This is a genomic window from Paenibacillus lutimineralis, assembly GCF_003991425.1.
In the GTDB taxonomy this organism is placed as follows: domain Bacteria; phylum Bacillota; class Bacilli; order Paenibacillales; family Paenibacillaceae; genus Fontibacillus; species Fontibacillus lutimineralis.
On record NZ_CP034346.1, the window covers coordinates 1,443,260 to 1,558,602 of the forward strand.

Sequence of the window (115,343 nt, forward strand, 5' to 3'; positions counted from 1 at the left end):
CTTTCAACGATGAAGGTCAGTTGATCCAGCCAATCGCTGATTTTGAGATTGTTTTCGGCGATAATACATCCCTCGGATATCCCGACCGCTTCGCTGACCATTCGGTTGCGGATCTCAAGCGGGAGACCCAGTACTGTACGAATAAAGTACCATGTGGCTTCAGCGGAACGGAAGTGTCGCTGCAACCTGGGCAGAGTACAGTCATTTATAGCTTAATCGGAAATATTGACAGTCTGGAGCGATTAAATCAGAAGGTGTCCTCGATCGCTTCCCCAGCTTATGTGGAATTAAAATATGCGGAAGCGAGCAGGCTGACCGAGGAGTTAACCGAGGATATTGCTACAAAAACGGCGGAGCCCCTGTTCGACGCCTATAGCAGGCAGAGCTATCTTGATAATTTTCTGCGCGGAGGGTATCCATTTATTTTCGACAACGGAAAAGATGGCTACGTCACTCATTTATATTCTCGCAAACATGGGGATCTTGAGCGGGACTACAACTTCTTCTCGATTGCACCGGAATTCTATTCCCAAGGCAACGGGAACTTCCGGGATGCGAATCAGAACCGGCGTAGTGATGTCTACTTCAATCCACAGGTTGGCACGTTCAATATCAGAACCTTCTTCAGTCTGATTCAGGCTGATGGCTACAATCCATTGAGCGTGGAGGGCACAAGCTTCCAGGTGCCTTTGGACAAGGCAGCGCAGTTACAGGAATGGCTGGAGAATGCGCTTCATTCACATCGACAGGAGCTGGAGAAAATCTGCCTCGGCAAGTTCACTCCCGGCCAGATTATCACCTATATCACCAGCCGTGGTGTGAAGCTGAAGATCAGTGAGCAAGAACTGCTTAGCGGAATTTTGAAGCTAGCTGTTCAGAATATAGAGGCATCCTTCGGCGAAGGCTATTGGTCGGATCACTGGACTTATAATATGGACCTGATCGACAGTTATCTGGATATTTTCCCGGATCACAAAGCGGAGATGCTGTTCGAGGAGAAGGCATACACCTACTTCGACAGCCCGGTTCGCGTTCTGCCGCGTAGTGAGAAGTACGTGCTGAATGGTGATCAAGTTCGCCAGTACGGAGCAACGGTCCATGACGATGAGAAAATGCAGAAGCTCGGGGTTTCGTTGAAGCATACCAACTGGCTGAGAACCGGATACGGCAGCGGAGAGGTATATCGTACAAATCTGTTCGTTAAGCTGTTGTCACTCTCCCTGGTGAAGTTCGCCACGCTGGATCCTTATGGAATGGGGATCGAGATGGAAGGCAATAAGCCAGGCTGGAACGATGCGATGAATGGCTTGCCAGGTTTGTTTGGCTCAGGTATGGGCGAGACCTTCGAATTAACCCGAATTGTGAAATTTGTATTGGAGTCGGCAGCGGAATTGCCTGACCAAATGGTTGCAGTGCCTAAGGAAATGTCCTCCCTTCTCCAGAAGGTAGCCGGATATTTAACTCAGAATTTGTCGGGTGAGTTGACAGAATTCGATTATTGGGATCAAGTGGCCTCAGCCCGTGAGCATTACCGTGACAAGATCCGATTCGGCATCAGCGGAGAGGAGGTCATGCTGAAGGCAGGGGAATTGCTGCCGACCTACCGCCAGATGGAACAGAAGCTTGATCAAGGCATTAAGCTGGCAATCCAGTTCGGGAATGGATTAACGCCAACCTATTTTGTATACGAGGCGGTAGAATTTGAAGCTGTCGTTGATGAGCTGGGTCAGCCTGTCATTAGCGGCTACGGCTTGCCGAAAGCCCGGGTTAAGCGGCTTGATCCAAGGCCGCTACCGCATTTCCTCGAGGGCCCGGCGCGCTGGATGAAGACCCTGAATGACCCGGAAGAAGCGAGAAGGGCTTATGAGCAAATCCGCCGCAGCGATCTGTTCGACGACAAGATCCAAATGTATAAGACCTCGGTGAGTCTTGACGGGGAGACCCATGAGATCGGACGAATCCGTGCTTTCACCGCAGGATGGCTGGAGCGGGAATCCGTCTTTCTTCATATGAGCTATAAATATCTGCTTGCACTATTAAAGAGCGGGCTGCAGGAGCAGTTCTTCCATGAGATGAGAACCTCATTGATTCCGTTCCTTGATCCGGCGGTATATGGCCGCAGTACGCTGGAGAACTCGTCCTTCATCGCGACTAGTGTCAATCCGGACCCTAAGGTTCATGGCCGGGGATTTGTGGCCAGACTTAGTGGCTCTACGGCTGAATTTATCAGTATATGGATGATGATGATGGCGGGTCCACATGTGTTCCGAATGCAAGGAGAAGAGTTGCAACTCGCCTTCGCACCATCGTTACCAGGCTGGCTGTTCGATGAACATGGGGAAGTTGCGTTCAAATTCCTGGGAACGACGGAAGTAACTTATCATAATCCAGGCAGAGGTAATACGTATGGCCCGGGCGGGGTCACAATTCAATCTATCGTTTTACAGCATCGGAATGGCGATACTGTTCAAGTAGACGGTCCTGTAATCAGCGGCGGGATGGCGGAGCAAGTCCGGGCCGGCCAATTCGCAGCGATTCGTATTGAACTTGGCTAGCGGAATTTTACTGATTATTTAGCAATTGATCGTATCTGATAGCTTCTGGCAGCGTCTGACGTTGTCAGGGGCTATCTTTTTTAGACACCAAGATCAGAACATGGAAAATATCGGGGCCAAAATTAAACTGTTGTTGCCGTCTCACAGTGAAAGGGATAAGATGGGGGGGCCTGGGTAGGAATTCCCGATTTCCAACATATGGAGGACGTGATGTGCATAATGCCTAAAAGTATTCATGGATTAAATGCATTAATCACGTTAAAATAGTTTTGTTTGTTACATATTGGATACTGACTGATCTTATTATGAAATTTTTCCATTTTATTGAAGGTTTAGCGCGGAAAGTATCGAATTATATATTGTAACTTCTTAGCTTGTGAATTTAAGGTTAGAGGTGCTGAGATGAAAGGTCTGGTAAAAGTATTAGCTACTGTATTTGTTGTGGTAGTAGCGGTTTTCAGTGTCTTCTTCATAGAAAGCACAAATAATAAAAAGAGTGCGGAGCAGACGATTGATGAGTGGCAGATTTTATGGATGGATCATTTTGACCCGGACATGACTGTAGGGCAGCTGGAGAAGGAGAAGGGCTGGATCAATGTAAGGGCAGATGATAAGGCTATGGCTAGACCCGAAGGCGCGGCTTCGCAGTGGGTCAGGATTAAGGCACCTGTTAATTCAGAGGGAAAAGCAATCCTGTTCAAGAAAATTTATGGATACGATATTATTGCGAAACAAGGAGATCACAAAATTTATGAATCCCATAGAGAATACAAGTATGGGGTTAATGTTGTCCTATTGCCATCTGATAGTATTAATAAGGAAGATCCGATATATCTTGGCATTAGGTCGCCGGTTAGAATTGGTATTCAGAGTGAGGTATATGTCGGTGATTTTTATAATTTACATAATATGTATGTCAAAAGTAGCTTAAGTGATTTTATTATCGGCAGTAGCCTAATGTTTATTGCATTTACTATGCTGATTTGCGCTATCTTTTTGAATTCAGAATATGCTGCAACTTGGGTTTCTCTTTGTTTAATCATCTTATCGTGTGGATTCATTATGATTACATATTCATCATTCTTGTATTCTACATATGGCGAGTACGGAAGTATATATGTGATTTTGTTTGATTTATCCTTGTTTATATTGTTACCTTCCTTTTCTTTCTTCTTCGAAAAAGTGATAGGCAGTGGTTATCGCTCATTAATTCGTAAATTTCGAACCTTCCAAATTGGTTATTCATTATTATGTACTGCTCTAATGTTGATTAATATATTCACTCATAATCATATTTACGATCTGTATAGAATCGCCTCAGCAACGTTGCTTGGTCTTATAATGATGGTACAATTTATCATTCTGATCACTACTGCCATCTTTTACGCGAAGAGGGGCAGCAAAGAAGCGCTTATATTCTCAGTAGGGTTTGCAATTTTCTCTGTTTTGGGTCTTGGTGAGTTGTTCTGGTTCTACTTAAAGGCGGAATATTATGATTTGTTCTTATGGAAATGGGGAGTGGTTAGCTTCCTCATATCGCTGATTGTTATTATGGGCAAGCGCTTTGCTCGTAACCATGAACAGATCGTAGAATATTCGAGACAACTGGAAATGTTCAATAATGAGCTTCAACGTTCAGAGAAGATGGAAATCATAAGTGAACTAGCAGCTTCTGTGGCGCATGAGGTTCGTAACCCGCTTCAGGTGACGCGAGGATTTCTGCAACTCTTATCTGAGAAGAATTCGTCGTCAAATCAGTTATATTTGAATATGGCCCTTGATGAATTGGATCGGGCAGCTTTGATTATTACTGATTTTCTTACCTTCGCTAAGCCAGAAGCCGGGAAGGTCACGACACTTAATGTATTGGAGGAGTTCATTCATATTGAAGGAATTCTCATGCCGCTGGTGAATCTGCAGGGCGGGAAGATAACGGTGCATATTCCAAGTGATTTGCATATAAGGGGAAGTTCCTCAAAATTCAAGCAGGCTTTCATTAATATTATCAAGAACAGCATCGAGGCGCTCGATGGCGAAGGAGAAATCGACATTTGGGCTCATGGAGATGATGGAAAGGTATGCATTTATATTAAGGACAACGGCGAGGGGATGGAACCTGAGGTGCTTGCCCGCTTGGGCGAGCCATATTTCTCGAATAAGACGAAGGGAACGGGATTAGGATTGATGGTCACCTTCAGAATTATCGAGGTTATGCAAGGGAATATTTCCTTTACAAGTACAAAAGGAGTTGGAACCGAGGTGTGTGTCAGCTTTCCTTCAGTGATAATCTAAAGGATGCCATTTACACTCTCGGGGTCCAACCCCTTTTTTAATAATTTTTTACGAGCCCCAAATCGCATTAGGTTTGATTTCATCTGATCTCATGACATCCGATGGCTTAGGCGGCAGAACTAGAAAAAGCTCATTTGAATTTTCTTCAACAGTGGTCACCTTGATATGATCCGGGAGAATCACACCAAGCACTTCTTGAATAGCTGCTTTAGGATTTTTGAGAAGCTGTGCCTTGAAGTCGGGATCTTGCCACGCTCTTTGGATAATTTGACTTTGAAGAACGGACTCTGATGTCATAGATATCACCCTTTCAAAGATAGTTAAATTTTCCTATTCAGTATATCATGGAATATCCGACAAATCTATTAACTAGCGTTATTACTTGCTTTTAGTCAATTGCTGAGAGAGTAAGTACTCCAGACCGCCACGCTGTAATAAGCTCCGATCCCTCTCAATTTGCTGTGCAATCTCTTCCAATTGATCACAGAGGTAAGCGTGAAATTCATAGAGTAGTGGGAAGCTGGTACTAGTGTAAGATAGGGTGCGATGATGTACATCGGCCCTTTCAGAATAGCGAATTAGACATCCCTCCACATATACCGCCTGTTTAATCTCCTCAACGGTAGGTCTCCGATCCGACAAATGTAGATCTGCTTGAACCATGGACAGCAGACAATTATAGCTACCCTCGATCAGGTCCTTCTCCCAATCCTGCCAATCATCGATCATTTGCAATGTAATTAGCACGAGATCGACAGCCTCCTCCAACTGGGGGATCCGCGTTTCCTGCCCCGACAGAAGCATCATCGCCGCGACGGATAATTTTACGGGTGCCGCTCTATGAGCAATGCGAGCCGGATTCACCTGAAAAAAATCCTGCTCATTCTCATAAGTTACCGCGACGGCCCATTCTCCTATGTACTTATCATAATATGTCCAGAATGGCGAGGAACTGGGGAAGAGTGCGCTGTAAATTTTAATGAATTCCGAATGAATTAACTGCGCTAGAGGGAGCTGCGATCGCGATATCAGAGAAGGGTTGTCCATCGTCTCATCGATCAGATGATAGTACAGCATTCCCATAATGTTAGCCGTAGAAATCTGGTGCACATGGTCTGGGTCGATAGGTACTTCCTCATTGAGCCAGTAGGGAAGGAGATAGCAAATATAGTTCTTGGAACGGTGTTCCTTTAGTGGATGGAACTTGTCCAGATAACTAAGGGTAGGGTTTCTGAACTCCTCAGGGATAGTGGCAAGAATCGACTCCGCCCGCGAGAAAATGAGGCCCAAATCTCCTTCAAAACGAGTTAGCCACATCAAAATATCAACGCTCCTTTATATGAACTTTGTATCACGACCATTTTACTAAATCATTGTAACTTAAACAGCCAGGTTCCGCGAGGAACTAATGCTGCTGCGCCCATTTTTGCAATTGCCTGGAGAATGTAAAGGGGCAGCAGCAGACATAGTGTATATAGCTTGTTCATGTATATTTAGAAAAGTTGGTGAAGGCCAATGAGGATCAGCAATACTCCTGAGATTACGGTAGCGCGGTTGCCGAATTTCTCAGCTGCGAATTTCTGGCCGAAGCCTGCACAGAGCGCCAACAAGATGAAGCTGAATATGCCTACGGATAGAGAGGTTCCCCATATGCTGAGGCGGGTAATCCCGGCATTGAATCCCCCGGCTAGTGCATTCATCGCTAGAGCAATCCCAAGCAGTATCGATTCGCCTAGACTGATTGACTGGGAGCTATCCTTATCGGCTTCCTCCGGGTTGCGCAGTAGCCGGGTTAGTGCATTGGCATCATCATCTTGCTGCGCCGGCTTCTTCTCCAGATAAGGCTGCAGCAGCACCCAGATGCCTACCCCAACGATCACGACTGTTCCGATCATCTGCCCAATCCAAGGTTGAACCCACACCGACAGCCAGCTTCCGAACAGACCTGATAGCAAGGTAGCCAGGAATGAGATGAAGGCAATCGTCAGATTGGAGTACCAAGGGATGCGGATCTTCCTGACACCGTAGGCTATCCCCACACCGGCATTATCCAGGTTGGAGGCCAGACCGATGATCACGATAGCAGCCAGACTGTATGAATCCATGATATTCGCTCCTTTACATTTGCTTGATGCCACAGCATATGCCCAGGAGTCCATATTGGTTTCTTGTACCCCTATAAGAAGGGGAGTGAGAATAAATCTTTGCATTTTTTGCAATATTAGTTCCCATTTAGGAGAATATAGTAGTATAATCTTCAATAAGATATACCGGAGGAGTGATAAATGTGATAGAGAATTTATTGCGTCCGTCTCATCTGCTCTTGTTGGTCATTGCTGCATTGCTGCTGTTTGGTCCGAGCAAGCTTCCGGAACTTGGGCGCAGCTTCGGTACAATGCTGAAGGAGTTCAGAAAAGGGGCACGTGGTGATTTTATAGAGGAGACCCCGCAGGAAGTCAAGCCTGTCCAAGAATCGAATAAATCTTAGATTTCACAAGGGCACCTGCATGAAGGTGTTCTTTTTTTTGAAGAAAATAGTTGCAAATGAATACATCTTCGAAGTCCTGAATACTCATTAATAATTCTGGGTCTGAGCGCAGTATAAGGAGAGATGAGTGGAGAAGTCGATAAATGATCGTAATTATGTTATCTTAAGAGAATAAATTGTCAGCTATAAGCAAGCCTTTGGCATGGAGGGATACTGATGCAGGATGATTACGCGCGCAAGCTGGACGATCAGAAGAGTCTGTTCAAGCAGCTTGGCATCAAATTGGATGCGCTAACCATTCATGAGAAAGATTTTGATGTAAAAATGAGGGGTTATGAGAAAGAAGAGGTAGACCGGTTTCTAGATGATATCATCATTGATTACGAACGATTCTACGATATTATTACGGATCTGCTGGACAAATACAAAGAGATTCAGCGCAGACAGGCTTATTGGGAAGAAGAGAAGAAGATGATGTCATCTATGGCCGCCCGTAAGCCGCAAGTAGATACGGAGAATGCAGTTGACCGCCGTCTTGTAGATGACGGAATCCGTCAATTGGAACGTAGCCTCGAGCATTTTAAGCAGTTTATTAATGGTGGATTGAAGTGAGACGAAGGAGCTGGCAGTAAAGATGCCGGCTTCTTTTTTTGTGAATAAGAGCAGCCATTCCAACGCAAACTTGAACTAGGTTGATTGTTGTTAAAATCGGGTGTTTATTGCAGTTTTCTGCAAATTCATTTGATATTCATCTTTTAATCATTGCATCTGTGTGAAGGAAGTGGTAATATATAAACAAGATTTAGATTTAGTCTAAATTTAAAGAAATGTTTCACAACACGAACATTTCGCCGTTTATCTAAACCGTTAAAATTATGAATGGAGGAACGAGAAATGGCAAATCAAGCATTGGAAAAACAAATGAATCTCCTGATTGCAAACTGGACAACCATGTACACGAAGTTGCATAACTTCCACTGGTATGTTAAAGGACATAACTTCTTCACCTTGCATGTAAAATTTGAAGAATTGTACGATGAAGCTGCTGGATATATTGATGATATTGCAGAACGTCTGCTTTCTATTGGCGGCAAACCGGTCGCAACACTACGTGAATCCTTGGAGCTGGCAACGATTAAGGAAGCTACAGGTAATGAGACTCCTGACCAAATGGTAGCTGCTATCGTTGCTGACTTTGAAGTACTGGATAAGGAACTGCGTGAGGGTATGTCCATCGCTGAGGAAGCAGGAGATGAAGCAACAAGTGACTTGCTGTTAGGTGTTGTTTCTACTCTTGAGAAGCATCGTTGGATGCTTAATGCATTTTTGAACAACTAATCACCGTATCACTGATGAATGATTAATGAGGGACCTGCCGCGTACAGCCTGAAGGCTGAGCGGCAGGTCCCTTTTTTCTTACACTTTGAACTTCTCGATTAATGTGTGCAGCTTATCCGATAAATTGGCCAGGAAGTTAGCCGAGGCATCTACTTCCTCCATCGTCGCAAGCTGTTCCTGAGATGCAGCAGACATGGACTGGGCGCCATCGACGTTGTTGTTGGCGATTTCCACGATGTTCTCGAGCGATTTTACCAATAGCTCGGTCTGGCCCGAGAGCTCTTGAACAGCGCCGCTGATGTTGCTTATTGCCCCAGCAGTTGCTGTGGACTGGTTCTCGATCTCATCGAAGGATTCGCCGGCACTATACACTAGAGAAGTACTTAGCTCAACCTCTCGGGCGGTCTCGATCATCGTTGTACCAGTCGCTTCCATTTGTGTAACGATATAGCCTACGAGGGTGGCTATCTGCTTCACTGATTCAGCTGAACGTTCGGCCAGTTTGCCGACGGATGAAGCGACCACGGCGAAGCCGCTGCCATATTCACCAGCCCGGGCTGCTTCGATCGAAGCATTGATCGCCAGCAGATTAGTCTCGTCAGCAATTGCAGTAATAATCTCCAGAATGCTCTGAATTTCTTTGGAATGACCAGAAAGCTCAGTGATATTAGCAGACAATTCGTTGATTTTGCCCTGCATTCTGTTCATTTGCTGTATGCTCTGCTGAATGGACGCTACGCCCTGTCCTGCAGCAACTGAGGAACTCTGGGCTGCGTCGGACACATCGCTCATAGTATGGACAATTTGCTTCGTGGAGGTCGACATGCTGCGCAGAGTATTCGAGCTCTGCTCCAGATCATGCAGTTGCGTCTCTGCTCCTTCCGCCAGTTCCTGTGTGATGTAGACGGTCTGCTCACAGGCTGTCCCCGTTTGCTCCGCGCTTGCAGACAACTGTTGGGAAGATGAAGCTACTTGGATGGAAGTCGAGCTCACCTCGGTGATCAGGCTCCGCAGATTGATGATCATATTGCTGAAGTCCCGTGACAGCTTGCCAACTTCATCATTACTCTTCAGCACCATAGGCGTAATCGTAAGATCACCTTGTGCAATTTGGTTCACCTGGTTGGATAAATGTTCAAGCGGGCGAATCATACGATGAATGATGAAATAGACAACCAGAGCGGCAAGCAGGAAGACCACAGCGCCAATGATAAAGGGTAAGGTGATGATCTCCCATGTTCTGTCATGAATAATGGATGCATCGAAATTGATGGCCATTAATCCGACGATGGACTTGTTCGGATCATTGTCCTGGAAGATAGGACCATATCCTGTCAATAGCTCCGTGTCATCATATGTATAGACCTTCGTGTATACGGAATGCTTCATGTCCATGATCATATCCCGATCGGCTGGATCGAAATAGAAAGCATCGCCGGCGTTATAGCCGCGCTCCTTAAGGTGTTGGTCGGCAGCAAGAATGGAGCCATCGAGCGAGAGAATGAAAGCTTCCTTGAACAATGGTTTATGGTCTACCGTCCAGTTCAGTTGCTGCTCCACTTCAGCCAATTTGGACTTGTCTCCATTTGCGAGCAGTTCGATGACGGCAGGATTGATCAAGCCGGTCGTAATATTAGCGCAACCTACGGTTTCGACACCGACGGATTTCTCTACCTGACGGTAGGTTGTCTGATAGCCGAATACACCGATAATGGCGCCGATAAGCCCAAGAAGGGTAACAATGGCTATAGTTATTTTTTTTGCAAATCCCATATAAATCTCCTATCTATTGTAAAATGATGTTGGAACTTTGGGGCACATCTATTCAACATTATAATGAGGAATTGTTTGCGGAATAATAAGGAATATCGTCGCTTTGTGTCGGAAAAGCGAACTTTGAGCAAAAAATCACAAGGAGTGAGACTTCATGTCTAATAATTCAGAAGTTTGGCGTCTATTTATCGCGATTCCGATCCCGTCCCCTGTTAAACAGGCGATTGCTGACTGGTGTAAGGAGCAGAGGGACAAGTTAGCTTTTCAAAAATGGGTGCATCAGGAGGATTATCATATAACGGTGCAGTTTCTGGGCGATACATCCCCGGAGAGGTTGGATGATCTTCAATTAGCCGCTACGAGGGCTGTCTCCAATATTCGGCCTACACATATGGAAGCCCATGGATGCGGTACATTCGGACGTGCAGATCAGCCAAGGGTACTCTGGGCAGGATTAAGTGGGGATATGGAGCTATTGAACAAGCTGCAGAATAACGTCATTGAGGAGAACGGGAAGCTGGGGTATATTCCGGAGGACCGTCCTTACCGGCCGCATATTACGATGGCTCGCAAGTACCGTGCAGGATACAAGCTGGAAACGGATATTAAGATGACCAATCCTCAGTTTGGTTCATGGACTGCAGATGCATTGGTGATCTATCGAACGAATATGCATCATCAGCCGATGTATGAGAAGGTTGCCGAGATTCCCTTCGCCAAATAACTTTATTTTTATACAGATTATGTGATATTTCATACAGACTAAGAAAAATGGCCATGAAAAATGGTGAAAATAATTGAAAAAAAATAACTTGCAATGCATTTCAGAACGTGCTAAAGTGTTAATTGACCAAATGACCAAAACGGACTTTTAGTCATTTTCGAGGAAAAAGTAAGTCTAAAGATAAGGAGGTGCTTTATTTGGCTGTAGTGGATCGCAGAAGACAAATCGTTGAAGCGGCAGAAAAATCATTTGCATTGTTTGGTTACAAAGCTACAACGATGGATCATGTAGCTAAAATTGCAAATGTCGCCAAGGGCACGATTTACACGTTTTTTGCGAATAAGGAGGAACTGTTTGATGAAATTCTTCGTTCCGTCATTATAGAGATGAAGAAAATTACGGAACAAGAGGTTCAGGATGACAGACCTTTCTTCGAGAATCTGTACCAGAGCATGGATAAACTTCTGGAATTCAGGAGAGAACATGAGCTGCTTGTGAAGCTGTTCCAGGAGGTAAGAGATTTTGGAACGCCGCAAGCGCGTGAGGGCCTGGAGAAGATCGAGTTGGCCATCCTTGATTACTTGGAGCGTCAAATCGATCGTGCGGCCAAACATGGGGAAATTCGCGAGTTTGATCCTAAAGTAATTGCATTTGTGCTTGTGAAGCTGTACATTGCGCTAACTTCGGATTGGAACAAAATTCACGAGCCACTAAGCAAAGAGCAGATCAGAGAATTTTCTCAAATATTTTTATCAGGCGGGTTATCCAAGACATAGTTAGAGATAGGAAAGGACCCGTACGGTAATGAGAGAAAGAGATAAGAGATAAGATTCAGGGATATAAGGAGAGAAATTATTATGAAATCAATGTCGGTATTTTTTAAGGATCTTGCATCTTCCTTTAAAAAGCCTAAAGTGATTATCCCAATTCTTGTCGTCATGTTCATTCCCGTATTATACAGCGGAATGTTTCTGAAGGCATTTTGGGACCCGTACGGGAAAATGGATGAGATTCCTGTCGCGGTTGTCAATGAGGATCGCGGTGCTGAATACGAAGGAACAGAGCTACAAGCAGGTAATGATTTGGTCGAAGAGCTGAAGAAGAACGCGGCCTTTGGTTGGGAGTTCGTCACCCGCGAGCAAGCGAATGAAGGAATGAAGAACAACGATTATTATATGACGCTTGTAATTCCAAGCAACTTCTCGGAACAGGCTACAACTTTGATGGATGATCAACCGAAACCTGCTGAGATTATCTATGAACCGAACGAAGCTTACAACTTCCTGGCCGCGCAAATTGGCGGAACAGCAGTGAAGGAAATCAAGAGCAAAGTATCCGCGAAAGTAACGGAAGCTTATACAGATGTTCTGTTTGATCAAGTTGAGAAAATTTCTAGTGGTCTTGGCGATGCGGGCGAAGGCGCAACTGAGATCAATGACGGAGCCGTTAAGCTGGATGAAGGCGCTCAGAAGCTGAAAGAGAACCTGGCCAAAATGGTAGACGGTTCAGTGAAGCTGCAAGATGGCATCTCCCCATTGACGGAAGGTGTGGGTTCCCTGAATAAAGGGGCCGGCGATTTGAAGACAGGTGCCACCTCTCTTGCTTCTGGTTTGAATCAGTTAGCAGATGCCAATAAGCAGTTGCAGAACGGGGCTGCAGCCGCAAATGAAGGCGGCAATCAATTGAAGACAGGACTTGGCGCTTCGCTGAATGGAGCTAACGCTCTGGCTCAAGGCTTGAAGCAGTCCGAACAAGGCAGCGCATCGCTGGTAACCGGACTGGAATCTTCAGCACAAGGCAGCACAAAGGTTGCAGAGGGTGCGAAGGCAGTTGCCCAAGGTATTGAACAATTAACACAAGCTAGCCCAGAGCTGGCAGCGAATCCTGCAGTGAAGCAGCTTCTGGCAGCCAGCCAAGCAGTTGCTACCGGCAGTGAGCAAGTAGCGCAAGGTCAACAGCAATTGTTGAAAGGCAGCAAGGATTTACACGGTGCACAACAACAGCTTGTACAAGGCAGTGAACAGCTTGTTCAAGGTCAAGAGCAATTGGCCCAAGGGGCCGCGAAGTTGACTGAAGGTCAAGGTCAACTTGTAGGCGGACTGAAGCAGTTCGGCGTGAAGCTGAATGAAGCAGCAGCCGGCGGCAGCCAGCTTGCGACAGGGGCTGGCGCACTTAGCGAAGGAGCTAAGAAAATTGAAGGCGGTATGGGTCAATTGTCTAGCGGTGTCGCTACACTCGCTGATGGCTCGAAGCAATTGGATGAAGGTGCCGGTGAACTTAAGGACGGCACAAGCAAGCTGAGCGAAGGCTCGGGAGAATTGGCTAGCAAGCTGAACGAGGCAGCGGATGAAACTTCTTCTGTGAAGAAGACAGATGCCCTAGTTGATATGTTCGCTCAGCCAGTAGATGTGGATGAGCAGAAGATGAATGAAGTACCGAACTATGGTACAGGATTCTCACCATACTTCCTGTCCCTCGGTCTGTTCGTCGGCGCTCTGATCTCGACGCTGGTCGTTCCACTCCGCAGCTCTTCCGTATCGGAAGCAAGCGGATGGAATCGCTTCGTAAGCCGTTCGCTCTCCTTCACAGGAATGAGCCTTTTCCAATCACTATTCGCAGTAGTATTGGTACTCTATGGCTTGAAGCTTGAGGTACAGAATGTACCGATGTTCTACCTGTTCACATTTGTTACCAGCCTGTGCTTCATGTTCATCATTCAGGCCCTTGTCACTTGGCTCGACAATCCAGGCCGCTTCCTGGCGATCCTGCTCTTGATCTTCCAATTGACAACATCTGCAGGAACATTCCCAGTAGAATTGCTTCCTTCCTGGATGAAGGCATTCAATCCGTTCATGCCAATGACATTTAGCGTCAAAGGCTATAAAGCGGTAATCTCTTCGGGAGAAATGAGTGTCGCTTGGGGTCAAATGGGTATTCTGATTGGCGTTGCTGTTGTATTCTTGGCACTCACGCTTGTATACTTCCTGGCACATAATAATAGTGTAGCTGAAGAAGTAAGCGCAGAAGCTAGTCTGCAAGCCTAAGATCGTCTACAGAATGCATCAAGAAGCTCGTCCTCCGGTATTTGCGCCGGGAGCGAGCTTCTTTTTTTATATACATAATGCAAGCCAAGTTTGGTAAGTTTCACAGGTTCATCTCATTTGTGCGCAGCTTTTATGACCGCTATGCATAAGGGGAGTGTCTGGTATAGCTTCGTTTACAATATTTTTCAAATTTATAAGTGATAGTACAAAAGAAAGAGAAGATAGTGCAAAAACAGTGGAGCCGATTTCCGTTAGAATAAACCTACGGAGAAGATATAGAAAGGTTGCGCTGATGATGACAAATAGACATACTGTTGCACCACCTCGGCAGGGACTTTATGATCCCGTATTTGAAAAAGATGCCTGCGGCATGGGCTTTGTCGCACATATCAAGGGAAAAGCGTCGCATTCGATCGTTGTCCAGGCGCTCACCATGCTGACGAATATGGAGCATCGCGGCGGACAGGGCAGCGAGCCGAATTCGGGAGACGGCGCTGGTATATTAGTGCAAATCCCACACCGATTCCTGGCGCGGGAGGCCTTGAAGCTGGGATTCGAGCTTCCGGTGTCTGGGGAATATGGGGTTGGGATGCTGTTCCTATCACAGATTGCTGAAGAGCGAGCTTCCCAGGAGGCTGCAATTACTCGTATCGCCGAAGAGGAAGGCCAAGGAGTTCTAGGTTTTCGCGATGTGCCGACGAATGATGAAATGCTGGGGGAATCGGCTAAGGAAGCCAAGCCTTATGTACGACAAGTGTTTATCAGCCGCAGCGCAGATCTGGAGGATGAACTGGCTTTTGAACGGAAATTGTATGTCATCCGTCGCCGAGCTGAGTTATCGATTCGTTATGCGGATGATACGGAGGAGAATTCATTCTATGTATCCAGCTTGTCATGCAGCAAACTTGTCTATAAAGGGATGCTGACAACGGAGCAGGTGGGACAATTCTATCTTGACCTGCAGGATGAAGCAGTAGAATCAGCGATCGCATTGGTGCATTCCCGTTTCAGCACCAATACGTTCCCAAGCTGGGAACGGGCGCATCCGTATCGCTTTATGATTCACAACGGTGAGATTAATACACTGCCGGGAAATGTGAACTGGATGCATGCGCGTCAGTCGCTGTTCGTGAGCGATGTGTTCGGCAGCGATCTGGAGAAGATCAAACCGGTCATTAATCCGGATGGGTCGGATACAGCGATGTTTGACAACACCTTTGAGTTCCTCTACTTGAGCGGGCGTTCTTTACCGCATGTGGCCATGATGATGGTTCCCGAACCCTGGAATAATCATGCGGAGATGGAGCCGACACGCCGGGCTTTCTATGATTATCATAGCTCCTTGATGGAGCCTTGGGATGGGCCTGCAGCTATGGGCTTCACAGACGGAATCCAGATCGGGGCGATTCTAGATCGCAATGGACTGAGACCTTCCCGCTATTATGTAACAAAGGATGACTTGATCATATTGTCTTCCGAGGTGGGGGTACTCGATATTCCGGCGGAAGACGTCCTCTATAAAGATCGCCTGCGTCCGGGACGGATGCTGCTTGTAGATACAAAGGAAGGAAGAATTATAGCGGACGAGGAAGTGAAGGCACGAGTCGCCCAGGAGCTGCCTTATGATAGGTGGCTTGCTGAGCATCGGATCACCCTTCAAGAGCTGCCTGAGGCTTCTATGAAGTTGGAGCTGTCTCATGAAGAGATTACGAATAAACAGATGGCATTTGGGTATTCCTACGAGGACCTGCATAAAGTACTGGAGCCTATGGCGCTGACAGGGAGCGAAGGCTTGGTGTCTATGGGCTATGATGCGCCGCTTGCTGTGCTGTCGGAGCGTCCGCAGCGCTTGTACAATTACTTTAAGCAAATGTTCGCACAGGTGACGAATCCACCGATGGATGCAATCCGCGAGGAGCTCGTTACCTCGGCTATGACACTGATCGGGCCAGAGCAGGATTTGCTTCACCCCGCGCCAGAGAGCTGCCGGCAGATTGTTCTTTCATCGCCATTCCTGTCCGACGAAGACCTAGCCAAGTTACGCCATGTGAAGCGGGAGGGGTTAAAGCCAGCTGTGCTGCCGATCTTATTCGCCACGACCAAGGGGGCTGCTGGAATAGCGCAAGCGCTGGACGATCTCTGTGCAGCGGCTGATCAAGCGATTGCTCAAGGCAAGTCGATACTGATCTTGTCGGATCGTACGGTGGACGCTGAATATGCAGCAATCCCGGCCTTGCTTGCCGTATCCTGCCTGCATCATCATCTTATCTCGCAAGGAACGCGTACACAGGTCAGCATTGTGCTGGAGTCCGGTGAGCCTAGAGAGGTGCATCATTTCGCGTTATTGATAGGCTATGGCGCTAATGCCGTTAATCCGTATCTCGCGTTGGCTAGCTTGAGGGATATGATCAACGGGGGCATGCTACGCGGCGTATCTATTAGTCGGGCTGAAGTGAACTATATCAAAGCCGTGAATAAAGGCGTCATTAAAATATTGTCCAAAATGGGTATCTCTACGATTCAGTCCTATCGAGGAGCGCAAATCTTCGAGGCAGTAGGATTGAATCAACAATTCGTCGATCGTTATTTCACCCGGACGCCAACGCGGATTGAGGGGATTGGTCTAAAGGAGGTTGCTATTGAGACATTGGCTTCACATCAACAAGCCTTCTCTGTAGCGCAAGGTGGCCAGGAGAAAATCCTGGATTCGGGTGGGCAATATCAATGGCGCAACGAGGGAGAAGAGCATCTGTTCAATCCACAGACCATTCATCTGCTGCAGCAGGCTGTGCGCAGCGGGGATTATAGTCTGTATAAGAAATTTGCTGGACTCGTGCAAGGAGAGAACGAGCAGCGCTATACGCTGCGTTCCTTGCTCCACTTGTTGCCAGCCGGACCGAGGGTGCCGCTGGAGGAAGTTGAGTCCGCTGCATCGATTATGCGCAGGTTCAAGACTGGAGCGATGTCATTCGGCTCGATCAGCAAGGAGGCGCATGAGACGATCGCTATCGCGATGAATCGGATCGGAGGCAAGAGTAATTCTGGCGAAGGCGGAGAGGACCCAGCTCGCTATGTGAAGGATGCGAACGGGGACTCACGCCGCAGCGCGATTAAGCAGGTGGCTTCAGGCCGCTTCGGCGTTACTTCGCAATATCTGGTCAATGCGGATGAGATCCAGATCAAGATGGCTCAGGGAGCCAAGCCGGGGGAAGGTGGCCAACTGCCAGGCAACAAGGTCTATCCGTGGGTAGCCGAGGTTCGCGGCTCAACGCCAGGCGTTGGTCTCATCTCGCCGCCACCGCATCATGATATTTACTCAATCGAAGATCTGGCTGAACTGATCTATGATCTGAAGAATGCGAACCCGCGCGCTCGCATTAATGTCAAGCTTGTCTCTGAGGTCGGCGTAGGCACGATCGCTGCTGGGGTCGCCAAGGGCCGCGCCGATGTTATTCTAGTCAGTGGTTATGACGGGGGAACTGGCGCATCACCGCAGAGCTCGATCCGTCATGCAGGCTTGCCATGGGAGCTTGGTCTGGCCGAGACGCATCAGACACTGATGCTGAATCACTTGCGCGATCGGGTCGTGCTCGAGACGGACGGTAAAATGCTGACCGGCCGTGATTTGGCCGTCGCTGCGCTGCTTGGTGCGGAGGAGTATGGCTTCTCCACAGCTCCGCTCGTCTCCGTCGGTTGTATCATGATGCGGGTCTGCCAGCTCGATACATGTCCGGTTGGGGTCGCTACGCAGAATCCGGAGCTGCGCAAGAATTTCACCGGCGATCCGCAGCATGTCGTAAACTTCATGACCTTCATCGCCGAGGATCTGCGCGAGTGGATGGCCGAGCTGGGCTTCCACAGTCTGGATGAGATGATCGGCCGTACGGACTGTCTGGATGCGGGAAGGGTAGATCAGCATTGGAAGAGGAGCGGGCTTGATTTAAGTGCACTGCTGCACACGCCTGTGATGGAGGAGGAAGAGAGCAGACGTCGCCATTCGCGTGAGCAGAATCACGGCTTGGAAGAGACGCTGGATGCCGTTGAGCTGCTGAAGCAAGCTGCGCCGGCGCTAGATCGCGGCGAGGCTGTAAGCATCTCACTACCGATCTGCAATGTGAATCGGGCGACCGGCACGTTATTGGGTAGTGAGGTAACGCGTCGTTATGGCGCGGACGGCTTGCCGGACGATACGATTCTACTGAACTTCGAAGGCTCGGCCGGACAGAGTCTAGGGGCATTTGTGCCGCGTGGTATTACGATTACGGTCGAAGGCGATGCGAATGATTACGTTGGGAAGGGACTCTCGGGCGGAAAGATTATCGTCAGACCATCCCGATTCGCGACCTTTGCCGCAGAAGAGAATGTCATTATCGGCAACACCTCCTTCTATGGTGCAACGAGCGGAGAAGCGTATATCCGTGGTATCGCTGGAGAACGGTTTGCAGTACGTAATTCCGGTGCGAATGTTGTTGTTGAAGGTGTCGGCGATCATGGCTGTGAATATATGACAGGAGGCCGAGTCGTTGTTCTTGGCGATACAGGTCGTAACTTTGCAGCCGGCATGTCTGGAGGCATCGCTTATGTGCTAGATTTACATGGCAAGTTCAAGAAGCGGTGCAACCAAGAGATGGTGCTGCTGGAACAGGTAGAGTCCGAGGTAGAAGCCGAGCATCTGCGAACCTGGATCCGTCGTCATGTGCTATACACGGATAGCACTGTAGGACGGCGCATACTGGATTGCTGGCACGAGATGCTTCCAAGATTCGTCCGTGTCATTCCACAGGATTATAAACGGATGCTGGAACAGATCCGCAAGGTCGAGGAGAAGGGCTTGCAGGGCGAAGCAGCACGGTTAGCTGCTTTCGAAGCGAATTCGCGGGAATTAGACCAGACTGGTATTAGAGCTGCTAGCGGGCTGCCAAATCCTAGGTAAGGCTAGGTAAAGCTAGGTAAAGCCAGGTAAAGCCAGGTAAAGCCAGGTAAGGTGTAAATAACTATGGCATTCGTACAGGTTCATGTATGCTAAAGCAATTCGGTGATCACGCAAGCCCCCCATTCTAGTCCAAAGCTAAAATACCTGCAGAAATGCAGTTTTTTAACAGGTTTAACAAGCTTGGAATGGGAATACCTGCAAAAATGCAGTTTTTTATTAAGTATTGACCAGATTCCCACAATGAAGAGTGAGAATTCCTGCATATTTGCAGGAATTCCTCAAAAATAGCTGATTTTAGGTTTAAAACCTGCACTTTTGCATTTTTTATTCCGAGGCTGTCCATGCCAAGAACCGTATCCAGTTAGCAGACAACTAGAGCAGAAGTTCTTGATATCTATGGAGTATCCTAGCCAAAAACTGCATCCAGTTAGCAGACAACCCAGACAACCTGAGCACCAAAATTGAATAAGCCGGGGAAGCAACAAGAGCAAAAGAACCTGAATGGTGTAACAAGTTCAGGTCTTTTGCCGTTTATTTTAATGAAAATGGCATTCTGTGGTAAAATGAGGGAAATCTTTAACTTCGCTAAGGTGGATATTGCTCAGTGGAGTGTTGGGAGGTTAGAGCTTTGTTGGATTTAGAGCCTGTTGTTCGGCTGAAGCAAGTCAGCAAAAGAATTGGTGGTAAGACGATTATCGATAAATTAACACTTGATATTCCTCCGGGCCAGGTGTACGGATTTCTCGGACCGAACGGCGCGGGCAAGACGACGACAATTCGGATGATGGTTGGATTGATGTCAATCTCTGAAGGAGATATTGAAATCCAGGGCGCCAGTGTATCAGAACAATTCGAGCTAGCGATCTCTCATGTGGGAGCCATTGTAGAGAATCCGGAAATGTATAAGTTTCTGAGCGGTTATCACAACCTGCTGCATTATGCGCGGATGTCACCTGGTGTGACGAAACAGCGAATTGCTGAGGTTGTTGAGCTGGTGGGATTGGAGCAGCGGATTCATGACAAGGTGAAGACCTATTCGCTCGGGATGCGCCAGCGTCTCGGTGTTGCTCAGGCGATATTACACCGGCCCAGGCTGCTTGTCCTGGACGAGCCAACGAACGGGCTTGATCCGCAAGGAATTCGCGAACTGCGTAGTTATTTGCGCCAGTTGGCCGAGAAGGAAGGGACGACCGTATTCGTCTCAAGTCACTTGCTATCCGAGATGGAGCTGATGTGTGATACCGTTGCTGTTATTCAGCAGGGGCGGTTGATCGATGTGAGGCAGCTGCATGATCAGGACAAGCTGGAGAATGAACGGAAGCAGACGGTGTTCGAGGTTAGCGATCCGCAGCGGGCCTGGGAATTGATCGGCCAGGGCCAGGTCGTGGATGGTGGTCTGCTGCTTGAGTTGGACCGGAATGCGGCGGCTGTCATTAATGAGCAATTAGTACGTGGGGGAATCTCGGTATACCGAATCCGCGTCGTGACGAGAACGCTGGAAGACCAATTTATCGAGCTGACAGGGGGTGTGGGCATTGAATAATTTCATAAACTTGGTTCAGAATGAGAATATGAAAATATATCGGCGCATCCGTACCTGGATTATGTTCGGGATTATTGTGCTAATGGTGCTGTTCTTTGCGATTCTGTTCCGTCTGGGCGGAGGCGGTTCAACGATAAGCGCTTGGGATGCAACGGGCCAACTTTCTTTTCTATATTATCTAGTAACGATCTTCGCCTCTGTCGTTGCAGCTGATATTGTAGCTGGAGAATTTACCTGGGGAACGATCAAGCTTCTATTAATTCGTCCATGGACCCGAACTAAGGTCCTCGCTTCGAAGCTGTTGGCATTGATCTTGTTCACCCTGCTCATTACAGTTCTGTTCTTCTTGAGTTCGATGCTGATCTCTTATGCGATGTATCCGGTTAAGACATCGATGATGTTCTCGGATAACGCCAGTCCGTTCGCGTACTTACTTGAGGATATGCTGTATAGATATATAGATCTACTGGTTATTACCTTATTCTCGTTCATGATATCTACGGTATTTCGCTCCAGCGGAATCGCCATTGGCTTGTCTATGTTCATTCTGTTCACCGGAGGCATCTTCACGATGCTCTTCAATCCCGTCCGCTATCCATGGGCAAAATATACACTGTTCGTTAACATGGATCTAAGCCAGTATCGAGGTGGACAAGAAGGGGTAGCCGGAATGACGCTTGGTTTCTCGATTACCGTGCTGATCTGCTACGTCCTGTTATTTCTGATGATATCCTGGTTGGTGTTCAACAAGCGGGATGTAGCCGCCTAAGCAAAAACAAGTTCCCGTTTGCTATGCAGACGGGAACTATTTTTGATTCTTCACTATGAATTACCCCGCTTCGGGCTGTGGGGTTTTTTTGCGCCTTTTCCTTGATCGGGGCCACAGCTTTGATTTTCTCCATCGTGCTAACGCCATTAAGCAGGCCGCCTTCGAGAATAATCAGCATAGAGACGCTGACATTTCCATCCACTTGCCCGCTGCTCGTAATCGTCAATTTGCCCTTGGTAGATATATCACCGACGACGTGTCCGGCTACGATGATGTTCGCCCCTATGATACTTGATCTGGCTTCGCCCGATTCTCCGACGATGACCTGACCTTTACAATCGATCTCACCGTGAAAGGCACCATCGATACGAACATTAGATTCGCACTGTATCTTCCCCTCGACAATGCTGCCTTGGCCAATCAGTGTGTCGGTCAAGCCGTGTGCCCGTGCATTTTTCCTCCGCATAGTTATTCCTCCGTTTACTATTGTGAGTGTTCAAAAAGGCTGGTTGGACGATTTGAAAAACCTCTTAAAAATGAATTATTGCAGATAAGGCAATGGATCGATCGTCTTCCCATTCTTAACAATCTCGAAATGCAAATGAGGTCCGGTGCTGCGTCCGGTATTGCCGACTTGACCAATCGTCTGCCCCTTCTTGATGAAGTCCCCCTCGGAGACGCTGATCTTGCTCAGATGAAGGTACCAGCTCTGCAGTCCTCCAGGATGCTGGATAATGATGTATTTTCCGTGCGAATTGTCCTGCGCCGTGGTAATGACTTCGCCTGCCGCTGCAGCATATACCGGATCACCTTGCTTGGCGCCGATATCAATGCCGGCATGGAAGGAGGCGCGGCCTGTGAACGGATCGGTACGGTAGCCAAAATTAGAGGTAAGCCGTTTCGATAAAGTCGGCCATTCTGATGGAGTCCCTGATAGGGAGTACTGGGTTTGCTTCGCTCTTTTCAGAGTCAGGGGCACATTCTTCTCCATCTCGTCCAACATGGCATTCATTTCAAGAAATTGATCCTTCGTATGCTCAGCCAATTGTTCAATCTCATTCTCATGGACAGCGATAAATTCTCCCCCCACACCCAGCTGCTCATTGGGGTCGTCAACATCAAGACCTTTCAGCGATAGGGCGGATAGATTGCTCAGTGCACTTGAGTCCGATTCTCCATACTTCTCAATAAATTTCTGCAGTTGATCCTCCAGCTCAGCTACTCGCTCCATCCGATTCATCATGTCCTGTGATTGGCTAGAGAGCGAGATTACTTCATTCTGAAGTCTCTCGATGGCCGCATTTTTGTCAGAGACAACGGCCTCGAACTTGAGGTTCTGAGACTGCAATTGACCTTCAAGCCTCGCGATCGTCTGGTTGGATTGTAGTTGCAGGCTTATAATCAGGCCCGATATCGATAGAATGGCGACCAGCGGGACGGCAATGATGAGCGGCTTTGACATGTGCATTTGCTTGGCGGGCTGTCCTGCTTCTCGCAGAACGAGCAATGTCATCCGATTTGGATTCGGTAAGGTGGCACTTCTCATGGCAACTCCTTTCCTCTCGCACTAGAAGTAGTACTTCGTACTTCTGTTCCGATCACGGTTAATAGAGCTCATATGGAAAAAACGCGCTTATATATTTTATCTATTCCTTTATCTCTTAAATCATGTCAAAAAACTGCCTTGTCTGATATATCGCAAAGCTTAAATTTGCTGAATTAGACTTGATTAAATAGATCTAGACTCCGTTAGTTTAGATGAATTTTGAAGGCGTATTAGACTAGTAATTTCTGCAGAAACGCAGTTTTGATGTAGTTATTTACCTCTCGCTCTCTCTTCCTCAATGTCTCGTGTTACGAATAAACGTTGTACAAAGTGGAAAAGGCTGAGTGGAAGATAGCCATCATTATGTAAAGGTGTGGTTAGAGCCGTATTCCGTAGTATTTCTAAGCCTTGGATTGTAAATGTCGTAAGATCAGCTCTAGCGATTGCGGCTTCACCTCTTGCAACAAATCTCCTCTTTGCTGCAGTCTTTCACCGATGTTCAGCAGATTGAATTCAGATGGATGGGGGTTCTTGCGTACCTCATCCCAGGTTAATGGCGTTGATACGCTGGCAGCTTGCCGTGCGCGTGGGGTGTAGGGAGCTGCCAAGGTTTTTCCGCTGTAATGCTGGAGATAATCAAAATAAATTTTGCCCTCGCGATCCTTCTTCAGACGTTCGATGGTGAAGAAAGAAGGATACTTCTCCGTAGCGTAGCGGGCTACGAATTGGCCGATAGAGCGTAGTTGATCAAACGTAACGCCGTATTCAATTGGAATAATAATCTGAACGCCAGTAGCACCCGACGTCTTGGGAACGGAAGAGATGCCAAGAGAGGCAAGAATGTCGCCAACGTAAGCGGCAGCCTCCATAATCCGCGGCTCATCATCCTGACTTGGATCGAGATCGATCATCCATTCGCAAGGCAGGATGTCCCCGACATAATGCAATGAAGGATGGAATTCGATCGCTGCCAAATTGCCGAGCCAGAGTAGAGTTGGCAGATTGTCGAGCACAATATAGTTGATATCCTCATGCTGAGCGGTTTTGACGAAATCCGGCAGTGGCTCGGGAGCATTTTTCTGATAGAAAAATTTGCTATGGATGCCGCCTGGATATCTGATTGTAGTTAAGAACCGATTGCGGCAATAGCGGAGCAAATAAGGGGACAACTCGGCCAGCCGCTGTAAATATTGCTGCTTGGTAATGCCGGCTTCCGGCCAGAGCAGCTTGTCTGGATTCGTAATGGTCACTTCCTCGCCTTCAATCCGGATCGTGCCTTTGATCGATCTTGCCATCGGAATCCTCCTTTCAAGGATTGAGAATAGAGAAGAGCTGATTACAGATTAGGCTAACCTTGTTATGCGAAAACTATAAGAGGGTGAATACGTAATTTAAGTCTTGCCAGAGCTTCGCCTGTGGCAGGCTGTGAATAGGAGAATGATGGATGATGGAATTTACGCCAGTCGTACCGTTTGAACCGATCCGCGTCTTTGAATTTCCACAAGGGAAGCAATGGATTGCCCAGGTCAAATGGGATGGAGTGCGGATGCTGGCCTATATCGATAAAGGTCGAGTGCGCCTCATTAATCGCCGCGGGAATGAACGTTCTCTGCAATATCCGGAGTTCATGAATCCGTCGGAATATTGCCGAGCAGAATCCGCCATTTTGGATGGAGAGATGATCGCAATTGCTGATGGTAAACCTTCTTTTCATGAAATTATGAAGCGGGATAGCCTTCGTCGGCAGCAGGAAATTGCTTTTGCAGTACCGAGGATTTCCGTCGTCTATATGATATTTGATATTCTGTATTGCAACGGCAGTTGGGTTACAGACCAGCCGCTTGTGCAGCGTCAGCATTTGCTACAGGAATATATACTTCCAAGTACGCGCGTACAACTTGTCCCGAATGTTGATCATGCCGAAGGCCTCTATACCGTAATGAAAGAGCGTCAATGGGAAGGTATCGTCTGTAAGCAGCTCGACAGCAGTTATGCGATTGGCGGTAAGGATGACCGTTGGCGCAAGATGAAGCTGACCTATGACTTATACGCAGTGATTGGCGGGGTAACATATCGTGACGGGATCGTCAATTCTATACTGCTTGGTCTATATAACGAGCAAGGAAATCTTATCTATATCGGAAATGCCGGCCCCGGAAAATGGAAGGGAAATGATCTCTCCCGCATTACAGAGGACTCGCGCAGATTGGCGATAGCGAATCGTCCATTTGCAGCACCCTTTGCCGCACCTCCGGGGAGGGTAAAGGGAGTCGTATGGATGCAACCGGAGTTGACGGTCAAGGTGCAATTCGCTGAGTGGACCCCCGGTGGAACGCTGCGTCATCCTGTTCTTCAAGGCTGGGCTGACGTTCCGCCGGAGACATGTGTTTTCACTCAGCAGGTATGACAAGTACAGGTAAATTGCTTCATGAAATCGTCTTTTTTGCTGTTTTGCTGGAAGGCTTACGCTTCGGCTTGGTTACTGCAGCAGGCGTGGCCTCGTTCGTCTCTGCTTGTGTTTCTGACTCCGCCACGGCCTCCTTCTTCTTTCTGGTCGTGGTCCGCTTCGGCTTGGTCTCGCCAGGATCAGTGACGATCGGACCCTTAACTGCTTCGATACTTGCTTGAAGAGCGGCCATCAGATCGATTACATTAGTCTCCGGCTTAGCTGGAGCAAGACTAATCTCTTCCCCGGCAATTTTCTGCTGAATCAGCGTTAAGAGATTCTCTCTGTAATCATCGGTATACTTCTCCGGCTCGAATGGGGTGGACAACTGCTCGATCAACAGCTTGGCCATGGTTAGCTCCTTGTCGTTCACATTGGCGCCCTGCGGTAGATTCGGAACTTGAGATACAGGACGGATTTCATCTGGATAGAAAATCGTCTCGATAACAAGGCAATCCTCCATCACCCGGATAGCAGCCAGGCTTCCCTTGGAGCGAATGGCGATCTTGGCGATCCCGATCTTGCCGGAATCCCGCATTGCTTCGAGCAGTAGCCGATAGGCGTTGCCTCCTGCTTGGTCGGGCGATAAATAATAGGTCTTCTGAAAATAGATCGGATCGATCTCTGTTAAATCAACGAAGTCGAGAATGGTGATCGTCTTCTCCGTCTGTGCGGACAATTGGTCGAGCTCTTCCTTAGAGAATAGCACGTACTTACCTTTCTCGTATTCATAGCCTCTGGAAATATCATCCCAAGTCACATCTACATCACAGGCAGGACAACGGCGCACATAGGAAATCGGGCTGCCGCACACTTTATGGATGTATTTCATGGATATATCCTTGTCTTCTGTAGCCGAGAACATCTTTACCGGTACATGGACCAGACCGAAGCTTATGGCACCTTTCCAAACGGTATGCATGATGCACACTCCCTTTCTTTTTAGAGGACGTTCAAAAATGAAGCTTTCTACGTTTATGCGACTTGGACAATTATGCTACCCCCATCGCTTCCGTGTTGCGGCTCTCTTGACAGACCTATATAATGATTTAGAACGCAATTTATATGACAGGAACTGACGGTTTTCTTTTAGGATGGCCAAGAAAGTCCAATTATATAGTTTTATGTAGATTTTTGATTTGAAGAATCTTGCTGGCGAATGCTGTAGATGAGGGTGGTCAAAATATGGAATTCGATAAATTGTCGGCAAAGCTCGTATTTGAGATAAAAGACCTTGCCGGTACAGAGAAGCTGGCTGCTTTTCTGGCGGGACAAGCCTTGGCGGGAACGGTTATCGCCCTCGACGGGGATCTTGGAGCCGGGAAGACGGCTTTTTCGCAATTGTTCGCGAAGCATCTAGGTGTCAAGGGAACGGTGAACAGTCCGACCTTCACCTTGATCAAGGAATATAAGGGGCGACTGCCTTTTTATCATATGGACGTATATCGGTTGTCGCTGGACGAAGCTGAGGAGCTTGGCCTGGACGAATATTTCTATGGGCAGGGCGTCACATTGGTGGAATGGGCCAGTCTCATTACGGATATTTTGCCGCAAAATCTGCTGCACATTTATCTGGAGACCCTATCTGTGACAGAGCGGAGAATATATCTGAAGGCCCAGGGTCAGCCCTATGACGATTGGATTTACACTTTGACAGAGAATGGAGTCCTTGAACAATGAATATAGACGGTAATCGGCCGCAGCAGCGGCTATTGGCGTTTGACACTTCCACTTCTTCGCTGGCTGTAGCGGTCATGGAGAATGGCACGCTGCTGGCGGAGCAAAATATACATGCGGAACGTAATCATTCGGCTTATTTGGTCACTGCAATTGAAAAAGCCCTTGAAGCGGCAGGCATAACCAAGCAGGAGCTTGACGGCATTGCCGTTGGCGTGGGTCCTGGCTCTTATACAGGAATTCGGATTGCGGTGACGACAGCAAAGACGCTGGCTTGGGCCTTGAAGATCCCGGTGTTCGGCATTTCCAGTCTGGAGGCGACGGCGCTAGGAGCTTGGGCCAAAGAGACGGGCCAAGATACAGCGGCGTTAGGAGCGTACGCGCTGGGGGATCGATCTAGGGTGGCGGACGCTACTGCGGAATCGAGTGCAGCTGCAGGAACAACTGCCAGTGCGAGAGAGCATTGGATTATTCCGCTCGTAGATGCGCGGCGTGGACAAGTCTATACAGCGTTATTCTCAGCTCAAGATAACACACTGACTCACCGACTAGAGCAGGATGGCATCCGGCTTATGGACCGTTGGATAGAACAACTTGCCGAACTGCTGCAAACCTACGCCCCGGAGGACAGACCAGAAGGGATCTGGATTGTTGGCGATGTTGCTCTGCATGAAGCGGCCGCCGAAGCTTTACGCCCTCTGATGGGGGATCGTCTTCATATTGTTTCCTATGAGTTGGAAGGGATCTGGATGGGAATCGCCGGAACGGCTAGGAGCCGGAGTGGCGCAGGTGATGATGTACACGCAATTGAACCGAACTATACCCAGCTTGCAGAAGCGGAAGCGAAGCGGCTTCGTAATGCATAGAGGAGGAGACCATTCATGCGGTCTATAAAGGACGCCGAACTTGGCAATATCGTATTTCGCCCTATGACATTGGATGATATACCGGACATTATGGTCATTGAACATGAGTCCTTTTCTCTGCCTTGGAGCGAGGGAGCATTCCGCAATGAGATGACGATGAATCATTTTGCTAAGTATCTCGTGATGGAGGTTGAAGGCAAGACGGTTGGATATTGCGGCATGTGGACGATCGTAGATGAAGCACATATTACCAATATAGCTGTAAGAACGGCTCTGCGCGGCCATCATCTCGGTGAACGTCTGCTGCGAGAGGTGATGGATTGGGCTGTCGAACTGGGGATGGTTCGCATGACACTGGAAGTCAGAGTCTCGAATTATGTGGCACAGTCGCTCTACAGTAAAATGGGATTTGTCCCTACGGGGAAGCGTAAGGATTATTACTCGGACAACCATGAGGACGCGCTGATTATGTGGTGTGACTTACCGGTACGGGTACAGCAGGGCTGAACCGAGGAACAGAGAGGAAGAGAGGAACTTTGGTAAATCAAGATTGCTATATATTAGCGGTAGAGACGAGCTGTGATGAGACTTCTGCCGCGGTTGTCAAGAATGGTACAGAGGTACTGTCAAATCTGATCGCCAGCCAGATTGAGACGCATAAGGCGTTCGGAGGGGTCGTACCTGAGGTTGCCTCACGCAAGCATGTGGAGAATATTACTCTAATGCTGGAAGAGGCGATTCGCCAGGCCAATATCGAGCCGGAGGAACTGAGTGCAATTGCGGTGACAGAAGGACCTGGGTTAGTTGGTGCTCTGCTCGTAGGGATCATGGCTGCGAAAAGCCTGGCCTTCGCTCTCGACAAACCGTTGATCGGCACGCATCATATTGCCGGGCATATTTATGCCAACCGGTTGGTCCAACCGATTGAATATCCTTGTGTCGCACTCGTCGTGTCGGGCGGTCATACGGAGCTGGTGCTGATGGAGCAAGAGGGCAGCTTCAAGCTGATTGGCCAGACTCGAGACGATGCCGTTGGCGAAGCATATGACAAGGTAGCACGGGCACTAGGCTTCCCTTATCCAGGCGGCCCGCATGTTGATAAGCTGGCACTCGAGGCTGAGCAGAGCGAGGAGCTGCCTAGAGCCTGGCTGGAACCAGATTCCTATGATTTCAGCTTCAGTGGGCTGAAGTCTGCCGTACTAAATGCGGTGAATCAACATAAGATGCGGGGCGAAGAGGGCTATCAGCCAGCGATTGCCCGCGGTTTTCAGGAGTCGGTCATTGAGGTGCTGGTGGAAAAAGCGATCCGCGCGATTCGTTCTACGGGCGCGAAGCAGCTTCTGCTCTGCGGTGGGGTTGCAGCTAACCGTGGTCTACGGGCAAGCCTCTCTGAGCGTTGTAAGAGTGAGCAGATTTCACTAATCATTCCGCCGTTCAAGTATTGTACGGATAATGCGGCTATGATTGGTGCCGCAGCTTATCTGAAGTGGAAGGAGAGCAAGTTCTCCGATCTTGAATTAAAAGCCGACCCATCCTTGTCTTTAGAGGAATGGCTGCTAGAAGTGTAATAGATAAAGGCTGCATGCCCGGTGTAACTGGGCTGCAGCCTTTTTTTTGCAATTAGAGGTTGTTCAAAAAGCCCACTTTTGATAAGAAAACCAATCGAAGATAATCCAAGGATGAGCGACCGCGATTCATCGGTAGGCTTTCTTGCGATATAGAATTTCATCAGCTATGCTGATAACTTATAAATTCTCTATCTAACACGAAGTAATCTTGAAGCTATTCGACATCGAATCTTGAATTCAGCCGGGCCTAAGCAGATGCTTACGAAGTCATGTTTCCTACGGAAACATCTTAGGTGCTCACGTACAAACTACGTACGCTGCGCTCCTCACGCCCTAGCTTCATCCAACCTTCTCGGTGCTGAAAACCGGCCTTTTTGAACACGAACAATCACATTAAGTTCAAGCTCTATTCGGAAGAAGCTGCCGCTTCATTCATGGCCAATGCGATATCCGACGAGTTCCCCATCCGGCTGGTACCCTCGAATATGCTTCCTTCTTCGATGGCTAGTGAAGCCGCGGCTATGTTACCGTACAGCTTGCCCTTGGACGTGATTGTTAACTTGTTGCTAGCCTGGACGTTGCCGTTGACCTGGCCGGCGATCGTCACATTCCTGGCGCTGATCAGGCTGGACTCGACCACGCCCTTCTCTCCGATGGTGACATCCCCGTCGCATTTTACATCACCGATCATCTGTCCTTCAATGCGCACGCTAGCACTGGATTTGAGCTTTCCTTCAAATACACTGCCTTCCCCGATTAGTGTATCCGTTGAGTTAAGGTCAATTTTTGTGGCTTTATTACGCAGCATTAATTTCTATCATCCTCTCCAGGGATTTTTAAGTAGAGCAATGGGTCGACAGCAGTTCCATTCTTCATGACTTGAAAATGAAGATGTGGTCCGGTGCTTCGGCCTGTGTTGCCTAGTTCTCCAATCAGATCGCCTTGCTTCACAGCGTCTCCCTTGTTGGCTAGTGATCTCTTCAGATGCATATAGATAGATTCCGTGCCTGACGGATGCGATAGGGTTACATAATTTCCACGTGCCGGGCTGTAACCGGTATCAGTCACTTTTCCGTCCGCAGCCGCGTAAATCGGATCTCCTACATCTCCTCCGATATCCAGTCCGTTATGTAAAGTCATTTTGCCGTTAAAGGGGTCTATTCTCTTGCCAAAATCTGAGGTGGTTCGCACAGATGTCGTTGGCCAATAGGTCGGTAAAATCTTCAGCCATTGTTTGTACTTCTGCAGGTTGACCTTGGTCTGATCAAGCTTGGCTTGCAGATTAGGCATTTTATCTAGGGTAGCTGACAGGTTATCCTTCGCTTCTGCGGCTAAAGACACGATCTCATCCTCGGTCAGTGGAATGTCTTCACCACCAATACCTCCATCGGAGAGCGGCAGCAATGCTGTCAAATCGGAAGATAGTCCAGACATCCCGCCCAAAGATTTCAACTCGGATTCTATCTTCTCCAGCTCGTTGATCTTATTCTCGATATCTTTGGATTTCTCCGATAATTCAAGCAATTCCGATAGCAGCTTATCGACATTCTGTTCTTTATTATCTATCGTGCTTTGAAGCTGATCGTTGGATAGGGAGAGCTCTGCTTGCAGAGAGGCGATCCGATCGGAGTGATTGCGGTTCACTATGAACAGAACGAGGAGCAGTACAACCATGGTTCCAACTGCTACGGCTGAGGTCAGCAGAAGAGATAATTTTAATTTGAAGCGGAATACTGGACGGGTGCCTTCCGGCACGATCAGAATGGTAAACCGCTTGTTGGTCGGTTTGAATCTGAATTTCATGAAATCCTCCTGAACGAATAGATGATCATTCTATGGGACCTAAATTTCTTAACGGCAAGCTAATAGAGGTATTCAAAAAGCCGTCCCTTGCTTCAATCCAACTGAAGCAGTTTGAAAGAACGCACATCGAAACCATAAGCTTCGGTGCTGAAAATCGACCTTTTTGAACACGAACTATTAGTTATCATTCGTCAAAACTTTCCAAATCCCTGCTCTGTGCGAAAATTGTCAGATGTTTGCCTTTATCATTTGTTGGTGTTCGCCATATTATTCATCTTGATGAATAAGGTGGGGTTTATTTTGTCGGTTGTTTTGTGTTGTAATATTGGAGTAGAGTACAGCTATATAAGTTGAATTAATGATTGTACGGATGAAGGCAGCCGGGTGAAATGTTCTTCCGATCGCTGTTGCTCACAGATTTCTTGATTTATTAGAATCCAACAAGGTAGAAATCTGTTCACAAAGGCGAGCGCAGCATATGCTTCCGAAGCAGCTTTCTTACAGAAAGCTTTCAGCTTCTCCAGAATCATTTCACCTAGGGACGATATTCAAAATGTTTTACTTCTTTTGAATATCGTACCCTTTTGCCTTATTCCTTGTTTTTTTGGTGTTATTCAACTTATATAGTTATAGAAAAGAGGTTGGAAGGTATGGAAGAAGTGAAGGGGAGCTTAATTACGGTTGAGACGCTGAAATCGGATTTTATCCGTCTGGGAGTATGTCCGGGAATGACGGTTATTATGCATTCTTCTTTTAAAGCAATAGGTTCCTTTGTAGTCGGAGGACCGCCAGCGGTTATTCTGGCCTTGGAAGCGGCGGTTGGCGGGAAAGGAAACGTGGTCATGCCAACTCATTCCGGGGATCTGAGCGATCCTGCCGGATGGGAGAATCCACCGGTTCCGAAGGAATGGTGGGAGACCATCCGTGAGCAGATGCCGGCCTATGATGCGAATCTAACACCGTTATGGGGAATGGGGGTTATACCCGAGATGTTCCGCAAGCAGGATTCTGTTATCCGCAGCAGCCACCCACTGCTATCCTTTGCTGCATGGGGGGAAAGGGCCGAGTATATTGCTGGGAACCATTCTTTGGAATACAGCCTGGGAGAACCATCTCCTCTGGCACGGATTTACGAGCTGGAAGGGTACGTTCTGTTGCTTGGTGTAGGGAATGACAGCAATACTTCGCTACATTTATCGGAGATCCGGGCAGATTATGAGACCAAACGGGAGATCATAAATCAGGCACCGATCAAGACGGATGGGACCAGACACTGGGCACAGTTTAAGGACATTGAATATGATTCATCTGATTTTGCAGCTATTGGCGACGATTTTGAACGGGAGACCGGCTTGGTCAAACGTGGCAAGATCGGTGGTGCAGAGGCGATGCTGATTCCACAGAAGCAGCTAGTTGATTATGGGACGGCGTGGCTGCCGGTACATCGCAAGAAGTTATGATGCTAATATGTTCAAGACCTCGCATTTGGGCGAGGTCTTGAGAGGGTAGGATTCATGCTGGGGTTTATTTCCGCTCAAGTCGAGCCGGATCGAATTCCTGAATAATGTTCTCTGGACCTTCCGCAATATCATAGCACCATTCCAGCATTCCGCCGCTATAGTTATGGACTTTGTCAAATCCGTTATGTTTGAAGTATCTGGCGACTTGATAGCTTCTTCCTCCGCTCCGGCATACGAATACATATTCTCGTTCCATATCGAAATCTCCGATATAATAAGGTATATCATTCATCGGAATCAGTGGGATGCCCGGAATATGCCCGGCGATGTACTCCTCCGGCTCACGAACATCAATAACTAAAGTTTTATTATTTGAACTTTGAAGTATATGCTGCAATTCATCGCAATCGATATGCGAAACACCGCCGATGATTTCACTCACTCGATTTTCCTCATTTCTTATTCATTTTTTTGCGATCTCATTATTTCGTTAGTACTGCATTCAATTTTCTATCATATCCATATACTGCTTTGATTTCAATTCCCACGATCTCTAACATATGATAAATTGAAATAAACATCATCGTGATCATGTTACGACATACCGCATGCTTCTTACAGAATAGCTTTATAAGTGAAAAGTATCACAGATTCATTTAAAGTTGAAAAGTTCACAACTAAAATTGTGTGTCTAAAAAATTATACGAAGGGATGATGGATGTGAAGGCTACCCAAGGCTTTCTTTTTCAGTCTGGCTATTGATTGGGCTCATTTATTTTTGGGGATAGGCGCAGTGTTTGGCGGCGCGGTATTGGTGATCGAACCGAGCGGAAGTTTACTGGGAATGCCTACCGATATCATGGAAATTGAGCTATTTCCCAACTATCTTATTCCTGGGATCATTCTCTTGGTGTTCATGGGGATCTTTCCGTTAATCGTCGCCTGGGGATTAATTACGAGGCGGGAATGTAAATGGGCAGAACGCTTAGATGTATTCAAGAAATCGCATTGGTCCTGGGCTTACTCTTTGTATATTTCCATTATCCTAATTATTTGGATCTCGGTGGAGACATATATCTTGAATGCAGTTGCTCTTGTCCATCTTTTCTATATCGCGCTTGGATTGGCAATTCAGATTGTGACGGTGTTGCCACAAGTCAATGAATCGTATCTGAAGGAGCGGGTAGAGAATGAAATCGAGATCGAGAAAGATTCTGTTCAAGGATAGTATGTGAGCAATAGAGAGGGGAAGCGAAGCCCACGTCCTTTGGCAGGTACCGCCGATTCAAGAGAAAGCATGTTTTCGGGGTTGCTGTCAAGATGTGGACAAGGAAAGGGCTAAATGGAGCATTTTTGTAATGAAAATCAAAAAAAGTCTTATGCACCAACGGATTAGATTTAATAAATGGAAGTCGGATAATTTTTTCAGAAAAACTGTGGATAATGTGCATAACTTAGTGGATAATTTGGGGAATTCCATGAAAAGCCTATTTTAAAGCGTAAAAAAACGACCTGATCGGTCGTTTTTTTACATTTATTATCAATTGATATGTGGATAAGGCTGTGATCAAGGATTTTTTTACGATTTTATGAAAATCTTAAAGCTCGTGTCCAAAAAGGCCAATTTTCAGTCCGAAGCTTTGAATTCGACATTCCCCTTAATTCTCCATCAGTTGCTCCCATTCCTCATAGCAAGCCGACAATTGCTCCTTATGTTCATCGATTGCTGTTTGTCGCTCCTGGACAGCCGTATAATCCTGATATATTTCCGGAAGGGTAAGCTCGTGCTCAAGTGAGGCGATGTCCCCCTCCAACTTGGAAATGAGCTCCTCCAACTGTTCAAGTCGGCGCTGACGGTTGCGTTCTTCACGCTTCGCTTGTTTGTCTGCTTCATAAGATGCAGCCCCTGATTTCCCTTTAGCGGCGTTGTCATCTTCCTGTAAGCTCGCACGCTCCGGCTTTTGCTTAGCGGCCTCTTGAGCGGCCTTCTCTGCGGCCATTTCCTCCAGCTCCAGCTTCTTCTCTAGATAGTCATCGTAATTACCCAGGAAATGTTGCGCTCCATTAGGGTGGAGTTCGACGATTCGCTCAGCCATCTTATTTAAGAAGTAACGGTCATGGGAAATGAACAGCAGTGTACCGTCATAATCGAGCAGGGCGGATTCCAGCACCTCTTTGCTAAATAGGTCCAGGTGGTTCGTTGGTTCGTCAAGAATTAGCACATTGGCTTTCTCCAGCATTAATTTGGCCAGAGCAACGCGGGCTTTCTCTCCGCCGCTCAAAGCGGCGATCTTCTTCAGAACGTCCTCTCCGCTGAACAGGAAGTTCCCAAGTACACTACGGATACGAGCTTCCTCAATATGAGGAAATGCGCTCCAAACCTCTTCCAACACGGTATTCTCGCGATTAAGATGCGTTTGTTCCTGATCGTAGTAGCCGATTTTTACTTTGGAGCCCCAGGTTAGCGAGCCTGAATGAGGCCGTAGATCGCCGGTTAGTATTTTCAACAAGGTGGATTTGCCGATCCCATTCGGTCCGATTAGAGCTACTGTCTCACCGCGATTCAGATAGAAGGATACATTTTGGAATAACGGAGTTTTGGAGTCATCATAGCCATAGGACAGTTGATCCACATACAGGACATCCTTGCCTGTCTGAATCTCCGCCTCGAAGGAGAAGCTGGCCCGCTTCAAATCGCCGAGTGGGCGCTCAATTCGATCCATCTTCTCCAGCGCCTTGCGCCGACTCTGTGCCCGCTTGGTCGTTGAGGCGCGGACGAGATTTTTCTGGATGAAGTCTTCCATCCGGGCTATTTCGTCCTGCTGCTTCTCATACTGCTTCATGCGACTCTCATATTCAGCGGCCTTAAGCTCAATATAACGGCTGTAGTTGCCCGTATACCGGGTTGATTGATGCCGTTCGATCTCGACGATGGTTGTAACTAGACGGTCCAGGAAATAACGGTCATGAGAGACAACCAGCAATGCCCCTGAATAATTACGGAGGTAATCCTCCAGCCAGGTCAAGGTCTGAATATCCAAATGGTTCGTGGGTTCGTCCAGCATTAGCAGGTCCGGAGCCTGAAGCAGAATCCGTGCCAACGCAAGCCGGGTCTTCTGTCCACCACTCAAGGTAGAGATAACCGTATCGGACGAGAAATTACCGAAGCCCATTCCATATAGCACACTGCGGATCCGTGTCTCGATCTCATAGCCGCCGTTATCCTTGAACCAGTCCGATTTGAGCGCATAGCGGTTAAGCAGTTCCTGATAAGCCTTCTCATCAGCCGCCACCGCCGGATCGGCAATCTGCGCCTCCATTCCTCTTAGCTCGCGCTCAGTCTCTAATAGAGGGGCGAATACGTTCAGCATTTCTTCCCAGATCGTTCGGTCGGACTGTAGTCCGCTGTTCTGAGCTAGATAGCCGATCCGAGTCTCTTTGGCTTTGAAGATTTGCCCACCATCATAAGATATTTCCTCTGCAAGGATTTGCAGCAATGTAGATTTTCCTGCGCCATTAACACCGACCAGCCCGATCCGTTCTCTTTCCAGAATCTGCAGGTTAATGCCCTCCAATACCGGAGTGACGCCAAATAATTTCGTAATATTTGCAGCTTGAAGCAACATAATGAATTTGATCCTCCAACGAATTTACTAAGTATGTTCTCAAATTACTGAATTAGGTTTTGTGTGATTAAGCTAATAAGCCTACTACTATATATTGTAGTGTACATGAAAAACCCTGCAAATGCACCGCACTTTAATGATCGCTGTCATGCGATTTGCGAAAAGAAGCTTGGTTTTCATTTTACGCCAACAATGATACACTAGAGGGAAGAATATATACTTTTGACAAAACACAAAATATATCCTTCTTGACGAGAAAGGGGAAGAGGCGTCGTGAGGGATACTTCAGCTCAAAATATATCCGCACAAAAGAAAGAGCTGCGTCACAGAATGACTGTGATTCGCTCAAATGTCTCTGCAGCTTCCCGCAGAGAACAGTCGATTGCTGCCAGTTTGCTGGCAGAGAACGAGGTGCTATCCCCCCTAAGAAAAAGCCGCGGTGGAAGACTGAATGTATTCTGCTACGTATCATTTCGAGACGAGCCTGAGACGCTGCATTTGATTCAAACTTCCCTTGAGCGGGGTGACCGGGTACTGGTCCCCAAAGTGATTAGCGAAGAACGGAAGCTGACGCTTCATGAAATGAATGATGTAAATGATCTGATCCCGGGAGTGTGGGGCATCCCAGAGCCGGGAGATCATATGCCGCAGTGGCCGACTGCGCGTTATGCAGAGATTGACATCATTATCGTTCCGGGTCTTGCCTATGACCGCTATGGCGGCAGAATTGGCTTCGGGGGCGGGTATTATGATCGCTTCATGGAACAAATATCATCGGTCAAGAGCACTGGCTTGGTCCCAATTAAGGCCTCACTGACACTTGAGGAGCAGATCATCCCGGGGCGAATTCCGATGGAAGAGCATGATTTTAGACTGGATATGCTGTTTACAGCATCAGGTATGATATATATATGAAAGAGAGTAGTGAGCGCATTTATGGAAACGGAATCAGGACAAGCTCTGACGCACTTCAATGAACAGGGCCGGGCGCGGATGGTCGATATTTCGGCAAAGGAATCCACAGTCCGGGTGGCCGTTGCACAGACGACGGTGCATATGCAACCTACGACGCTAGCTGCAATCAAGGAAGGCAAGATCAGCAAGGGAGATGTGCTTGCCGTTGCTCAGGTGGCCGGTATTCAAGGGGCTAAGCGCACGTCTGATTGGATCCCGATGTGTCACCCGTTGATGCTTACTGGAGTGAATATCGTCTTTACGGATAACAACCATGATGAGTTATATATAGAAGCTACAGTTAGAACGGAAGGAAGAACAGGGGTGGAAATGGAAGCACTTACGGCCGTATCAGCGGCAGCGCTAACGGTGTACGATATGTGCAAAGCATTACAGAAGGATATCGTTATCGGTCCTACGATGCTGCAGGCCAAGAGCGGTGGTGTCCACGGAGATTATTCGCGGATTTGATCGGATCTGATGAACAATTGCGTACAGTAGTGCGCAGAATAAAATGATGAATACAACTTAAATAGAAGTTCCATAAGGGTGAGGAGGATGGCTTCATGGTTTGGAAAACAGCGATTCTTACGGCAAGCGACAAAGGAGCCAGGGGCGAACGTGAAGATACGAGCGCACAGGTGATTAGGGAACTGGTCGAGGAAGAATTGGGAGGGGAAATCATCGAATATCGCATCGTACCTGATGAACCTGATGAGATTATCGCTGCACTGATTGAAATGACCGATTATTTTCAAGCCGATCTTGTCTTGACTACTGGCGGTACAGAGCTCGCCATTCGGGATGTGACTCCCGAGGCGACTAGGCGTGTCATTGAACGTGAGGTGCCAGGAATGGCCGAAGCGATGCGCTCCAGGGTGATGCAGAAAAATCCGGCCAGCATGCTGTTCCGTGGCATTGTCGGAATCCGCGGACGGACTTTGATCGTCAATTTGCCGGGAACTCCAAAAGGGGTGCACGAGAACCTGGCAGCGATCATGGATCAGCTTCCGGAAGCGCTGCTTATGGTTACGGGTCAATTCCGACTTTAATTTTCCTGTAGCGAGTTGGTTAAATCCGCCTAGAGATGTTGGCATAATTTCATGTTTCTGCAAATAAATTTGCTGAACGGGCTGTAACTGTGATCTTTGTTATGGTATGATGTGGGCGTATCATGATGGCGCCCCATCATGAGTCTATTAATTTATGCTAACGGGGGAGAATGAGCATGAGTGCAGGTGCTTTTCTGTTAATCGTTATAGCGGCTCTCGTGTTGTTTGGTCCGAAGAAGCTGCCGGAGCTCGGCCGCGCCGTCGGGCGCACCATTAATGAGTTCAAGAATGCCACTCGCGATATTGTAGAGGATCGTCCCGAAGCTCAGAAAGCGGAAGCGGCTCCTGTAAATGAAGCTCCAAAGCAGGAGGATCGGCGTCTGCCAGAATAGAAGATACATATTGAATCCCTTCCTTGTTGTTATTAGGGAGGGATTTTGTTTGAATTTTGCCGCCCTATTGGTGCGTTAAGCCGGACAAATCGGCCTAAGGAGGACAAGTATGGCTGATGAACTGAAGTCAGAGACGATTGTGGAGCATTTATCGGAATTAAGACGGAGATTAATTTACGTGGCTCTCGTGTTCACGTTTGTTCTCGTCGCTGCTTTTTTTGTCGTTCATCCGATCTATCAATATTTGACGATTAATTCGATAACAGGCGTGGAGATCAAGCTGAATGCTTTCTCCTTCTGGGATGGCGTCGGCGTATATATGAAAATAGCGATGGTCGTTGCTTTAGGCATTACCCTGCCTTTTACGCTCTATCAAATATGGGCATTCGTTAGTCCCGGGCTGAGACCCAGAGAGCGAAAGGCGACGCTAAGGTATATTCCCTATGTATTTCTCTGCTTTTTAATCGGAATTGCGTTCGGTTATTTCGTGGTATTCCCGCTAGCGATGAAGTTTACCGCCGGGCTGAACAAGGAGCTTGGTTTGATCGAGACCTATGGAATGGCCGACTATTTCAAGTTTTTGATGAATATCGTGTTTCCAATCTCGCTGTTATTTGAGCTGCCAATCGTGATCTTGTTCCTGACGCAGCTACGGCTCCTGACCCCGACCTTACTGCGTAAAATGCGCCGTGTAGCTTATTTTATACTGGTTGTAATCTCAGTGATGATCACCCCTGCGGACCTGTTCTCGGCCTTCTTGGTGCTGATCCCGCTTATTATCCTGTATGAGATTAGCGTGCTGCTGTCCAGCCGGGTACACAAGAAGCAGTTGGCTGCAGACGCCAAGCGTGCGGAAGAGTATAGCTAAGGAGTGTGACGTGTGGATTTGGAAGATGAACGTGGTGTAGCGTCAGGAACTATCGCATTGCACATAGCGGATGAACGGTGTGGCCCGGGAACTAATGCATTGTGTATAGTTGGTGCACGGCGAGACGCCGGGAGGTAATGCATCATGCACAGCTGGTGTAAGTTGAGGTGTCGCATGATGCTCATATTTGCGAAGTACCGACGTTGATTGGCCGCATCGCATACGATTCCCTGCAAAAATGCATCTTTTTGCGGGGAATGTAAGCTAAGAGAAGAGAATTGCTGCAGAAATGCAGTTTTTTTCTTGAAATTGGCTTATTTCTAAAGGATTTTGATGAAAAGCCTGCATTTTTGCAGGCTTTTATAGAAAAGCCCGGTTAAATTGTTGAAAAGCTGCACTTTTGCAGTTTTTTAGGTTTTTCATATCCCTATTGGTAGGATGCATATGGATAAGGGACAAGAAGAGGGGCTGCCTGACGGCGGCTTCTTTCTTTTTATCACTCCACCCATAAGCGCTATGCGGGTTCCTACCTCAATTCTAAGTTTTGCGCAAAAAAGATAATGGGAAAACTTGAAATTTACTTGCGATTTTATTATCATTATAGATGTTGTTAGCACTGTGATGGATCGAGTGCTAATTATTGAAGCGGAAGCTTACCATTGAACCAATATTACTAAAGGAGGCTCTTTTTCATGATCAAACCATTAGGTGAACGCGTACTGGTAGAACCAATCAAACAAGAGGAGACTACAGCATTAGGCATTGTACTTCCAGATGCGTCCAAGGAGAAGCCACAGGAAGGCAAAATCATTGCAGTTGGAAGCGGTGTATTAAATGATGGTGTTCGTGTTCCTTTGGAAGTGAAGGAAGGCGATCGTGTATTGTTCTCTAAATATGCTGGTACTGAAGTGAAGTATGATGGCAAGGAATACTTGATTATGAAGGAAAGCGACATCCACGCGATTATTGAATAATACGCAACTTGGCTTGAATATAACGACTGAACAGCAGGATTCAAAATATAGGGAGGTAATTATTCATGGCAAAAGTAATTAAATTTAGTGAAGAAGCACGTCGCGCAATGCTTCGTGGTGTAGATACTTTGGCTGATGCAGTAAAAGTAACACTTGGACCAAAGGGCCGCAACGTTGTATTGGAGAAGAAATTCGGCAGCCCGTTGATCACCAATGACGGTGTAACAATCGCGAAGGAGATCGAACTGGAAGATGCTTTTGAGAACATGGGTGCTCAGCTCGTAAAAGAAGTAGCGACGAAGACAAATGATGTCGCTGGTGACGGTACGACAACAGCAACTGTACTTGCTCAAGCGCTGATTCGTGAAGGCTTGAAGAACGTAACTGCAGGCGCAAGCCCAATCGGTCTTCGCAAAGGGATCGACAAAGCCGTGAAAGTAGCGGTTGAAGAGCTGCAAAAGATCTCCAAGTCGATCGAAGGCAAGCAATCGATCGCTCAAGTAGCTGCGATCTCTGCGGCTGATGAAGAAATCGGCGAACAAATCGCCGAAGCCATGGAAAAAGTGGGCAAAGACGGTGTGATCACGGTTGAAGAATCCCGCGGCTTCTTTACGGAGCTTGAAGTGGTAGAAGGTATGCAATTCGACCGTGGCTATGTATCTCCTTACATGATCACAGATACTGATAAGATGGAAGCTGTCCTCGACAATCCATACATCTTGATCACCGACAAGAAGATTAGCAGCACGCAAGAAATCTTGCCGTTGCTTGAGAAGATCGTTCAACAATCGAGACCACTGCTTGTGATCGCCGAAGACCTCGAAGGTGAGGCACAAACGGTGCTGATCTTGAACAAACTGCGTGGAACGTTCAACGCGGTAGCTGTTAAGGCGCCTGGCTTCGGCGACCGCCGCGAAGCAATGTTACAGGATATCGCAGCCTTGACTGGCGGCCAAGTGATCACCGAGAAACTTGGTTTGGATCTGAAGAGCACAACAATCGAGCAACTGGGTAATGCACGCCAAGTTATCGTAACTAAAGAAAACACGACAATCGTTGACGGAAACGGCGACAAAGCCGATATCGATGCTCGAGTGAACCAAATCCGTGCGCAGCTGGAAGAGACGACTTCCGAGTTCGACAAGGAGAAACTGCAAGAGCGTCTGGCTAAGCTGGCTGGCGGCGTAGCGGTGATCAAAGTTGGCGCAGCTACAGAAACCGAATTGAAAGAACGCAAGCTTCGCATCGAAGATGCCCTTAACGCAACTCGCGCAGCGGTTGAAGAAGGGATCGTATCGGGCGGTGGCGTAGCGCTCGTGAACGTATATAACGCAGTCGCAGCACTTGACCTGAGCGGCGACGAGAAGACAGGCGCAAGCATCGTTCTTCGCGCTTTGGAAGAGCCAGTTCGCACGATCGCAGCAAATGCAGGTGAAGAGGGCTCCGTTATCGTAGAACGCCTGAAGAAGGAAGAAGTAGGCGTAGGTTACAACGCAGCTACTGGCGAATGGGTGAACATGTTCGATGCAGGTATCGTAGACCCTGCTAAGGTAACACGTTCCGCTCTACAATATGCAGCATCCGTAGCAGGTCTGTTCCTGACTACTGAAGCGGTAGTCGCTGATAAGCCAGAACCAGAAAAGCCAGCTATGCCTGACATGGGCGGCATGGGTGGAATGGGCGGCATGATGTAATAAGGGGATAGCCCCCTTATACAAACAAGCGTTTCCGAGTAAGAAACGCTTTATGTTATTGATAAAAGAGGCCTTCGCAAGTTAATCAACTTGAGGAGGCTTCTTTTGTCTATGTGTGGTTACAAATATCAAACTGACGGAGATAACAATACATAAAAGCAATGAAAATACGATTTATAGTTTTTGAAGTTGTAAACTTTAGGGGATAGTGTGTTATACGTATATATAGGTGGTAAATGGAGAGGAGGCGTTATTATCGAAAAGTTAGGTTTTTTATTATTAAGTATAGTTTTAGGAGGGATAAGTGGTTTCTTTGGGTTCATATTAGTATTGTCAACAGGAGGGGGGCTTATTGCTTCGTTGAATAGTACGCCCTCAATAATTTCTCTTCTATTATTTTTAATAATGATAGGGGGATATCTGTCTATTTTTATTTTGTTGAGAAAAAGATATAGCGATATGTTTAGTGTCATTAATATTATTGTCTTCCTAATTTTTTTGCTTTCTGCACCAGCTATACAGATTATACAGGCAAAAATGGAACATAATCTAGCTATTCCTTCTCAAGAATCGCAGAAGCGTGTATTTAGTGAAGTTAATCAAATAATAGAAGAGAATGACATTCCGTATAAGATTGATATTAATACTAGTGAGAATGATACGAAAGAGTATGGCCAAAGAGTATATGTTGTCTTAGTAAGGAAAGATAACGGTGATATTCGGAAGGAGGAAATTATTAAATTTTTGGGCAAATCACCTGATATTGGTGCATTAAGTTCATCCTTTTATAATAGTAATAATGACTATGTTATTGGTTTGAATTTGGATAAAGACAATAAGATTACCCAGTGTACTCCATTTGATATTTGTAAAGAATTTGACTTTTAAATAATGCGAGGTGGAATAAAATAGATAAAAAAGATTAAGTTAATATTGCTTTGCCTTATAATTATGTGTTGTAGCACATAGTATGAGGGGACTAGTAGCGACTAAATACATAAATCAAGGTTTGGAAAAACATAGATAAATTGATAACATTAGGGCTCCATATTTAGGCGCCCCAAAAGCACAATGCAATATGCTCGCTATAAAAAGAAGCCTCTCACCAGTTCATCAGGACTGATGAGGGGCTTCTTTGTTATCTACATACCTTTACAAGTTTGATCTTTTCCTGACAATATGCTGATATTCCTAGTCCACATTCATAACACGGTATATTTGATGGAAATCATGTAAAATCTATGGTTATCGGAGCTAATTGAAATGATGATAGGAGGATACTCCATGACTGATGAGAATGTTGTGAAGTCGCTGAATACTTTTCTAAAAGGGCGGTACATGGGAATCCATGCGTATGAGCATTTTATCGAGAAATTGCAGGAGCCTGATATAAAGACACAGTTCCAGCAAATTCAACAGGATCACAAACGGCATGCGATGAGGGTGGCAGAAAGAATCCAGAATCTTGGTGAGGTTCCAGCCGACGATGAAGGGTTTGTCGGTTCTGTACAAGGGTTTATGAGCAAGCTGAAAATGCCCGAGGATACGAAAAGTATTCTACAAAGTGCTTTAAAAGGCGAAGAACACTACGCTGTTGAAATGTCTGAGGAGATCGTCAGAGGTCACCTCGATTCAGAAAGCTACGAGCTGATCCATGCTATTTTGGAGCAGGACCGAAAGCATGTTGAGCTGTTGAAGGGTTTAATCGATTAGTTGAAGCTAGGGAACAAGATATGACTTAAAAATAAATAAGCTATCACATGAATAGATTTTCTAATCATGCGATAGCTTTTGTTTTTTTAATCAGTAACTATTTGGACCTCAGCATCAGTCTGCTCCCACTGCTCCTTCAGGCGCTACTTCAGGGGCGGCTCCCTCAGGAGCCGGATTTAGCTCTATGTGGCGACCGTCAATCCACCAGTTGCCATTGTTAGTATTGATAAGGAGCCAGTCAGACCAACGCCCAATTACCTGAACGGTTTGTGGACTCAGAGTGGATACCTTAGGGGAAAAAGCATCCGGATATTTATAGGTATAAGCGTTATCCTTAAGATCGGCGGTGGCATTCATATCCTCAACAACGGCTAGCTTACCTGGTGACGGTTGAACCCAACCAGTCCCCTGGTTGCTAACCACCTGATACCAGTCGCCCTTTTGAGCTGTCACTTCAACCTGTTGTGGCTTCAGATTGGATATGCTGTCTGCAGCTCCAATCTTGCTATACAATTTGGTTTCTGCCAATAGACTCATAGATTGCTGGAGATACTGAACCTTTTGTTTCTCCAGCCAAAGAGTATAAGATTTTTGCGCTGTAAATAACGGAACCTCTTTATTTTCGGACCAGATTCCATTAAAAGCACTTAATGGCACGCTTCGTTCTCCGGCGTATTCTGCCACCTCGATGGTAAAGCCAGGGCGGCCAAATTCTTGGATGAACCAGTCTTTATAGCCTCCACCAGAAGGATTTTTCTCAGGCTGAACAAGAGAATATCCTGTAAGCTTGCTTAGCTCCGTAGCTATAGCTTTATCTCTAGATAGATTTTTACTAAGCGTGTTAAAGTGCCAGAATAGGATCTGTCCCGAACTATGATAAGAAATCGTAAGTTCAGGGTCGATCTTGTATGTAAAGTCCATCATACTTTGTACTTCTAGAGCTTGCGCTGCCTGAGTACCTTTATAATTTTGATGCCAAGGATACGCTTTAGTATTTTTAATATTGTTCCATTGGGCTGGGTATTGGCGATTCAGATCGATTCCCTGCATATTGGCTTTCCAGCGATTAAAGTTCGTGCTATTACCATTGTATTGTTTTAAGGTTTTCGCTAGATTTGCTGGTAGACCTGTAGTTCCTTGCTGTGATAGGGTTACACCATCCGGATTAACCATAGGAACAAACCAAATGCTTACGTGATCTAGTAATTCGCGTACGTTATATTTCGAGATCTTTGCATTGTCATAATAGGCAGCAGCATATGTATCGATCATTTTCATTAAAAGAGACGTAGTTATCCATTCTCTAGCGTGATGTGATCCATTAAGAAATAGTACGGATTCACCCCGGCCTAATTTGATAGCCCATAACTCCCGACCATATTTCGTCTGTCCTATTGATTCATAAGATATTAGATCAGGATAGGCATCTGTGAGTCTCTTAATGTCATTCTGCAAGATTGAATAAGAATAGATTTGGTTAGGATTTACGATAGATGTAGATGCCTTAGCGGATTGTGGTACTTCAAAAAAAGAGGCTACTAGAAACAAACATAGGAAGAAGAATAGAACTCTTTTAAATGGAGTAGTCTTTGGAACTGGTGACTTAATCAATATTACACGTCTCCCATTCAGCTGTTATTATGTATAAAGTCTAGTGATAGTTGCGAGTATAAGATAATATACCCATTAAGTCAATCCATTTACTGGAATTGAAGCGGGTCTAATTTCCTAAGATTGAACGTTTAGGGGATAATAAAGGGAGAACCTGGTCACCATTATAATGGTTTCTGTGTTGTTGATTAGAAGTCATCTAGCTGGTAGTAAGAATCAATTTACATATTACTTTTAATTTGATATATTGGTCGGTAATTCATTTCGTGAAGTAACCTTAGATAACAGAGAAGAAGTGGTGAGTAACATGGGATAACTGTAAAAGATATGCTGCAATTGCCTTCTTTTCGAGGAGCAAAGGTACTGACTGGAAAGAGTAATCTTCACCGTACCGTCTCCTCTTTATCCGTACTAGAGGTTTCAAACGCGGATTATTCCTCCCGTATCGTCAATTCGGTTCAAGAAGAGTGGTATGCGGAAGAGATGGTTATCAGTTCTTTTTACTCCATTAAAGATAGTATAGAGAAGCAGTGTGAAGCGGTTGAGTATTTGTATGGGCTCGGTGAAGTTGGACTGATTCTATATTATGTAGGAATCATTATTCCGGAAGTAGCCGAAGAGGTGCTGCAATTCGCAGAGTCCAAAAATTTCATCATCATTTGCATGCCTGAAAATGATTTTTCACTTCGTTATAATGAAGTGATCTATGAAGTGATGGAAGCGATTGTTCTGAACAATCAGACGTTCAACGATAATTTTGTGAATGAAGCATTAGAGAAAGTATCTTTGCTGCCAGAACACTCACGAAGCGTTGAAATTACACTTAAATTTCTGTCTGATCGGCTGAAAGCGAACATCATCCTGACGAACACGCATATGGAGATTATGAATCAAGTGATGTGGCCTCGTAATTCATCGTTAGATGTGGCTCATCTTATAGATGTCTATGCTCCCTATTTATTAAATGGGGTGAAGGGACAAGCAGAATCTAATTGCGATTGCTATGTGGAATACAAGAGTGTTCATCAAAAAAACGGAGAAGTACTGTATCTATTTCTAATTAAAGAGAATTCAAAACTACCCGCGAAGACCATCGATAAAATCAGCGAGGTCGTACAGGTGGCCATCAATCTGTGGGGGGATAAGCATAACGAGGTCAGCGAATATGCCCTGGTAAAAGCGATTATTAATGATGAGAGCGATAAAATGCGCAGACTGGCTCATCTTCTCCATATAGATGTCGCTTCCATTCAGATGATGTGGCTCGTATTTATTCAGGATTTGTCAAAAGAAAAGCAGATTCGCGAAGAGTTGGAAGAGTATTTGTTCAAATATTACAAAACAGCGGTCATTCAAACCGTCGATCATTGTATCATTGCCCTTATGGGAAATTGCTCTTACAAGTACAATGAGTATGAGATTGCAGCCGAATATATCGACACAACGAATTCTGCCTCGCTTATATCCGAAATGGTCTATGCTCCCAGAATGAGAAATACGCAAGATGTACGGCGTATGTATCGGCTGGTGAACAGTGTGGGACGGAAGGTCCATCTGATTTATGAGCATCGTAAATTGTATACGGCTGCTGAGATGCGTTCGATGAAACAAGCGATCGATATGAGTTCACAAGGAGAGGAAGTCCTTGAGGAATGGTTGGCTGTTATTGATCCGATTCTGGGTGATCCGGATTCGCTTAAGACGCTCATGACCTTTTTGTTAGATGCCAAAGGGAATTATGATGCCTGTGGAAAAATGCTATTCGTGCATAAAAACACAGTGAAATATCGCATTAAAAAGATCAGCGAATTAATTGGTTATGATGTAACGGTGAATTCCGAATTTTATGATGTTTGCATTGCTTGTATGATTTATCGACTGATACACAGCTAGTCTAATCCGTAACTTTTGTCCAAATGACAAAAATTACGGATTTTTTTTGGGTTTTAGAAAAAGACGTAATCCCATGTATCCTTCTATAATAAGAAAAATTCACTTAACGAGGGGGAGAAATGATATGAGAAAGGACGGAGAGCATCAGTCTTGGTTCACCCTGGGGATGGTTTGGGCCGGAGCGGTGATTAGTATACCAGGCCTCCTGGTTGGGAATACGCTGATCGCAGGTATGAGCTTATCTAAGACATTATTGATCGCCTTTTTGGGTTATTCCATTATTGTTGTCCTGATGATTCTTCAGGGCATTCAGAGCACGGATCTCGGCAAATCAACGGTTCAAGTCGCAGCTCAGGTATTTGGCAAAAAGGGCTCGCGCACCATTTTATCCATTATTCTCGCCATTGCTTGCCTCGGGTGGTTCGGGATTCAGGCTAATGTATGCGGGGCAGCGCTGGCTAATCTGCTGGCGGAGTATGGAATGACAATCCCAGTTCCCCTGGCTTCATTGATTAGTGGTCTGGTTATGGTCGTTTCAGCAATGTACGGTATTAAAGTGCTGCGAGTACTTAGCTATATAGCAGTGCCACTACTCATTGTGATATGTATCTATGGCTTAATCCAAGCGTTCACGATGGATTCCATTCATCATATTTGGAGCTACCAGCCGGAGAAGCAAATGAACTTCATGGATGGACTAGCTGTAACTATAGGCTCATTTGCCTTAGGGGCCGTTATTGCAGGCGATTATTCGCAGTTTTCGAGAAAACGTTCCGATGTATTGAAAGCCGCACTAATCGGGATTGTACCTTCTGGCGTATTGATGATTAGTGTGGGTGCAATTCTATCTTTTGCTTATCAGACTAGTGATATTGCAGCTGTCTTTATAAATATTACAACACCTTTTATTGGGGGTATAGTGTTAATCCTGGCTACATGGAAAACAAATATGGTAAATGCGATCTCAGGTGGATTTGCCCTCACCAATGTACTGCATATTTCCAAGGATAAAGAGAAATGGGCAGTAGGGGTTGCGGGACTCATTGGGACTGTGCTTGCAGTGATCGGAATTTTGAATTATTTTACGCCGGTCATGTCGGTCTTGTCAGCAATGGTTCCGCCAGTAGCAGGGGTTATGGTCGCTTCTTATTGGATTATGAATAAAGGTGATAAGAACCGTTGGAAGGAAACAGAGGGGGTTAATCGTCTGGGAGTGATTTCCTGGCTGATCGGTTCCATTATTGCTTGCATGCCTGTCGTTCTGTCCTTCTTCCCAAGCTTACCCCAAGTATCGAATCAGCCATTAATCGGCATCATTATTTCTTTTGTCATGTATGTGGTTTGCTATCGTATCATGGCCAGAAAGTCAGTCCTATTGGAGGGGAATTAAATGAGATATTTAGATAAACAATCGATTGAGTATATTGCCATAGGCGCTGCATTTTTAGGAACAGGTGGAGGAGGGGATCCTTACATCGGTAAACTCATGGCTCTTTCAGCCATTGAAAAATACGGACCTGTAAGACTTTACTCTGTGGATGAAATTGAAGATGAGGATTTCTTCATCCCTTCTGCCATGATGGGTGCTCCTTCCGTATTGGTGGAGAAGTTTCCGAAAGGAGACGAATTTGTTAAGGTGTTTCAGAAGCTGGCCAAGTATTTGGGCAGAGAGAAAATTACAGGCACATTTCCGATGGAAGCGGGCGGAGTCAATTCTATGATTCCGATTGTTGTTGCAGCACAGTTGAATTTACCGCTTATTGATTGCGATGGCATGGGAAGAGCATTTCCTGAGTTGCAAATGGTGACGTTCAACCTTGACGGCATTTCGGCTGCACCGATCGCAATTACAGATGAGAAAGGGAACATCGGTATCTTCGAAACGATCGACAATAAATGGACGGAACGTTTGGCGCGTACAGCAACGGTGGAGATGGGGGCTAGTGCTCTAGTAAGCCTGTATCCGACGACGGGAGCTCAAATCAAGAAAAGTGGTGTCCATAACATCGTGACCCTATCGGAGCAGATCGGAGAGATCATTTCTTCCAAAAATAGAGATGCAAAAGACAAGCTTGAGCAGCTTTTAAGTCTGACATCTGGATATGAGTTGTTCCAGGGAAAAATAACAGATGTCATCCGGGAAACGAAGGGCGGCTTTAATTTTGGGAAAATGAACCTGGAAGGCATTGAGATGAACAAAGAAGAGCAGATGAAAGTTTATTTTCAGAATGAGAACCTGCTTGCCGAGAAGAACGGTCAGGTTATAGCGATGACGCCGGATTTAATATGTTTGGTTGACTATGAAACCTTGCTTCCCGTGACAACGGAGAGTTTGAAATATGGAAAACGCGTACGCGTCATCGGGTTGCCAGCGCATCCCAAGTGGAGAACCGAAATGGGAATCAAGACGGTAGGACCGAGATACTTTGGGTATGATTACGATTATGCTCCGATTGAAGAATTGATAAGTAAGGCGGTGGCTAGCCATGTATAGAATTGGAATAGATGTAGGCGGCACGAATACAGATGCTATTATTTTGGATGAGCATAACCAGTTAGTCCATAGCGTGAAATCCCCAACGACACTAGATATAAAGACAGGGATTGTGACGTCGCTGCGAAAAGTATTGAAGGAAGCGAATGTTGATAAGACGAAAATCTCGCATGCCATGCTTGGGACAACGCAGTGCACCAATGCTATTGTTGAACGGAAGAAATTGGCCAAAGTTGGTGTAATCCGTCTAGGATTCCCCGCTACCGCTTCTGTTCCTCCATATACGGCTTGGCCTCAAGACATGATAAAAAAACTAACCGGAAACTATGCTCTAGTCCAAGGTGGCTACGAATATGATGGTCAATTGCTTAGTGAGATCGATGAGCAGGAGATTAACGAGCTGCTAGCGAAGTGGCGTGATAAAGTAGAAGCTATTGCGATCATTGGTGTATTCTCCTCCATCAAAAATGATCAGGAACTCAAGGTGCGAGACTTAATCTGGGAAGCCTACGGGGAAGACTACACGGTTTCCTGTTCGTCTATGATCGGATCTGTTGGCTTGATTGAAAGAGAGAATGCAACGATTCTGAACGCGGCTTTATGCCATGTCATCGAAACCACTACCACGGGTTTTGCTAATGCATTAGAAGCAGAAGGGATTAAAGATGTTGAAGTGTACCTATGTCAGAATGACGGTACGCTCATGTCGATTGAATATGCCAAGCAATTCCCGATTCTTACGATTGCTTGCGGACCAACGAATAGTATTCGGGGAGCTTCCTATTTAGCGAACATTAAAGATACGATGGTCATCGACGTAGGCGGTACGACATCAGATATCGGTGTTTTGCAGGATGGATTTCCAAGAGAGTCCTCTGTAGCGGTGGAAATAGGCGATATTCGCACAAATTTTAGAATGCCAGATATCATCTCAGTAGGGCTCGGCGGTGGAAGCATTGTGCGTGCAGAGGGTGGTAAGATAACGGTTGGTCCAGATAGTGTAGGCTATAAGATCGGAGAAGAAGCACTTGTATTTGGTGGAAGCACCTTGACCGCGACGGACATCGCGGTTCGTCTCGGACTAGCTGACATGGGAGACAAGAGTTTAGTCAGTCATATCGATGAAGGGTTTGCGAAACAAGTCCAATCCGTAATTTCTTCGATCATAGCAAAAGCGATCGATAAGATGAAAACTTCTTCCGAAGATGTACAGATCGTACTCGTAGGTGGAGGCAGCGTGATTATTCCAGATGAGATTTCTGGAGTAGCTGATATCGTTAAAGTCGAAAACGGCGGAGTTGCGAATGCCATCGGTGCATCGATCTCACAAATTAGTGGACAGTACGAACAGATCTACATTTATTCTCGTGAACCGCGAGAGCAGTCGCTTAAGGATGCTGAGGAAAAAGCAGTGAAACAAGCGGTAATTGCGGGAGCCGATCCTACTACGATAAAATTGGTTGAAGTTGAAGAGATACCGCTCGCCTATCACCCGGAAAATGCAACTCGATTAAGAGTCAAAGTGGTAGGTAAAATGAGTTAGAAGCATACTTTGGCGGCTTAGGATTATTACAGAAGCTTCTCATGAATTGTACAAATTTATGAGAGGCTTCTTTTTTATTCTTAACTCTAAGGTTCATTTTTCTTCTATCAATGAGGTTAGGCTAATTAAGTTATAATAAGTTATTATAAAGTTTCTGGAAAGGATTAGATTAATGATGAGACTCAATCAACTTGGCTTCTCTGACCTTTTAGTTAGCGAGATCGGTCTTGGCTCCATGTCTCTGGGAACAGAAGAACGCAAAGCCATTGGAATTATCCATGAAGCACTCGATCAAGGTGTTAATTTTCTGGATACGGCGGATTTGTACGATTCTGGACGCAATGAAGAGCTGGTAGGCAAGGCAATTAAGGGAAGGCGTGATCGCGTAGTTATTGCTAGCAAAGCCGGGAATCGACGGATTGAAGGAAGGGAAGGATGGGTCTGGGACCCTAGCAAGGCTTATATCAAATCAGCTATTAAGGATAGTCTGCATCGATTGCAAACCGATTATCTGGATCTGTATCAGCTACATGGGGGAACAATCGAGGATCCTATCGATGAGACGATCGAGGCATTTGAGGAGCTGAAGCAGGAAGGCTTAATACGTTACTATGGGATTTCCTCTATTCGACCCAATGTGATTCGGGAGTATGCAACTCGATCATCAATGGTCAGCGTGCTGAATCAATTTAGTATTCTTGATCGACGTCCCGAGGAAGAGGTGTTGCCGCTTCTGCATGAGAAGGGGATCGGCGTTATTGCCAGAGGGCCACTGGCTAGCGGGGCACTTGCTACTGAACGTGAGATAACTAAAGGCTATTTGAACTATTCGCCAGAAGAAATTATTAAGCTTCGTACACGGCTAAGTGCTGTAGCCCGAGAAAGTAATAGAACGATGACAGAGCTTGCGATTCGTTATTCGCTCAGCCATCCTGCAGTCGCGACAGTGATTCCGGGTGCAAGCTCGCGGGAGCAATTGCTGGCGAATATTGCTGCAGCTCGTACTCCGCATCTGACACAAGAAGAGATAGAAGCGATTAAGCAGATTAGCGAAGCGAATCGCTATGAGCAGCATCGATAATGATAGTGGGCTGTCCGGAAAACCTATAGCTAGAGTGATCGCATGTAACATGCGGTCAAAAATGACGGTTAGAGTACGATAAAAACAATGTCGCTCTTCTAAGGGACACTTTTGACCATTAGAAGCAAAAAATGCGGTTTTTCGCGACTTTCCCACTTGTAATGGACATAATTGTCCGTTACAAGGGCAGAATCCCAAAGAATCAACGCTAACGGTCAAAAATGTCCGAGTGATCAGGTCACAATAATCCTAAGTCCGAACTATTTATCTAGCCTGTTCAAGAAAAAAGCAGGCATCTCGCTAAGTGACTACATCCAACGAGAGAGAATTCATGAAGCGATGAAGCTGCTAACGCTTACCCAATATTCGATATCGGATATTTGTGACCCCCAAGCAGTACAGAAATGCGGAACAACGATCTGATAGATTTGACAACCTTCGCTGAATTCAATATAATCTTTCATAATTCTATATTTGATATACGTTGAAAGAGCGAAGTAGCGGCAGTCACTGTTCTCAGAAAGCCAGGGGTTGATGGAACCTGGCAGCATACTGTTCAACCGGCGAATTACACTCTGGAGTATCTTGGGTAATGCCAAGCGGGATAGCTAACGATACATAGCTGTGAGTGGTATGATGAGGTTAATGCTCTCATACAAATTGGGTGGTAACACGGTTATTGAATCGTCCCTGGATCTGCTGATGCAGACTGGGGGCGATTTTTTAGTTGGTGATGAAGTCACGTATATCTAGCTTAATAGAATAAGAGATGATATGGGAGGCGGAAGTGAAAATGAATATTATTGATGAACTACAATGGCGCGATGCGATTAATCAACAGACGGATGCGGAAGGGCTTCGCAAGCTGACGGAAGAGAAGGCAATCTCCTTGTACTGCGGGGTTGACCCAACTGGAGACAGCATGCATATCGGACACTTGATTCCTTTTATGATGCTGAAGAGATTTCAATTAGCAGGCCATAAGCCGGTAATTCTGATCGGTGGAGCGACAGGAACGATCGGTGATCCAAGCGGACGCCAGACGGAGCGAACCCTGCAGACGATGGAGCAGGTGCAGGCGAATGTGGAATCATTAACCGCGCAAATGAAGAAGCTGTTCCTGACGGACGGGGACAACCAACTGCGCATGGTGAACAACTACGATTGGACGCATGAATTGAACGTTATTGATTTCCTGCGTGACTTCGGGAAGAACTTCAGCATCAATACGATGCTTGCCAAGGATATCGTTGCTAGCCGTCTGGAGAGCGGCATCTCCTTCACCGAGTTCTCCTATCAAATTCTGCAGTCCATGGACTTCCTGCACCTCTACCAGAATGAAGACGTGCAGCTTCAAATCGGTGGCTCCGATCAATGGGGGAATATCACTAGTGGTTTGGACCTGATCCGTAAAAAAGAAGGCTCTGAGGCAAAAGCGTTCGGCTTGACGATTCCACTGATGCTGAAGGCTGATGGCACGAAGTTTGGCAAGACGGCCGGCGGCGCGATCTGGCTCGATCCGAAGAAGACGACGCCGTATGAATTCTACCAGTTCTGGGCGAATACCGATGACCGTGATGTGGTGAAATACCTGAAGTACTTCACTTTCCTGGACAAAGAGACGATTGAGAATCTGGCCGAAAAAGTAAAAACCGAGCCGCATAAGCGCGAGGCGCAAATTACGCTTGCGGAAGAGATGACAAGATTCGTGCATGGCGAGGAAATGCTGGCCCAAGCTCAGCGGATCACGTCAGCGCTCTTCAGCGGAGATATCAAATCGCTGACGGCTGATGAGATCGAACAAGGCTTCAAGGAAATGCCAACCTTCGAAGCATCTAAGGAATCCAAGAATATCGTCGACTGGCTTGTCGATGTTGGCATCGAACCGTCCAAGCGTCAAGCGCGTGAGGATATTACGAGCGGTGCTATCACTTTGAACGGAGACCGCGTCAGCGAGCTTGAGTTCGAAGTTAGCGCAGATCATGCTATTGAAGGCCGCTTCATCATTATCCGTAAAGGGAAGAAGAAGTATCATCTTGTGAAACTGGCGTAGGACTTATTAACAGATATTTTAATAGAGGCATAGCCCTGTTTCTTGCAATTGGAGAAAGGGGCTATGCTTTTTTACTTCAAATTTTGTTCATTCCAACCGACATAAAGAAGAAAGAAATATGATTCATCAAGAAGAGGGGTTAGAGAAATGGACAAGAAGATCGCATCCCGGCTGCAATGGGCGAAGCCAATCAGAAGTAAAGGAGGGATATTAACGATCGCTGCAGCTGCAGCTGTATTTATGACAACGATTCTATCTGCTAACGCTGCTTATGCCAAGCATGATGTAAATGAGCATGTACAGCAGCATACGCGTACGGAGATCGTGCAGAAGATGAAGGAGTACGTATCGGTGCGGACCGATGAAGAGTACCTATGGAAAGAGGCTTATGAAGAGAAGCCCGTCATAAGTTCCCCTTATTCTCCGGGGAAGTTGCAGGAAGCATACATATTGGAAGGCGTTAAGGCAGTGAACTGGGTTCGTTATTTGGCTGGTCTTCCAGATGATATCGAAGCGGATCTTACGCTCGGCGATCAGCAGCAGGCAGCAGCATTGCTCAATGCTATACATGGGGAATTGAATCATTATCCAGCACAGCCTCAGGGCATGAGTGCAAGTCTATACAGCCTCGGAGCCAATGGAGCCAAGAGCAGCAATATCGCTTATGGGGCGGATAATTTCATGGAAGCCGTGGTGGATCTATATATGGCCGATTCGAGCACGGGCAATATCGATAGGGTTGGGCATCGACGTTGGATACTCAATCCGAGTATGAAGAAGACGATGTTCGGCGCTGCGTTAGGGCAGTCGGGAACACATGAAGTTGCTTATTCCAATATGTATTCCTTCGATAAGTCTCGGCCTGCAGGAGAAGTCACTTATGAATATATTGCTTGGCCAGCAGCAGGACAGTTCCCGCTTGAAGTATGGCATGACAAGGACCCATGGTCGATCTCGCTGAATCCGGATATTTATGATAATACAAAGACAAGTAGTGTCACGGTTAAAATGACCCGTCAGTCCGATGGCAAGGTATGGAACTTCAGTGCGGATGATCGGGATAAAGCGGGCAAGTATTTTACCGTGAATAAAGGCGGTTACGGGATCCCTTACTGCATTATTTTCCGTCCGGATTTAGCAATGGAATACAAGGCAGAGGATCAGTTCCATGTCGAAGTGACAGGACTCTATGGCAAGGCAAGCGGTAAACAGCTCTCGCTTTCGTACGATACTCAGTTCTTCAAGGCTAAACAGGAGACAGAACAACCGATAGAACAACCAACGAGTCCAACAGTGAATACGGTTCAGATCAGCCCTTGGGCTAAGGAGGATTATCTAAAGCTTAGCGAACATTCGCTGCTGGATGGTCTTGAAGGCAACAATCATGCAAGCCAAATCAACCGTAAGGAGTTTACGTATATCGCCTTTAATTTGTATAAATATAAGACAAGTTATGAAATGCAGGGGATAGTAAGCCCGTTCAGCGATATCGATCAAGCCAGGATCTCTCACGCTGCAAAGCTTGGGCTGATTCAGGGAACTGCTGAAGGACAATTCTCTCCCGAAAAGAAGCTTACCCGTCAGGAAGCGGTCGTCGTGCTGATGAATCTCTATAAGAAGCTTGGCGGTGATGCTGTCACTGTGAAGGGTACAAGCTCAGTCTTTGCAGATGATGCCGGGATTACCTCCTGGGCCAAGCAAGATGCCTATGCCGCGTATCAGCTGGGACTGATTCAAGGAATGGGGAAGAATCAATTTCGCCCGAAAGATAATTTGACCAAGGAACAGGCCTATGTCATGCTGGCTAAATTGCTGGACAAATAAGGCAAGGCCAAAGCACAGAAAAACCACCGGATAATTTTGATGGAGGATGAAGCCGAAGAACTGGCGGTAACAGACGGTGTAATTGAATTATCTTTTAAACCATTATTTAAACCATACTTCATCAAGAAATATAACGACAGGCTCTAACACTTTGCTAGAATATTTAATGACAACAATATCTCGTTCTTATGAGATGTTCGTATATATCAAATTTTTAGAAGCTTCTGCCCTAGGCAGGAGTTTTTCTTTTAAAGCGATTGTTATGTAGTTAAATACTTCCATTTCATAGTATGATAAGTCTATAGCTCATAGGGTCTATCAAGGTGTGTTCATTTTTATTAAGCGTAATCCGTAATTCACGAACTTCGTGAAGTGTTATGCAACACCTTACATATTCTCAGTTGATGATGAGGAGATGAGAGCATGACAACAAATTCCACCGCGGAACAAATCCGCATTATCGAATATGACCCTTCCTACGCTGGGGCGCTCGCTGATATGTGGAACTGCAGCAACGAAAGTTGGGGAGGCGGCACCAAGCTGAGAACGGAGGACACTGTGCGCCGGGAGATGGAGATTTCGTCCAATCTTCATGCGTTTCTCGCCGTCGATGGCAAGGAGGTTGTCGGCTTCTGCAGTTTCGCCCATTACCGTCATGACGAAGGGGCCCTGTATGTACCGCTGTTGAATGTGCGGCCCGATTATCACGGCTACAAGGTCGGCCGCAATCTGATCTTGAATGCCGTCCGCAAGACAGTTGAAGCAGGGTGGCCACGCCTAGATCTGTTTACCTGGGCAGGCAACACCAAAGCCGTGCCGATGTACAAGAAATGTGGGTTCTTCTGGGAAAAAAATGATGATTACGTCCACTTGATGAACTTCATTCCGACCATCTTGCAAACCGAAGCGCTCGCTCCTTATTTTGAGGAACTCGATTGGTATGCAGACAGCACCCGCGAGCTCGTCATCGAGCCGGATGGTCGTAGGGAGCGCGGCTTCGATTTTTTTGAATACACCTGGGGTAAGGGAGATCTCTTCGTACGAGCGGAATTCGAAAAGTCCGGTCGAGGGCTGACCGCTCTGGACACGCCTGACTATGCAATCTCCACCGAAATCGACGATCACGATCTTGTGTTCGGTTCCGCCTACAAGGTTTGCTATCGCATCAAGAACCGCTCGGCTTCCGAGCTGGCAATTGAGATTAATGGCCAGGACGACAAGAGTATTCGTTTTGCGCTGACTGCTGCACAAACGATCGCTCCGGGAGAAACGGTCATCGTGGAGGGGGAATTCGAGCTTATCCCGGTCCAGGAGGAGCAGAATGACAAGAAGACCCATCCCGTTGTGATGAGCCAATGGATTATCGGTGGCAAGCGGGCCGAGTTCCGCATAGGCATCGCTCCGAAATTTCCGGTAAAGATGAAGACGGCGCTGCCAGTCAAGGAGCTTTATCCGGGCATTCCGGCCGAGCTATATTTGAACGTGGAGAACCATTTTGCCTCGGAAGCGGAGTTTGCTTTTGAATGGCCAGAGGATAAATGCGTGGAATGGGCCAATCGTGCGGTACGCTTCACGCTTCCAGCTAAGGGCAAAGCCTCTGTCCCGGTATCCTTCATCTTGCGGTCCTACGGACTCTACTCGTGAGAGGTTGAGGTGACGGCAGTTCCGGTTGAACAAAAGGCGGTTTCCTTCACAAGCAAGCTGTCAGTCCTGATGAAGGGAACGCACGGCCGATTCGGTGGGGAAGCCGGGGAACAGTGGATCGCCGTGAACGGCGCATTCTCCCTCCATCTGGATAAGCTAAATAATAACATGTGGATCGAATATCCTGGCTCCCATCACAGTTTCTGGTGGAACTATCCGAAGCTGGGTAAGCCGTTTGCAGAAGAATTCTCCAAGAAGCAGGCTAAAGAAGTGAAGATCTACGCAGAAGGGGAGAGTCAGGTACTTGAAGCTCTCTACGAGTCGGAAGACTTTCCCGGCCTGGAGATAAAGTCGGTGGCCAAGCTGTTCGCAAGCGGCATCGCCGAATTTTATCACGAAATCTGCAATACCAGCAGCAAAGGGCTGGAAGAGAACATGTATCTGCTGACGAGTTTCGGTTTCTTCGGCAACAGGCTTATCCTGCCATACCAGGGCCATTATGTGGACATGGGCGATGCTTACTCCAGCGATCCGAATCTTTGGGACAGCGCCCAGATCACGGAGAACTGGCTGTTCAACAAGGATAGGAACGTCGGTTGCGGTATCTGTTGGGACCCTTCCTTGAAGCTGCTTCGCCCAGAATACCCGCTTGGGCTGGAGCATGATCTGGGCCGAATTTCTGGCGGAGCCGTCGTGCGGACGAAGACGACCGTGTTTGCACTGAACACCTTCGCCAAGTGGTGGGATTTTCGCTCCTTCGCACGGAAGCTGCGGAACCCGGTAGTACCGATGCTGGACGATCATCTAGAACTGGCGCTTGGCGGCGGAAATCCGTTCTTGGCTGGGCCGCTGAATGCAGAACTTATCGAAAGAAAGATGGTTCCGCTCGCCGGTAGCTTGGAACTGTACGTGCAAAACGGTGAGAATCCGGAGTGGAAGGTTGCCGACATGAAGTTGCAAAGGGAGCAGGACCTTAGTTCTGTGAGCTATGAGTTCTCCCATGGGGAAAAGCAAGACCCGGGAAATGGTGAATCCGGTTGGAAGGTCCGTGCCGTCTATCGCGGTGAGGATTGGGTTCAGGAGCGGTCGGCTCTCTGGCTCCCCCAAACGGAAGCAGCCGTCGTTTGCGGGCTGGAGGAAGGCGCGGCAGGTCCCGTGTACACGGTAAGTAACGGGATTCTCTCCATAGCGGCTGCTCCTGGTTTCGGCAGCGTCGTGCATTCCCTGAAGCACGAAGGCGAAGAATGGTTGGACAGTTCGTATCCGGAAGTGGCCCCGCGTTCTTGGTGGAATCCCTGGTACGGCGGACTCGGCGTGGATATCCCCGGCATGAGTGGCTTCAGCCGACAACAGGAGCCGAGAAGTGCGACTTGGGCGGAGCGGGTGGATGTGCACGGCAACGTCTGGAAGGGGCTCCGAATGACCACTGTCATCGAGAAGCAGGAAGCAAATCGGGGGATCACGATCGACCAGCATTACCTTATGCTGCCCGGTGTCCCTGTTCTCTGCGTGCTTCATTCGGTGACCAACGAAAGTGGCATGGTTCTGCCGCATTATTCACTCACGGATGATAATTTCATCAAGCCATCGCCTGTCTTCTCCGAAGGGTGGATGGAAATCCCTGGGGAAGGAAGGTTTCTTCTAGGGAAGCTGGAAGCCCAGCTTCATTCCAAGGGACTTTTGCGAATTGGCGCGATTTCTCGTCACAACATGCTGCATGTAGTGAATAATTATGACAATCAGAGTTCATCAGCATATGTGAATAACAAGGTGTTTAGTCACGGTGTGAATCATCACCTTTCACTTCTGAATGGGGGAATCGCCGAGACACAGCCGACTTTTCTAATCTTAGGTCGAATCGATCTGAATCCGGAGGATGTCCGTGACCTTCAGAAGCTGACCTTTGCTAGCCCTACCGACGAAAAGGAGACCTTACATGCCGATCATTGACATTCATATTCATCTGTCGGACATCGACAGTTTTCATCAAACCGCGATTGATCAATCTAAGGTTGATTACACCGCCGCCGGCCTCAAGGCAGAGTTTGACAAGAACGACGTCATTCTCGGCATCGGAATGGGTGTTACGGAGCAGACGAAGGGAGCCTTTCCCGATTCCAGTTCACCCAATCCGATGGGGCTTGACTTAGAAGATAGCATTCCACCATTTTTAATGGAATGCGTCGGCATCAATCCGAACATGCTCATCGGGAAGCACGCTCTGGAGGAGCTGGACCGGATCGAAGCAAGGCTGCAAGCTCCCGAAGTAGCGGGAATCAAGCTGTATGCCGGGTATTATCATCATTACGTCTATGACAAAATCTACACACCGATCTATGAATTGGCTGCAAAGTACGGTATGCCCGTGGTGATTCATACTGGCGATACCTACTCGATGAACGGATTACTCAAGTATTCGCATCCGCTTACCGTAGATGAATTGGCTTACCAGCAGCGCGGCGTGAACTTCATGATCTGCCATCTGGGTGATCCCTGGGTGATGGATGCCGCCGAAGTGGTGGCCAAGAACCCGAACGTCTACGCCGATTTGTCCGGACTTGTCGTCGGCGATCGGCCCCATTTTGAACGGTTTATGAACGAACCGCTGTTCATGGACCATTTTCGCCGGGCGCTGGTGTACTGTGATCATTACGAGAAAATGTTGTTCGGAACCGACTGGCCGCTCGCACCGATCGACCAGTATGCTGAATTCGTCCGCAGGCTCGTGCCTGAGCAGTATCACGAGAAGGTATTTTACGAGAATGCCTTTGGACTGTTTCCGCGTATTCAGCAGCGGATCGCGGCGCTTTGAGACCATCGGCGTCAGCAGAGCCACTGTCGCAATGAAGTGAAGGAGAATGAAGTATAAGATAATAAGCCATCCCCTTAGATAAAGTGAAGGGGATGGCTTATTTATGGTAAAAGGATGTTCAGGCTGCAAGGAATAAATCATTGACGATTGCGCTTGTACGACAGGGCGAACAGGAGGCCGCCTAACGTCACGAGCGCAATAAAAATTAGCATCATATTGCTGTAAAGCGCGGCTGTTTGACTGGTTACGGTCGCGATTAGGGGAGAGTTCAGCCACGGCTTCGTCAGCAGTCCGCCCACACCGGCAATGCCAATACCTTCGGCAAGGAAACAGGCGAAGTTGAGCATGCCCATGCCGGAACCTGCTTCATCCGGTTCTAACGTCTTGGCGACACTTGCCGAAATTACAGTTTTTACAAACGGAAGACCGCCAAACGTCAGGATCATCGAACCTGTAATAAGCCAAGGCGCTCGGTCCGTATAGAAGAGTACGATCAGAAATCCGGCGACAATCATGCCGAGCCCGGACAACATCGCGGTGATATGGCCCCGGCGGTCAGCCAGCATCCCGCCAAGCATCCCGAACAAGATGACGCTCAATGTGCCCGGGAACAGAATGGCGCTTCCAATGAGGCCGGTCGGCATATGGTGCACCGCCCTCATCAGATAAGGAACCATGGAAAAGAAACCAGCGACCGTGCCGAGCAGCAAGGCACCGGTGAGCACACCGGTAATATACTTTTTCTTCCGAAACAGGAACGGTTCCAGGAACGGTGCCTGCTGCCGACGGATATGAAGAGCGAGAAGCTCGAACAGAACCAGGCTTGCAGTCAGGTAAATCCAATGGTACAACGTCGTGAACAGCGCAAACGAGAGAATGCCAACGGACAGCAGAACGGCGCCGGTAATATCGAATGATTTTCTTTCCGAAGTCTCGTCAGGCAGTGTTCGTAGTACGAAAGGAAGGGCTAGCAGCGACAGCAATGGCAGTGCAAATAACAAGGACCAATGAATGTAGTCGGAAATCGCACCTCCGATGACCGGGCCGAGCCCCTCGCCAAATGCAACCACAGAGCCAATCAGGCCGAACGCCTTGCCCTGTTTTCCCGGTTCGACAATCTTGACGATGATCACCATAATAAGCGATGGAACTGCCGAAGCGCCAACTCCCTGAAAAAAACGCGCGATCAGCACGCCTGGATACCAGGTATGACACCATAGGCCGACAATCGAACCGAAACCGTAGGTCAGCATACCGAATAACAGCAGCTTTTTCATGCCTGTATGTTCCGATATCTTGCCGTACACAGCGATGCCAATGGCAAAGGATAGCGAGAAGCAGGTATTGGTCCAATTGGCCGCTGACGGTGCAATATCAAAATAAGCGGCAATATCTGGCAATGATACGTTAAACATGGTTTCGTTCATAACGCTGAAAAAAGTCAAAATGCTCAGCCAAAGAATGAATCGTGACGCGTGGACTTCATTTCGATGTAACACTTGCATATAACCCCTTTAAGATGAAGGGGAATCGCAGTTTATAGGGTCAATTATGCGTCTTCCCCTAAATGTTGTACCCTTATAGAATTGTTTTGCCGCATGGTATAATACGCCTCCAAATAAGTTAAATGAAAAAATAAACCTATACAATTGTATCATATCCTGTGAGCAAGTTTACCAACTCTCGGAAATAATAACAGAGCTTCATTCATTTGGAGCAGAAACATCCATTGAAACGGATGCTAGACATCATTTCATCAAGAATATATAACGTTTTTTGACTGCAGTATAACGTTTGTTATCTAGAAAAATGTAATCGCTTTCTTTTATAATTAAAGAGCATTAGAAATACATCAATACATCGATGGGGGTGACGGAATAAACATGAAAAAGACTGGACAAAAACGCTTGCGAACGCGCTGGCGCAAACAGGATACCGAGCTGACGCTCTTAGCGTTGCCAACTACGGTTTGGTATATATTGTTCTGCTTCTTGCCGATGTTCGGCATTATCATCGCCTTCAAGAATTTCAAAATAACGGGAGGATTTCTGAGCAATGTCTTCAATAGCTCATGGTCCGGATTCAAAAATTTTGAATTCCTGTTCAAGTCCAATGATGCCTGGATTATTATCCGCAACACACTGGGCTATAATCTCTTGTTCATTATTCTCAACATTGTAATTCCCGTGACCTTAGCGCTGATGATTGGTCATCTGCATAACCGTAGAGCGGGTAAAGTCTATCAAACGATGATGTTCTTGCCTTACTTCCTATCCTGGGTAGTTATCTCTGCAGTCATTTGGGCTTTCTTGAGCTTCGACAAGGGGATTGCGAACCAGATGTTGATCCAGATGGGCAGCGAACCCGTGAACTGGTATATGGAGCCCAAATATTGGCCGTTCTTTTTAGTTTTCATGAATATATGGAAGGGTCTGGGCTACGGTATGGTTGTATATCTGGCTACCATTACCGGTATTGATAGTACTTACTATGAGGCGGCCGTCATTGACGGGGCTTCCATTTGGCAGCAGACCAAGTATATCACTCTGCCGATGATGAAGCTGGTTATTGTGATGATGTTCATTTTAGCGGTCGGCCGGATCTTCTATACGGATTTTGGTTTGTTCTTCCAGGTCCCGAGGGATTCCAACTCTTTATTTAACGTAACCACCACCATAGACGTGTTGGTGTATAAACAGCTCAAGACCGCTACCGTCGGCATGGCATCTGCTGCCGCATTTGTGCAATCCGTTATGGGCTGTCTGACCATTCTACTCGCCAACTGGATCGTTCGCAGAATAGATCCGGACAGCGCGATGATGTAAAGGGGGCGAGTCTATGGCATCAAGAGCTGAAGGAATGACGGGTCTTGAGAAGTTTAACCGAATTGGTAAAGGAATGAATGTTCTTTTTCACCTGATTTTTATACTAATCGCTCTGGTCTGTGTGGTCCCTTTGTTAGTGGTCCTCTCCATCTCGCTTTCGAGTGAAGAATCCATCAGGCAGACGGGATATCATATGATTCCAACCATGTTATCAACCGAGTCTTATAGCTTTGTCATCCAGCAAGGTACGATGATTCTTCGGGCATTAGGGGTATCGGTATTGGTTACCGTGGTTGGAACCGTTCTGGGCGTGCTCTTGACAACTTCGATGGGCTACGTACTTTCACAATCGAATTACAAATTAAAAGGACTGCTGACCTGGGTCGTCTTTATCCCGATGGTATTTAACGGCGGCTTGGTATCCAGCTACTATATTAACTCGAATCTGCTTGGACTGAAGGATACGGTTTGGGCACTTATATTACCGTTAGCGGTGTCCTCCTTTAACGTAATTATTTGTAAAACTTTCTTCAAAAGCACGATTCCAGATGGACTCATCGAATCGGCGGAAATAGATGGCGCCAGTCAGTTTCGTATCTTTTTCTCAATCATTTTACCTATATCACTGCCGGTCTTGGCGACCATCGGTCTGTTTCTATGCTTTGCTTATTGGAATGATTGGTTCCAATCCATGCTGTATATCAACAATCAGGATCTCTATTCACTGCAGGCCTTGCTGAATAATTTGATGAGCAATGTAGATGCGCTGGCCAAAAATGCGTCCAGCATGGGCGTCAGCTATTCGATGCTAGTCGCTACTATGCCGAAAGAGACCGCACGGATGGCTGTGGCGATTCTGATCGTACTTCCTGTAGCCTTTGCGTATCCTTTCTTCCAGAAATACTTTATTTCCGGTTTAACGGTGGGAGCTATCAAAGGTTGACCTGAAATAAACCAGATTTTCTGGTTTATCATATCATCTCAGAACATGCACACGGTGAACATTCATAGAAGGGGGTAAATATTTGTGAAAAAATCATGGAAGCTTCTATCTACACTCTGCATTGTCATGCTGTTAATGTCGTCTCTTGCCGCATGCGGCGGCTCGAATTCCAAGTCCGAAGGCTCTGGCGGAGATGCGAATTCCACAGCTCAGACAAACTCGGGCAATACGGACAAGGCGAAAGAAACAGCTGATATTCCTACTCTGGTATGGTGGACGATCGGGGGGCAGGTTCCAGATAATTTTGATAAAGCAATCGCTGCCATGAACGAGTATACAGCGGAGAAGATTGGTGTCAAAATCGATATCAAGGTGGCGAGCTGGGGCGATTGGGATACCAAGATCAACACGATTGTGAACACGGGTGAGCCTTTTGACATTATGTTCACGAACAATACGAAATACAATCAACAGGTGTCGATGGGAGCTTTTGCCGATATCTCGGACTTGGTTCAAAGCGAATCGCCTGAATTATACAAACTTATTCCTGAAAAGGTCTGGGATGGAACCAAGATCGACGGCAAAATTTACTCTGTTCCAACCTATAAAGACTCGTCAGTGACTCAGTATTGGGTATTTGATAACAAATTCGTACAGAAATACGGTATTGATTTGAATAACATCAAAACGTTACAGGATCTTGACAAGCCTTTGCGAGACATGAAAGCTGGGGAAGGCAAAAGCTTCTATCCGCTGCCTTTGACCCAAAGTGATGGATTCAGCGGATTTATGAATAGTTATGATGATCTTACCCTTGGCCTGCAGCCAATCGGTGTGAAGTTTGATGATCCATCCCGCAAAGTCGTATCGGCATTGGAGCAACCTGATGTGATGGAAAATCTTAAACTGCTGCATCAGTGGTATAAGGATGGCATCATTAACCCGGACGCTCCTACTAAGGGAGAGCCGGATAAAGGCCGCGCGTTCTTTAGTGCTCAAGCGTTCCCTGGTGCAGAAGCGAACTGGCAGATTACTGAGGGCGTAGAAAAATACGACATGGTGAAAACCTTTGGTCCGCTGTTTACAACCAGTACGATTCAGGGTTCCTTAAATGCCATTTCCTCAAACTCTAAATATAAGAAGGAAGCTTTGAAATATCTCGAGCTGGTGAATACGGATCCGAAACTGCGTAATATGCTGGCCTTTGGTGAACTCGGTGTGGACTATGACAATGTGAATGGTGAGAAGGTGATCGAGCGGAAGACGGATACTTGGCCGTTAGCTGCTTATACACAAGGAACATTCTTTGATTTGGCTGTGACGAAGGGAGCTCCTGAAGATCAGTGGGAGCAAGTTCGCAAGCTGAATGAAGAAGCATCTTCCTCATCCATCTTGGGCTTTGCCTTGGATATTAGTAATCTATCTACCGAAGTAGCCAATACCAAGGCTGTCTGGGATAAATATCGCTATGAACTGATGACAGGCGCTTCCGATCCAGAAGTTATGGTTCCAAAGATTGTTGCTGAAATGAAAGCAGCAGGTATGGAGGCCATCATGAAGGCTGCCCAGGAACAGATTGAAGCTTATTTCAAATAATGATGAAATGACGGTGTTGTTTCGAAAGCTCGAACAGGGGATTAGCCTCTGTTCGAGTTTTCCTATTCCGCTTGTAATGCTATATTATGAATACATAGGCCTATAGCAAAGGAGGCGTCGCATCTTGTCCTTTCTGCAGATTAAAATATATCGCGGCAAATTCATTGCTTATACGGTATTTGTAGTGTCTATCGGTTTGGCCATCGGCATTCTTACCTGCGCTATACTTCTGTATCAGTGGGTGGATAACGCCCGGAATGAGGCGGCCAGTGCCTTTATCCGCGTGGAAAATACATTCCAATATAATGCCGATCGTATCGAGGCCTATATGCAGCGGGTGTACTCCAACAGCGGTTTAATGGCCGATGTCCGCTGTTTTCTGGACCATAGCGCTGAAGGGTACCTTACCAGCAGGCTTCAGGAAAGCCGCTATAACCAGCCGCTCGTGTCTTTCCCGGATGATATGAAGTCTTTCTTGTATAGCGGGGGGCAGGGAGATATCATTCAAGTAAGCTTGCATACTGAGCAGCGGGGGAACGTGATCCGCTTTGACAACAATGGCAGTGCAAGCTTCATGTTCCAACTTCCTAACACGGACGAAGCTTTCCAAGAGTCTATTCATAAGGGATTTGTCTATCGTAAAAAATTGTCGGACCCTAACCAGATTTCGCGCCAGTTGGGCGAATTTCGATTTTTGGTCAGCAGTGACCGAATATTCAGAAATGTCAGCAATTATCGCGTTGAACAAGCGGCGATCGTCAGCGCATCCAGAGATGTTTACCCCATTGTCGGGGCAAATCGTTATACCGAAGAGTTGGCCCGTCAAGCGGTGGCGGATGGACGCAGCCAAGGATATCTTTCTATGGGTGGGCTTAACAGTGTCTTTTTCGTCACGTTTTCCTCTACCAAGTTCGATTACCAGTTCGTTGGCTTAGTAGATCTAGGCATGATGATTAAAGATAAAGCAGGTGTGCTTCTTAGTGTATTTCTTATTGTTCTGTCAGCCATGATCAGTGTGCTAATGCTTATTGTTCATAATCTAAGAGATGATGCCAGATTTCTCCATCATATTATTCATTCCATGGGACGAGTGAAAACGGCAGATTTTACGCCAGAGACACCCGCACGTTATCGACGCAACGAATATGAAATGATCTCAAGAGAATTAGAAGATATGTCCAGACAGCTGGATAAATATATCCGCACAGAATATCTGTTAAAGCTGAAGCAGCAAGAGACCGAAATGAAAGCGCTTCAAAATCAAATTAATCCGCACTTCCTATACAATACGTTAGAGGCGATCCGCTCGAGAGCATTAGTAAATAGCGACGTTGACACTTCTGATGCCATTGCAGCTCTGGGCGCCCTCTATCGCGACATAGTGAAACATGAAAATATTATTACCATTGGCAAAGAGCTGTCTTTACTGCAGGAATATCTCAAAATCATGGAGTTTAAATATCCGGACCGGTTTTATTATCAAATTAACGTAGAAAAGGCACTTTTGTCGCTGCCTACGGTTAAATTCTGGATGCAGCCTCTCGCTGAGAACTTTTTCGTTCACGGCTTTAATCCAAGCAATGGGTTCAATCTGTTAGTCATTAATGGATGTGAAGCAGAGGAGCATTTCATACTAGAAATTGTGGATAATGGCAAGTGGATTGCCGAGGAGCGGCTGAATGAAATCCGCGATACTTTATATCGCAAGGATGATACCCCAGTTAAGAGCATTGGTCTGCATAACGTGCATACCCGGCTGCATTTTTTCTATGGTGAGGGTTATGCCATGAAGATTGGGAATAACGAAGAAGCTGGTGTAAAGATTTCTGTAATCATTCCAAAGGAGGTCGGTTTACATGTACAAACTTCTGATTGTGGATGATGAGCCTCAGATTTTAGAGGGAATGAAACGGACCCTGGATTGGGAGAAATATGGCTTCGGCTCTATCGAGACGAGCGAGACGATAGAGGATGCTATATCGAAGGCCGTGGCGTTCTATCCCGATCTAGCGATCTTTGATGTATGTATCGGTAAGGATCGGGGTTACGATGCCATACGCAGGCTTAACGAGCTGGGCCTACCGGCAAAATATATTATCATGAGCGGTTACAGTGAATTTGAATACGCTCAGGAAGCTATCAGGTGTGGGGTTAAGGATTATCTGCTCAAGCCGGTGAATCGTACGAAGCTGCAGCAGGTTGTTGAGAAAATAATTGTTGAAGATTTGCACGGCACTCTTGAAGGGGCAGATCATGATGATGTCAACATCGATCCCGTGCTTGGAGTTCGTTATGACAGCTTGTCCAAGCTGGTCAATCGCATCCTGCTGATGGTCAAGACGGAATATACTCAGAACATCACGTTGAAGATGGTGGCGGAACAGTTCCGTATGAATGGCACCTACTTGGGGCAGCTGTTTCTAAAGGAAACTCAGATGAAATTTTCGGAATACATCATGGCCTACCGGATGCTTCGGGCTCGTGAACGGATTTTATCCACGGACGAGAAGATAGCCAGTATCGCTCAATCGGTGGGATATTCGAATCCGGGCTATTTTTACATGCATTTTCACAGCTTCTTCGGCAAGTCGCCGTCAGATTTAAGGAAATAGATATGAAACTTGGCAGTGACAGAAAGGAGAGACATTATGCGGCGGCAGAAACATCCCCTTAGAATGGGGGGGCTCGTTATGTTTCTTATAACCACAATGGGAGTTGTCTTGTCTTTGACAGGATGTTCTTGGTTCGCTGGCCATAGAGAGGAGAGTCTCTCTGACGAAGACACGGTGAATCTTATCTATTATACGATTGGGGAGCCAGACAAGGATCTGAAGATAGTCAATGATAAAATCAACGAGATTTTGGCTCAAAAAATCGGCATCACAATGACTTACATTAAAGTAGGGTGGCAAGAGTATGAAGAGCGGCTGAATACGATGGTGTCTGCGGGTACTCCCTTTGATATCGCTTTTGCTCCGGAATACGCCACCTACATTCAACGGGGGGCCTGGCTGAGGCTGGATGACTATCTCTCAAGCGTCAGTAAAGAAATGTATGACGCGATCGATCCTATTTTTTGGGAAGGGGTACGAATGAATGATGGCGGCATTTACGGCGTACCAACCAACAAGGAGCTGGCCACGCGGGAGCAGTGGATGTATCCGGAGGAGCTCGTAAGAAAGTACAATATTGATATTTCCCGGTACAATACACTGGAATCGCTTGAACCACTGCTTAAAATGATCAAAGAAAAAGAGCCTTCCTATCAGCCCATGGAGCTGGATAAGGATTCTAATAATTTTTTTGCATTGGATGGTTATGAATATATTATCGACAAAAAGCTTCCCCTCATGGTCCTGTCCCAAGATCCGGATGCTCCGGTTGTCAATATTTTCGAGACGAAGGAAGCGAGAAAGGTGCTGAATACGCTCAGACGATATTACACGGCGGGTTATATTAATGAGGATGCCGCTTTACGGGAGACCCAGGGGCTGAAGCGTAATGAACGAGTCTTCTGGAAAGCTGCAGGAGGGGGCCCGCTCTCGGAGAATAGCTGGAGCAAGGATCGTGGATATAAGGTGGTGGCTCATCCGGTAACCCCTTTGCTTGTCACGACAGAATCTGTGCGGGGAGGAATTATGGCGGTTAGTGCGGATACGAAGCATCCTGTAGAGGTCATGAAATTTCTAAATGTGTTAAATACCGATCCCGAGGTTCGCAATCTATTCAATTACGGGATTGAGGGGGTGCATTATAATCTGGATTCAAATGGTCAAGTAGTACTTATAAGGCCGAAGGATAGCAATGGGGAATCTGTATCGGATGCACCGCCAGACTATTCGGGAGTACAGTATACCCAGGGCAACTGGTTTATCCTGAAGACCATGGGGGGGGATGCTCCTGACCCTCTGGATAAGTGGGAGCAGTTCCGCGGCTCGAACAGCCAGGCGCTTAAATCAAGCTTGCTTGGATTTACGCCGGATTTATCCCGCATGCCGATTCAGCGGAAGAATATTGAAATGGTCTGGGAGAAATATTATCCCAGCCTGATGACAGGAAGCCTGGATGTGGACGCTGAGCTGCCAAAGTTCAATGAGGAGCTCAAACAGGCAGGAATCGATGAAGTACGAGCGGAGGTCCAGAAGCAACTTGACGACTGGCGTACTGAGCACAATAGAAAGTGAATTTTAAGATTAGACACACAAAAGCCAGTTCAGCTCCATCATCAGATGGCTGCCGAACTGGCTTGGTTATAGGCGAAAGAAGTGATGAACTTCTATCTTCTCGGCCTTTTGAAACGGCCAAGGATTTCTGTCGATTGCACGACATTCATAAATGCTTTTGGATCTGTTGTCATCACTGTTTTGCGAACGGACGGTACCTCATATCGTGTAGTCACGGTCATAAGCATATAGTTGTCTTCCTCACTGTAGCCGCCTTCGGAATGAAGGCAGGTGATCCCATGATGCAGCTTGCGCAGGTGAGAGAGCATCTCGTCCTTCTTCTTCGTTACGATGAAGCAGGTAACCTTAACATGATCTACGTGAATCATATCAACAACTTTTCCCTTAATGTAGGTTGACAGCATGGAATAGAGCGCCAAATCCCAGCTCTTATAGAAGCCTAGGACCAGAATGACAATCCCGTTCAATACTAACAGAATATTTCCCATAGCCAAGTCATGCTTGTATGTAACGATGGAGCCGACGATATCAAAGCCGCCGGTGGACCCGCCAACACGTAATGATAAGCCGATGCCGATGGCGGAAACAATCCCGCCGAAGATGGCACCTAGAATCGGATCCTTTGTAACCTGATACTGTGGAATGATGGCCATGAACCAGGTTGTGCTGACAACGGACAGGCAGCTTAGAAGAATATAACGTCTGCCAACTGCTCTCCAGCCCCATACAATTAACGGTAAATTCAGAACGAAATATAGCAGTGAGATGTTCCAGCCCGTCATATAGCCGATAATGGAAGCGACGCCGGTAATCCCACCGGACAGAAGATGATGTGGAACGAGGAACAGGTTCGTCCCGACGGCGACCAGAAATGCGGACACCAAAGTGATTAATACTTCATGGATCGGTTTCAGTGAATCTTTGATTGGTTTTTCAATAAATGTAGGGTACTTGCCCAGATTCATTTTTGTGCCTTCTTTTCTTGGTGAAATAGTCAATAGATTATTATTATCACACTAAATTATGTTTTTTATCAAGGCATAAAACTATGAAATGAATCACAAAGTTTGAAATACATACAGAGTTTACATTTTGCAATCGCTCTAGTGAAATGAGATCAGGAATTGGAACCCTGATCAAAGAACACGATGCTTCCAAGCTTCTGCCGGTACTGGCGCGGACTCATGCCTGTCCAGCGTTTGAACTGCCGACTGAAATGAGCGAGGCTGGAATACCCTAGCATCGATGCGATCTGCGAGATATCCAGGTCAGGCTGGTGAATAAGCTGCTTGGCCTCATGCAGCTTAAGCTCCGAAAGATATTTGCGCGGGGAGATGCCATAGACCTTCTGGAAGACTTCAAGCGCATAGCCAGGGCTTATTTTAAGAGAAGCCGCGATATCCTCAATATGAATTTCCCTCTCCCGAAGCACCTCATTTTTCATATTCTCATGATTGAAATTGGATTTTAGCGATTCGGCAATGAGCCTGGCATAGTGGGCGGCTGTAGGCGGTACGGTTTCCTCAGAATTCGCGGACATCCGCTGGGCCAGCACGCTGAAGATTTCAAACAGGCCGGCCTGGATGCGGAACAGATCGGCGACGGTATATTCGCCTTCGCGCTGGGCCAGATGGACCCAGTTCATCATGCCTGCCTTCAGCCGTTCATTGTCCTCGGAGCCGCAGGGGTAGAACAGCTTGGCGTTCAGGCTCATCTCCTGGCGGAAGAGCGGTTCATCCACATTAAAATGGGCAATGAAATAAGTTAACCCGTCTTCATCGGTACATTGGTTAATATGCTTGAAGCCTGGCGGAATCAGCAAAATATCTCCCTGATGCAGTTCATATTTCAAGTTCTCCAACAGGGTTATCTGAGTTCCTTCAAGGATCAGAATCAGCTCAAAAGCAGGATGGGCCTCCTCGGGTACACTCCATCCGTTCTCCACCTTCTGCATATGGGCGCCAAATAATTTGACGTTCCAGTCGATGGCAGGAAGCCATTTTGAATGCGAGGATACATAGGAGCGATAGGGCTCAGGAATAATCATGTTCAGCACCACCTTGGATTAGGGCAAATTTCACAGGGATTTGCGTATCTTCATTTCGATTGCGATTTGTCATAATGAATGTACAGTAAAGAATGCTCTAATTCAAGCAAGGAGGAAATGAATAATGAGTTATCCCGTGGAATGGTATTCAACCTCAACGCAGGAGGCTTGGGCAGAGAAGAAGTCGTTCTCTTATACAGAAGAAAGCGCTAACCTGTCGTTGAACGGCGAGCTGCATCAGTTGGTGGAAGGTTTCGGCGGATGCTTCAACGAGCTGGGTTATATAGCGCTGCAGCATCTGAGCGAGGAACAGCGCCATGAGATCTTCTATTCCTTATTTCACCCGGACGGCGACCATAAATTTACGATTTGCCGGCTTCCGATCGGGGCAAGTGACTATGCTGAGAAATGGTACAGCCATAATGAGACAGACGGGGATCTGGAGATGAAGTACTTCTCGATCGATCGAGATTTCAAGTATCTTATACCGTACATCAAAGAGGCGCAATCATATAATCCGGATCTGAAATTTTTTGCTTCTCCCTGGAGTCCGCCGACATGGATGAAGTACCCGAAGGCCTACAATTACGGGACTTTGCGCTGGGAGAAAGAAATTTTGGAAGCGTATGCGCTGTATTTTGTAAAATTTGTACAAGCCTACGAAGAGCAGGGAATTCCTATTCATCAAATCCACGTACAAAATGAAGTGATTGCCGATCAGAAGTTTCCTTCCTGTGTATGGACTGGCGAGCAGCTGCGCGAATTTATCGCTGATTATCTCGGACCGGCCTTTGAACAGCATGGTCTCGATACAGAAATCTGGCTGGGAACGATCAATGCCCCTGACCCATGGGAGGAACTGTTAAAGAAGCGGACAACCGATTTTGACGATTATGCTGGAATTGTGCTGAGCGATCCGAAAGCGTATTCCTATATTAAAGGAGTCGGTTACCAGTGGGCAGGTAAAAATGCAATTAAGCGGACGGTTGACAGCTATCCCGAGCTGCGTTATATGCAGACGGAGAACGAATGCGGTGATGGTGAAAACTCCTGGGACTATGCCAGATATGTCTATAATCTGTACCAGCACTACTTCTCCCATGGGGTTAATGCTTATATCTACTGGAATATGGTCCTGGAGCCGCGGGGACGGAGCACCTGGGGATGGGAGCAAAATTCCATGATAACGGTAGATCCGCAGACGAAGCAGTATACGTTTAATCCGGAGTACTATGTGATGAAGCATTTTGCCCATTTTATTGCTCCCGGCTCACGCAGAATTGGGCTTCAGGGGACTTGGACCGGCAAATCCGTCGCTTTCCGCAATCCGGATGGAGAAATCGTCGTGGTCATTAATAATCCGTTCAAGGAAGCGCGCCGTTTGAATTTGAACGCGGGCGATCAGACGCTCAGCTTTGAACTGGAAGCGGGATCCTTTAATACAATTGTCATTAAAAAATAGCCTCAAAGCGGATATTTATTGCACTCTCTGTGGATCTTGCCGCGGAGAGTGCAATAGTCCTGACAGCATGAACAGGGGGATATGAGAGTGGACGCAAGTGAAAATAAGTACAATAATGCAGGATATGTTCCTGTTTCCTTTAGAGAGAAGCTTGGTTATGGTATTGGTGATTTTACGACCAGCCTTGTGTTTACCGTAATTGGTACTTTTCTAAGTATTTTTTATACTGACGTTATTGGAATAGCACCGGCCGTGATCGGGACTATGATGCTTTTGGTTCGAGTTATTGACGGCGGTGCGGATATCGTAATGGGCGCTATTGTAGACCGGACAGACAGCAAGCATGGCAAAGCGCGGCCCTGGCTGCTATGGATGAGCGTGCCGTTCGGAGGAAGCTTGATCCTTTTGTTTTATGCGCCTGAGCTTGGATCGACCGGAGAAATTGTATACGCTTACGCAACTTATTTGCTGGTGAATTTGATCTATACAGCGATTAATATCCCTTACGGTACGCTGAATGCGCTGATTACCCAGGATCCATATCAGCGTTCTCTGCTGAATATTTTCAGAATGACGCTGGCTATGGCCGGAGCAGCATTAATTACTTTCGTTACGATGCCTATGGTGAATCATTTCGGCGGAGGCAAGACAGGCTGGTTCCTTACTTTTCTGATTATTGGAGCGCTTGCGCCGTTTATGTATCTGATTACGTTTAAAGCGACGAAGGAGCGGGTTAAGCCTGTTGTTGCCGCTAAAAAGGTGCCTTTGAAGAGAGCGCTGCCCGCCTTGTTCCGCAATAAATACTGGCTGCTTATGGTGGCATTTTGCCTGGTTGTCTATATAGGCAGCGCTTTGACCAGCGGGCTGAATGCCTATTACGCCAAGTATATCTTGGAGAATGCCGATCTGGTTGGCCCATTGGGGCTGGCGAGTCTGCTGCCCATGCTGATCGGTATCCCGCTTAGTGCACCGCTGGTCAAGCGCTTCGGTAAACGCAACACGGCTTTATCCGCCAGTGTGCTTGGAATGACAGGCATTGCGATCATTATGATCGACCCGTACAATTTCAACGTTATTCTGATTGGAACTGTAGTCAAGGCGTTATTCATGGCTCCGCTGGTAGGAACGATGTTCGCGATGCTGGCGGACACGATTGAGTATGGGGAATGGAAGACAGGCATTCGCTCCGAGGGATTGGTCTACAGTGCGGGCAGCTTCGGAACCAAGGTCGGGAGCGGTCTGGGAGGAGCGGCCGTAGGCTGGTCGCTGGCGTTTGGCGGATATGACGGAACGCTGGCCAATCAATCCGGGCAGGCCATTGAGGTGATCAAGATGGTGTACCTGTACGCTCCCCTGGTTATCAGCATTTTGGCGATCCTGATTCTTTATGTCTATCAGTTGGATAAGAAATTCCCGGCTATTATTCAAGAACTGAAGGAAATGACTCGAAACCAATAATGATATTCAAATTTCTGTACTTGTATGGGAGGTTATATAAAATGACGACAAGAGATATTCAATCGATTATTCGGCAGATGACGCTGCAGGAGAAGGCAGCAATGTGTTCGGGAGCCGACTTCTGGAATCTGAAGGGCATTGAGCGTCTGGGGATTCCTTCGATCATGGTAACCGATGGACCGCACGGGCTTCGTAAACAGATCGGCGCAGCGGACCATCTAGGGTTTAACCAAAGTGTGCCGGCCACCTGCTTTCCTTCTGCGGCAGGGTTAGCGAGCAGTTGGAACCGGGAGCTGCTCGAACGGGTTGGAACGGCGCTTGGGGAAGAATGCCAGGCTGAGGATGTGGCGATTTTACTAGGGCCGGGCGCTAATATTAAACGCTCACCGCTCTGCGGCAGAAATTTTGAATACTTCTCTGAGGATCCGTATTTGTCTTCGGAGATGGCCGCTAGCCATATTCAAGGTGTGCAGAGCCAGGGCGTCGGGACTTCATTGAAGCATTTTGCCGCTAATAATCAGGAATACCGGAGAATGTCAACCGATGTAACAGTAGATGAGCGGACGTTAAGAGAAATCTATCTGGCCAGCTTCGAAAATGCGGTCAAGCGATCGCAGCCGTGGACGGTCATGTGCGCATATAACAAGGTCAATGGGGAATTCGCCTCCGAGAACAAGCGCTTGCTTAGCGATATTTTGAGAGACGAGTGGAACTTTCAAGGATTTGTCGTATCTGATTGGGGAGCTGTCAACGAACGTGTCGACGCCTTGCAAGCAGGGCTTGAGCTCGAAATGCCGACGAGCGACGGCGGCGGAGAAGCCAAAATCATCGCTGCTGTCCAGAAGGGGGAGCTATCCGAGAAATGGTTGGATCAGGCGGTTGAGCGGCTGCTTCGAATTATCTTTAAAGCGATGGACGGCAAGAAGGAAAATGCGGTTTACGACAAGATGAAGCATCATGAGTTAGCTAAGGAAGCCGCGATCGAGAGCACAGTTCTGTTGAAGAACGAGGGGCAGATTCTGCCGTTATCCAGGGCGAGCCAAGTGGCGGTCATTGGGGCGTTAGCGCAAACGCCGCGCTATCAAGGAGGAGGAAGTTCGCATATCCATCCTACCCGGCTGGATTATGCGCTTGAGGAAATTACCCACCTGGTTGGCAGTACGAATGTACGATATGAACCGGGTTATGCGCTTGAGCATGACGAAGTGGAGGAAGAGCTTATCCGGGCCGCGCAGGAGGCAGCGAAGCAAAGCGATGCGGCCATCTTGTTTATCGGTCTTCCCGATCGTTGCGAGTCTGAGGGATATGATCGCGAGCATCTGAGAATACCGTACAATCAGATCGCTTTGATTGAAGCGATCGCAGAGGTTCAGCCGAATGTGGTAGCGGTGTTAAGCAACGGAGCCCCCGTTGAGATGCCTTGGCTCGGCAAGGTCAAAGGACTTTTCGAAGGTTATTTGGGCGGACAGGCATCCGGAAGCGCGATCGCCGCATTGTTATTTGGCGAGGCCAACCCTTCGGGCAAATTGGCGGAGACTTTCCCGCTACGGCTTGAAGACAATCCGAGTTATTTGAATTTCCCGGGCGAAGGAGATCGCGTTGATTATCGGGAGGGGATCTTTGTAGGCTACCGCCACTATGAAGCCAAAAAGATTCAGCCTTTATTCCCGTTTGGGTTTGGGTTGAGCTACACTGTATTTACGTACCAGGATTTGGAGATCCATGCGGACGATATCCAGGATAATGAGGAACTGACGGTTACCGTCACTGTCCATAATGCCGGGAACCGGCCGGGACAGGAGATTGTACAATTGTATGTAAGGGATGTGCAAAGCACCGTCTTGCGTCCGGAGAAGGAACTGAAGGGCTTCCAGAAGATTTTCCTGGAACCGGGAGCATCCCGCGCTGTCACTTTCCATTTGGATCATCGTGCGTTCTCCTATTACAACGTGGACATTAACAGCTGGCATGTAGAGACTGGGGAATTCGAAATACTGATTGGCAAGTCATCCGCGGAGATTGAACTGGCTCAAAAGGTCATGGTCAGATCGACGGCAGCTTTGCCGCTTCGGATTGATCGCAATACCCTGATCTGCGATTTATTGGCCGATCCGTCTGTGGGTACTAAAGCACGGCAGGAGCTAGATCATATTCTATTAACCCATCCGTTTGCGAAATTGCAGGAAGATAAAGAATTCAGCGGAATGATGGAAGCGATGATCAATAACCTGCCGCTCCGGGCTTTGAGCACATTTAGCGGCGGCTCCTTCACAGAAGAGATGATGAATGAGATGATCGCCAGGCTTAATCGTGGCTAGCAAGCGGCTTCGCTCTATTATTACGTAAAATTAACTTGCAGATTTAATCGTAAGGCGATGGCTTAAAAGCTATCGCCTTTTTCCTATAAGCGTGGAAAATATCATACTCCCCAAAGAATTGATCATCGACAAAACCCGAATGCGGATTGCATAATGAAAAATAGTAACCAATTGCGCCTATAATTCATAGGAGAATCGTTCCATCGCATCTAGGAGGGACTGACAGGGTATGTACACTATATTAGTAGTGGATGATGAGGCGATTGTATGCCAGGGCATCAAGGAATTTCTGGAGATATCCGATTTAAGCATCACACAAGTCTTGATTGCTTCGAACGGTTACGAAGCCTTGGATTATTTGCGGATGGAGTCTATTGATCTCGTGCTGACAGATATCCAGATGGATGGGATGAACGGGATCGAGTTGATGGAATCCATTTTATCTGAAAAACCGGATATCCCCGTTGTTGTCATATCGGCACACGATGAATTTGAATATGCGCAGAAATGTATACGGCTAGGAGCAAGGGATTATTTAATCAAACCCGTTCAGTTGTCACAGTTGACCAAGGTGGTTGGCGCAGAGTTGTCAAACCGCCATAAAAAATATAAACGGCTGTTGGAAGAATCATTAAAGCTTAAATTCTCGATGACGGGAATGTTATCTTTGCGATCCTATATCTTAAATGAAGTGATTGCCGGATCATTGGATAAAGCCGATGATTATCTGTTCATTTTTGAACAAATTGGTCTGAAGTTCGAAGGCCCTTATTATTTGCTGCTTGTTACTGAGCTCTCATGGGGGCGTCCCGGCGCCGAGGGGGAGGCTATCCAGAAGCTTAGGGACCGCAATTTGCTGAAGTATGCGACTGTTAATATTATCGAGGAGACATTGGCGGACTGGAATGCGGTAGCTTTTTATGGGCAAGGCAATCAAATCATTACCATCATGCAGTTTAGCGAGGCAGATTATACGGAGCGGGATCAGGAAAATGTAGCGAAAATGAATTTGATCGGGAAAAAGATCGTCACACATATTCAAACCTACCTGCATTTAGAGGCAGTTGTTGGCATTAGCTCTTTAAGGCTTGGACTGCACAATCTCCCAGAAAGCTACCGTGATTCAGCTAAAGCTGTCAAATGGCATGCGTTATATGATAATCATCGTGTTTTTTATGCTGAAGATTTCTCAATGAGGGAAGCATCAATTCAGGTGAATTGGCAGGAAAAAACGGAACAATTGGCCCAAGAGATGAGAACTGGAAAAAGTCTGGAGGGCGTACAGGAGGGTATTCAATGTTTTATCTCGGATATCTCTCCTGTTTTTGATAGCAATGATTCGACTGCGGGCATCCCGTTAAGCATTGCTTATAGGGTTTACACCGTTTTATTGGAAATGAAAGAGACGATAGGTGAAAAATATAAAGAGCTTGATCCAATCATGTACTTTCGGTTCCCGCTTACTGGATCAGAAATCAAGGATCGACTCTATACCTTTTTAGTGGAGGCAGCCGAGCTTTTCCATGCATCATTGGCGGATCGTGATCAGGCGATCGTTCAGCAATCCATTGGATATATCCGCATGAATTTCCGAAATAAAGGACTAAAAATACAGGATATTGCTGATCATGTGCATTTAAGTCCTAACTATTTGAGTTATTTATTCAAGCAAATTGTCGGTGAAACGATATGGGAATTCGTGACCAGGTTGCGACTGGAGGAAGCTAGATACCAGCTCTTAAACACGCAGAAAAAGCGCTATGAAATTGCGGATGAAGTCGGTTATGAATCACCCGAGCATTTTAGCCGTGTGTTCAAAAGATATTATGGGGAGAGCCCTAATTCCGTCCGATCGGAGTGAAACTACATTGTTTAGAAGCCTGCAATCACAACGATTAACGAAGAAGGCTGTACTTTTTGTCATCGTATTTATCTTCATTCCCATGATTCTCATTTTCTGGTTTGCTTCCAATCGCGCCTCACTTTCGATCAAAATGCAGGTGGGGGAAGCGTTGTCCGAACTGAATAAACAAAATCATGCGACGATGGATCGCGTCATGGATTCCGTAGATCAGAAGCTGGTAACCATCATGAGCTCCGATACGATCCAGCAATGGAGAGACGATAGCCAATCCGGTGTTGACCGAAGCTTGCACAAATATATTGCAACTGAGAATGTACTCAGCAATTATTCGACAAATGTGAACTATTCTTTGTTCGTGCTGACGAAGTATCCTGGAAATTATGATTTTGCACCTTCTACTCATGTATCCGGTTCGGGTGTTTTCTTTATCGAAAGTTTGGATGAGAAGGCTTGGATCCGAAAAGCGACAGAGCTGGATGGAAAAGTACTGATCGAGTATATTGACCAATTTGGCTTCAATCAGGATTCGCACAAGACGATAGCCCTAATTAGGGCTGTTATAGATCTTTCTCATGGCGGGAAACCGATTAGTGTTATAGCGGCTACAGAAATAGAAAAATTGCTGATTACGGAAATAAACTCTATTACCCTCCCGGAAGATGCAAGAGTATATCTAACGGATATGAAAGGAACGGTACTTGTAGGCTCGGGTGCGGTGGAATCAACCTTCATCATTCCGGAAAATGGGAAAGAACTGCTGCCGAGCGTATGGGTTACGGATAGCCACATGTACGTCTATCATGACAGTGTCTCATACGCTAATCGGCTCATTTATGAGATTCCACTCCGCTCGTTGTTAGGTTCCTATAATGAAGTACAAGGAATTATACGGATCATCGCGCTATGTTATTTCATCGTTCTTTTGTTTTTCTTATTCTATTTAGGCAAGTCTGTTCTAAGACCGCTGGCGAGATTGGCCAGCCTCTCCCGTTCCTATGAACCAGGTAAAGAAATGAAAAGATATGCGGAAGAAGACCGCAAGGATGAAATTGGTACTTCTTATCGTTCTTTTTATTTGATGACAGAACGATTGAACCAACTGGTCAAAGAAAAATACGTGATGGAAATCAAGCAGAAAGAGTCTGAACTGAACTTGATGCATTCGCAAATCACGCCGCATTTGCTGTACAATACGCTGGATTCCGTCTATTGGTATGGGCTTCGCGGGGGCGTACCGGAGGTCGCTGATATGGTGAGGGATTTGTCCACGATGCTGCGGATCGGCCTAAGCCGGGGCAAAGAAATCATTACGATTCGGGAAGAGCTGAGCCACGTCGAAGCTTATTTGCATCTGCAGGAAAAGCGTTATAATCACTCATTCCGCTTCCACATCCATACGGAAGAAGGAACGGAACACTGTTTGCTGCCAAAAGTCATCATGCAACCCATCGTCGAAAATAGCATTCTCCATGGCATCGGCAAAATGGATGGGGAGGGGGAGGTTCACATCGATATACGGCTTTCGGAAGGTTTTCTACTTATATCCGTAGAAGATAATGGCTTTCGGCCACTCGACTTGGAAAAGATTGAAGCGATTCTGTTAGGAACGGCTGATCCGGATAAAGGCTTTGGTATCCGCAATGTACATAAACGAATTCAATTAAGGTTCGGGGAGGAATATGGACTGACTTATTCCGCGCGGGAAGAAGGCGGAACAAGAGCATTAATCAAGCTTCCCGTGATCCGGTCCGAGCAAGAACTCGCCGTATATATCGCATAATTTGGAACCGCCCAGTGAAGGGCGGTTTTTTTGATAGAATCCGTCATGGAGTTGAGAGGAGCCGTCATGGGAAGCGTAACCGCCTTTCTATAAAATAAGTGGTATACCAACATAGAAAGGATGTGAGGGGGTGTTCGCGCAAATCGATAGGGTTGAGAAAAGAGACTTGGTGCACCCGCTTATCAAAAAAAGCAAAGATTACATGTGGGGGATTATATTTCTGCTGCCGGCACTCATCGTCTTTTGTTTGTTTCTTTGGACGCCAATTTTCAAAGGAGTAATATACAGTTTTATGCAAGTAGACTTCGTTCGCGGCAATGAATTCATAGGCCTGAACAATTACCGTGAGGTCTTTGCGAATAGTGCCCTTCTAATCTCGATTCGAAATACGCTTTATTATATGTTGCTGTGTGTGCTGATCGGCTTCTGGGTCCCCAGTGTCGTCGCCATGGCAATCTCTGAGCTGCGTCGGTTTCAAGGGGGGATGCGGTTAATTGTGTATTTGCCACATATCGTTCCAGCAGTCGTGCTTTATGGCATGTGGCAATGGCTGTACGACCCACTAGGACCGGCGAATCAGATTGCATCTTGGCTTGGTAATCATCAATTTATGTGGTTAACCGATAAAAGCATAGCTATGCTCTCCATCGTGATCGCGGAAACGTGGCAAGCTTTTGGTGGAACGACACTGATTTATCTGGCAGGCATTGTAGGTATCCCCAAGGATTTATACGAGGCGGCCGAAATCGACGGGGCAGGTGTTCTGCAGCGAATCCGTCATATTACGATTCCCGGCATTCGCCATATCTATGTTCTGATGTTCATTATGCAGCTGATTGGCACGTCTCAAGGCTTTATGACCCATATGGCCCTCACAGGCGGCGGCCCAAACAATGCGACGCTAACGTATATGTACCAGATTATTAATGAAGCATTTACGAATTTGAATTACGGAAGGGCTTCGGCGATGGGAGTGCTGATGTTTCTGGTGCTTACCTCACTCTCCATGGTACTTTATTACTTTCAAGGAAGGAGCAAAGAAGCATGAGCAATCGGGAACGCAGTATCATGTCTTCCTTTGATTTCAAGAAAAGAACGGTTCAGATCGGGTATGCGCTTATGCTGCTTGCACTTCTTGCACTTGCCGTGACCATGCTGTATCCATTTGCAACGACGGTCTTCTCTTCATTTAAAACCAATCAGGAAATATTTACGTTTCCGCCAAGCTTATTCCCGCATCAATTTCAATGGAGCAATTATGTCGAGGGATTCAAATATGTGGATTTAATCCGGCCTTTTATAAATACGCTGCTTCTTTTTGGTGGAAATGCCGTTATTTCTTTAATGATCGTTAGTCTCGCGGCATTTAGTCTCTCTCAAATGAAGCTTCCGTTTCGCAAGGGAATCACGATCTTTATTATGAGCACGCTCATGATTCCGAGCGCGACATATATGATTCCTAACTTCTTAAACTTGCAAAGCCTTGGATTGATCGATTCCTACTGGGCATTTTGGTTGCCGGCAGGTGCGAGCGCATTTAACATTATGCTGCTAAGAAGCTTTTTCGATGGAATCAACAAGGAATTATTCGAAGCGGGCCGCCTGGACGGGGCATCCGAACTTCGCTGTTTCTTCCGGCTTGCCATACCGATGTCTGTTCCGGTCTTCTCGACTTTGCTTATCTTTGCATTCACATCGACATGGAATGATTGGTTCTGGCCGTCGCTTGTCTTGACCTCACCTGAGAAATATCCGCTTGCGACCGTTGTGTACCGTGATGTTATTCAGTCCTTTGTTATGACCTGGAATGTGAAGTTCAGCGTGCTGACGGTGATTATGCTACCGCCGCTGCTCTTCTTTCTGTTCTTTCAGAAGAATATTATGCATGGTCTGAACCTGTCAGGCGTCAAGGGATAACAGAGTTCCGTGAATCCATCATCACAATCCGTGGATCCATCATCGATTCGAAAATGACGTCCAAGTATGATGAATGTGTAACCTACCTTATTGCAATTCAGAAAGGGGAAAAACAAGTGAAAACAAATAAAAAAAGCCTGCTTCTCGTTGCACTGCTTGCTTTTACGATGATCGTAAGCGCTTGTGGCAGCGGGAATGGCGGCAGCAAAGAACAAGGGGCTTCCGGTGAATCGTCTGCCAACTCTAGTAAGGAAACCAAAGCATCGCCAGTTACGATGACGGTTCAGTTTCCAAAGGCGGATAATCTGGCAGGTATTGAGATTATCAACAAAAGGCTGGATCGGTTCCAGGAGCAGTACCCTAATGTGACATTGAAAAAGAATGACTGGCAATATTCGCCAGATGAAATCGGTATTAAAATGGCGGCTCATCAAGCCCCCTCTTTATTCCGGGTTCCTGCAACCGAAGGGAAGGTATTGTTAGAGCATCAATGGCTGACAGATTTAACGCCGTTTCTAGCTAACTATGAACATGCCAATGACTTCAACGAGAAATTGGCAAGTCCATTTATGATTGATGGGAAGATGCACGCCATTCCGGCCAACGGTTATATCATGGCGGTTATGATTAATAAAAAATTATTCGAAGAGAAGAATGTCCCACTGCCAACGCCGGACTGGACCTGGGATGATTTCTATGCGGCGGCAAAAGCGACGGCCGACCCCGCTAAAGGAATTGCCGGATTTGCCATGATGGCCAAAGGCAATGAGGGCGGATGGAACTGGACTAATTTCTTGTACAGCGCAGGGGGCACCACGCAAGTCGTAGCCGACGGCAAGGTTGCCTCAGCCTTCAACTCCGAAGCGGGTGTTAAAGCGATGGAGTTCATGAAGCAACTAAGGTGGGAGGGCAATGCGCTTCCGCAAAACTGGGCTTTGAACTACGGTGACGTCTATAATTTGTTTAAGCAAGGCCGGGCAGCGATGGTGCTGGGCGACCGCATCGAAGATGCGATCAATAACGGCGGCATGAAGAAAGAAGAACTGATCATTCTGCCGATCCCATCGATGGAAAAAGGCGGCGATCATACCGGTGTACTCGGTGGGAATTATGATGTGATTAATCCGCAAGAATCGGCGGAAACACAGCAAATGGCCTTTAATTATGTCACTTTCGATTTGTTCAAAGACAGCGGGCTTGATGAACTGAAGCTGGTCTTGGAAGACCGGAAATCTAAAGGTCAAGTCTACATGTATGGAGCACCGGCTTACTATAAACCGGACTCGGAGTATGGCAAAAAAGTTGAAGAGCTGGTCAATCAATATCCGGATAACGTCTTCAGATACGATCCTGAAGTCACCAAATTAATGAAAGGCGTTCCAGAGCCTTCGTACAATGGGCAGGAGTCTTATGCGGAATTGACGAACGTTCTGCAGGAGGTATTTTCAAACAAAGATGCAGATGTGAAGGCTTTGCTCGCTGCGGCAGCAAAGAAGATTGACGAGGAAGTGCTCTCCAAGGTCGTTATTAAATAGCTGTCACATAGCCCCGCTTCTCTAATACGCATTTCTTCGTTCGAGATGTCCGAAGAGAGGGGTGGGGCTTACAAGAACAGGAGGGAGCTTTATGCTTAAGAGAACATCATTCACAGACCGAACGTCGGGGCTGCCGATCCTCGCAATCGGATGTGAAGGGCACGATACGGCGCATCATTATATGACGGCTATGACCTGGCTCTCGGATAGCCGGCATCTGATCGTTCACACAGATATCGATCGGCAAACGTTGACGGGGAATGTTGCTCGCGTCGATTCGGAAACGGGAAAAGTACAGGTGCTGGAGGAAGGACTGACTTGGGGACGTGGCGTCGTTTCTTGCGATGATGTCTTGTATTTGTTCGACAAAAATGAGCTGTACGCCATCGATGCCTGGAGCGGTGAACGGCGAACAATTTGCCTGCTCGAATCTAATTGCACATTTATGGGACCACTATCGATTACGAATAACGGCAAGATGTTAGGTGTTTATTGGCAGGAGCATCAATTTAAATCCTCTGAACCTGCATTACGAGAAACGTATTGGGTAATCGGCACGGTGAATACCGAAAGCGGGGAAATCCGTGAGGCCATTAGACCGGGTTTTGCAGAACCCTACCCCATAGCCAATCATGCCATGATCAATCCGGTTGACCCGGATTTATTGTTTTACTCCCATGAAGGCGAAACGGAACACATCCCGGATCGGTTATGGACTGTAGATGCCAGAACGGGAGCGGCCCGCAACATTTTTTCACAAAAAAAAGATGAGTACGGTCAGCATGTGGAATACGTGGGACATGAAATTTGGGCTTTCGCCGGCAGCGGATTATACTTCGTGAAGTATCCGCATAGTCCGGATCAACCATCGGGTGTCTTATTCGTGGATCAACATGGGAGGCGTGAATTTATCAATGGGGACTACAAATATTGGCATGTAGGTGTCAGTCCTGATGGGCGACATGCGGTTGCCGATACGCAGGAGCCGGGCATGTCCAAGATTGTATTGATCGACACGAAAACGAAGAACTCTAAGCTCCTATGCGAGCTGCCTTGCCGCGGGGTCCATCCGGGACATCCGCATCCATCGTTCAGTCCGGACAGTCGGAAGATTACCTTTACGTTCTCCGATGCGAATGATGTGCTCTGGGTCGGAATTATAGATATACGCGATTGCAATTATTGAAAACGCTTACTATCGGGAGCTTGAAATGATACTGCAGATGGAGGTAAAAGGATATGGCAATGAAAAAGTGGATGATAAGCTTCATGTTAGTTCTGCTTTTATTTACCTGGCCTATGAACGGACTCCTATTCAATGACAAGTTAGTAGCATATGCAGATGAATCTTTACAAAGCGTAGTCATTGGCAATTTCGAAAGCGATGAAGAGGTGTGGAATTTCAGCTTAGGAACCGAGTTCCCCGGAGCGAAAGGCGAATATGTTCGGGATTCAACGGTGTCCCAATCGGGTGCATACGCTGGTAAGCTACATGGGGATTTTAGCGGTGGCGGAAAATACGTTGCGATAGGCAAAAATTTCACTCCATTAGATATGCAGAAGCTTGAATTTTGGCTTAAATCTGCCGATGCAACAGCGATCGTGCTTCGAGTAACGGATTCAACCGGTCAGGTACATCAGCAGAAAATATCTATACCTTCAACTACAGATTGGCAGAAGATCGAAATTACGAGCTTCAACGGTGGATCGGGTTATCTTCACTTCAATGGAGCCAACGATGGCTTGTGGCACGGACCTGCACAGGGAATCGGAATTCTGCTGGAGAAAGCCGGATTGAATAGTGGTAAATCGAGCGGAGACGTGTGGATTGATGCGGTGTCTGCTATAGCTCACCAACAAGATCCTCTATGGGAAAATGCGATCGGAACTTTCGAAAACGGTTTTGATATATGGAAACTGGGCTTTGGCACTGATTTTCCAGGAGCAAGCGGCCAATATGTTCGAGATACGATTGAACCCAAATCGGGAATATATGCCGCAAAACTGCAAGGGGACTTCAGTGCTGGCGGCAAATATATTACGCTGGGCAAGAGTTTCTCACCGCTTTTGATACAAAAGATTGCATTTTGGATAAAAACGGCGGATGCGTCTTCGATCTCACTACGGTTGAAGGATGCAACCGGACAAGTACATCAGCAGAAACTCCCGTTAACAGCAACGATAAACTGGCAGAAGATCGAGATTTATAAATTTGACAGCGGTCCAAATTATCTGCATTTCGGTGGAGCGAACGATGGCAAATGGCATGGTCCTGCCCAGCAAATTGAATTTTTATTAGAAAAGTCCGGGTTGAACGGTGGCAAATCAAGTGGAGAGATCCTATTGGATAATGTTGTGTTAACGGCACCATTTCCCGATCTGTCGATCCAACAGGTCAGAATGGGGAATATTTTCTTGGAAGACGAACCTGTGGCCTTTCAAATCACAACGCAAGGAGATTCTGTGAGCTGGAGTGTGTACGATCATTTGGATCATAAGGTGTTGGATGGAATTGAAGGGGTACAGGGAGGGCAATTGAATCTATCCATTCCTTTACAACAGCTGGGTTATTATAAATTATGGATCGACGCGAAGAAGAATGGTCAGATCATCAAAAGCTCGGAGGTATCTTTGGCTCGTCTATCCAATACGGATTCAACCGCAACGGACAGTTCTCCGTTTGGCATGTCGACGCACCTTGCTTGGGAAACACCTCAAGGATGGACACCTGAATTAAGTGAACTATTGCACCGTGCCGGCGTCAAAAACTTCCGAGATGAAATTCCTTGGGATGCAGTCGAGTACGAAAAAGGGAAGTACCGAAAACCTGCTAATCGCGATGCTTATATGCAAAGAACGCAGCAAGATGGTCTCAAACCGTTCATCATCCTTGACTATACCAATCCGTTCTATGATCAGAACAGTACGCCCTATACAGATCAAGGTCGTCAAGGATTCGCCGATTACGGAAAAGCCTTGTTGGACCTGTACGGAGATCAGATTCCTTGGATAGAGGTGTACAACGAATTCAACGGCGGTTTCGGAGATCGAGGTAACGGTCCCGCTGACTCTCGTCCGGATTATTACTTCCAGCTCCTAAAGAAGACCTATGAGACGGTAAAAGCCGCCAGACCCGATGTAACGGTGGTTGGGATGGCTACTGCCGGTACACCGCTAGGCTGGATGGAGGAGGTGTTCAAGCTCGGGGGGCTACAGTATATGGATGCTGTCTCAATCCATCCATACCAAAGCCAACGACCTCCAGATGGCATTGTTGATAACGTGCGTAGTACGCAGAATCTTATTCGTCAATATAATCAAGGGCAACTGAAGCCGATTTGGTTCACCGAGGTTGGATGGCCGACGTCTATTGGAGGCATTGGCATTAGCGAAAATACACAAGCCGATTATATCGTGCGCACCCATGTCCAGGCACTTGCAGAGGGTGTCGAAAAAGTGTTCTGGTACGACTTGATGAACGATGGCATGGATAGTGGCTATCACGAGCATAACTTCGGCATCCTGCGGAATGCGAATGACCCGAAAGGAGCATTTACGCCGAAGCCTACATATGCAGCTTACGCAGCGATGACTAGAGAGCTCATCGGTGCTCAATTTGTCGATCGGGAATCCTTCGATGCGAATATATCGAGCTACAAGTTTAACAAGGATGGTCAGAACCTGCGGGTAATCTGGGCCAACACCCCTGTGCAAACTGTGATCAGCACGAACTCTCAGATTCAAATCATGGATATCATGGGGAACACCGAAACGTACACACCGATGGATGGTAAAGTGTATTTGACGCTTACTGAAGAGCCGATTTATATCAAAAACGATATTGGAGGTATTGCTATTGATACAACCTTCAATCTAACAGGAGATGAGGCGGTAGCTGGCGAACCTATCGCCCTTAGAGTGGAGATGAATAATGCTTCAAGCACAGCGCTTGCCGTTTCGTTTACGGTTGAAGGGGAATCGTACCCTTTGAGCGCGGAAGCAGGTCAGAAAGTGTCGCAGTCTTTTACTCTACCTGGGTTAAGAGAGCAAGGTACCCGATATATCAAAGCGAATTTGATCGCGAATGGAAGAAAAATTGGGCAATTAAAGCATATCATTCAGGCAGCCCCATCATATAGAGCCCGGATCACGCCTACGATTACAGATGTGAATTCGAAGAGTGGAGGCTTGAAGGTGCAGATTAACAACCATTCGAAGGCGCAAGGGCTCAGCGTTCAACAAATAGATTGGAAGTTCGGTACCCAATCCGGCAGTCAAGCCATGGCCTTGGTTATCCCGCCAGACACGATAGATACGATAGATATTCCGCTCAATGGTTTTGACTTTGGAGCTAGTTACCCAGTCCAAGTCACCGTATATTTTGACGGAAAAGAACCCTTTGTTTATGAAGGAAAGTTTGATTTCAATCCGATCATTCGCGGTACGGTTGAGGTGGACGGTACCGTTGACCCCGGCGTCATCGCACAACCCCCGATCGTCGAACTATCGAAGGGAACGGTCAAAATGCAGAATTATACCGGTCTGGCCGATTTGGACGGCAATATATGGGCGAACTGGGATCAGGATAATTTCTATTTGACGGCGCAAATCAAGGATGATGTTCATTCCGCTTCTGCAAGCGGAGAGGAGATCTGGAAGAACGATAGCATCCAGTTTGCCATGATGGCTGGGATTCCTGGAGAGAATATGGGCTATTATGAGCTGGGGATTTCCGATACGCCGCAAGGGCCGCAAATCTTTCGTTGGTTATCGCCGGACTCCAGACCTAAGGGACTTGTTGCGAGTGGTTCCTTGCAGGTCAAAAGAGATGAAACGCAAAAGCTTACCGTCTATGAGATGGTGCTTCCTTGGTCAGAGATTCCACAGGTTAAACCGAGTGCGAATGAAGCCCTCAGTATCTCCTTCCTTGTGAACGACAATGACGGGGCGGGGCGGAAAGGCTATATCGAATGGGGCTCCGGAATTGGGGAGGTCAAGGATTCCAAGAAATTCAGAACCGCTCAATGGATCCATGATTCAGCTTCTCCTATCATCACGATTCAAGGCGTTGCAGAAGGAGAAAGCTATGCAGATGAGGTCATTCCGGTGGTGAAGGCAGAAACGGAGTCTGGTCAAGTGCTGGAACCTCGGATTCTGTTGGATGGGGAATCATGGACAGCCGGTACACCGATCACCGCTAAAGGGGAGCACACCTTGGTCGTGCAAGCGGGTGATCCAGCAGGAATGATGACCGAGGAGAAATTGACGTTCAAGCTATACCATAGCACGATACTGGAAGCGTCAGACGTTGAGGGAGGGGTCAATGACACTGTGCTGCTGCAAGCTAAGCTGCATGATAAGAACGGTAAAGTGATCTCCGGGGAAAATTTATCCTTTGCCGTGAACGGGGGTGAGCCTATTGGAGCCGCAGTAACCGATGCGGATGGGGTTGCGACGTTGAACTACAAAATTCACTTCCAGGATGGCTCGGATAAGGAGAAAACATATCCATTTAAAGTATCGTATGCTCAAAATGATGCGGCATATCTCTTGGGCAGCGAGGGGACCGGACAGTTGAAAGTGAATTCATCGCCAAAGCCCGATCCTAAAGGCGTCCCAGGTAAACCGGTTCTCTCGGACGATCAAGGATACAACACAGGAATGAAGGATGGAACGTATACGATAACCATGAACATGTGGTGGGGAAATAACGGTATCACATATAAGCTGTATGAAAATGACGTACTGATTGATACGCAAGTTCTGGCAGATCATTCGCCGAATGCGCAAACTGCCGTCACATCCGCTCAGAATCGTAAAAATGGAACCTATCGCTACTATGCGGAGCTTACCAATGCATCAGGCACGACGAGAAGTGATGTTCATACCGTAACCGTTACGGACGCGGCTCCGGCTGTGCCAGTTCTATCCCATGATAACTGGGATGGTGATGGGAACTTTAAAGTCAAAATGAACATGTGGTGGGGAACCAACGGCACAACTTATCGCTTATACGAGAACGGCATATTGATCGATACACAAGTGCTTAGCGATAAATCGCCTAATGCTCAGTCGGTCATTACGGACATTCATGACAAACCGATTGGCACGTATGAATACCAATGCGAGCTTACTAATGATTCCGGTGCAACATCCAGCGAGAAAATGATGGTTATAGTAACGAAATGATGTAATCTGGCAGCCCCTCATGTATAACACGTGAGGGGCTTTGTTTTTTTTGCAAGAGTAGATTTCGGCAAATGCATCGGCTTAATTGTTAAACTAGCAGTTGTCATTCATTCCGGTTTTGCTTGCGAAATGCGTTCGGCGTTACACCCGTTTCGGCTTTGAACGTATGGAAGAAATGTGAGAGATCGCCAAAACCAACGGCGGAAGCAATCTCAGTCACAGAGAGCGGGGTATCCATGAGCAGTCTTTTAGCCTGATTGATACGATAAATCGTTAGATAACGGTTCAAGGAGTGGCCGGTTGCTTGTTTGAAATGCTCGTACATATGTGAACGGGAGACATTAAATTGTTCATGCAGACGACTGACCTCGATCGGCTCGGCATAATGCGCAGACAAGTAGCTTAAAAGACGCTCTGCTAAATGAAACGCACTCTGCTCATAATCGTCAGTACCCGGGTCGGAATGCTGTTCTCTTGCCAGCATAACAAACAGTTCAGCAAGCAGCGCATGCATCGCCGTCTCGTAGAAATCCGGATGCTCAGTGACCTCTAAGGCAAGCTGTTGGAGTATCGTCTGAAGCTTAGCCATTTTACTGTCTGATAATTGCCAGAAGGGCTGCAGCTGCGGTTCGGCAAGCAGCATGTCGATGCAGCGCCTCATATCGGATGCTTGGGATAAGGTCTGTACATAGCGTTCATCCAGTGCAAGCACGACCCGGTGCAGAGGCTTTGTGCCGACGACCGAAGGGCGGTGCAGTACATATGGCTTGATAATGGCAACTGTACCCGGAAGTAGCGGATACATGCGGTCTGCGATTAGCAGTTGCCCTTCTCCTTCCATACAGATATAGAACTCATACCCCCGATGGGCATGCATCTTATTTTGGCCGATCATCCCATCGCGAAAGAAACAATGGACCGGAAAATCATCCAGAAAGCGATTCGTCTCGTCATCTACTTGATAATCGGCAGGGATATAACTTGAATCCATCATATGAAGTCTCCGTTCCAAAGGAAGATATTAAGCGTATGGTTTGAGATCATACAGGCTATTAATTTTCAAACGTCGGGATTAAGTCGATTTTAACATGTTTTATGGAAGCGTTCTCTGGGATTCTGGAAAAATCCCCATAATTTCTGTACAAGAGACCAAGCGGAGTACCATTGAATCCTTTACATTTAAAGCAGGCGCCTACCATGCGCGACAATTCAATTAGGGTAAGGAAGTGGACAGATGGATAAGAAGAATAGGCTCAAGGAACTGGCTGAGCATGTCTTTCATCGCATGATCGATGCTCCGGCAGATGACTGGGGAATGAATATTGAAAACTGGGACTGGGTACCGGGGGTCGGAGTTATTTCAATCCTGGAATACGGGCAATTGGCAGGCGACGCCACAGCAATTGAATATTTGCGGCGGTGGACGGAACGCAACAAACATAAAAGCGAACAGGTTAAAGTCATCAATTCGATGGCGCCGTATGCGATCTTTCCTACATTGTATCGGATTACCGGGGAACGCTGGTATTTGGATACCGCGACGAAGATCGGGGATTGGATGCTGACGGAAGCGCCCCGTACCCACGATGGCGCTTTTGAACATACGGTTACGGAGGATGCTCAATTTTCCGATCAAGCATGGGCGGACACGTTATTTATGGCGGTGATCTTCTTGGCGAGACTTGCAAGGCTGACTGGGGACAGTAAGTATGCCAAAGAAGCGGAATTTCAATTACTAGTCCATTTACGGCTGCTGCAGGATCCGGAGACAGGCGTGCTGTTTCATGGTTGGAATGGTGCCGAAGGCAATCATATGTCCGCCGCCCGCTGGGCCCGCGCTAATGCTTGGGTCATTCTGTCGGCTCCCTGGATTGCTGCGGAAATCAAGGACTTGACCCCGTTGTCTGATGAAATTATAGAACGATATCAACAACTGGCGGCAGGTTTGCGGCAGTATCAAAGAGAAAGCGGCTTGTGGAACACGGTGTTGGATCAGTCCAAGTTTGCCGAGGAGACGTCTGGAAGTGCAGGGATTGCAGCAGGATGGCTAGCTGGGATGCGAATAGGTTGGTTGGATCCTACATATAAAGAAGCTGCTGAGAAGGCGCTGCAAGGTGTGGAGGAGTTCATTGATCCGGACGGAACAGTGCAAGGTGTCTCCGGGGGGACGCCGGTGATGCCGGATATTCCGGCCTATCATCAAATCCCGTGCTATCCAACTTTATACGGGCAGGGCTTGGTACTTATCTTATTATCACTTGCGTATACGGAGATGGGGGAATCCATGTGAACAATGTTCTGCTGGCTTTTCCGGAAGGGAAGCATAAGGCGCTTACACTCAGTTATGATGACGGTAGAACGGCAGACCGGCGGCTAGTCCGGCTGCTGAATGACTACGGGATCAAAGCGACCTTTCATCTGAACTCGGGTCTTGTAGGCGAGGATGATAGAATCCCGTTGGATCAAGCTGCAGAGCTCTACCAGGGACACGAAATTGCAGCACATACGGTGAATCACCCTACAATCGCCAGATGTGCAAAAGAGCAAGTCGTCAGCGAAATTGTTGAAGACCGGAGAGCGTTGGAGAAAATGACAGGTTATCCGGTCCGTGGATTTTCCTATCCAAATGGATCGTTGAATCGTCAAATCAAAGAAATACTTCCGGTTCTGGGAATTGATTATGCGCGAACGGTGGCGAGCCACGGTGATTTCCACATGCCAGAGGATCTCATGGAGTGGAATCCAACCTGCCATCATAATCAGAATCTGCTTGCATTAGCAGAGAAATTCAAGCAGCTTGACCGAAGACAGTATCTATATATGATGTATGTATGGGGACATAGCTATGAATTCGACCAGAACAATAATTGGGAGTTAATCGAAAGCTTCTGTGAATCGGCCGGTCGCCGTGACGATATCTGGTATGCCACTAACATTGAGATCTCGGATTACCTGAAGTGTTTTAATAATCTTCGTTTTGCAGCCTCTATGGAGTTTGTATATAATCCTTCCTTTGATTCTGTATGGCTTGATGCCGGCGGAACCATCGTTGAAGCCAAAGGCGGCAGCCGGACACAACTGCTCTAGCTTCAACAAGATATTCGCTGCTACTCTATCATCCCTTTTGAACTGTGATGCTCTTTCTTTTAGATAATCATAGATTCAGAAGGGATTTTTCCTATCATCGGATATTCATGGGAATCATAGAATGATATATTAATTTCACAATGGAGTTGGTCCATTCAATCTTATTGGAAAATAGGGGGGACTTGCATGCGATTAAGTATTTCCGGAAAGGTCATGGTCATCTATGGTTCCATTTGTATTGTCATTATCATCCTGGCCTTTAGTTTGTCTTATTTTGGTATGGTGGGACGTCTGCAGCGTGATCTGAAGGATACGCACATCGCATTGCTCAAGCAAATCGATAATAGAATCGAGCTTGTGTTCCGAGCAACTGAAAAGGACTTGCTCAATCTGTCGCAGGAGCTTGAATACGTTTATTTTATGTATGACAGCTATGAAGATCCCTCTCAAAAATATGCCAATTCCTTTGGTTTGTCTAATAAACTGCAGATCATGGTTCATGCCAATGAGCAATTATCTTCTGTTTTTGTCTATTCGGATACGAGCGGCGATATGATGACAGACAAGACACTAATCAAGAACAACGAATTCGAGGACAAATGGCTGCAAAGCTATATCGAAATGGATGGCTACTCGAAATGGATCGGTACGCATAAGGTGCGGGACGGGGGGAAATTGCAGGATGTTATTACACTGATCCGTCCTTATCCATTGATCAGCAGTCCAGGCTACCGTAAAGGGCTTGTCGCTGTAAATATCAATGAGGATGTACTCTACCGGATGGTCAGCGATGTATTTGAAGGCGGCCAGGACGGAGTACATACCTTTATTATTGACGACAAGGGGAATATCGTGACCCATGACGATAAAATGCAATTATACAAAAATGTGACGGACATTCCTTATATGAAGCAGGTCCTGGACAGAACAGAGAGCGGACAATTCACGGCCGAATCAAACGGAGGCAAGCAATCGGTCTTTTATATAACGTCCAATTATACAGGTTGGAGAATCGTCAGTGTGATTCCGGAAGCGGAGCTATACCAGCCGCTGGAATCGCTCCGTAATCTGATGATCGCGATTGTGATCATTATGCTTATATTGGCGTTGTCCGTCCTATTTTACGTGAACCGGCGCACCTTTAAGCCTCTTGACCGTTTAGCCGTTAAAATGACGGGAGCATCCAGGCAGGGCAAACCGGGACACACTGTGAAGCTGGATTATCTGGAAAAGGTATTTGATCAAATGCATATTGACCGCAAGCAATTGGAACAGCAGGTGCGAGATTCCAAACCAATCGTGAAGTGGAGAATGGTGATGGATGTGTTAACGGGCTATCATACAGAATTTGAATCTGTCAATCGGCAATTGGAATATTCGGGCTTTCCGTTGTTCCCGCAATTGTTCATTGTCTGTGCGGCAGAAATCGGCAAAGACAACGGCATGAGCTCCAAGGATGAGACCCTGTATACATACATGCTCTGTAATGTCGCTGAGGAATTGATCAATATGGAGACTGCGGGTGTAGCGATAGATACCGGTTCAGGCCGGGCCGCAATGATTATTAGCTTCGCCGAGGGCGACGCCGAGCAGAACCATCTTCGCGCATTGGCCATTCTGGAGCTTGTGCTGGATATTATGAAGCAGCAGTTCGGACTGTTGGTAACCGTTGGAGTAGGAAGATGTTATGGAGATATGTGTGATATTACAACCTCTTATGCCGAAGCACAAAAAGCGCTGGAATACCGGATGATCCTGGGTAGTCAAACTGTTATTTCCTTTGAGGATTTGAGCGGCTCGGAGCATCAGGACTTTTACCGCATCCTGAAGATGACAGATCACATCATTGAAGCACTGAGACAGACCGAGATGGAGAAGATAGAGCAGCAAGTTGCCTGCTTATATCAGGATGCGATTGGCCACGGTTTGTCTCCGGAGCTGATCCGCCATTTCTCCTATGAGCTAGTGATGAAATCACTGCAGGCTGTTGCGGCCACGGGCGTTGATGTGGATGAAAGCATGGATAATATGGGCAGGATTCATACGCGTATCTATCGCAGCCGTAATTGGCAGGAGCTGGAGCAAATTGTACTGAATGTACTTATGCAAATGGCGGGCAAGGTTGAAGAGAGACGCAGGCAGCGCGGCAGCAATAAATTGATCTCGGAAATGCTGGCATATATCGAGGAACACTTCCGAGAAAGTGAATTCTCATTGGCACATCTGGCGGAAACGTTTGGGCTCAGTCCGACCTATATCAGTAAATTGTTTAAAGAGCATACGGAGAAGAATTTCATCGATTATTTAATAGAGACCCGGATTCATGCAGCGCTTGAGTTGTTGACGGATAAGAATCGTAAAATCAATGATATAGCCGAAGAGGTCGGCTATATCAATACGCGAAGCTTCCTGCGGGCATTTAAGAAATATACAGGTATGACGCCTTCCGAGCAGCGTGAGCTACTCCAGGATTCAACTCCCAAAATCGCCTTGGAATAGGCTTTGTTGCGCTTGAATCATAAGAAAATGAACGGATCGTAAAAAATGCGACCTGCCCATGGATAAGAAAAGTCACTGAATGCAAAACCCGTCTCTTTCCGGCTTCGCCGTCCCTTCATACAATCAGAATTGTAGCTGCGGATCAATTTGCATGTCATGTTGCGAAAGGGTGAGACGTTATGTGGCGAGAGGAAGAGGTAGTATGAGTGGGCAGTCAGTTTGGAGTAGAGTGATTCGGGATAAGCATTTATATTTGATGCTGTTGCCTGTGATTCTGTTTTATTTTCTATTTAAATACGTTCCGATTGTTGGCGAGATCATTGCATTTAAGAATTACAGGTTTGCAGACGGTATATTTGGAAGCCAGTGGGTCGGTCTCAAGCATTTTCAAATGATATTCCAAAGCTCGGATTTCTGGAGAATACTCAGGAATACGCTCGTTCTGAATTTGTACAGTCTTGTATTCGGATTTCCTGTTCCGATTATACTGGCGCTTCTTCTAAATGAAGTCCGGCGGAACTGGTACAAACGTATTGTGCAAAACATGCTGTATATCCCGCATTTTATGTCTTGGGCTGTGCTCGGCACCATTGTCGTGGCCGCGTTGTCGCCGAGTACGGGGATCGTGAATCTTCTGCTGAAGAATCTGACCGGCGGCGAGACGATCTATTTTATGGCAGATTCATTCTGGTGGCCGATCGCCTATACGATCTCGGGCATTTGGCGTGAAGCGGGATGGGGGACGATCCTGTATCTGGCGGCGATGGCCTCCATCGATCCCCAGCTATATGAGGCAGCCAAAATCGACGGAGCCTCAAAGCTGCGGCAGATGTGGCATGTGACACTGCCCGGTATCCGCGGTACGATTGCGATTCTGCTGATTCTCAGAATGGGGCAAATGATGGATGTCGGATTGGAACAAACTCTGGTGCTGCAGAACAACTCCGTATTGGATGTCGCCGATGTCATCAGCACGTATGTATACCGGGTAGGGCTGCAAAATATGAACTATAGCTATACGACAGCGATTGGACTCTTTCAATCGGTTGTAAGCGTGATTCTTGTTCTGACCGTTAACCGGTCTATCCGACTCTTCGGGGAACGGGGGTTGTGGTAGTTCAATGAAAACAGATCCTGTAAGCAAACTCGGAATCGTAAGCGCTTACGTTTTTCTTGGATTCGTGTCGCTGCTGACGTTATTCCCTTTCTGGTATGAAATCGTGGCCTCCTTCAGCAGCAGCAGAGCGATTACGTCAGGGGAAGTGTTCCTATGGCCGGTCGAGTTTAATACGGTTGCCTATCAGCGATTGTTCGATGACGGACAGTTGATCATGGCGATGGGAAATACCGTGCTCGTTACGGTGGCTGGAACCTTGTTCAACATGGTGATGACGATTCTGGCGGCATATCCGCTCTCACGGAAGCGACTGGTTGGTCGTAGCTGGCTCTTGATGCTCATCACGTTTACCATGTTGTTCGTGGCTGGCTTGATCCCGAATTTTATTCTGATCAAGTCCTTGGGACTAATGAATTCGTATTGGGCAGTTTGGCTGCCGGGGCTGATCAGCACCTATAACATGTTTGTCATGAAGACGTTTATGGAGGGGCTGCCAGGCGAAATTGAGGAGTCCGCATCCATTGACGGTGCTGGCGACTGGCGAATCCTGCTGCAAATCTATCTGCCGCTTTGCAAGCCGATTCTGGCCGCACTGTCTTTGTTCTACGCGGTTAGCTGGTGGAACAGCTATTTCAATGTGATGTTATATGTTACGAAATCGACGAAGCTGACGGTTATGGTCAAGCTCTATCAGATGGTAAGCGCGGTGGATAGTAATCTGCTGAACAGCATGAATGGCAATGAAGGGCTGGAACAGGTGCTGTTAACACCTGAGGCACTCAAGGCCGCTGCCGTTGTCATTGTCGTAACACCGATTCTGTGCGTGTATCCATTTCTGCAGAAGCATTTTGTGAAAGGTGTGCTGATCGGGTCAGTCAAGGGCTGAAGGTGCCCGAATAATACTGGTTAGCGCAGTCGGCTTTTCTCATGAAACAAATAAGGGGGATGGAACGATGAAAAGAATGAAATACGTAGGAAAATCAACGTTTGCCTTGGTGATGGCCATGCTGTTGTCTATGTTGTTGCTGTCGGCTTGTGGTTCGACGGGAACTGCCGGAGACGAACCGGGCGGGTCTGCAGCGACACCGGAACAGGCTGGAGATGGCCCGAAACAAGAAATCAGCATCTCGATGTTTGATCGCGGCAAGGTGCCGACGGAGGAAGGGACGTATGAAAATAACCGCTGGACCAAATGGATCAATGAGAATTCACCAGTCACTGTGAACTGGGTTCCGGTGACGCGGAGTCAAGCTCAGGCCAAGCTGAATGCATTGATTGCAGCCGGTGAAGCGCCCGATCTGATCTGGGAGTATGACCGGAATTATATTAGTCAATTAGCCAATCAAGGCGCCATCCAGCCGATCGGTGACTATATCGAGAAATACAGTACGACCTATAAGGCTTATTTGGAAAAACATCCTGAGCTAGAGCCTTACTTGAAATTCAATGGAGAAGTATATGCCGTGTCGTTCGTCAGAGAGACGCTTGCCAATCATGGCATGTGGATTCGTCAGGACTGGCTCGATAAGCTGGGGCTAAAGGCACCGACCACAGTAGAAGAGCTAATTGATGTAGCCCGCAAATTCAAGGAAGGAGATCCGGATGGCAACGGCCAGGCTGATACTGTTCCAATTGCTATGAGTAACAGCGCCAATGCGATTGACCAGGCTCTGTTCTTTACAAGCGAGAATCAATGGTACATCGAGGACGGTAAAATGCAATTTGGCCGGATAGTGGATCGGCATGCGGATACGCTGGCATTCCAGAAGCAGCTCTTCGATGAGGGGTTGATCGATCGGGAATATATTACGGATACGAATTTTCAACGTTCTGCGCAGCTTCTGACCACAGGCAAGGCAGGCATCTATTTTGGAAATTGGGATATCGAGGAGTTAAACGGGAATTTGGTGAAAAACGATCCTAACGCCAAATTGGTGCCGCTTGAGTCAGTCAGCAGCAAATACGGTAAGGACGGGTTGTATCAAGAAGCGCCGCCAAGTATCTTTACCGCATTCAACAGCCAGATGAAGGAAGAAGAGATCAAGGCGTCGATTGAGTTCATTGACTGGATGCTTGAAGACGGCTGGGTGCCGGTCAGATATGGGGAAGAAAATGTACATTACACGATGGTGGACGGCGTACGGCAAAAGACGGATCCTGAGAAGTTTCAGAAAGAAGTGGCCTACGCATCGGAATACGCGATTGTGATGGATAATGTATTGAAGCCGGAGATGTTCCCGGCGATGGCCGCTAAGGACGAAGTTTCGCAGAGCTATGCCAAAGAAAAGGGCAAATCTCTTGAAATCGCTATGAAAAATAAATACCGCAGAGATATTGCTTACAATCCGGACTTTCCTGAATTGAGCCAGTTGATCGCGACTTTCTCGCCGATCGCCCAGCAGATTGAAGCCAAAGTCATTACAGGGGGAGGCTCCATGTCGCCTGCAGATGGATTGAATGAGCTGAGGAAAGAGTGGAAGCGGCTAGGCGGCGAAAATGTAGATAAGCTGGCACAGGAGTGGTATGAAGCGAACAAAGACAATCTGAAGTGACGTAATGACTAATATGGCAGAGGTGCTTTTCCGAATCCTGTAAAGGGTCGAAAGGCACCTATCAGCCAGATATGATACGGAGGTAAACACATGTCAAATATGATATGGAGCAGTGTCCTGCAGGAAGAAGAGACCCGTTGGCGGCCTTTTCTGCAAGAAACGCTTCAACAGAAGCATGGGGACTACAATGAACTAATCATGCTGCTGCGCACGCCATTTACATCTCCTGGCTACCATACAACGTTGCGGAATGTTGAGTACGTGCACCCGATTCGTGAATCGCTGGATTATGCGCTGGCGATTTTGGATTGTGATGAGGAGCGGTATAAGGGCCGTGCGCTGGATACTCTGCGTACCGTTCTGTCGCTCCAGGATCAGGAAGTCGATTCACCGTCATTTGGTATCTGGTCTTGGTATTACGACGAACCTCTTGATCAAATGTCGCCACCCGATTGGAATTGGGCTGATTTCATCGGTAAGCGGCTGCTGCTTGTCCTCATTCGTCACGGCAGCCATCTACCGGCCGATCTGCGGCAATTAACACAGCAGGCAATTTGCAACAGCTGTGAAGCGATTATTAAGCGCAATGTTGGTCCGGACTATACGAATATTGCCATCATGGGGGCATTCGTGACATTGATTGCAGGAGAGTGGCTGGAACACCCTGAGTTTCTTAATTACGGTTTACATCGGCTGAGACGATTATATGATTATTCGATGCAAACCGGAGCCTTCCTGGAATACAATAGCCCGGCGTACAGCACGGTAGCGATTCTGGAGTTGTCCGCTCTTGCGACTTATACACATACAGAAGAAGCTAGACAGCTTGCCAATGAACTGCTGGATGCAACTTGGCTGATGATCGCCGAACATTTCCATCCGTTGCTGAAGGAATGGTCCGGCCCTCATGCAAGATCATACCGGACATTTCTGGCTCCTCTGCATCTGTCGTTTCTGCAAATGGCCTGTAAAGGGAATGTGCCGTTTGTAAACGAGGAGCAATTTAGCTACGGCTCTGACTGGTACGGGCATGGCGTCGTCTGCCCAGAGCGGTTGTATGGGCTGTTCACCAGTATTGGTGTGCGGGAGCTAAGGCAGGACTTGCCCGCCTATCACGAGTTCCGGACGCGGAAGGCTTATACGTATATGACGCCTGAATATTCGCTAGGCTCATTTAATCATAACGTGATGTGGAAGCAGTGCCGAAATTTGCTGGGTTATGTCCAAAGTGCTGATCAGGCGTACAGTTATGTTCATCTTCGGGTATTTCATGATGGGTATGACTTCTGTTCAGCAGTATTTACAAGTGAGCAGAAACATGATTCGGTGCTGTATGGCATTCAGTTCGCGCTTGACGGCGGGGATACCCATGTCAACCTGGACCCCATCCATGGACGGATGAGAGCCTCAGATCTGCGAATACGGATTGAAATTGGCAGTACGGGAGAACTGCCGGTATGGGAGAAGTGCGGCGAAGATCGGTTCCTTACTAAGCTAGGAGAGACCAGGGTGTTGGTTCAGGCTCTACATGGCGCTATGAACGGATTCGGCGATTTTCGATGGAATATTGCTCAGGATGGCAATACTGTGGGGCTCGATTATATTTTGTATGAGGGGGAGCCTAGCGAGATCGATTTTCACACCATGGAGGAAGCGTTATTCATGTTTGCTTTGAAGTTCTCGGGCCCGAATGAAAAGCCTGAACTGAAGACCTCAGTCACCTTGTCGGACTATACTGTGCAAGCCTTACTGGAAGCACCTGAACAGCCAATAACGCTAACACTCGCGAAGAAGCCGGCGGATAGGGCCGTTCTATTTCATGCTTAGTTAAAGACGCTCAAGCTCCATCGATGTTCATCACGATAACTTATTAAATAGTGCAAGTCGTGCCTGCTAATAAAATGATCGGGGTGAGAAGGATGTTTAAAATAAAACGAGCGAAAGCAGCTATTCGTCTGATGAGTGTGTTTTTGACCGTAGTCATTCTCCAAGGTTCTCTGATGTCCTGGTATGGAGCTATGCCGGGATTTGCGGCAGCCGCCGTAAAAACTACGTTGGTTTCAACAAGTGATTCCTTGCCTGTGCAGCTCGGACCGATTGAGGATACTTATGTCAATGCGGGCGGAAATGCGGGGAAAAATTTCGGTTCGTCAAATCTGCTGATCGTCAAAAATTTTGAGGCGGATGCTAATTTAAACAGACAGGCGTACATGAAGTTTGATCTCAGCTCCATCACCGGTGAGATCGGATCGGCTAAATTAAAGGCATATGCTGTCGATACCGAGAATTCGACGATTGCTGTCCAGGCCTACGGAATGGAGGATGCTTCTTGGCAGGAGGATACGGTAACCTGGAACAATAAACCGGAAATTGATCATTATCTGAGCTCGGTGAATGTTGGGAAAATAGCAGGCTGGCATGAATGGGATGTTACCAGTTTCGTCAAACAGCAATTGGCAAAAGGCGACGTTGCCAGCATTGCCCTTATACAGCAGGCCGCTAAGGGGCATGCCGTTTCCCTCAACAGTAAGGAACATACGGATAATCATCCTTATCTGGAGATTTCTGTTGACAGGGCCGATGAAAGCGCACCAAGCTGGCCTGGTGGCGGAAGCCTTCAAGCCTTAGATATCACCGAAAATGGTTTACAGCTGGAGTGGAGTGGGGCGAGCGATTCCGTTGGCGTAACCGGCTATACTGTTTATCAAAATGGCAGCGTACTCGGGAAGGTAAGCGGCAGCACAACCTCTTATGCGGTAACGGGGCTTACTGTCGGCAAGAAGTATACGTTTAAAGTAGAAGCTGGCAACGCCCAGAATATATGGAGCAGCGATGGACCCTTTGTGACGGCGGTAACGCCGACGACGAAGCTGATTCAGCTTCGCCCAGGCAATATATATACCAACGGCGAATCAGTCCGGTTCAAAGTCCAGACGGCGAGGCCCGCTGTATCCTGGACGGTTTATGATTATCAGGGAGCACTGGTGCAGGAGGGAACGGCAACAACCGTTCAGAACGAAGCCTCCTGGACTGTTCCCCATTCAAAGTACGGTTATTTTACACTGCAGGTACGTGCGGACTTGCAAGGAAGCGACCCGGTTCTGCTCAAAACGCCGTTTGCTGTGCTTGCGTCTCGGGATGAGCCGACGAATGAATCATCACCGTTCGGAGTTTCCACTCATCTGCACCGCCTTCCGCAAAATTTGACCGCCAATATCGTGGACCTGATAAAGGCTGCCGGCATTCGAACGGTGCGGGGTGGGTATGAGTGGCGGGGGATTGAAAAGCAGCAAGGCAGCTATACATTTACTCCCCAACCGGACTATTACATGAATATGCTGGATAAAGATGATTTTGATTTCCTGTTTGTCTCAGGATATACCAATCCTTTTTACGATAATGACAGCACTCCGTATACGGCTGCCGGGCGTGAGGGGTTTGCCAACTTCATGAAGGCATACGTTGATCATTATCAGGATCAATTGGATGTTGTAGAAGTGTATAACGAATTTTACGGAAGCTTTGGAGACCGCGGTAATGGACCTGCTGATTCCAAGCCGGAATATTACTATCCGTTATTAAAGAAAACGTATGAAACGCTTAAAGCTTCACATCCTGATTTACCGGTACTTGGCACGTCGACGGCTGGGGATTTGAAATGGATCGAAGATGTGTTAAAGCTCGGCGGGATGCAGTACATGGACGGCTTTTCAATCCATCCTTATTTATATCCTGGTGCTCCGGAAGGTTATGAAGATCTAATCCTCAATCTGAAGGATTTAATTCGAGAATATAATAATGGGAATTTAAAACCGATTTGGATTAATGAAACGGGGTGGCCAACACAGCGTGATGCACGGGGCGTAGATGAGAAGACACAAGCGAATTATCTGATTCGGGCCCATGTTATTGCTCTTGCTAACGGAGTGGAGAAGCTCGTCTGGTACGATATGATTAATGATGGCATTCAAAATATTAATGAGGACAATTTCGGCCTGCTGCGAAATCCAGACGATAAGCTGGGGAGCCTGACCCCCAAACCTGCATATACAGCTTATGCCACCATGACCCAAATGCTGAATGGTGCTTCGTTTGAAAGCCGAGACGCAACAGACAGCGATATTCGAAGCTATGTATTTCAGAAGACTGGCGGCAGTGTCCGCGTGATCTGGTCAACTGCAGGCTCCTCGATCCCTGCTGTCATCCGTACGAGCCATCCCATACAGATCACGGATATGATGGGGAATACGAGCACGTATACGCCTTTTAATGGGAACGTTTTTGTGACATTAAGCAATGAACCGTTTTTTGTGGTTGGGGAAGTGAACGGAATTGAAAGGGACGAGACCTTTGTCTTGAGCGGGGAAGAAGCGCGGATCGGCGACTCGATGGTCTTTACTTTGGAAACGGATAATACCAATTCTATGGATTTTGCTTTTCAATTGGACGTTGAAGGCCATGTGTATCCTGTAGTGACGCCAAGCGGGCAAAAAGCTGTACAGACGATTGAGGTTGCAAGCGGAAATGAGCCCGGCAGCCGCCTTGTCACAGCCGTGTTGATGAAGGGTAATGAAAGAGTTGGTCTACTCAGAAGCGGAACTTCAACGCTACCGTCCTATACGGTTCAGATTCGCCCTACGATGGAAACTCCGGATTTAAATCAAACGCTTAGGGTTACCGTCAACAATGAGGCGAAGTCCAAGGCGATACAGCTCCAAAAGATAGACTGGCGGTTCGGGACCCAATCGGGAACTGAAGTCATGAATGATGAGATTGCCGCCGGATCCTCTACGACAGTCGACATCCCGCTTGCCGCCATGAGTACCGGTATAACCAGCAGCCTGAAGGTGACGGTCTATATCGATGGCTTAGAGCCGTACACGTATGAAGGAACGGCAGAATTTAATCCGGTGCCTGCCAGACCGGTGACTGTGGACGGGACGCTTGACCTGGAGACCATAAACAGCGCATCTACGATCGATTTGTCGAAAGGGACGGTAAAAATGAGCGGATATCAAGGGGCGGGGGATCTAAGCGGCCAAGTCTGGCTCAGTTATGACGCTGATCACTTGTATCTGTCGGCCAGAATAAAAGATGATGTGCACGCTGCTTCAATGGCTGGGGCCGATATCTGGAATAATGACAGCATTCAATTTGCAATTTCGGATGGTCTTCCGGGTGAAAAGGCATACTGGCATGAGATCGGGATTTCGCAAACCCCTGAAGGACCGCAAATCTACAGATGGATTGCGCCTCCTGGTGTGGACAAAGGACCGCTGACCAACGGTCAGCTTGCCATCACAAGGGATGAAGAGCAGAAATATACGATTTATGAATTAGCGCTGCCCTGGTCGGAAATTACGCCAGTGAGGGCAGAAAACCAAGGAGTTATCAGCTTTTCAATGCTTGTTAATGATAATGACGGCGCGGGACGGAAAGGTTTTATTGAATGGGGAGGAGGAATCGGGGACGGAAAGCTGTCTTCGAAATTCCGCTCTATGCAGTGGATGGCTTCATCAGCCGATACCGTTCTGCCGAAAACGGAGCTTTCCATTGAAGGAACGGAGCGAAATGGCTGGTATATTAGCGAAGTAAGAGCGGTAATGAAGGCATCGGATGAAGCTTCCGGCGTAGCGGAAACAGTCTACAGTCTGGACGACAGAAGGACATGGCTGCCTTATAAAGAGCCTCTGACGTTTACGGAGGATGGCACATATACTCTTGTTTATAGATCGACGGACCGTGCCGGGAATATAGAGGAGCCGCAAGAGTTTATTTTCCGAATCGACAGGACTGCGCCGACGGCTTCCATTCGTTATAGTACTACGGAGCCCACGACGGGGCAGGTTAATGCAATCATGATCCCAAGCGAACTTGTGACGATCACAAACAATGACGGGAGAGACAGTTATATCTTCTCAGAGAATGGAAGCTTCACCTTTGAGTTCATCGATGCTGCCGGTAATGAAGGATCGGCTACAGCGATTGTAGGCAATATTATTCAAACCGCTACAGGAGCACCAGGCCAGCCAAAGCTGTCCTCCGATAATGGCTATGATACCGGAATGATGGACGGCAGCTACAAGATTACGATGAACATGTGGTGGGGGAATAACGGGACGGATTATTTATTATATGAAAATGGCGTTTTGGTAGATAGGCAAGCCCTAAAAGATGATTCGCCTCATGCTCAATCCACGGTTACAGCTGTGTTCAATAAGCCAAATGGGACTTATGAATATGTCGCCGAATTAACGAATGCATTCGGTACAACACGCAGCGATGTTCTAGTAGTGACAGTAAATGAGGCGGCACCGGGTCAGCCTGTACTTTCTCATGATAATTGGGATAGGGATGGAAATTATAAAGTCAGCATGAATATGTGGTGGGGAACGAATGGCTCAACCTACCGGCTGTATGAAAATGATGTGTTGATCGATACCCAGGCGCTGGAAAACAAGTCGCCTCAAGCCCAATCTGCCATCACCGAAATCCGCGACAAACCGGCGGGCACGTATGAATACTGGTGCGAGCTTGTCAATGATGGTGGGACAGTAACAAGCGGGAAAATTACAGTAATCGTCAAATAAGCGTACAGCGTCGCCCTGGCCTTATATAAGGTCAGGGTGATGCTGTTCAATCTGGCTGATGTTACGGAGATGAGACGGATTTGTGCCAATGTTTGACCTTTTTTGCATGAGATGTGCACTTTCTATACCTTTTGGCTTCGAGACTGGTCTGTCCGGAGTCAATAAGATAAGATGTAGATATCGTCCAAATTTAATACTAGAATAGGAGAATGCGACATGACACAACTGAAGCTTGAAATACAAAGCGCGAATGGCGCTGTTTTGGCGTCCGCTTCGGACCATGGCCAGGCTCATCTGGTTTATGATAAAAACTATGAACCTGGGGATCAAATTGTTCTGACGAGTGAAAATGAAAACGTTTATCTGGTGATTCAGCTAGAGGATACGATGGATCCGGCATTTGTATATTTAACGGGGCAGGAGATTCGCTTTATTATTCCTTTTGATGAGAAGAAGATCTCATATTCTCCGAAGACATTTGTAGGTGATTTGCATACGCTTACCGCGCGCCTGGCTACAGAGGAGGAGATCCATTCCTATAAAAATCTGGCGCTTAATGTATATGACCAACATGAGAATAGCACCAGCTACCCCCATGCATTCGCTAATGTGGAGACTCGCGGAGAATCCGTATTTGCGGCCCGAAATGCGATCAATGGCAACAGTGTGAACTACTCACATGGCAAATGGCCGTTTGAATCCTGGGGAATTAATCAAAATCCTGATGCTGAGATGACCGTTGATTTTGGTCGAATTGTGGAGATTGATAAGGTTGTCTTGACGATTCGTGCGGACTTCCCACATGATAGTCACTGGGAGCGAGTTACATTAGCGTTCTCGGACGGCAGCCAAGAAACTTTGGATCTGGTGAAAACTCATCTGAAGCAAACATTCGAGCTTACACCGCGCCAAGTGAAGTGGGTTACGCTCAAAGAGCTGATCAAGTCGGATGATCCGTCTCCGTTCCCGGCGCTAAGCCAAATTGAAGTTTATGGCCGTGAAGCGGCTAAGTAATTTGATATAATGTTAAGGGCCGTCTTCTGAACAAGGGATGGGCCCTATTTTTTTGCAATAGAAGAGGAGGAAAAGTGATGAATGCCGAAAAATCGCCAAGGGTAGGCGTTGGAGCTGTAATTAAAGATGATCAGGACCGCATACTGCTCGTGCTTCGCAAGAGAGCGCCTGAAGCGGAATATTGGAGTCTGCCAGGGGGCAAGGTCGATTACATGGAGACGATTGAAGATGCAGTTAGACGCGAGATCAGAGAAGAGTTAGGTATTGAAATTGCGATTGATGGGCTGCTCTGTGTCACTAATCACATCCTACCAGAGGAGAACACACACTACGTGGCGCCTACCTTTCTGGCCCATATTGCTGCTGGAATTGTAGAGAACCGAGAGCCTCATGCTCTGGGAGATGTGCAATGGTTCCCAATCAACAGCATGCCCGACAAAATTACAATGACTACGGCGTATGCGCTGGAACACTTGTAGGAGAGACAGTACGTGGGAATAAGTGATATGAGCTGACCAGCGACGTTAATAAATGCTTGTCATTTGCCGGTTTGCGTTGAATAGAATTATTAAAGGCTTGCGTATGATCTGACCCAGATTGGAAATATCTGATTAAAGGAGCCCGAGACTATGAAATTCTATGAACAGCGGATTCTACCCGCATCAAGGCAGATGAAGGATTTGGAGAAGGCCGTTGCATCATCCTATGAATATCTTGTGCTGCTCGACGTTCATATTTCCCAGTTGAAGCATGCCTGCAACATGGTACAACAAGCGAACAAGAAGCTGTTCTTGCACCTCGACCTGATTCAGGGGCTGCAGAGCGATGCGCATGCGACCGAATATCTCTGTCAGGAGTATCGGCCATATGGAATATTGTCCACGAAGTCGAGTGTCATTCAAAAGGCGAAGCAAAAAGGAGTTCTTGCTGTACAGCGAATTTTCCTGATTGATAACAGTGCCTTGGAGAAGAGCTGCAAGCTGATTGAGAACACGCAACCAGACGTTATTGAAGTATTGCCCGGGGGGATGCCAAGCATTATTCGCAAGGTGAAGGAGAGAACAAATCTGCCAATTCTGGCGGGAGGATTCATCTCTACGAGTGAAGAAGTGAAGCTTGCGCTACAGGCAGGTGCGGAGGCAGTGACCACTTCCAACAAGCAATTATGGACAGACTTTGAAAAAAAGGATTTGACAACGTTTGCAATTTTAAATAAAATTTGAATCAAGTTAATAATGTTACGGAGACTTGGAGATCTACATTCAAATGCATCGCCCTCCCTATTTGTGGGGATGGGGTGCTAACTTGATGTAGGTCTCTTTGTGTTCTAACAGTCATAACTCATGGGAGGGGTAAATTATGTCGGCATTTTGGGGAGAGTTTATCGGGACCATGATACTAGTTGCACTAGGCGGTGGCGTATGTGCAGGGGTATCGCTGAAGAGATCGTATGCGGCAAATTCAGGCTGGATTGTTATCACGATGGGTTGGGGATTAGCTGTTGCCATCGCAGCTTATTCCGTAGGAACGATAAGCGGAGCTCATCTGAACCCCGCCCTTACTTTAGGGCTTGCGATCATCGGGAATTTCCCTTGGTCGGACGTCCCCTTATACATGGCTGCTCAAATGTTGGGCGCCATCGTCGGTGCAGTCATCGTGTATTTGCATTATTTGCCACATTGGAGGGTAACAGAAGATCCTGGAGCGAAATTAAGTGTATTCGCGACAAGTCCAGCCGTGTATCACCCATTCTCCAATCTGATGAGTGAGATCATCGGAACTTTCATCCTCGTTCTTGGCATTCTTGCAATTGGAGCCAATAAGTTCACGGATGGACTCAATCCGCTTATCGTTGGATTTCTGATCGTAAGTATCGGACTCTCGTTAGGCGGGGCGACTGGGTATGCCATTAATCCGGCGCGTGATCTGGGACCGAGAATTGCCCATATGCTGCTCCCGATTCCCGGAAAGGGAAGCTCAAATTGGAGGTACGCTTGGATTCCTGTTGTAGGTCCACTGCTTGGGGGCTCGTTTGGAGCGTTATTTTACAAAAATGTGTTCCTGGGCCGCGTGGATGGTACCATATGGATTGTGATAGGAATAGCGGTCGTTATTCTCCTTCTCTCGCTGCTCCTCTTCGGTAAAAGCGCAAAACGGAGTGTATCGATGTAAGGTGCAAAAATTGCCTCATAACTCTTGGCACAGTGATGTTCGATTCATTGAATAATATTATTAATGGGGGAAATTCGCATGGAAAAATACATTCTGTCTCTTGATCAAGGGACAACGAGTTCCAGAGCTATTTTATTTGATAAAGCTGGTCAGATCGTACACGTCTCTCAGAAGGAATTTACTCAGATTTTCCCGGAGCCGGGTTGGGTGGAGCATAATGCTCAAGAGATCTGGGGCACTATACTCGCTGTTATCGCTACCTGTCTGATTGAATCTGGCGTGAAGCCAGCGCAGATCGCTGGGATTGGCATAACGAACCAGCGTGAGACAGCCGTCGTATGGGATAAGGAATCGGGCCGTCCGATCTACAATGCGATCGTATGGCAATCGAGACAGACGAAGTCGATCTGTGATGAGCTGCAGGCTGCAGGTTATGAGGAATTATTCCGCTCCAAGACCGGACTATTGATCGATTCCTACTTCTCCGGTACGAAGGTGAAGTGGATTCTGGATCATGTTCCCGGGGCTCGGGAAAGGGCGGAACGTGGTGAACTGCTGTTCGGCACAATCGACACATGGCTGATCTGGAAGCTTACCGGCGGCAAGGTGCATGTGACTGACTATAGCAACGCTTCGCGTACGCTCATGTACAATATTTATGAATTGAAATGGGACGATGAGCTGCTGGAGCTGTTGACGATTCCGAAGCAGATGCTGCCGGAAGTACGTTCATCCTCTGAAGTTTATGGCAACACGGTGAATTATCATTTCTTCGGTGAAGAAGTTCCGATTGCCGGCGTCGCTGGCGATCAGCAGGCTGCCCTGTTCGGGCAAGCGTGCTTCCAGCAAGGCATGGCCAAGAACACTTATGGCACCGGATGCTTCATGCTGATGAATACCGGCGAGCAGGCGGTTCAATCCTCGCATGGCCTACTCACCACAATCGCCTGGGGAATCGACGGCAAGGTGGAATATGCATTGGAAGGCAGCGTCTTCGTGGCGGGCTCCGCTGTTCAATGGCTCCGTGACGGCTTGCGTATGCTTAAGGAATCAAAGGATAGCGAGCAATACGCGAGCAGGGTAGATTCCACGGACGGCGTATATGTGGTCCCAGCCTTTGTTGGATTGGGGACGCCATACTGGGACAGCGAGGTGAAGGGAGCTATCTTCGGTCTGACGCGGGGTACCAGTAAAGAGCATTTCATCCGTGCCACCCTGGAGTCACTAGCCTACCAGAGCAAGGATGTATTGAACGCTATGGAGGCGGATTCCTCGATCGGCCTTACAACACTGCGCGTCGACGGCGGGGCGATTCAGAACAACTTCCTGATGCAATTCCAGAGCGATATGCTAGGCGTGCCGGTAGAATGTCCACAGGTATTCGAGACGACAGCTCTCGGTGCGGCGTACCTTGCTGGCCTGGCTGTCGGATATTGGGGAAGCCGGGATGAGATCGCGACACAGTGGAGTATCGATCGCACCTTCACACCGTCGATGTCGGAAGAGCGCCGCAATGAACTTTATGCAGGTTGGGGCAAAGCAATTGAGGCGACAAAAGTATTTAAATAACGACACAAATATGCTACAATTTTTAATAAGTTAATATTTAAATTCGGTTGGAGAATAGAGAAGCCGCAATTGCACTTGAGTCCGTGACTTTAGTGTTATTGCGGCTTTTTTGTTACAATGACCCACTTCAATATACCGTCTTTATGACGAGGGAGGTTAATGGGATGACAGTTGCATTTTCCGCAACAGGACGTAAATCGATGACAGAAGCGATGGGACAGGGGCCGCTTGATCTGATCGTAGTAGGCGGAGGAATTACCGGGGCGGGGATTGCCCTGGATGCGGTGACACGAGGACTTCGTACTGCCGTATTCGAGATGCAGGATTTTGCTGCAGGAACGTCCAGCCGTTCAACCAAGCTGGTACATGGGGGGCTTCGTTATTTGAAGCAATTCGACATTAAGACGGTGTCTGAGGTCGGCAAGGAGCGCGCCATCGTCTATGAGAACGGCCCGCATGTGACGACGCCTGAATGGATGCTGCTGCCACTGCATCGTGGCGGAACATTCGGCAGATTCAGCACAGGTATCGGGCTTCGTATCTATGATTTCCTGGCCGGGGTTAAGCATCATGAACGGAGGCGGATGCTGTCGGAGCAAGAGACGAAGACCCGTGAACCGTTGCTTAAGCGGGAAGGGCTCCTTGGCGGGGGGTATTACGTAGAATACCGCACCGATGACGCTCGTCTGACGATTGAGGTGATGAAGGAAGCGGTTCACAACGGGGCGATGGCCATCAATTATATGAAGGTGGATTCCTTCATCTATGAGAACGACAAGATCGTTGGTGTGCGAGTGATTGATCAGCTGGATGGGGAGAGGTTTGAGTACCGGGCACGGAAGATCATTAACGCAGCAGGACCATGGGTTGATGAACTTCGTAACAAGGACCATTCCAAGACGGGCAAGCATCTGCAATTGTCAAAAGGGGTCCATCTAGTCATCGATCAATCCAGATTTCCACTAAAGCAAGCGATCTACTTCGACACGCCAGACGGCCGGATGGTGTTTGCGATTCCGCGCGATGGCAAGACCTATGTAGGCACGACGGATACATTCTACCGGGGGGATCCGCTCCGGCCTGTCATGACGAAGGAGGATCGCGACTACATTATGGCGGCGATTCATTATATGTTCCCTACGATCCAGCTTCGTGTGGAGGATATCGAATCCAGCTGGGCAGGCGTTCGTCCGCTTATCTATGAGGAAGGCAAGAGCGCGTCGGAAATTTCCCGCCATGATGAGATCTGGCAATCTCCTTCTGGACTGATAACAATTGCCGGCGGCAAGCTTACCGGTTATCGCAAGATGGCCGAGACGATTGTTGATCTGGTCATGCAGTTGCTAAGCCGTGAAGAGGGGCAGGCGTTCGTCCAGGCGATGACGAAGAAGCTGCCGATCTCGGGCGGGAATGTGGGTGGTTCCGATGCATTTCCAGACTTTGTTCAGAAGAAAACAGAGGAAGGTGCGCAGCGAGGTCTGGAAGCTATACTCGCTAAGACTTGGGCGCATCATTACGGCTCCAATGCAGACCGGCTCTTCGAGCTCGCGGATCGCTGCCGTGGGCAAGTGGAAGCAACCGGACTACCGCTCGAAGTGCTTGTCCCACTCGTCTATGCCATAGAGGAGGAAATGACGGTGAAGCCAGTTGATTTCTTCATCCGGCGCACCGGAGCGCTCTTCTTCAATATTCAGTGGGTACGGGATTGGAAAGAGCGGGTGATTGGATTTATGACTTCTATCTTTGGCTGGACACCTGAACAGAGAACTGAGTATACGGAAGAGCTGGACATCGCCCTGCATCAGGCCGTTGTGCCTATGGAATCTCTCTAACGAAACACCATATCGCTATTCCCCCCAAAATGACAGAGATTTAAGTCTAACGAAACACCATATCGTTATTTACGAAAAATTCAGTGTAAAAGATAGTTTTATGCCTAAATAGCGTTACCTTGTTTCGTTACAATTTGGAGCAGCTTCTTTTAGCTCAAATAACGATACCAGGTTTCGTTACAGGGGCTAATCTATGACCAAGAACTCGAGAGGCTTGCTTGACCTACGACCGACTGTAGGGAAGCAGGCCTCCTGCTCAATCCCATACCTGATGCATGAAGTGGCGTATTACAGGCAAAGTTAAAGCTAATATGTAGGCCTAGAATATGCCAGCACTAGGAATTAGGCCGCATCAGAAGCACTTCCAATCCATGCACCCATGCGCAAGACAGAAGGGGAGATTGAGTATTATGGAAGACAATGATATAAAGAAGCTGCGATGGTATAATGTCGCACTGATGGCTTTTGTTTCCGTCTGGGGCTTTGGAAATGTAGTCAACAACTACGCCAATCAAGGACTCACCGTAATCACCTCGTGGATTCTCATCATCGCTTTGTATTTTGTACCGTACTCCTTAATGGTTGGACAATTAGGCTCGACATTCCGGCATGGCAAGGGCGGGGTAAGCAGCTGGATTAAAGAAACGATGGGTGCCAGGATCGCTTATTTGGCAGCATGGACCTACTGGGTCGTTCATGTTCCCTACTTGGCGCAGAAGCCACAGGCGATATTGATCGCATTGGGATGGGCGGTAAAGCAAAATGGCATGTTTATCAAGGAATTGTCCACTCTTCTGGTTCAATCGTTATGCTTGGTCATATTCTTGCTCTTTCTCTGGATGGCTTCGCGCGGGGTTACTTCTCTTCGGCGGATCGGTACGATCGCGGGCATATCCGTCTTTGTGATGTCGATTCTCTACATTGTGCTCGCGATTGCAGCGCCTTCGTTGCGGGGAATAGAAGTGGCAACCCCGAATATTACGTTGAAGACGTTCATCCCTGACTTTAACTTCGCCTACTTCACTACGATATCCATGCTCGTATTTGCTGTGGGCGGCGCGGAGAAAATATCGCCATACGTAAACAACACGTACAATCCGTCGAAGGAGTTCCCACGAGGAATGCTTACGTTAGCGATTATGGTTGCGATCTGCGCACTGCTAGGCTCTTACGCTATGGGACTCATGTTCAATTCCAATGAAATCCCTGCAGACTTGAAGATGAACGGGCAATATTATGCCTTTCAGATTCTGGGGGAATATTATGGACTCGGCAACTGGATTATGATCATCTACGCGCTAGCAAATGTGCTAGCACAAATATCAGCCTTAGCCTTTTCCATTGATGCACCGTTACGTGTGCTGCTGTCGGATTCCGATGAAGCCTACGTACCGAAGTCGCTGCTTAGGATTAATGAGCGCGGTACACCGGTGAATGGCTATATTATGACAGCCATCCTGGTGGGTATATTGATCATTGTCCCAGCGTTAGGTATTGGCAATATGAACTCCTTGTTCAACTGGCTGCTCGATCTGAACTCGATTGTAATGCCGCTTCGCTACCTATGGGTGTTTGCTGCCTTTATGGCTCTGATGCTTATGTCGCACAAGTTCGAGACGACTTATCAATTTGTGAAGAACAATACATTTGGCTTTGTTATTGGCCTATGGTGCTTCCTATTTACCGCCTTCGCCTGCTTGATGGGGATGTTCCCCAAGGTTGAATCCTTCACGAGCGAAT

At 47.2% G+C, this 115,343-nt stretch carries 85 protein-coding genes, 1 pseudogene and 1 other annotated feature (2 of these 87 running past the window's edge); of the genes and pseudogenes, 69 read left to right on the forward strand and 17 right to left on the reverse strand.

The window, feature by feature from the left end; translation table 11 throughout:
• Together EI981_RS06105 and EI981_RS06110 are read left to right on the forward strand one after the other, a co-directional pair.
• Window positions 1–2,555 carry the 3' portion of a cellobiose phosphorylase gene (locus EI981_RS06105; protein WP_126996366.1) on the forward strand. 667 nt of this gene lie to the left of the window's left edge, so 2,555 of the gene's 3,222 nt are visible here — the last part of the coding sequence; its start codon lies beyond the left edge, outside the window; it ends in the stop codon at window positions 2,553–2,555.
• A 402-nt stretch (window positions 2,556–2,957) separates the two neighbouring features.
• Window positions 2,958–4,847 (forward strand): sensor histidine kinase, encoded by a 1,890-nt coding sequence (locus EI981_RS06110; RefSeq protein ID WP_126996368.1) that lies wholly within the window; start codon window positions 2,958–2,960, stop codon window positions 4,845–4,847.
• A gap of 48 nt (window positions 4,848–4,895) precedes the next feature.
• Here the strand turns inward: EI981_RS06110 and EI981_RS06115 are convergent, their stop codons facing one another.
• From EI981_RS06115 to ytaF, 3 genes are all read right to left on the reverse strand, one after another.
• Window positions 4,896–5,144, reverse strand: a complete 249-nt coding sequence (locus EI981_RS06115) for an NHLP leader peptide family RiPP precursor (RefSeq protein WP_126996370.1) — start codon at window positions 5,142–5,144, stop codon at window positions 4,896–4,898.
• An 81-nt stretch (window positions 5,145–5,225) separates the two neighbouring features.
• On the reverse strand, window positions 5,226–6,164 hold the full coding sequence (locus EI981_RS06120) for a hypothetical protein (RefSeq protein ID WP_227011879.1): 939 nt from the start codon (window positions 6,162–6,164) through the stop codon (window positions 5,226–5,228).
• A 176-nt stretch (window positions 6,165–6,340) separates the two neighbouring features.
• Window positions 6,341–6,952, reverse strand: a complete 612-nt coding sequence (gene ytaF, locus EI981_RS06125) for a sporulation membrane protein YtaF (protein ID WP_126996374.1) — start codon at window positions 6,950–6,952, stop codon at window positions 6,341–6,343.
• Window positions 6,953–7,134: 182 nt separating this feature from the next.
• Between ytaF and EI981_RS06130 the strand changes: the two genes are divergently transcribed.
• The 3 genes from EI981_RS06130 to EI981_RS06140 all read left to right on the forward strand — a co-directional run bounded on the left by EI981_RS06130 (window position 7,135) and on the right by EI981_RS06140 (window position 8,673).
• Window positions 7,135–7,335, forward strand: a complete 201-nt coding sequence (locus EI981_RS06130) for a twin-arginine translocase TatA/TatE family subunit (protein ID WP_068782366.1) — start codon at window positions 7,135–7,137, stop codon at window positions 7,333–7,335.
• Between the two features lie 216 nt (window positions 7,336–7,551).
• Window positions 7,552–7,947 (forward strand): DivIVA domain-containing protein, encoded by a 396-nt coding sequence (locus tag EI981_RS06135; RefSeq protein WP_126996376.1) that lies wholly within the window; start codon window positions 7,552–7,554, stop codon window positions 7,945–7,947.
• A 282-nt stretch (window positions 7,948–8,229) separates the two neighbouring features.
• Window positions 8,230–8,673, forward strand: coding sequence for a Dps family protein (locus EI981_RS06140; RefSeq protein ID WP_126996378.1), 444 nt, complete (start codon window positions 8,230–8,232; stop codon window positions 8,671–8,673).
• A gap of 78 nt (window positions 8,674–8,751) precedes the next feature.
• On the opposite strand, the gene EI981_RS06145 is transcribed toward EI981_RS06140, so the two are convergent.
• A complete protein-coding gene (locus EI981_RS06145) occupies window positions 8,752–10,446 on the reverse strand; it encodes a methyl-accepting chemotaxis protein (protein WP_126996380.1) in 1,695 nt (564 codons plus the stop codon).
• A gap of 154 nt (window positions 10,447–10,600) precedes the next feature.
• On the opposite strand from EI981_RS06145, the gene thpR reads away from it, so the two are divergent.
• From thpR to EI981_RS06175, 6 genes are all read left to right on the forward strand, one after another.
• On the forward strand, window positions 10,601–11,170 hold the full coding sequence (gene thpR, locus EI981_RS06150; protein ID WP_126996382.1) for an RNA 2',3'-cyclic phosphodiesterase: 570 nt from the start codon (window positions 10,601–10,603) through the stop codon (window positions 11,168–11,170).
• Between the two features lie 197 nt (window positions 11,171–11,367).
• The gene (locus EI981_RS06155; RefSeq protein ID WP_126996384.1) at window positions 11,368–11,946 is read left to right on the forward strand and encodes a TetR/AcrR family transcriptional regulator; all 579 of its coding nucleotides are present in this window, start codon (window positions 11,368–11,370) and stop codon (window positions 11,944–11,946) included.
• A gap of 81 nt (window positions 11,947–12,027) precedes the next feature.
• On the forward strand, window positions 12,028–14,214 hold the full coding sequence (locus tag EI981_RS06160) for a YhgE/Pip family protein (protein WP_126996386.1): 2,187 nt from the start codon (window positions 12,028–12,030) through the stop codon (window positions 14,212–14,214).
• Between the two features lie 295 nt (window positions 14,215–14,509).
• Window positions 14,510–19,147, forward strand: a complete 4,638-nt coding sequence (gene gltB / locus EI981_RS06165) for a glutamate synthase large subunit (RefSeq protein ID WP_418789041.1) — start codon at window positions 14,510–14,512, stop codon at window positions 19,145–19,147.
• 631 nt (window positions 19,148–19,778) lie between these two features.
• Window positions 19,779–20,690, forward strand: a complete 912-nt coding sequence (locus EI981_RS06170; protein WP_127004409.1) for an ABC transporter ATP-binding protein — start codon at window positions 19,779–19,781, stop codon at window positions 20,688–20,690.
• On the forward strand, window positions 20,674–21,459 hold the full coding sequence (locus EI981_RS06175) for an ABC transporter permease (protein ID WP_227011717.1): 786 nt from the start codon (window positions 20,674–20,676) through the stop codon (window positions 21,457–21,459). Before EI981_RS06170 ends, EI981_RS06175 begins: the two co-directional genes overlap by 17 nt.
• Here EI981_RS06175 and EI981_RS06180 read toward each other — a convergent pair.
• The 3 genes from EI981_RS06180 to ligD all read right to left on the reverse strand — a co-directional run bounded on the left by EI981_RS06180 (window position 21,434) and on the right by ligD (window position 24,300).
• Entirely contained in the window at window positions 21,434–21,925 is a 492-nt protein-coding gene (locus tag EI981_RS06180) for a bactofilin family protein (protein WP_126996392.1), read from the reverse strand. The genes EI981_RS06175 and EI981_RS06180 overlap by 26 nt on opposite strands.
• 75 nt (window positions 21,926–22,000) lie before the next feature.
• Window positions 22,001–23,005: a M23 family metallopeptidase gene (locus EI981_RS06185; RefSeq protein ID WP_126996394.1), complete on the reverse strand. Its 1,005-nt coding sequence runs from the start codon at window positions 23,003–23,005 to the stop codon at window positions 22,001–22,003.
• 401 nt (window positions 23,006–23,406) lie between these two features.
• Complete coding sequence (ligD, locus tag EI981_RS06190; protein ID WP_126996396.1) at window positions 23,407–24,300, reverse strand: non-homologous end-joining DNA ligase; 894 nt, start codon at window positions 24,298–24,300, stop codon at window positions 23,407–23,409.
• Window positions 24,301–24,449: 149 nt separating this feature from the next.
• Here ligD and EI981_RS06195 point away from each other — a divergent pair, with 149 nt between their 5' ends.
• Entirely contained in the window at window positions 24,450–25,412 is a 963-nt protein-coding gene (locus tag EI981_RS06195) for an ATP-dependent DNA ligase (protein ID WP_335926334.1), read from the forward strand.
• A gap of 19 nt (window positions 25,413–25,431) precedes the next feature.
• Here EI981_RS06195 and ku read toward each other — a convergent pair whose 3' ends face one another.
• Window positions 25,432–26,373 carry a non-homologous end joining protein Ku gene (ku, locus tag EI981_RS06200; protein ID WP_126996398.1) on the reverse strand — a complete coding sequence of 314 codons (942 nt, stop codon included), beginning with the start codon at window positions 26,371–26,373 and terminating at the stop codon, window positions 25,432–25,434.
• A 263-nt stretch (window positions 26,374–26,636) separates the two neighbouring features.
• Between ku and tsaE the strand changes: the two genes are divergently transcribed.
• From tsaE to tsaD, 4 genes are read left to right on the forward strand one after another with little or no spacing between them, the layout of a single operon-like run.
• Window positions 26,637–27,131 carry a tRNA (adenosine(37)-N6)-threonylcarbamoyltransferase complex ATPase subunit type 1 TsaE gene (gene tsaE / locus EI981_RS06205; RefSeq protein ID WP_126996400.1) on the forward strand — a complete coding sequence of 165 codons (495 nt, stop codon included), beginning with the start codon at window positions 26,637–26,639 and terminating at the stop codon, window positions 27,129–27,131.
• Window positions 27,128–27,994, forward strand: coding sequence for a tRNA (adenosine(37)-N6)-threonylcarbamoyltransferase complex dimerization subunit type 1 TsaB (tsaB, locus tag EI981_RS06210; RefSeq protein WP_126996402.1), 867 nt, complete (start codon window positions 27,128–27,130; stop codon window positions 27,992–27,994). Before tsaE ends, tsaB begins: the two co-directional genes overlap by 4 nt.
• A 15-nt stretch (window positions 27,995–28,009) precedes the next feature.
• The gene (gene rimI, locus EI981_RS06215; RefSeq protein WP_227011718.1) at window positions 28,010–28,501 is read left to right on the forward strand and encodes a ribosomal protein S18-alanine N-acetyltransferase; all 492 of its coding nucleotides are present in this window, start codon (window positions 28,010–28,012) and stop codon (window positions 28,499–28,501) included.
• 29 nt (window positions 28,502–28,530) lie between these two features.
• A complete protein-coding gene (tsaD, locus tag EI981_RS06220; RefSeq protein WP_126996404.1) occupies window positions 28,531–29,562 on the forward strand; it encodes a tRNA (adenosine(37)-N6)-threonylcarbamoyltransferase complex transferase subunit TsaD in 1,032 nt (343 codons plus the stop codon).
• A 406-nt stretch (window positions 29,563–29,968) separates the two neighbouring features.
• Here tsaD and EI981_RS06230 read toward each other — a convergent pair whose 3' ends face one another.
• Complete coding sequence (locus EI981_RS06230; protein WP_126996408.1) at window positions 29,969–30,370, reverse strand: bactofilin family protein; 402 nt, start codon at window positions 30,368–30,370, stop codon at window positions 29,969–29,971.
• Window positions 30,370–31,365, reverse strand: coding sequence for a peptidoglycan DD-metalloendopeptidase family protein (locus EI981_RS06235; protein WP_126996410.1), 996 nt, complete (start codon window positions 31,363–31,365; stop codon window positions 30,370–30,372). The genes EI981_RS06230 and EI981_RS06235 overlap by 1 nt, the downstream gene beginning before the upstream one ends.
• Window positions 31,366–32,015: 650 nt before the next feature.
• Here EI981_RS06235 and EI981_RS06240 point away from each other — a divergent pair.
• The gene (locus EI981_RS06240) at window positions 32,016–32,825 is read left to right on the forward strand and encodes an AAC(3) family N-acetyltransferase (RefSeq protein WP_126996412.1); all 810 of its coding nucleotides are present in this window, start codon (window positions 32,016–32,018) and stop codon (window positions 32,823–32,825) included.
• Window positions 32,826–32,889: 64 nt separating this feature from the next.
• Here EI981_RS06240 and EI981_RS06245 read toward each other — a convergent pair whose 3' ends face one another.
• Entirely contained in the window at window positions 32,890–33,267 is a 378-nt protein-coding gene (locus EI981_RS06245; RefSeq protein ID WP_126996414.1) for a rhodanese-like domain-containing protein, read from the reverse strand.
• A 336-nt stretch (window positions 33,268–33,603) separates the two neighbouring features.
• On the opposite strand from EI981_RS06245, the gene EI981_RS06250 reads away from it, so the two are divergent.
• Window positions 33,604–34,053 carry a hypothetical protein gene (locus EI981_RS06250; RefSeq protein ID WP_227011719.1) on the forward strand — a complete coding sequence of 150 codons (450 nt, stop codon included), beginning with the start codon at window positions 33,604–33,606 and terminating at the stop codon, window positions 34,051–34,053.
• A gap of 430 nt (window positions 34,054–34,483) precedes the next feature.
• Here the strand turns inward: EI981_RS06250 and EI981_RS06255 are convergent, their stop codons facing one another.
• Window positions 34,484–36,451, reverse strand: coding sequence for an ABC-F family ATP-binding cassette domain-containing protein (locus tag EI981_RS06255; RefSeq protein ID WP_126996418.1), 1,968 nt, complete (start codon window positions 36,449–36,451; stop codon window positions 34,484–34,486).
• 273 nt (window positions 36,452–36,724) lie between these two features.
• Here EI981_RS06255 and EI981_RS06260 point away from each other — a divergent pair, with 273 nt between their 5' ends.
• The 9 genes from EI981_RS06260 (at window position 36,725) to EI981_RS06300 (ending at window position 44,098) form a co-directional block, all read left to right on the forward strand.
• Window positions 36,725–37,366, forward strand: coding sequence for a 5-formyltetrahydrofolate cyclo-ligase (locus EI981_RS06260; protein WP_227011720.1), 642 nt, complete (start codon window positions 36,725–36,727; stop codon window positions 37,364–37,366).
• A gap of 21 nt (window positions 37,367–37,387) precedes the next feature.
• The gene (gene moaC, locus EI981_RS06265; protein WP_126996420.1) at window positions 37,388–37,876 is read left to right on the forward strand and encodes a cyclic pyranopterin monophosphate synthase MoaC; all 489 of its coding nucleotides are present in this window, start codon (window positions 37,388–37,390) and stop codon (window positions 37,874–37,876) included.
• A 95-nt stretch (window positions 37,877–37,971) separates the two neighbouring features.
• On the forward strand, window positions 37,972–38,457 hold the full coding sequence (locus tag EI981_RS06270; RefSeq protein WP_126996422.1) for a MogA/MoaB family molybdenum cofactor biosynthesis protein: 486 nt from the start codon (window positions 37,972–37,974) through the stop codon (window positions 38,455–38,457).
• A gap of 176 nt (window positions 38,458–38,633) precedes the next feature.
• Window positions 38,634–38,849: a twin-arginine translocase TatA/TatE family subunit gene (locus EI981_RS06275; RefSeq protein WP_126996424.1), complete on the forward strand. Its 216-nt coding sequence runs from the start codon at window positions 38,634–38,636 to the stop codon at window positions 38,847–38,849.
• Window positions 38,850–38,958: 109 nt separating this feature from the next.
• The gene (gene tatC, locus EI981_RS06280; RefSeq protein ID WP_126996426.1) at window positions 38,959–39,717 is read left to right on the forward strand and encodes a twin-arginine translocase subunit TatC; all 759 of its coding nucleotides are present in this window, start codon (window positions 38,959–38,961) and stop codon (window positions 39,715–39,717) included.
• 692 nt (window positions 39,718–40,409) lie between these two features.
• Window positions 40,410–40,691, forward strand: a complete 282-nt coding sequence (gene groES, locus EI981_RS06285; RefSeq protein WP_126996428.1) for a co-chaperone GroES — start codon at window positions 40,410–40,412, stop codon at window positions 40,689–40,691.
• A 65-nt stretch (window positions 40,692–40,756) separates the two neighbouring features.
• On the forward strand, window positions 40,757–42,385 hold the full coding sequence (groL, locus tag EI981_RS06290) for a chaperonin GroEL (RefSeq protein WP_126996431.1): 1,629 nt from the start codon (window positions 40,757–40,759) through the stop codon (window positions 42,383–42,385).
• Window positions 42,386–42,595: 210 nt separating this feature from the next.
• Window positions 42,596–43,273: a hypothetical protein gene (locus EI981_RS06295; RefSeq protein ID WP_126996433.1), complete on the forward strand. Its 678-nt coding sequence runs from the start codon at window positions 42,596–42,598 to the stop codon at window positions 43,271–43,273.
• Between the two features lie 396 nt (window positions 43,274–43,669).
• Complete coding sequence (locus EI981_RS06300) at window positions 43,670–44,098, forward strand: DUF2383 domain-containing protein (RefSeq protein ID WP_126996435.1); 429 nt, start codon at window positions 43,670–43,672, stop codon at window positions 44,096–44,098.
• 114 nt (window positions 44,099–44,212) lie between these two features.
• Here EI981_RS06300 and EI981_RS06305 read toward each other — a convergent pair whose 3' ends face one another.
• Complete coding sequence (locus tag EI981_RS06305; RefSeq protein WP_227011721.1) at window positions 44,213–45,709, reverse strand: M14 family metallopeptidase; 1,497 nt, start codon at window positions 45,707–45,709, stop codon at window positions 44,213–44,215.
• 327 nt (window positions 45,710–46,036) lie between these two features.
• Between EI981_RS06305 and EI981_RS06310 the strand changes: the two genes are divergently transcribed.
• The 11 genes and pseudogenes from EI981_RS06310 (at window position 46,037) to EI981_RS06355 (ending at window position 61,053) form a co-directional block, all read left to right on the forward strand.
• Entirely contained in the window at window positions 46,037–47,602 is a 1,566-nt protein-coding gene (locus EI981_RS06310) for a PucR family transcriptional regulator (RefSeq protein ID WP_126996437.1), read from the forward strand.
• A 124-nt stretch (window positions 47,603–47,726) separates the two neighbouring features.
• Window positions 47,727–48,992 (forward strand): cytosine permease, encoded by a 1,266-nt coding sequence (locus EI981_RS06315; RefSeq protein WP_126996439.1) that lies wholly within the window; start codon window positions 47,727–47,729, stop codon window positions 48,990–48,992.
• Window positions 48,993–50,096: an S-methyl thiohydantoin desulfurase family protein gene (locus EI981_RS06320; protein WP_126996441.1), complete on the forward strand. Its 1,104-nt coding sequence runs from the start codon at window positions 48,993–48,995 to the stop codon at window positions 50,094–50,096.
• The gene (locus tag EI981_RS06325) at window positions 50,089–51,639 is read left to right on the forward strand and encodes a hydantoinase/oxoprolinase N-terminal domain-containing protein (protein WP_126996443.1); all 1,551 of its coding nucleotides are present in this window, start codon (window positions 50,089–50,091) and stop codon (window positions 51,637–51,639) included. Before EI981_RS06320 ends, EI981_RS06325 begins: the two co-directional genes overlap by 8 nt.
• Window positions 51,640–51,814: 175 nt before the next feature.
• Window positions 51,815–52,720: an aldo/keto reductase gene (locus EI981_RS06330; RefSeq protein ID WP_127004419.1), complete on the forward strand. Its 906-nt coding sequence runs from the start codon at window positions 51,815–51,817 to the stop codon at window positions 52,718–52,720.
• Window positions 52,721–52,969: 249 nt separating this feature from the next.
• Window positions 52,970–53,104 (forward strand): annotated as a pseudogene (locus tag EI981_RS06335) (helix-turn-helix domain-containing protein); the annotation flags it as partial.
• 91 nt (window positions 53,105–53,195) lie between these two features.
• Window positions 53,196–53,415, forward strand: a binding site (T-box leader).
• A 98-nt stretch (window positions 53,416–53,513) separates the two neighbouring features.
• The gene (gene tyrS, locus EI981_RS06340) at window positions 53,514–54,773 is read left to right on the forward strand and encodes a tyrosine--tRNA ligase (RefSeq protein WP_126996447.1); all 1,260 of its coding nucleotides are present in this window, start codon (window positions 53,514–53,516) and stop codon (window positions 54,771–54,773) included.
• Between the two features lie 147 nt (window positions 54,774–54,920).
• Window positions 54,921–56,597, forward strand: a complete 1,677-nt coding sequence (locus EI981_RS06345; protein WP_126996449.1) for an S-layer homology domain-containing protein — start codon at window positions 54,921–54,923, stop codon at window positions 56,595–56,597.
• Window positions 56,598–57,020: 423 nt separating this feature from the next.
• Window positions 57,021–58,241 carry a GNAT family N-acetyltransferase gene (locus tag EI981_RS29425; protein WP_227011722.1) on the forward strand — a complete coding sequence of 407 codons (1,221 nt, stop codon included), beginning with the start codon at window positions 57,021–57,023 and terminating at the stop codon, window positions 58,239–58,241.
• 9 nt (window positions 58,242–58,250) lie between these two features.
• On the forward strand, window positions 58,251–60,191 hold the full coding sequence (locus tag EI981_RS29430) for a hypothetical protein (protein ID WP_227011723.1): 1,941 nt from the start codon (window positions 58,251–58,253) through the stop codon (window positions 60,189–60,191).
• Window positions 60,178–61,053: an amidohydrolase family protein gene (locus EI981_RS06355; RefSeq protein ID WP_126996451.1), complete on the forward strand. Its 876-nt coding sequence runs from the start codon at window positions 60,178–60,180 to the stop codon at window positions 61,051–61,053. Before EI981_RS29430 ends, EI981_RS06355 begins: the two co-directional genes overlap by 14 nt.
• A 137-nt stretch (window positions 61,054–61,190) precedes the next feature.
• On the opposite strand, the gene EI981_RS06360 is transcribed toward EI981_RS06355, so the two are convergent.
• Window positions 61,191–62,480, reverse strand: a complete 1,290-nt coding sequence (locus EI981_RS06360; protein WP_237172646.1) for an MFS transporter — start codon at window positions 62,478–62,480, stop codon at window positions 61,191–61,193.
• A 456-nt stretch (window positions 62,481–62,936) separates the two neighbouring features.
• Between EI981_RS06360 and EI981_RS06365 the strand changes: the two genes are divergently transcribed.
• From EI981_RS06365 to EI981_RS06390, 6 genes are all read left to right on the forward strand, one after another.
• A complete protein-coding gene (locus EI981_RS06365) occupies window positions 62,937–63,878 on the forward strand; it encodes an ABC transporter permease (protein WP_126996455.1) in 942 nt (313 codons plus the stop codon).
• Between the two features lie 13 nt (window positions 63,879–63,891).
• A complete protein-coding gene (locus EI981_RS06370) occupies window positions 63,892–64,821 on the forward strand; it encodes a carbohydrate ABC transporter permease (RefSeq protein WP_126996457.1) in 930 nt (309 codons plus the stop codon).
• A gap of 84 nt (window positions 64,822–64,905) precedes the next feature.
• Complete coding sequence (locus EI981_RS06375) at window positions 64,906–66,417, forward strand: ABC transporter substrate-binding protein (RefSeq protein ID WP_126996459.1); 1,512 nt, start codon at window positions 64,906–64,908, stop codon at window positions 66,415–66,417.
• A gap of 124 nt (window positions 66,418–66,541) precedes the next feature.
• The gene (locus EI981_RS06380) at window positions 66,542–68,299 is read left to right on the forward strand and encodes a sensor histidine kinase (protein WP_227011724.1); all 1,758 of its coding nucleotides are present in this window, start codon (window positions 66,542–66,544) and stop codon (window positions 68,297–68,299) included.
• Window positions 68,274–69,029: a response regulator transcription factor gene (locus EI981_RS06385; RefSeq protein WP_126996463.1), complete on the forward strand. Its 756-nt coding sequence runs from the start codon at window positions 68,274–68,276 to the stop codon at window positions 69,027–69,029. Before EI981_RS06380 ends, EI981_RS06385 begins: the two co-directional genes overlap by 26 nt.
• A 78-nt stretch (window positions 69,030–69,107) precedes the next feature.
• A complete protein-coding gene (locus EI981_RS06390) occupies window positions 69,108–70,601 on the forward strand; it encodes an ABC transporter substrate-binding protein (protein WP_227011725.1) in 1,494 nt (497 codons plus the stop codon).
• 92 nt (window positions 70,602–70,693) lie between these two features.
• On the opposite strand, the gene EI981_RS06395 is transcribed toward EI981_RS06390, so the two are convergent.
• Window positions 70,694–71,566 carry a YitT family protein gene (locus EI981_RS06395; RefSeq protein WP_126996467.1) on the reverse strand — a complete coding sequence of 291 codons (873 nt, stop codon included), beginning with the start codon at window positions 71,564–71,566 and terminating at the stop codon, window positions 70,694–70,696.
• Between the two features lie 152 nt (window positions 71,567–71,718).
• A complete protein-coding gene (locus EI981_RS06400; protein ID WP_126996469.1) occupies window positions 71,719–72,648 on the reverse strand; it encodes a helix-turn-helix domain-containing protein in 930 nt (309 codons plus the stop codon).
• Window positions 72,649–72,772: 124 nt separating this feature from the next.
• On the opposite strand from EI981_RS06400, the gene EI981_RS06405 reads away from it, so the two are divergent.
• The 10 genes from EI981_RS06405 (at window position 72,773) to EI981_RS29435 (ending at window position 91,171) form a co-directional block, all read left to right on the forward strand.
• Window positions 72,773–74,110, forward strand: a complete 1,338-nt coding sequence (locus tag EI981_RS06405) for a glycoside hydrolase family 30 protein (protein WP_193556436.1) — start codon at window positions 72,773–72,775, stop codon at window positions 74,108–74,110.
• Between the two features lie 87 nt (window positions 74,111–74,197).
• Window positions 74,198–75,568: an MFS transporter gene (locus tag EI981_RS06410; protein ID WP_227011726.1), complete on the forward strand. Its 1,371-nt coding sequence runs from the start codon at window positions 74,198–74,200 to the stop codon at window positions 75,566–75,568.
• 41 nt (window positions 75,569–75,609) lie between these two features.
• The gene (locus EI981_RS06415) at window positions 75,610–77,886 is read left to right on the forward strand and encodes a beta-glucosidase family protein (protein ID WP_126996475.1); all 2,277 of its coding nucleotides are present in this window, start codon (window positions 75,610–75,612) and stop codon (window positions 77,884–77,886) included.
• Window positions 77,887–78,115: 229 nt separating this feature from the next.
• On the forward strand, window positions 78,116–79,747 hold the full coding sequence (locus EI981_RS06420) for a response regulator (protein ID WP_126996477.1): 1,632 nt from the start codon (window positions 78,116–78,118) through the stop codon (window positions 79,745–79,747).
• Between the two features lie 7 nt (window positions 79,748–79,754).
• Complete coding sequence (locus tag EI981_RS06425) at window positions 79,755–81,530, forward strand: cache domain-containing sensor histidine kinase (protein ID WP_162616108.1); 1,776 nt, start codon at window positions 79,755–79,757, stop codon at window positions 81,528–81,530.
• Between the two features lie 292 nt (window positions 81,531–81,822).
• On the forward strand, window positions 81,823–82,578 hold the full coding sequence (locus EI981_RS06430) for a carbohydrate ABC transporter permease (protein ID WP_227011727.1): 756 nt from the start codon (window positions 81,823–81,825) through the stop codon (window positions 82,576–82,578).
• Window positions 82,575–83,447 carry a carbohydrate ABC transporter permease gene (locus EI981_RS06435; protein WP_126996481.1) on the forward strand — a complete coding sequence of 291 codons (873 nt, stop codon included), beginning with the start codon at window positions 82,575–82,577 and terminating at the stop codon, window positions 83,445–83,447. Before EI981_RS06430 ends, EI981_RS06435 begins: the two co-directional genes overlap by 4 nt.
• A 116-nt stretch (window positions 83,448–83,563) precedes the next feature.
• Complete coding sequence (locus tag EI981_RS06440) at window positions 83,564–84,982, forward strand: ABC transporter substrate-binding protein (protein ID WP_227011728.1); 1,419 nt, start codon at window positions 83,564–83,566, stop codon at window positions 84,980–84,982.
• A 91-nt stretch (window positions 84,983–85,073) separates the two neighbouring features.
• Window positions 85,074–86,168, forward strand: coding sequence for a TolB family protein (locus tag EI981_RS06445; protein ID WP_126996483.1), 1,095 nt, complete (start codon window positions 85,074–85,076; stop codon window positions 86,166–86,168).
• Window positions 86,169–86,221: 53 nt separating this feature from the next.
• Window positions 86,222–91,171, forward strand: coding sequence for a sugar-binding protein (locus EI981_RS29435; RefSeq protein WP_126996485.1), 4,950 nt, complete (start codon window positions 86,222–86,224; stop codon window positions 91,169–91,171).
• A gap of 103 nt (window positions 91,172–91,274) precedes the next feature.
• Here EI981_RS29435 and EI981_RS06455 read toward each other — a convergent pair whose 3' ends face one another.
• Window positions 91,275–92,162 (reverse strand): AraC family transcriptional regulator, encoded by an 888-nt coding sequence (locus EI981_RS06455; RefSeq protein ID WP_227011729.1) that lies wholly within the window; start codon window positions 92,160–92,162, stop codon window positions 91,275–91,277.
• 243 nt (window positions 92,163–92,405) lie between these two features.
• On the opposite strand from EI981_RS06455, the gene EI981_RS06460 reads away from it, so the two are divergent.
• From EI981_RS06460 to EI981_RS06530, 15 genes are all read left to right on the forward strand, one after another.
• Entirely contained in the window at window positions 92,406–93,461 is a 1,056-nt protein-coding gene (locus tag EI981_RS06460; protein ID WP_227011730.1) for a glycoside hydrolase family 88/105 protein, read from the forward strand.
• Window positions 93,458–94,258, forward strand: coding sequence for a polysaccharide deacetylase family protein (locus EI981_RS06465; RefSeq protein ID WP_126996489.1), 801 nt, complete (start codon window positions 93,458–93,460; stop codon window positions 94,256–94,258). Before EI981_RS06460 ends, EI981_RS06465 begins: the two co-directional genes overlap by 4 nt.
• A gap of 186 nt (window positions 94,259–94,444) precedes the next feature.
• A complete protein-coding gene (locus tag EI981_RS06470; protein WP_126996491.1) occupies window positions 94,445–96,757 on the forward strand; it encodes a helix-turn-helix domain-containing protein in 2,313 nt (770 codons plus the stop codon).
• Between the two features lie 202 nt (window positions 96,758–96,959).
• On the forward strand, window positions 96,960–97,874 hold the full coding sequence (locus EI981_RS06475; RefSeq protein WP_126996493.1) for an ABC transporter permease: 915 nt from the start codon (window positions 96,960–96,962) through the stop codon (window positions 97,872–97,874).
• A gap of 4 nt (window positions 97,875–97,878) precedes the next feature.
• Window positions 97,879–98,760, forward strand: coding sequence for a carbohydrate ABC transporter permease (locus EI981_RS06480; protein ID WP_126996495.1), 882 nt, complete (start codon window positions 97,879–97,881; stop codon window positions 98,758–98,760).
• A gap of 67 nt (window positions 98,761–98,827) precedes the next feature.
• Window positions 98,828–100,426, forward strand: a complete 1,599-nt coding sequence (locus EI981_RS06485; RefSeq protein WP_227011731.1) for an extracellular solute-binding protein — start codon at window positions 98,828–98,830, stop codon at window positions 100,424–100,426.
• A 90-nt stretch (window positions 100,427–100,516) separates the two neighbouring features.
• Complete coding sequence (locus tag EI981_RS06490; RefSeq protein WP_126996497.1) at window positions 100,517–102,253, forward strand: hypothetical protein; 1,737 nt, start codon at window positions 100,517–100,519, stop codon at window positions 102,251–102,253.
• A 92-nt stretch (window positions 102,254–102,345) separates the two neighbouring features.
• Window positions 102,346–107,016 carry a CBM96 family carbohydrate-binding protein gene (locus EI981_RS06495; protein ID WP_162616109.1) on the forward strand — a complete coding sequence of 1,557 codons (4,671 nt, stop codon included), beginning with the start codon at window positions 102,346–102,348 and terminating at the stop codon, window positions 107,014–107,016.
• Window positions 107,017–107,232: 216 nt separating this feature from the next.
• On the forward strand, window positions 107,233–108,030 hold the full coding sequence (locus tag EI981_RS06500) for a carbohydrate-binding protein (protein WP_126996501.1): 798 nt from the start codon (window positions 107,233–107,235) through the stop codon (window positions 108,028–108,030).
• Between the two features lie 77 nt (window positions 108,031–108,107).
• A complete protein-coding gene (locus EI981_RS06505; RefSeq protein WP_126996503.1) occupies window positions 108,108–108,509 on the forward strand; it encodes an NUDIX domain-containing protein in 402 nt (133 codons plus the stop codon).
• Between the two features lie 150 nt (window positions 108,510–108,659).
• On the forward strand, window positions 108,660–109,253 hold the full coding sequence (locus EI981_RS06510) for a glycerol-3-phosphate responsive antiterminator (RefSeq protein WP_126996505.1): 594 nt from the start codon (window positions 108,660–108,662) through the stop codon (window positions 109,251–109,253).
• Window positions 109,254–109,389: 136 nt separating this feature from the next.
• Complete coding sequence (locus tag EI981_RS06515; protein WP_126996507.1) at window positions 109,390–110,202, forward strand: MIP/aquaporin family protein; 813 nt, start codon at window positions 109,390–109,392, stop codon at window positions 110,200–110,202.
• A gap of 78 nt (window positions 110,203–110,280) precedes the next feature.
• A complete protein-coding gene (gene glpK, locus EI981_RS06520) occupies window positions 110,281–111,771 on the forward strand; it encodes a glycerol kinase GlpK (protein ID WP_126996509.1) in 1,491 nt (496 codons plus the stop codon).
• Between the two features lie 164 nt (window positions 111,772–111,935).
• Window positions 111,936–113,603: a glycerol-3-phosphate dehydrogenase/oxidase gene (locus tag EI981_RS06525; RefSeq protein ID WP_126996511.1), complete on the forward strand. Its 1,668-nt coding sequence runs from the start codon at window positions 111,936–111,938 to the stop codon at window positions 113,601–113,603.
• Between the two features lie 410 nt (window positions 113,604–114,013).
• On the forward strand, window positions 114,014–115,343 hold the 5' portion of the coding sequence (locus EI981_RS06530) for an amino acid permease (RefSeq protein WP_126996513.1). The gene runs 98 nt beyond the window's last position; the window shows 1,330 of its 1,428 coding nt (coding positions 1–1,330); it begins with the start codon at window positions 114,014–114,016; its stop codon lies beyond the right edge, outside the window.

Bases quoted from the DNA above. Each gene is read 5' to 3' on its own strand.
- EI981_RS06180 (WP_126996392.1), bottom strand. From the start codon at position 21,925: ATGCGGAGGAAAAATGCACGGGCACACGGCTTGACCGACACACTGATT.
- EI981_RS06140 (WP_126996378.1), top strand. From the start codon at position 8,230: ATGGCAAATCAAGCATTGGAAAAACAAATGAATCTCCTGATTGCAAAC.
- EI981_RS06505 (WP_126996503.1), top strand. From the start codon at position 108,108: ATGAATGCCGAAAAATCGCCAAGGGTAGGCGTTGGAGCTGTAATTAAA.
- EI981_RS06160 (WP_126996386.1), top strand. From the start codon at position 12,028: ATGAAATCAATGTCGGTATTTTTTAAGGATCTTGCATCTTCCTTTAAA.
- rimI (WP_227011718.1), top strand. From the start codon at position 28,010: ATGCGGTCTATAAAGGACGCCGAACTTGGCAATATCGTATTTCGCCCT.
- EI981_RS06390 (WP_227011725.1), top strand. From the start codon at position 69,108: ATGTTTCTTATAACCACAATGGGAGTTGTCTTGTCTTTGACAGGATGT.
- EI981_RS06400 (WP_126996469.1), bottom strand. From the start codon at position 72,648: ATGATTATTCCTGAGCCCTATCGCTCCTATGTATCCTCGCATTCAAAA.
- EI981_RS06310 (WP_126996437.1), top strand. From the start codon at position 46,037: ATGCTGCAATTGCCTTCTTTTCGAGGAGCAAAGGTACTGACTGGAAAG.
- tsaE (WP_126996400.1), top strand. From the start codon at position 26,637: ATGGAATTCGATAAATTGTCGGCAAAGCTCGTATTTGAGATAAAAGAC.
- EI981_RS06115 (WP_126996370.1), bottom strand. From the start codon at position 5,144: ATGACATCAGAGTCCGTTCTTCAAAGTCAAATTATCCAAAGAGCGTGG.
- EI981_RS29435 (WP_126996485.1), top strand. From the start codon at position 86,222: ATGGCAATGAAAAAGTGGATGATAAGCTTCATGTTAGTTCTGCTTTTA.
- gltB (WP_418789041.1), top strand. From the start codon at position 14,510: ATGACAAATAGACATACTGTTGCACCACCTCGGCAGGGACTTTATGAT.
- EI981_RS06145 (WP_126996380.1), bottom strand. From the start codon at position 10,446: ATGGGATTTGCAAAAAAAATAACTATAGCCATTGTTACCCTTCTTGGG.
- thpR (WP_126996382.1), top strand. From the start codon at position 10,601: ATGTCTAATAATTCAGAAGTTTGGCGTCTATTTATCGCGATTCCGATC.
- EI981_RS29425 (WP_227011722.1), top strand. From the start codon at position 57,021: ATGACAACAAATTCCACCGCGGAACAAATCCGCATTATCGAATATGAC.
- EI981_RS06415 (WP_126996475.1), top strand. From the start codon at position 75,610: ATGACGACAAGAGATATTCAATCGATTATTCGGCAGATGACGCTGCAG.
- EI981_RS06120 (WP_227011879.1), bottom strand. From the start codon at position 6,164: ATGTGGCTAACTCGTTTTGAAGGAGATTTGGGCCTCATTTTCTCGCGG.
- EI981_RS06515 (WP_126996507.1), top strand. From the start codon at position 109,390: ATGTCGGCATTTTGGGGAGAGTTTATCGGGACCATGATACTAGTTGCA.
- EI981_RS06325 (WP_126996443.1), top strand. From the start codon at position 50,089: ATGTATAGAATTGGAATAGATGTAGGCGGCACGAATACAGATGCTATT.
- EI981_RS06395 (WP_126996467.1), bottom strand. From the start codon at position 71,566: ATGAATCTGGGCAAGTACCCTACATTTATTGAAAAACCAATCAAAGAT.
- ytaF (WP_126996374.1), bottom strand. From the start codon at position 6,952: ATGGATTCATACAGTCTGGCTGCTATCGTGATCATCGGTCTGGCCTCC.
- EI981_RS06480 (WP_126996495.1), top strand. From the start codon at position 97,879: ATGAAAACAGATCCTGTAAGCAAACTCGGAATCGTAAGCGCTTACGTT.
- EI981_RS06445 (WP_126996483.1), top strand. From the start codon at position 85,074: ATGCTTAAGAGAACATCATTCACAGACCGAACGTCGGGGCTGCCGATC.
- EI981_RS06320 (WP_126996441.1), top strand. From the start codon at position 48,993: ATGAGATATTTAGATAAACAATCGATTGAGTATATTGCCATAGGCGCT.
- EI981_RS06475 (WP_126996493.1), top strand. From the start codon at position 96,960: ATGAGTGGGCAGTCAGTTTGGAGTAGAGTGATTCGGGATAAGCATTTA.
- EI981_RS06485 (WP_227011731.1), top strand. From the start codon at position 98,828: ATGAAAAGAATGAAATACGTAGGAAAATCAACGTTTGCCTTGGTGATG.
- EI981_RS06435 (WP_126996481.1), top strand. From the start codon at position 82,575: ATGAGCAATCGGGAACGCAGTATCATGTCTTCCTTTGATTTCAAGAAA.
- EI981_RS06370 (WP_126996457.1), top strand. From the start codon at position 63,892: ATGGCATCAAGAGCTGAAGGAATGACGGGTCTTGAGAAGTTTAACCGA.
- EI981_RS06510 (WP_126996505.1), top strand. From the start codon at position 108,660: ATGAAATTCTATGAACAGCGGATTCTACCCGCATCAAGGCAGATGAAG.
- EI981_RS06490 (WP_126996497.1), top strand. From the start codon at position 100,517: ATGTCAAATATGATATGGAGCAGTGTCCTGCAGGAAGAAGAGACCCGT.
- EI981_RS06420 (WP_126996477.1), top strand. From the start codon at position 78,116: ATGTACACTATATTAGTAGTGGATGATGAGGCGATTGTATGCCAGGGC.
- EI981_RS06525 (WP_126996511.1), top strand. From the start codon at position 111,936: ATGACAGTTGCATTTTCCGCAACAGGACGTAAATCGATGACAGAAGCG.
- EI981_RS06355 (WP_126996451.1), top strand. From the start codon at position 60,178: ATGCCGATCATTGACATTCATATTCATCTGTCGGACATCGACAGTTTT.
- tyrS (WP_126996447.1), top strand. From the start codon at position 53,514: ATGAATATTATTGATGAACTACAATGGCGCGATGCGATTAATCAACAG.
- glpK (WP_126996509.1), top strand. From the start codon at position 110,281: ATGGAAAAATACATTCTGTCTCTTGATCAAGGGACAACGAGTTCCAGA.
- EI981_RS06405 (WP_193556436.1), top strand. From the start codon at position 72,773: ATGAGTTATCCCGTGGAATGGTATTCAACCTCAACGCAGGAGGCTTGG.
- EI981_RS06255 (WP_126996418.1), bottom strand. From the start codon at position 36,451: ATGTTGCTTCAAGCTGCAAATATTACGAAATTATTTGGCGTCACTCCG.
- moaC (WP_126996420.1), top strand. From the start codon at position 37,388: ATGGAAACGGAATCAGGACAAGCTCTGACGCACTTCAATGAACAGGGC.
- EI981_RS06330 (WP_127004419.1), top strand. From the start codon at position 51,815: ATGAGACTCAATCAACTTGGCTTCTCTGACCTTTTAGTTAGCGAGATC.
- EI981_RS06240 (WP_126996412.1), top strand. From the start codon at position 32,016: ATGGAAGAAGTGAAGGGGAGCTTAATTACGGTTGAGACGCTGAAATCG.
- EI981_RS06270 (WP_126996422.1), top strand. From the start codon at position 37,972: ATGGTTTGGAAAACAGCGATTCTTACGGCAAGCGACAAAGGAGCCAGG.
- EI981_RS06275 (WP_126996424.1), top strand. From the start codon at position 38,634: ATGAGTGCAGGTGCTTTTCTGTTAATCGTTATAGCGGCTCTCGTGTTG.
- EI981_RS06230 (WP_126996408.1), bottom strand. From the start codon at position 30,370: ATGCTGCGTAATAAAGCCACAAAAATTGACCTTAACTCAACGGATACA.
- EI981_RS06495 (WP_162616109.1), top strand. From the start codon at position 102,346: ATGTTTAAAATAAAACGAGCGAAAGCAGCTATTCGTCTGATGAGTGTG.
- tsaB (WP_126996402.1), top strand. From the start codon at position 27,128: ATGAATATAGACGGTAATCGGCCGCAGCAGCGGCTATTGGCGTTTGAC.
- EI981_RS06460 (WP_227011730.1), top strand. From the start codon at position 92,406: ATGGATAAGAAGAATAGGCTCAAGGAACTGGCTGAGCATGTCTTTCAT.
- EI981_RS06360 (WP_237172646.1), bottom strand. From the start codon at position 62,480: ATGAACGAAACCATGTTTAACGTATCATTGCCAGATATTGCCGCTTAT.
- EI981_RS06315 (WP_126996439.1), top strand. From the start codon at position 47,727: ATGAGAAAGGACGGAGAGCATCAGTCTTGGTTCACCCTGGGGATGGTT.
- EI981_RS06365 (WP_126996455.1), top strand. From the start codon at position 62,937: ATGAAAAAGACTGGACAAAAACGCTTGCGAACGCGCTGGCGCAAACAG.
- EI981_RS06385 (WP_126996463.1), top strand. From the start codon at position 68,274: ATGTACAAACTTCTGATTGTGGATGATGAGCCTCAGATTTTAGAGGGA.
- EI981_RS06300 (WP_126996435.1), top strand. From the start codon at position 43,670: ATGACTGATGAGAATGTTGTGAAGTCGCTGAATACTTTTCTAAAAGGG.
- EI981_RS06500 (WP_126996501.1), top strand. From the start codon at position 107,233: ATGACACAACTGAAGCTTGAAATACAAAGCGCGAATGGCGCTGTTTTG.
- EI981_RS06345 (WP_126996449.1), top strand. From the start codon at position 54,921: ATGGACAAGAAGATCGCATCCCGGCTGCAATGGGCGAAGCCAATCAGA.
- EI981_RS06455 (WP_227011729.1), bottom strand. From the start codon at position 92,162: ATGGATTCAAGTTATATCCCTGCCGATTATCAAGTAGATGACGAGACG.
- ligD (WP_126996396.1), bottom strand. From the start codon at position 24,300: ATGGCAAGATCGATCAAAGGCACGATCCGGATTGAAGGCGAGGAAGTG.
- EI981_RS06135 (WP_126996376.1), top strand. From the start codon at position 7,552: ATGCAGGATGATTACGCGCGCAAGCTGGACGATCAGAAGAGTCTGTTC.
- EI981_RS06185 (WP_126996394.1), bottom strand. From the start codon at position 23,005: ATGAGAAGTGCCACCTTACCGAATCCAAATCGGATGACATTGCTCGTT.
- EI981_RS06430 (WP_227011727.1), top strand. From the start codon at position 81,823: ATGCAAGTAGACTTCGTTCGCGGCAATGAATTCATAGGCCTGAACAAT.
- EI981_RS06470 (WP_126996491.1), top strand. From the start codon at position 94,445: ATGCGATTAAGTATTTCCGGAAAGGTCATGGTCATCTATGGTTCCATT.
- ku (WP_126996398.1), bottom strand. From the start codon at position 26,373: ATGCATACCGTTTGGAAAGGTGCCATAAGCTTCGGTCTGGTCCATGTA.
- groL (WP_126996431.1), top strand. From the start codon at position 40,757: ATGGCAAAAGTAATTAAATTTAGTGAAGAAGCACGTCGCGCAATGCTT.
- groES (WP_126996428.1), top strand. From the start codon at position 40,410: ATGATCAAACCATTAGGTGAACGCGTACTGGTAGAACCAATCAAACAA.
- tatC (WP_126996426.1), top strand. From the start codon at position 38,959: ATGGCTGATGAACTGAAGTCAGAGACGATTGTGGAGCATTTATCGGAA.
- EI981_RS06110 (WP_126996368.1), top strand. From the start codon at position 2,958: ATGAAAGGTCTGGTAAAAGTATTAGCTACTGTATTTGTTGTGGTAGTA.
- EI981_RS06235 (WP_126996410.1), bottom strand. From the start codon at position 31,365: ATGAAATTCAGATTCAAACCGACCAACAAGCGGTTTACCATTCTGATC.
- EI981_RS06195 (WP_335926334.1), top strand. From the start codon at position 24,450: ATGATGGAATTTACGCCAGTCGTACCGTTTGAACCGATCCGCGTCTTT.